General features: G+C 72.8%; 85 protein-coding genes, 1 tRNA gene, 5 pseudogenes and 3 CRISPR repeat arrays (2 of these 94 cut by a window edge). Of the genes and pseudogenes, 54 read left to right on the forward strand and 37 right to left on the reverse strand.

Going from position 1 to position 115343, the window contains the following annotated elements; genetic code table 11:
* Positions 1-246, forward strand: partial view of an IS3 family transposase gene (locus RVR_RS19620; RefSeq protein ID WP_202235088.1) — the end only. It extends 624 nt beyond the left edge of the window; the window shows 246 of its 870 coding nt (coding positions 625-870); the start codon falls outside the window, past its left edge; the stop codon is at positions 244-246.
* A gap of 303 nt (positions 247-549) precedes the next feature.
* Positions 550-3389: a CRISPR direct-repeat array (repeat unit 29 nt; unit sequence CTGCTCCCCGCGCCCGCGGGGATGGACCC).
* Between the two features lie 79 nt (positions 3390-3468).
* Here the strand turns inward: RVR_RS19620 and RVR_RS19625 are convergent.
* From RVR_RS19625 to RVR_RS39175, 8 genes and pseudogenes are all read right to left on the reverse strand, one after another.
* Complete coding sequence (locus RVR_RS19625; protein ID WP_202235089.1) at positions 3469-4470, reverse strand: thiopeptide-type bacteriocin biosynthesis protein; 1002 nt, start codon at positions 4468-4470, stop codon at positions 3469-3471.
* Positions 4452-5690 (reverse strand): lanthionine synthetase C family protein, encoded by a 1239-nt coding sequence (locus tag RVR_RS19630; protein ID WP_202235090.1) that lies wholly within the window; start codon positions 5688-5690, stop codon positions 4452-4454. The genes RVR_RS19625 and RVR_RS19630 overlap by 19 nt, the downstream gene beginning before the upstream one ends.
* On the reverse strand, positions 5687-8761 hold the full coding sequence (locus RVR_RS19635; RefSeq protein WP_202235091.1) for a lantibiotic dehydratase: 3075 nt from the start codon (positions 8759-8761) through the stop codon (positions 5687-5689). The genes RVR_RS19630 and RVR_RS19635 overlap by 4 nt, the downstream gene beginning before the upstream one ends.
* An 81-nt stretch (positions 8762-8842) precedes the next feature.
* On the reverse strand, positions 8843-9037 hold the full coding sequence (locus RVR_RS19640) for an FxLD family lanthipeptide (protein WP_202235092.1): 195 nt from the start codon (positions 9035-9037) through the stop codon (positions 8843-8845).
* 97 nt (positions 9038-9134) lie between these two features.
* The gene (fxlM, locus tag RVR_RS19645; RefSeq protein WP_202235093.1) at positions 9135-10373 is read right to left on the reverse strand and encodes a methyltransferase, FxLD system; all 1239 of its coding nucleotides are present in this window, start codon (positions 10371-10373) and stop codon (positions 9135-9137) included.
* A gap of 57 nt (positions 10374-10430) precedes the next feature.
* Entirely contained in the window at positions 10431-11150 is a 720-nt protein-coding gene (locus RVR_RS19650) for a DUF6907 domain-containing protein (RefSeq protein ID WP_430393154.1), read from the reverse strand.
* Positions 11151-11201: 51 nt separating this feature from the next.
* Positions 11202-11801, reverse strand: a complete 600-nt coding sequence (locus RVR_RS37755; protein ID WP_237404859.1) for a hypothetical protein — start codon at positions 11799-11801, stop codon at positions 11202-11204.
* A 44-nt stretch (positions 11802-11845) separates the two neighbouring features.
* Positions 11846-12181 (reverse strand): annotated as a pseudogene (locus RVR_RS39175) (ATP-binding protein); the annotation flags it as partial.
* A gap of 320 nt (positions 12182-12501) precedes the next feature.
* Between RVR_RS39175 and RVR_RS19660 the strand changes: the two are divergent.
* The 5 genes from RVR_RS19660 to fxlM (RVR_RS19680) all read left to right on the forward strand — a co-directional run bounded on the left by RVR_RS19660 (position 12502) and on the right by fxlM (RVR_RS19680) (position 18808).
* Positions 12502-12801 (forward strand): transposase, encoded by a 300-nt coding sequence (locus RVR_RS19660; protein WP_202233660.1) that lies wholly within the window; start codon positions 12502-12504, stop codon positions 12799-12801.
* Positions 12798-13679 carry an IS3 family transposase gene (locus tag RVR_RS19665; RefSeq protein WP_202233659.1) on the forward strand — a complete coding sequence of 294 codons (882 nt, stop codon included), beginning with the start codon at positions 12798-12800 and terminating at the stop codon, positions 13677-13679. Before RVR_RS19660 ends, RVR_RS19665 begins: the two co-directional genes overlap by 4 nt.
* 61 nt (positions 13680-13740) lie before the next feature.
* On the forward strand, positions 13741-14913 hold the full coding sequence (locus RVR_RS19670; RefSeq protein ID WP_237404860.1) for an NsdA family TPR-like regulatory protein: 1173 nt from the start codon (positions 13741-13743) through the stop codon (positions 14911-14913).
* On the forward strand, positions 14910-15446 hold the full coding sequence (locus RVR_RS19675) for a GNAT family N-acetyltransferase (protein ID WP_202235096.1): 537 nt from the start codon (positions 14910-14912) through the stop codon (positions 15444-15446). The genes RVR_RS19670 and RVR_RS19675 overlap by 4 nt, the downstream gene beginning before the upstream one ends.
* Positions 15447-15827: 381 nt before the next feature.
* A CRISPR array of direct repeats spans positions 15828-17137; the repeat unit is 29 nt; unit sequence CTGCTCCCCGCGCCCGCGGGGATGGACCC.
* Complete coding sequence (gene fxlM / locus RVR_RS19680; RefSeq protein WP_202235097.1) at positions 17138-18808, forward strand: methyltransferase, FxLD system; 1671 nt, start codon at positions 17138-17140, stop codon at positions 18806-18808.
* 353 nt (positions 18809-19161) lie between these two features.
* Positions 19162-21692: a CRISPR direct-repeat array (repeat unit 29 nt; unit sequence CTGCTCCCCGCGCCCGCGGGGATGGACCC).
* Positions 21693-22106: 414 nt separating this feature from the next.
* Here fxlM (RVR_RS19680) and RVR_RS19685 read toward each other — a convergent pair.
* The 5 genes and pseudogenes from RVR_RS19685 to RVR_RS19705 form a co-directional block, all read right to left on the reverse strand.
* On the reverse strand, positions 22107-23843 hold the full coding sequence (locus RVR_RS19685) for a relaxase/mobilization nuclease domain-containing protein (protein ID WP_202235098.1): 1737 nt from the start codon (positions 23841-23843) through the stop codon (positions 22107-22109).
* Complete coding sequence (gene mobC, locus RVR_RS19690) at positions 23844-24380, reverse strand: plasmid mobilization relaxosome protein MobC (RefSeq protein ID WP_237404861.1); 537 nt, start codon at positions 24378-24380, stop codon at positions 23844-23846.
* 694 nt (positions 24381-25074) lie between these two features.
* Positions 25075-25470, reverse strand: a pseudogene (locus RVR_RS37760) (DUF2637 domain-containing protein); the annotation flags it as partial.
* An 89-nt stretch (positions 25471-25559) separates the two neighbouring features.
* Positions 25560-26252, reverse strand: a complete 693-nt coding sequence (locus RVR_RS19700) for an ATP-binding protein (protein WP_202235100.1) — start codon at positions 26250-26252, stop codon at positions 25560-25562.
* Positions 26249-27184: a hypothetical protein gene (locus RVR_RS19705; RefSeq protein ID WP_202235101.1), complete on the reverse strand. Its 936-nt coding sequence runs from the start codon at positions 27182-27184 to the stop codon at positions 26249-26251. The genes RVR_RS19700 and RVR_RS19705 overlap by 4 nt, the downstream gene beginning before the upstream one ends.
* 694 nt (positions 27185-27878) lie before the next feature.
* Between RVR_RS19705 and RVR_RS19710 the strand changes: the two genes are divergently transcribed.
* Complete coding sequence (locus RVR_RS19710) at positions 27879-28121, forward strand: excisionase (RefSeq protein WP_237404862.1); 243 nt, start codon at positions 27879-27881, stop codon at positions 28119-28121.
* Complete coding sequence (locus RVR_RS19715) at positions 28121-29326, forward strand: tyrosine-type recombinase/integrase (RefSeq protein ID WP_202235103.1); 1206 nt, start codon at positions 28121-28123, stop codon at positions 29324-29326. The genes RVR_RS19710 and RVR_RS19715 overlap by 1 nt, the downstream gene beginning before the upstream one ends.
* A 395-nt stretch (positions 29327-29721) precedes the next feature.
* Here the strand turns inward: RVR_RS19715 and RVR_RS19720 are convergent.
* A tRNA-Gly gene (locus RVR_RS19720) sits at positions 29722-29795 on the reverse strand.
* Between the two features lie 449 nt (positions 29796-30244).
* On the opposite strand from RVR_RS19720, the gene dcd reads away from it, so the two are divergent.
* Positions 30245-30820, forward strand: a complete 576-nt coding sequence (gene dcd, locus RVR_RS19725; protein ID WP_202235104.1) for a dCTP deaminase — start codon at positions 30245-30247, stop codon at positions 30818-30820.
* A gap of 21 nt (positions 30821-30841) precedes the next feature.
* On the opposite strand, the gene RVR_RS19730 is transcribed toward dcd, so the two are convergent.
* Complete coding sequence (locus RVR_RS19730; protein WP_202235105.1) at positions 30842-31285, reverse strand: DUF2000 domain-containing protein; 444 nt, start codon at positions 31283-31285, stop codon at positions 30842-30844.
* Positions 31286-31403: 118 nt separating this feature from the next.
* Positions 31404-32459: a Yip1 family protein gene (locus RVR_RS19735; protein ID WP_237404863.1), complete on the reverse strand. Its 1056-nt coding sequence runs from the start codon at positions 32457-32459 to the stop codon at positions 31404-31406.
* A gap of 142 nt (positions 32460-32601) precedes the next feature.
* Here RVR_RS19735 and RVR_RS19740 point away from each other — a divergent pair, with 142 nt between their 5' ends.
* Complete coding sequence (locus tag RVR_RS19740; RefSeq protein WP_202235107.1) at positions 32602-33510, forward strand: DsbA family protein; 909 nt, start codon at positions 32602-32604, stop codon at positions 33508-33510.
* 33 nt (positions 33511-33543) lie between these two features.
* Here RVR_RS19740 and RVR_RS19745 read toward each other — a convergent pair whose 3' ends face one another.
* Positions 33544-35826, reverse strand: a complete 2283-nt coding sequence (locus tag RVR_RS19745; RefSeq protein WP_202235108.1) for a (Fe-S)-binding protein — start codon at positions 35824-35826, stop codon at positions 33544-33546.
* A 462-nt stretch (positions 35827-36288) separates the two neighbouring features.
* On the opposite strand from RVR_RS19745, the gene dnaK reads away from it, so the two are divergent.
* The 5 genes from dnaK to RVR_RS19770 all read left to right on the forward strand — a co-directional run bounded on the left by dnaK (position 36289) and on the right by RVR_RS19770 (position 41281).
* Positions 36289-38169 (forward strand): molecular chaperone DnaK, encoded by a 1881-nt coding sequence (gene dnaK, locus RVR_RS19750; RefSeq protein ID WP_202235109.1) that lies wholly within the window; start codon positions 36289-36291, stop codon positions 38167-38169.
* Positions 38166-38876: a nucleotide exchange factor GrpE gene (gene grpE, locus RVR_RS19755; RefSeq protein ID WP_202235110.1), complete on the forward strand. Its 711-nt coding sequence runs from the start codon at positions 38166-38168 to the stop codon at positions 38874-38876. The genes dnaK and grpE overlap by 4 nt, the downstream gene beginning before the upstream one ends.
* Before the next feature lie 36 nt (positions 38877-38912).
* Positions 38913-40106: a molecular chaperone DnaJ gene (gene dnaJ, locus RVR_RS19760; protein ID WP_202235111.1), complete on the forward strand. Its 1194-nt coding sequence runs from the start codon at positions 38913-38915 to the stop codon at positions 40104-40106.
* Between the two features lie 4 nt (positions 40107-40110).
* On the forward strand, positions 40111-40587 hold the full coding sequence (locus tag RVR_RS19765; RefSeq protein WP_272933096.1) for a heat shock protein transcriptional repressor HspR: 477 nt from the start codon (positions 40111-40113) through the stop codon (positions 40585-40587).
* 187 nt (positions 40588-40774) lie between these two features.
* On the forward strand, positions 40775-41281 hold the full coding sequence (locus tag RVR_RS19770) for an FBP domain-containing protein (RefSeq protein ID WP_202235112.1): 507 nt from the start codon (positions 40775-40777) through the stop codon (positions 41279-41281).
* A gap of 140 nt (positions 41282-41421) precedes the next feature.
* Here the strand turns inward: RVR_RS19770 and RVR_RS19775 are convergent, their stop codons facing one another.
* The 4 genes from RVR_RS19775 to RVR_RS19790 all read right to left on the reverse strand — a co-directional run bounded on the left by RVR_RS19775 (position 41422) and on the right by RVR_RS19790 (position 44790).
* Complete coding sequence (locus RVR_RS19775; protein ID WP_202235113.1) at positions 41422-42006, reverse strand: hypothetical protein; 585 nt, start codon at positions 42004-42006, stop codon at positions 41422-41424.
* The gene (locus tag RVR_RS19780) at positions 42003-42572 is read right to left on the reverse strand and encodes a thioredoxin family protein (RefSeq protein WP_202235114.1); all 570 of its coding nucleotides are present in this window, start codon (positions 42570-42572) and stop codon (positions 42003-42005) included. Before RVR_RS19780 ends, RVR_RS19775 begins: the two co-directional genes overlap by 4 nt.
* A 207-nt stretch (positions 42573-42779) precedes the next feature.
* Positions 42780-43187, reverse strand: coding sequence for a pyridoxamine 5'-phosphate oxidase family protein (locus tag RVR_RS19785; RefSeq protein WP_202235115.1), 408 nt, complete (start codon positions 43185-43187; stop codon positions 42780-42782).
* A gap of 184 nt (positions 43188-43371) precedes the next feature.
* Positions 43372-44790 carry a cytochrome P450 family protein gene (locus tag RVR_RS19790; protein WP_202235116.1) on the reverse strand — a complete coding sequence of 473 codons (1419 nt, stop codon included), beginning with the start codon at positions 44788-44790 and terminating at the stop codon, positions 43372-43374.
* A gap of 142 nt (positions 44791-44932) precedes the next feature.
* Here RVR_RS19790 and clpB point away from each other — a divergent pair, with 142 nt between their 5' ends.
* The 4 genes from clpB (at position 44933) to argG (ending at position 50570) form a co-directional block, all read left to right on the forward strand.
* Positions 44933-47554, forward strand: a complete 2622-nt coding sequence (clpB, locus tag RVR_RS19795) for an ATP-dependent chaperone ClpB (protein WP_202235117.1) — start codon at positions 44933-44935, stop codon at positions 47552-47554.
* Positions 47551-48126, forward strand: coding sequence for a type III secretion system chaperone family protein (locus RVR_RS19800; RefSeq protein WP_202235118.1), 576 nt, complete (start codon positions 47551-47553; stop codon positions 48124-48126). The genes clpB and RVR_RS19800 overlap by 4 nt, the downstream gene beginning before the upstream one ends.
* Before the next feature lie 267 nt (positions 48127-48393).
* Positions 48394-48999, forward strand: a complete 606-nt coding sequence (locus RVR_RS19805; protein ID WP_202235119.1) for a GNAT family N-acetyltransferase — start codon at positions 48394-48396, stop codon at positions 48997-48999.
* A gap of 119 nt (positions 49000-49118) precedes the next feature.
* A complete protein-coding gene (argG, locus tag RVR_RS19810) occupies positions 49119-50570 on the forward strand; it encodes an argininosuccinate synthase (RefSeq protein ID WP_202235120.1) in 1452 nt (483 codons plus the stop codon).
* A gap of 192 nt (positions 50571-50762) precedes the next feature.
* Here argG and RVR_RS19815 read toward each other — a convergent pair whose 3' ends face one another.
* Positions 50763-51845 (reverse strand): glycosyltransferase family 4 protein, encoded by a 1083-nt coding sequence (locus RVR_RS19815; RefSeq protein WP_202235121.1) that lies wholly within the window; start codon positions 51843-51845, stop codon positions 50763-50765.
* A gap of 194 nt (positions 51846-52039) precedes the next feature.
* Here RVR_RS19815 and RVR_RS19820 point away from each other — a divergent pair, with 194 nt between their 5' ends.
* The 4 genes from RVR_RS19820 (at position 52040) to RVR_RS19835 (ending at position 56874) form a co-directional block, all read left to right on the forward strand.
* Complete coding sequence (locus RVR_RS19820; protein WP_202235122.1) at positions 52040-52456, forward strand: hypothetical protein; 417 nt, start codon at positions 52040-52042, stop codon at positions 52454-52456.
* Between the two features lie 90 nt (positions 52457-52546).
* Positions 52547-54958: an FxSxx-COOH system tetratricopeptide repeat protein gene (fxsT, locus tag RVR_RS19825; protein WP_202235123.1), complete on the forward strand. Its 2412-nt coding sequence runs from the start codon at positions 52547-52549 to the stop codon at positions 54956-54958.
* Entirely contained in the window at positions 54955-56154 is a 1200-nt protein-coding gene (locus tag RVR_RS19830) for a hypothetical protein (RefSeq protein ID WP_202235124.1), read from the forward strand. The genes fxsT and RVR_RS19830 overlap by 4 nt, the downstream gene beginning before the upstream one ends.
* 51 nt (positions 56155-56205) lie before the next feature.
* Positions 56206-56874 (forward strand): adenylyltransferase/cytidyltransferase family protein, encoded by a 669-nt coding sequence (locus RVR_RS19835; RefSeq protein WP_202235125.1) that lies wholly within the window; start codon positions 56206-56208, stop codon positions 56872-56874.
* Here the strand turns inward: RVR_RS19835 and selD are convergent.
* Together selD and RVR_RS19845 are read right to left on the reverse strand one after the other, a co-directional pair.
* Entirely contained in the window at positions 56848-57912 is a 1065-nt protein-coding gene (selD, locus tag RVR_RS19840) for a selenide, water dikinase SelD (RefSeq protein ID WP_202235126.1), read from the reverse strand. The genes RVR_RS19835 and selD overlap by 27 nt on opposite strands.
* Positions 57913-58154: 242 nt before the next feature.
* Positions 58155-59438 (reverse strand): pyridoxal phosphate-dependent aminotransferase, encoded by a 1284-nt coding sequence (locus RVR_RS19845; RefSeq protein WP_202235127.1) that lies wholly within the window; start codon positions 59436-59438, stop codon positions 58155-58157.
* A gap of 362 nt (positions 59439-59800) precedes the next feature.
* Here RVR_RS19845 and RVR_RS19850 point away from each other — a divergent pair, with 362 nt between their 5' ends.
* The 4 genes from RVR_RS19850 to RVR_RS19870 all read left to right on the forward strand — a co-directional run bounded on the left by RVR_RS19850 (position 59801) and on the right by RVR_RS19870 (position 64894).
* Entirely contained in the window at positions 59801-60322 is a 522-nt protein-coding gene (locus RVR_RS19850) for a DUF2617 family protein (protein ID WP_202235128.1), read from the forward strand.
* A 319-nt stretch (positions 60323-60641) separates the two neighbouring features.
* On the forward strand, positions 60642-62237 hold the full coding sequence (locus RVR_RS19855; RefSeq protein ID WP_202235129.1) for a polyamine aminopropyltransferase: 1596 nt from the start codon (positions 60642-60644) through the stop codon (positions 62235-62237).
* Between the two features lie 165 nt (positions 62238-62402).
* Entirely contained in the window at positions 62403-62717 is a 315-nt protein-coding gene (locus RVR_RS19865; protein WP_202239699.1) for a hypothetical protein, read from the forward strand.
* An 86-nt stretch (positions 62718-62803) separates the two neighbouring features.
* Positions 62804-64894, forward strand: a complete 2091-nt coding sequence (locus RVR_RS19870) for a hypothetical protein (RefSeq protein ID WP_202235130.1) — start codon at positions 62804-62806, stop codon at positions 64892-64894.
* On the opposite strand, the gene RVR_RS19875 is transcribed toward RVR_RS19870, so the two are convergent.
* Positions 64889-65359, reverse strand: a complete 471-nt coding sequence (locus RVR_RS19875; protein WP_202235131.1) for a DUF6023 family protein — start codon at positions 65357-65359, stop codon at positions 64889-64891. The two genes, RVR_RS19870 and RVR_RS19875, sit on opposite strands and share 6 nt — an antisense overlap.
* A gap of 206 nt (positions 65360-65565) precedes the next feature.
* On the opposite strand from RVR_RS19875, the gene RVR_RS19880 reads away from it, so the two are divergent.
* The 8 genes from RVR_RS19880 to RVR_RS19915 all read left to right on the forward strand — a co-directional run bounded on the left by RVR_RS19880 (position 65566) and on the right by RVR_RS19915 (position 73538).
* The gene (locus RVR_RS19880; protein ID WP_202235132.1) at positions 65566-66513 is read left to right on the forward strand and encodes an SRPBCC family protein; all 948 of its coding nucleotides are present in this window, start codon (positions 65566-65568) and stop codon (positions 66511-66513) included.
* A gap of 173 nt (positions 66514-66686) precedes the next feature.
* Positions 66687-67484, forward strand: a complete 798-nt coding sequence (locus RVR_RS19885; protein ID WP_202235133.1) for an aldose epimerase family protein — start codon at positions 66687-66689, stop codon at positions 67482-67484.
* Positions 67485-67675: 191 nt separating this feature from the next.
* Positions 67676-68215 carry an orotate phosphoribosyltransferase gene (pyrE, locus tag RVR_RS19890; protein WP_202235134.1) on the forward strand — a complete coding sequence of 180 codons (540 nt, stop codon included), beginning with the start codon at positions 67676-67678 and terminating at the stop codon, positions 68213-68215.
* A 205-nt stretch (positions 68216-68420) separates the two neighbouring features.
* Positions 68421-69443, forward strand: coding sequence for a class II fructose-bisphosphate aldolase (fbaA, locus tag RVR_RS19895; RefSeq protein ID WP_202235135.1), 1023 nt, complete (start codon positions 68421-68423; stop codon positions 69441-69443).
* Between the two features lie 109 nt (positions 69444-69552).
* On the forward strand, positions 69553-69966 hold the full coding sequence (locus RVR_RS19900) for a DUF3151 domain-containing protein (RefSeq protein WP_202235136.1): 414 nt from the start codon (positions 69553-69555) through the stop codon (positions 69964-69966).
* A gap of 283 nt (positions 69967-70249) precedes the next feature.
* Positions 70250-71086, forward strand: a complete 837-nt coding sequence (locus tag RVR_RS19905; protein ID WP_202235137.1) for a tryptophan 2,3-dioxygenase family protein — start codon at positions 70250-70252, stop codon at positions 71084-71086.
* Complete coding sequence (gene kynU / locus RVR_RS19910; protein WP_202235138.1) at positions 71079-72557, forward strand: kynureninase; 1479 nt, start codon at positions 71079-71081, stop codon at positions 72555-72557. Before RVR_RS19905 ends, kynU begins: the two co-directional genes overlap by 8 nt.
* A 3-nt stretch (positions 72558-72560) precedes the next feature.
* Positions 72561-73538, forward strand: a complete 978-nt coding sequence (locus RVR_RS19915; RefSeq protein ID WP_202235139.1) for an alpha/beta hydrolase family protein — start codon at positions 72561-72563, stop codon at positions 73536-73538.
* Positions 73539-73715: 177 nt separating this feature from the next.
* Here the strand turns inward: RVR_RS19915 and RVR_RS19920 are convergent, their stop codons facing one another.
* Complete coding sequence (locus RVR_RS19920) at positions 73716-74390, reverse strand: Crp/Fnr family transcriptional regulator (protein WP_103890795.1); 675 nt, start codon at positions 74388-74390, stop codon at positions 73716-73718.
* A 293-nt stretch (positions 74391-74683) separates the two neighbouring features.
* Here RVR_RS19920 and nth point away from each other — a divergent pair, with 293 nt between their 5' ends.
* The 3 genes from nth to RVR_RS19935 are packed head-to-tail and all read left to right on the forward strand — an operon-like array spanning position 74684 to position 77418.
* The gene (gene nth / locus RVR_RS19925) at positions 74684-75481 is read left to right on the forward strand and encodes an endonuclease III (protein WP_202235140.1); all 798 of its coding nucleotides are present in this window, start codon (positions 74684-74686) and stop codon (positions 75479-75481) included.
* Positions 75478-76161, forward strand: a complete 684-nt coding sequence (locus RVR_RS19930; protein ID WP_202235141.1) for an NUDIX hydrolase — start codon at positions 75478-75480, stop codon at positions 76159-76161. The genes nth and RVR_RS19930 overlap by 4 nt, the downstream gene beginning before the upstream one ends.
* A gap of 57 nt (positions 76162-76218) precedes the next feature.
* A complete protein-coding gene (locus tag RVR_RS19935) occupies positions 76219-77418 on the forward strand; it encodes a MarP family serine protease (RefSeq protein ID WP_202235142.1) in 1200 nt (399 codons plus the stop codon).
* 305 nt (positions 77419-77723) lie between these two features.
* Here RVR_RS19935 and RVR_RS19940 read toward each other — a convergent pair whose 3' ends face one another.
* From RVR_RS19940 to RVR_RS19965, 6 genes are all read right to left on the reverse strand, one after another.
* Entirely contained in the window at positions 77724-78731 is a 1008-nt protein-coding gene (locus tag RVR_RS19940) for an alpha/beta fold hydrolase (RefSeq protein ID WP_202235143.1), read from the reverse strand.
* Between the two features lie 13 nt (positions 78732-78744).
* A complete protein-coding gene (locus RVR_RS19945) occupies positions 78745-79221 on the reverse strand; it encodes a phage holin family protein (protein ID WP_202235144.1) in 477 nt (158 codons plus the stop codon).
* A 93-nt stretch (positions 79222-79314) separates the two neighbouring features.
* The gene (gene nhaA / locus RVR_RS19950; RefSeq protein WP_202238793.1) at positions 79315-80712 is read right to left on the reverse strand and encodes a Na+/H+ antiporter NhaA; all 1398 of its coding nucleotides are present in this window, start codon (positions 80710-80712) and stop codon (positions 79315-79317) included.
* Positions 80713-81060: 348 nt separating this feature from the next.
* On the reverse strand, positions 81061-83019 hold the full coding sequence (acs, locus tag RVR_RS19955; protein ID WP_202235145.1) for an acetate--CoA ligase: 1959 nt from the start codon (positions 83017-83019) through the stop codon (positions 81061-81063).
* Between the two features lie 87 nt (positions 83020-83106).
* Positions 83107-85392: a SulP family inorganic anion transporter gene (locus RVR_RS19960; protein ID WP_202235146.1), complete on the reverse strand. Its 2286-nt coding sequence runs from the start codon at positions 85390-85392 to the stop codon at positions 83107-83109.
* Between the two features lie 230 nt (positions 85393-85622).
* A complete protein-coding gene (locus RVR_RS19965) occupies positions 85623-86621 on the reverse strand; it encodes an ATP-binding protein (RefSeq protein ID WP_202235147.1) in 999 nt (332 codons plus the stop codon).
* Between the two features lie 105 nt (positions 86622-86726).
* On the opposite strand from RVR_RS19965, the gene RVR_RS19970 reads away from it, so the two are divergent.
* Positions 86727-87584, forward strand: coding sequence for a Fic family protein (locus tag RVR_RS19970; RefSeq protein WP_202235148.1), 858 nt, complete (start codon positions 86727-86729; stop codon positions 87582-87584).
* Between the two features lie 363 nt (positions 87585-87947).
* On the opposite strand, the gene RVR_RS19975 is transcribed toward RVR_RS19970, so the two are convergent.
* Entirely contained in the window at positions 87948-88793 is an 846-nt protein-coding gene (locus RVR_RS19975) for an HAD family hydrolase (protein WP_202235149.1), read from the reverse strand.
* Between the two features lie 450 nt (positions 88794-89243).
* Here RVR_RS19975 and ssd point away from each other — a divergent pair, with 450 nt between their 5' ends.
* From ssd to RVR_RS39180, 7 genes and pseudogenes are all read left to right on the forward strand, one after another.
* Entirely contained in the window at positions 89244-90362 is a 1119-nt protein-coding gene (ssd, locus tag RVR_RS19980) for a septum site-determining protein Ssd (protein WP_202235150.1), read from the forward strand.
* The gene (locus RVR_RS19985) at positions 90359-91513 is read left to right on the forward strand and encodes a TadA family conjugal transfer-associated ATPase (protein ID WP_202235151.1); all 1155 of its coding nucleotides are present in this window, start codon (positions 90359-90361) and stop codon (positions 91511-91513) included. Before ssd ends, RVR_RS19985 begins: the two co-directional genes overlap by 4 nt.
* Before the next feature lie 197 nt (positions 91514-91710).
* Positions 91711-92562: pseudogene (locus tag RVR_RS37765) on the forward strand (type II secretion system F family protein); the annotation flags it as partial.
* Between the two features lie 575 nt (positions 92563-93137).
* A complete protein-coding gene (locus RVR_RS37770) occupies positions 93138-93563 on the forward strand; it encodes a type II secretion system F family protein (RefSeq protein WP_237404864.1) in 426 nt (141 codons plus the stop codon).
* A gap of 362 nt (positions 93564-93925) precedes the next feature.
* A complete protein-coding gene (locus RVR_RS37775) occupies positions 93926-94063 on the forward strand; it encodes a DUF4244 domain-containing protein (protein ID WP_237404865.1) in 138 nt (45 codons plus the stop codon).
* Between the two features lie 4 nt (positions 94064-94067).
* Positions 94068-94452, forward strand: a pseudogene (locus RVR_RS37780) (TadE family type IV pilus minor pilin).
* 71 nt (positions 94453-94523) lie between these two features.
* Positions 94524-94700, forward strand: a pseudogene (locus tag RVR_RS39180) (Rv3654c family TadE-like protein); the annotation flags it as partial.
* A gap of 317 nt (positions 94701-95017) precedes the next feature.
* On the opposite strand, the gene RVR_RS20010 reads toward RVR_RS39180, so the two are convergent.
* Positions 95018-97561, reverse strand: a complete 2544-nt coding sequence (locus tag RVR_RS20010) for a DEAD/DEAH box helicase (protein WP_202235153.1) — start codon at positions 97559-97561, stop codon at positions 95018-95020.
* Between the two features lie 191 nt (positions 97562-97752).
* Here RVR_RS20010 and bldG point away from each other — a divergent pair, with 191 nt between their 5' ends.
* The 4 genes from bldG (at position 97753) to RVR_RS20030 (ending at position 101331) form a co-directional block, all read left to right on the forward strand.
* Positions 97753-98094, forward strand: coding sequence for an anti-sigma factor antagonist BldG (gene bldG / locus RVR_RS20015; protein WP_031520166.1), 342 nt, complete (start codon positions 97753-97755; stop codon positions 98092-98094).
* A gap of 80 nt (positions 98095-98174) precedes the next feature.
* Entirely contained in the window at positions 98175-98594 is a 420-nt protein-coding gene (locus RVR_RS20020; RefSeq protein ID WP_202235154.1) for an ATP-binding protein, read from the forward strand.
* 317 nt (positions 98595-98911) lie between these two features.
* The gene (locus RVR_RS20025; RefSeq protein ID WP_202235155.1) at positions 98912-99538 is read left to right on the forward strand and encodes a small secreted protein; all 627 of its coding nucleotides are present in this window, start codon (positions 98912-98914) and stop codon (positions 99536-99538) included.
* 194 nt (positions 99539-99732) lie between these two features.
* Positions 99733-101331 (forward strand): DUF7059 domain-containing protein, encoded by a 1599-nt coding sequence (locus RVR_RS20030; RefSeq protein ID WP_202235156.1) that lies wholly within the window; start codon positions 99733-99735, stop codon positions 101329-101331.
* A 37-nt stretch (positions 101332-101368) separates the two neighbouring features.
* Here RVR_RS20030 and RVR_RS20035 read toward each other — a convergent pair whose 3' ends face one another.
* Both RVR_RS20035 and RVR_RS20040 read right to left on the reverse strand, forming a co-directional pair.
* Positions 101369-101725 (reverse strand): DUF2752 domain-containing protein, encoded by a 357-nt coding sequence (locus RVR_RS20035; protein WP_237404866.1) that lies wholly within the window; start codon positions 101723-101725, stop codon positions 101369-101371.
* A 146-nt stretch (positions 101726-101871) separates the two neighbouring features.
* On the reverse strand, positions 101872-102495 hold the full coding sequence (locus tag RVR_RS20040; RefSeq protein ID WP_202235158.1) for a hypothetical protein: 624 nt from the start codon (positions 102493-102495) through the stop codon (positions 101872-101874).
* A 466-nt stretch (positions 102496-102961) separates the two neighbouring features.
* Here RVR_RS20040 and topA point away from each other — a divergent pair, with 466 nt between their 5' ends.
* The 4 genes from topA (at position 102962) to RVR_RS20060 (ending at position 113689) form a co-directional block, all read left to right on the forward strand.
* Complete coding sequence (gene topA, locus RVR_RS20045) at positions 102962-105811, forward strand: type I DNA topoisomerase (RefSeq protein WP_202235159.1); 2850 nt, start codon at positions 102962-102964, stop codon at positions 105809-105811.
* A gap of 134 nt (positions 105812-105945) precedes the next feature.
* Positions 105946-109335: a dTMP kinase gene (tmk, locus tag RVR_RS20050; RefSeq protein WP_202235160.1), complete on the forward strand. Its 3390-nt coding sequence runs from the start codon at positions 105946-105948 to the stop codon at positions 109333-109335.
* Positions 109336-109479: 144 nt separating this feature from the next.
* Positions 109480-112905, forward strand: coding sequence for an AfsR/SARP family transcriptional regulator (locus RVR_RS37790; RefSeq protein ID WP_430393155.1), 3426 nt, complete (start codon positions 109480-109482; stop codon positions 112903-112905).
* 88 nt (positions 112906-112993) lie between these two features.
* Positions 112994-113689: a DsbA family oxidoreductase gene (locus RVR_RS20060; protein WP_202235161.1), complete on the forward strand. Its 696-nt coding sequence runs from the start codon at positions 112994-112996 to the stop codon at positions 113687-113689.
* Between the two features lie 209 nt (positions 113690-113898).
* Here RVR_RS20060 and RVR_RS20065 read toward each other — a convergent pair whose 3' ends face one another.
* Positions 113899-115343, reverse strand: partial view of a sigma-70 family RNA polymerase sigma factor gene (locus tag RVR_RS20065; RefSeq protein WP_430393240.1) — the 3' portion only. Its footprint extends 463 nt past the window's final position; only the last 1445 of its 1908 coding nucleotides appear in the window; its start codon lies off the right edge, out of view; its stop codon occupies positions 113899-113901.

A 115343-nucleotide genomic window follows, 5' to 3' on the forward strand; every position in this document is an offset into this window, starting at 1 on the left:
CTCGCAGGACAGTTGAACGTCCGCCTGTCCGTAGGGCGCACCGGACAGTGCTGGGACAACGCCCTGGCGGAGTCGTTCTTCTCGACGTTGAAGAACGAACTGCTCAGCCGGCAATCCTGGCCCACCAGAGCAGCCGCCCACACTGCGATCTTCGAATGGATCGAGAGCTGGTACAACTTGTACCGTCTGCACAGCAGCCTCGGATACCGCAGTCCCGCCGACTACGAGACCACTCTCGCAGCCTGACCAGCGCACAGAAGCTGTCTGTCAAAGCGGAGCAAGCCCAGGGCCAGGTCTGGAGTTCGTCGGGTCGCGTCCCTGGAAGTGGTTCGGCGCGATGCTTACGGGTTGCAGTCGTGGAGCCGCTGAGTCGAGCCGGCACGTTTGCTGCTTTGCGTGGTGGCCGAGAGCGGTAAGACTTCGCGCGGCCGTACGCTGTGCGGTGGGGAGTCGACGGCACCTCTCGTCCATTCGATGCCCTAAATGTCGCTTTCTCTGAAGTTGGTTCAGGGCAGCTTGGCCCTCTAGGAAACCCGCAGGTCAGTCAGACTGCTCCCCGCGCCCGCGGGGATGGACCCCAGAAGTTTCACATCGGATTCGTCGCTCCGGACTGCTCCCCGCGCCCGCGGGGATGGACCCAGTATGAGGGACGCCGGAGAGGAACCCGGAGGCTGCTCCCCGCGCCCGCGGGGATGGACCCAGCCCCCGGCGGCGCCGCCGCTCAGCCCCCGCCTGCTCCCCGCGCCCGCGGGGATGGACCCCACCCCCCACGGGCCAACTTCGTTCAGGAGCTCTGCTCCCCGCGCCCGCGGGGATGGACCCTCCCGACCACCGGTCGACGGACCCGGCCGTGTCTGCTCCCCGCGCCCGCGGGGATGGACCCTGGGCCACGGCGGACCGTGCGGTCCGCCGTGGACTGCTCCCCGCGCCCGCGGGGATGGACCCGACATCGTGATCCGCGGAACGTTCCAGGGGTTGCTGCTCCCCGCGCCCGCGGGGATGGACCCTGGATCATGTTCACTTGCCTTTCGGAGGGGAGCTGCTCCCCGCGCCCGCGGGGATGGACCCGCTTCCCGGAACGCCGGAAGCGGCGTCCGGGGCTGCTCCCCGCGCCCGCGGGGATGGACCCGGGGCCGGGTGTCTCACCACCCGGCCCCGCCACTGCTCCCCGCGCCCGCGGGGATGGACCCCGGCCGCGCCGATGATCAGGGTGGCGGTGTGCCTGCTCCCCGCGCCCGCGGGGATGGACCCTCCCCGCCGCCGTCGGCGCCCACGCCCTGTGGCTGCTCCCCGCGCCCGCGGGGATGGACCCGCCATGTACCGGGCGGGCGCGCAGCACGACATCTGCTCCCCGCGCCCGCGGGGATGGACCCGGCAGCAACTCCCACACCGTGGTCATTGGTGACTGCTCCCCGCGCCCGCGGGGATGGACCCTCCTCGACCGGCTCGCGGGAGAGGGGCGCGTGCTGCTCCCCGCCCCCGCGGGGATGGACCCGCGAGGCCCAGGCCAAGGCCGCGGCGTCCCAGCTGCTCCCCGCGCCCGCGGGGATGGACCCGAGATGATCCGCGGCACGACGAGCATGCCGAGCTGCTCCCCGCGCCCGCGGGGATGGACCCCACGAGACCGTTCGGAAGGCCGTCGTTCGCATCTGCTCCCCGCGCCCGCGGGGATGGACCCACCCGGGCCTCGGCGGTCAGGTGCTGCTCGGTCTGCTCCCCGCGCCCGCGGGGATGGACCCCGGGTCCGCGACAAGATCACACGGGTGATCCGCTGCTCCCCGCGCCAGCGGGGATGGACCCTACCTCCGCGGCGGAACCGGCCAGGTCCGGGACTGCTCCCCGCGCCCGCGGGGATGGACCCTTGCGGCCCATGGGTCAGCCCTTCTGGGCGGCCTGCTCCCCGCGCCCGCGGGGATGGACCCCCGTCGAGCCGCGAGGACGACTGGCTGGACGCCTGCTCCCCGCGCCCGCGGGGATGGACCCGACGCCCCCGTGACGCTCGCTGTGCTCGAGGACTGCTCCCCGCGCCCGCGGGGATGGACCCGCTACCGTACGTGCGGTATTCCGGATAACCCTCTGCTCCCCGCGCCCGCGGGGATGGACCTTGCTACCCCAGCGATCACAGCCAAGGGCTTCCCTGCTCCCCGCGCCCGCGGGGATGGACCCCTCGTGGCCAACCCCAGTTTCGAGGCCGACGGCTGCTCCCCGCGCCCGCGGGGATGGACCCCACACACGCTTGACGATCCACACCACCAGGCCCTGCTCCCCGCGCCCGCGGGGATGGACCCACCAGCGCCGTGAGGATCAGACGTCGGTCCGACTGCTCCCCGCGCCCGCGGGGATGGACCCCAGCGCGGGCCGATGGTGATCGAGCGGGACCGGCCTGCTCCCCGCGCCCGCGGGGATGGACCCGCCACCAGGACCACCCCGCCCGCCCAAGCCGGCTGCTCCCCGCGCCCGCGGGGATGGACCCAGGTCGGTGACCGGCCAGTTCCACACCGGGGCCTGCTCCCCGCGCCCGCGGGGATGGACCCGGGTACTCGGGCGAGGTGATGTGGAACATCGGCTGCTCCCCGCGCCCGCGGGGATGGACCCGCGTGGAGGGTGCCGTCCGCCGTGCCGGAGACCTGCTCCCCGCGCCCGCGGGGATGGACCCAGGCGCTGGCCGTCGTCGTCGACCAGCGACATCTGCTCCCCGCGCCCGCGGGGATGGACCCCCCACCCCGTGGCACTACCGGCAGATCGACGTCTGCTCCCCGCGCCCGCAGGGATGGACCCCACGTCACGACGCACCCCCGGCCAGCGTCAGCCTGCTCCCCGCGCCCGCGGGGATGGACCCGTCATCGCAGTCGCCGACGGCGTCCTCGTTCCCTGCTCCCCGCGCCCGCGGGGATGGACCCGGGGCGTACTGCCCGTCCAGCGCCTCGACGTCCTGCTCCCCGCGCCCGCGGGGATGGACCCAGGGCTGCGGCCAGTCGGGACTTGCCGGACCCCTGCTCCCCGCGCCCGCGGGGATGGACCCACGCTGTCCCCGCCACGCGGGGTGTCGCCCCCACTGCTCCCCGCGCCCGCGGGGATGGACCCAGTACCCAGCCCGAGACGATCGGCGGTCAGGTCTGCTCCCCGCGCCCGCGGGAATGGACCCGAGGAGATGACGACCTCGTGGGAGCGGCGCCCCTGCTCCCCGCGCCCGCGGGGATGGACCCGCGTGCGTCACGAGCCCGTGCCCCACCACCAGCTGCTCCCCGCGCCCGCGGGGATGGACCCGCGAGGCCGGAGCAGGCGACGATGGCGGCGCCCCGCTCCTCGCGCCTGCGGGGATGGACCCTACGCGATGAAGTACTTGGGCCCGACGGCCCACTGCTCCCTGCACCCGCGGGGATGGATTCGCGTGGGCAGGCTGACATCGATGCAGGCTGTGAGTGTGCTGGCCAGTGTATTTTGCGCGTTGCCGCAACGCTCTTGTTGTTACTCGGTACGGTCGTCGGCCCGTAGGGCGTTTGCCTGGTTTCGCTCGAAGATCGCACTTCGAGCTGCTGAGGCGAGGTGACTCTGTGCACGGAGGGAGAGGCCGAGGCGGTTCCAGTGGAAGATCACGTGGAGGCTGAGGATGTGGCGGAGGCCGCGGCCGAGTGTTCCGTGGTCGGCCGCCTCGCGCAGGCTGCGGCCAGCGTTTTGAAAGGCTGTCGCCCATTCTTCGAACTGTCCGAGCGGGCCGCCGCGTGCGAAGAGGGCACTGGTGTCGGCCAAGAGCAGCGTGCGGATCTGCTGTACACGGTTGGTTAGGGCATCCGGCGCCAGGCCGGTGAAGTCGGCGCGGTGTTCGGCGGTGATGACGCGGTTCCAGACGTCGCCGGTCTCGTACCACTCCAGGCCGGCGCTGCGCATCATGGTCGTGCAAAGGAGGACGGACAGCTCGCGGAGCCCGGTGGGCAGGCGGGTGTCTTGGGCGCCGAACTGCTGGATCTGGAGGCTGTCGGTCGCGAAGAGGTGGTGGGCGATCTGCATGCTCGTCTCACCGCCGAAGGCAGCGGTTTCAGGCTCGTAGACGACGGTCTGACACTCCCGGATGTGTCCGTCGGCGACGAGTTGGTTCAGGGCAGCCTTCGCCTTCGCTTTCGCTGAGGGGCTGGCCAGGACACGCACGCGGTAGCCGGGCTGTTTGCGCATGAACCACCAGCTGTCGATGTCGGTGGCTCGCAGTAGGGGGAGAAGATGGGTGGTGAAGGCGCGGTCGCCAGTAGAGGGTTCGGTGAAGGCGAGGTTGATCTGCCACCACTTGCCCTCGGCAGCGTGCTGCACCAGGGCTTCGCGGCCGGCTGCCGCGAAGAGGGATACAGCGTCGCAGAGGTGGTCGGGCGTGAGGCTGTGGTGCAGGGCGACCTCGTCCACCGCGTTTCCGGCGAGGACTTCGCGGACGGCTCCTTCGATGACGCTCGTGGCTGCGGCGCTCAGTTGATCAGCAGGCATGCGTCCCATCCGTTGTCCGGGGGCTTGCTGTGGGCGAGGGTGGAGAGGGCAAGGGCCGTGCCTGCAGCGCCTTCCAGAAGCCCTCTGCCCTTGGCAGTGTTCGGGCGAGCATGAGTGATGAGGGCCACGGCGAGTTGGTGGCGCAGGCCAGGTAGGCGGGGGTCGTTGGAGTCGTCGGTGGCGCGTACGACGGTTTGGTAGATGCCCGCCCAGCCGTGGCAGAGGCCCGCGTCAACGACGACTCGGAGCTGTGCCGGGGCGGTCAACGCCCGGTAGAGGGCGTCCTCGTAAAGGGCTTGGCGGGTGGTGTCGCCGAGCGAGATCCCGGCGAGTTGTCCGGCGCGGGCGATGCCGGTGGTGCCGTAGCACCAACTCGGCCGCCCAGGACGGTCCTGCCCTGGGCGACGGCGCTGCACGTCCTCGTACGAAAGGTACGTGGGCCACCAAGGGCCCTCGGGTGCGTCCTGGCGCCAGGTGTCGAGGAAGTCGCAGATGATGCGTATCGCGGTGCGGTGGCCTTCGACCTTGATGCCGGTGCGGAGGGCCTTTGCCAGGAGGAGGAGCGGGCCGGTGATGCCGTGGGCGGTGCCGAGGTTGGCGTGGCCCCCGGGGAAGTGGTCGCTGTGGGCGCGGAGCGGGTCGTGATGGACCCACCAGCCGGGCAGGTCGGAGCCGTTGAGAGTTCGGGGTCGGGTGAGGGCGACCAGGTAGGCGAGTACGCGGCCGAGAGCACTGCTGCCCGGGTCGGTGCGTAGGAGGTAGGCGCCGATGCCGGTGAGGCCGTAGAAGAGGTCGTAGTCGGCGAAGGCCAGGGGCTCGCCGGCGCGGAGCCGTTGGTCGGCCGCGTCGGCACGACGGTGGGCGAGCGCGGTGACCTGCCTGTGGAGGGTGGCGCGGGCGTCGGCGTAGAGGTGCTCTCTGTCGTGTGGGGTTGCGCTCAGGAGGAAGGCGACGGCTGTGGCACCGAGGAACAGGCCGCCGGTGTCGCCGGCGTTGACCTCTCCAGCGGTGGCTTCGGCGATCAAACGGTGGGCTGGGCGCCACGGTTGGTCGTGCCAGGCCCTTTCGACGAACAACAGAGCTGTTCCGGCGGCGCCGACGGCGAGTGACTGTCCCGCGTCGGGGGGTTTGGGCGGCTGCGGCCTTGCCTCGTTCACCAAGGCGGTGAACTGCTGCAGCAGGTCCGCCGCAGAGACGGTGGTGGAGGCGGGAGCCGTCATCGTGTCGTCCTCAAGTTGCGCAGTGCCGCCGCCCGCACCAGTCGTACGGTGACCGCTTCGCTCATGGGGTCGGTATTCACGGCCCGCAGGTGGTGCTGGTGGATCAGGGACCGCGCGGCGGTGAACGGGTCCCGTTGCCCGGCCAGGGCATGGCGGTAGGCATCGGCGGCGTCAGCGCGTGACTGCCAGGCGGCAACGACCCGCTCCCCGCCGGGAAGATCGGCGAGGGGCCCTGCCGCGGAGTCGGCCAGGTGGAGGGCCTGGTCGCGTACCTTCCGATCGAGGGGGCCGGTGGAGCGGGGCAGGTCGGCGACGAGGCGCTGGAAGCCGTCGTCAGGGCAGGGGGCGAGCCGACTGGCGAGGTGGAAGGCGCTCGCTGCGGCGAGGGCCTGCGGTGAGAGGCGGTTGCGGTCGGCGAAGGTGAGTTGCGCGAGGGTGGCGGTGGAGTCCTCGGCGAACAGCCGGTGCGCGGCGTCCATCGCCTCGTCGTAGCCCCACCGTCCGGTCTGGGGCTGGTAGGGGACGAGGGCGAACCCCGACGACAGGCCGAGGGAGTAGAGCTCTGCGGCCCAGGCGTTGAAGACTTCCAGGACCTCGGCGTGGGTGCCGGGCCTCGGGTGCAGGGTGAGGGTGAGCTGCTGGTCGGCGTCGGCGTGGGAGAGTTCGCGGCGGCGGCTGAACCACCATGTCGGGGCACGATCGTCGAGCGTGGTGAGAAGGCGTGAAAGGTGGCGGGTGAGGATGTCCGCGAAGCGCAGGGGGTCGGCGTGGATGCGGGCGTGGAGCGCGTTGCCGCCGGGCAGTTGGCGGTCGCTGGGGGCGACGGTTCGCACGGGGGCGGGCAGGCGGGGCGCCGGGGCCTGCGGCAGGGCGAGGGAGATCCAGAACTCGGTGGCGCGGCCGGTCCATCCGTGGGCGGCATCGCCGCAGGAGGTCTCCCGCATCTCCAGTTCGTGGGCGTCGCCGATCTGGGTGCGGACGAGTTGGCGGTGCACGGGGTGGGTCAGGTCGACGGGAAGCACCTGGTCGTAGTCGACGACGGCGACCTGGTCCGGGACGGCCATCCGCGCCCGCCACGAGTCGAAGGCCGCGTCCCACTGCGCGCCGGTGGCCCGGCGGCCGGGGAGGTCGGTGGCTTTGAGGAGCCAGCGGGCCGGGCGCAGGACGGTGCGGCCGTGGCGGACGCGGGGCAGGTAGGGCAACCGCGAGGCGGCGCCGAAGTCGAAGAGACCGTAGACGGCGCTGCGGGCCGTGCTGACCTCGGCAAGGAAGCGGGCCAGGACGGGGGTTTGGAGGCCGGCTTCGAGGGCGTGTACGACCTGGAGGTGGATCGTTCGGCCGGTGGGAAGGTGGACCAGCCGGAGAGTGCGAGCATCGGCCGTCACGCCGATCTCCGTGAGGGGGAGGACCGATTCGCCGGGAACGCCGGAGCCGCCGTCAGTGTGCTTCCAGCCGGAGATCTCCAGCACGCGGGGCAGGAGGAGCGGGGTGCGGGCCACGTTCGTGTTGCGGGCCCGCCGGGGCGTGAACACCAGTTGCGCGTCGAGCGCTTCCGGGGAGCCCGCGTAAGTGGCGGCGAGTGCCTTGCGTGCGTCAGAGGGCAGGGCATGGGCGAATCGCCCCGCCAGGCTGCTGGCCGGCCGCGGCATCGCGGTGAGCACCGCCCGGAAGTCGCCGCGTGCGAGGGCGGCGCCGCTGGGGGCGTGGATCTCGAAGCCTGCCTCCACGCGGGGAGCCAGTATCCGCTCGTCGCTGCCGGCTGCGGCCTCCAGAGTGGCGACCGTCTCCTTGGTGAGCAGCAGCTCGCCCCGACCGTTCATGAGGGCCTGCTGCACCAAGGCGAGCAGCACGTCGTCGCGTGCGGTGTGGGCCTTCGGAACACTCTCGCGTGTCACACCGTCGTAGCCCGTCGGCAGGCCGAGGCCGCTGTCAGCGACCAGGTCCGGCACCGGTACCACGGCGCCCGGGCCGTAACGGTCGCGGAAGCGGTTGTGGTAGTCGAGCCAGGCCCAGCGCCCGTAGGGCTGCGGGGTGGTTCGGTAGGCGGCGGTGACGGCTGCCGTGACTTCGTCGATCACGGCGGGTGGGATCTGCACGTCGCAGTCGAGGGCCGTGTCGACGTGCAGGGGCCGGTCCGTGACGTCGGTGACGGCTGTCATGCGGGAGGCGATGACGTCCAGGCCGTCTGTGGTGAGGGTCGGCTGACGTCCGGACAGGTCCTCGCGGATCGCACGAAGGGCTTGTACGGTCTCCTGGACGTCGGGCACTTCGTCCGCGTGCACGTCGTCCAGTGCGCGACACAAGTGGTCGAGGGCGTCGGTCGTGGTCATCGGCGCCGGCAGAGAGGTCAACAGGAACTGCTGGTCGACGAGTTCGGTGAGCAGGGTGTGGACCTGCTCACTCGGTGCCCTCGGGAACTGGGTGCGCAGACGTGCGTGCAGGTCTCGGTAGGGGATCGGGGTGCGGGCGGCTTCCATGGTGGCGGCGACCGGTGGCCTGTTACGGATGGATATCTCGATCGGGCCGAGCGTGTGGTCGAAGGCGAGGGAGGGCGGCCCCGGGGCGACGAGACGGCCTCCTCGTACGTGGGCTACGTCGTTGGCGAGCAGCGGAAGACGTTGCAGGAGGCCCGGACTGCGGTGAAGGCGCTTGATCACGGCGGCGATCCACTCGCCGTCGGTCCGGACCGTCATTGGGTGCTTGTCCCGCCACTGTGCGCCGACTTGTGGGCCGACTGTGGCCGGGGCGACGCCGGAGAACAAACCGAGCGGTGTGGACCGGTGCTGCCAGCGCAGGAGGTAGGCGACGGTGGACGAGGCGGCCCGCCGGACATCTCTCGCGCTGCGGGTCGGGTCGCCGATCAGCGTGCGAACCGCGTTGCTCAGCCCAGGGGATGCGAGGCTCAGCGCGTGGTGGACCCCGGGCCGCCCCCAGACGCGCTCCAACCAGAGACGAGTGCTGGTCGGGTCGTCGAGGTCCAGTGTGCGGGGTACGTCGGCCGCGCCCGGCAGGGTGCTGGCGCGCAGGAGAGCGAGACCTTGCCACGTGTACGTGCTCGCTCGGGAGGTCATGGTGCTCCTTCGGTCAACTTGGGGGCGGTACCGGTGGTCCGGGTGCGCGGTGCGCCCGGACCACCGGCTGGAGAGCCTGGATCAGGCAGGGTCTCCCGCGGCGGAGTCGCACGCGGACGCGCCGTTCGAGCAGGTGCTTCCGCAGCCGTCGCCGGTGTCGCACATCAGAGCGCCGTTGAGCTTCGTGCTGACGACGACCGTGACGTCCAGCGGTGCGAAGTCGTCGTCCTCGTCCAGCAGGGGCGGGGCTGTCGGCAGCAGGGTGGCAGTGGGCATGGTTCTCGTCCTTCCTTGTCGGTTGTTGTGGTGACGACCTGGTCCTCGGCGGGCATCGCGGGGAGCTCCCGGCGGTCTTCGCGGGGAGCCCCGCCGACTACGCCGGGGGCCAGGAGAGGGAGATCCGGCTGTGCCGCTTCTCGATGACGCGGTCGCCCGGGACCGCCTCGTCGGGTGTGCCGGCCGGGTGGACCCGGATGAGGGGGTCCGAGCCGCCGCGGTGCTCGCGGTCCCACGCGCGCACGCTGCCGGCGACGGTGTTCGCGAAGGTGGAGGCGTCCGGACCGAGGGCGTGTACGCCGAACTCGGCGCGTTCGTCGTCGGGGGTGCGGCGCGTGGTGACATAGGCGAAGGTGCCCCCGTCCACGGCCGCGGCCGAGAAGCCCTTGTGGCGAGGGGAGACGATCCCGGTGTCGAGCTGGGGGTCGACGGACATGACGCAGAACCCGGGCAGGTCGATGGCCAGGTGCATCTGGAGACCGGAGAAGGGTTCGCCGAGCGCCACAGTGACGCCGGTCCACTGCTCGACGCGCGGTGTGCGGACGGCGTTGTCGAGCAGGTGGGGGTCGGCGGGGGCTCCGTCGTCGAAGCGCAGGGCGATCTCGGGGGTGCCGTTGACGAGGACTTGGGTCTCGTCGTGCTGGTCGGAGCCCTGCATGGCGACGAAGCCGCAGACCAGTGCGGAGGTGCTCTCCAGATGGCCGCCGTGGGAGTCGGTGACCCGCTGGAAGGCGACGGAACGGGTCAGGCCGCGCATGCGGAGCGGCACCACGAGACGGCCGTTCGGACTGAGTTGGTCGACCCAGGCGGGCGGGATGTCCCAGGCACCGACGGTCACCATGATGACGTCGACCTCGCCGAGGCCCGGGATGGGCTGGGAGGCGTCGGCGGTCACCACGCGGACCCGGGTGTAGCCGTGGGCGTCGAGGAGTCGGCGGGCGCGGCCGGTGACCTCGGGGTCGATGTCGACGCTGGTGACGTTCCCTTCCTGGCCTACGAGTTCGGCGAGGTAGGCCGCGTTCAGGCCGCCGGATCCGATCTCCAGGACCCGGTCACCAGCCTTGATCCCGGCCTGCTCCATCATCATGGCCTGGATCTGCGGTGCGGAGACCGAACTGAGTTGCACCCCGTTCTCGCCGGTCTTGGTGATCACGGCGGCGTAGGGGGAATACGCGTCGTCCAGAGAGGTGTCGGGCGCGAACGCGTGCCGGGGCACCTGCCGCATCACCTTCTCGACGAAGGGCGACACGATCACCCCGTCAGCCTTCAACTGGTCCACACAGCCGTTGCGTAGACACGTCGCCTCGGGCGGTTCGGTGGTCGTGCTGGTGTTCATCGATCGTTCCTTCGTAAGCGCAGGGGGAGGGAATGGCGGCTGCCGTGGGCCCGGAAACTATCGGCCGGCGCGACCCGCGTGCGCGGATTCGCTGAACCGTCGGCGATTCGCGTCGCGGTAGTTCCGCAGGTCCGCCAGGGCGTTGCCGAGGTCACCGGACGAGCTCGGCGGCGGTGAGAGGCCCCATCTCGGATGCGGTGGTGGCCGGTCGGGACGCTGGTCGGTCCATTCGGTCCAGTCCGAGCGGGCGGTGATCAGTGCAGGCCGTATCTCGCGGTCCAACCGGTCTGCCTGCGAGCGCAGTTGTGCGGACAGAGCGGCGAGGCCGTCCGGGGTGCGGTCGGTGATCCAGCAGTCGTCGGTCAGGCGCAGGTTGACGACGGGCACGCGGCAGGCGGGTTGTTCGGCGAAGGGGATGCAGTCGATGCTGCCGTGCAGGATCTCGATGTCGCAGGGCCGGCCACTGGCGTGTGAGGGGCTGTAGACGGTTACGGTCTGTCCGGGGAACTCAGCGTGGTGCGTGATGTCTGACAGGCGCACGGGCAGCTCGGTGGGCGGGACGCCGTCCTCGCTGGGGTCGCAGTCGGCCCAGGACGGCAGGGGCCCTGCCACGGTATGGCCGTCGCGGGTGGTGATCCTCCAGCAGCGCGGGAGCTGCCGGTACGGCGGTCGGTGAGGCGCTGCCGCGGCGCGAGCTGGGGGAGGTCGAGGACATCGGTTCGTCTCCTTGCTGTGGTGCGGCAGGTCGGCAGGCGTTGTGACGCCCGTCCTGAACAAGGGTGTTTCACGGCCACTGCGGCCGGAGCGGGAGTCGAGGACGAGGCCGTCCTACGGCGGGCGGGCGGTCGCTTCGTAGCGCGCCGCCGCCTGTTCCAGCAGGCCCTGCACCGCGAGGGCCCATCGCCTCAAGCAGGCCACGTCGGGAGGCACATGGTCGTCGTGGCGTACGTCGTCCATGACCGACTGCACGACGGGGACGAAGCCGGCGCTCGGAGGTACACGCGATGCGAGGCGGCGCAGCGTTCCGAGCAGCCCAGGTGCCAGCTCGCGGACCCGCCCGCCTTCGAGGACGCCGAACTCCGGCTCTGAGAGGACCGCTTCGAGGGTGTCGAGGTCGGTGTCGTCGACCGGCAGGTCGGCCAGGTAGCGGTCCGCCTGCGACAGCGCCAGTAGCGTGTGGGTCCTGGCAATGGTCGCCGCGTCGTTGCTGTAGCCCTTCCGCGGAGGGCAGACCGTCCTCGTCGTCGTCCGAGGAGTGCGCGTGTGAGCTTCGTGCGCGGTGCGGAACGTGGCCGACGCGGATAACGCGCCGGGTCGTTCCCCGGTCGGTACTCCGCCGTCGATCGCCGGAGCGGGTGCGGCAGCGGCAGCGGCAGCCGCGCCCAGACGATCTTCCCGGGGCGATCGTCGGGGTAAGCGAACCCCCATGCGTTCCGGCACAGTTCGGCGACGACGTGCAGCCCGCGGCCGCTCTCCGCCGAGTCGGACGGCAGCCGGAGGACCGGCGCCTGGTTGCTCTCGTCCCAGACCGAGATGCACAGGCCCCGAGGAACGGTCCACAATTCCAGAGGGCACCTGGATGTAACGGACCGGCGGCCCTTCTCCGATTCGCTCGGCGCGGCCCAAGTCGAGGCATGGCTCACCGCGTTCGTCGCCAGTTCCGTCACGATCGTGAGCGCGTCGTAAGCGGAGTCGTCCGGGATCCCCCAACCCGCGAGGGTATTCATGGCGTGTCTGCGGGCGGCTGGAACGGCCGCCGGCTCGCAGGTCAGCGCCAGGCTGCTGTGGTAGCCGGACTCGGGAGCCATCTTCACACCTTTCGCAGGATTGCGAATCGGTCGCCGTGCTTGTGGTCGACCCGGGGGTCTCGGCGACGGCTCTGTACAGTGAACGGCGGTCCGGCGTACGGCGGACAGGAAGAGCACGCCGCCCCCGCGCGCCCCGGGCCGGAAAACTTTGCGGGCTCGTTACTCGTGCTCTGGTGCGGAACGCATTGGTGTCGTTACTTTCGGCTCATGGCAGCGAACGCCTTGCTGAAGAAGCGCATGGCCGATCTGGGCCTGAAGCTTCCCCGTGGACCTGGACACCTGGAGACTGGGACGTGAGGTCCCAGAGGAAGTAGTGCCAGGTGAGCAACAAAGCAGGGAAGCGGTACTCGAAGGAGTTCAAGCGGGACGCCGTGGCGTTGGCCCGATCCTCCAGCAAGACGGTTACCGAGGTGGCCCGGGATCTGGGCGTGAGCCCGGAGGGCCTGCGGAGCTGGGTCAAGCAGGACCAGATCGACCGCGGTGAGGGCGGCCCGGGCGAGCTGACCGGTGCCGAGCACGAGGAACTGCGGCGCCTGCGCCGGCAGAACATCGAACAGCAAAGGACCATCGAGGTCCTGAAAAAAGCGACGGCCTTCTTCGCGCGGGAGAGCGAGCGGTGAGCGAGGTCTACCGGTTCATCGCGGCGGAGAAGGCCACCTACCCGGTCACCTTGCTGTGCCGCATTCTCGGAGTGCACCGCTCCTCCTTCTACGCGTGGGCCGAGGGGCAGGTCGCCCGGGGCGCGCGGCTGCGTGCCGATGACGCACTCGCGCACGAGATCACTGTGATCCACCTCGCCTCCCGGGGCGCCTACGGCGTCCCGCGCGTACATGCCGAGCTGCGGCGACTGGGGCACGCGGTGAACCACAAGCGGGTCGAGCGGCTGATGCGTGAACGCCGCATCGCCGGGATCACCCGCCGCCACCGCAGGTCGCTGACACGCCCGGACAAGCAGGCCCGGCCCGCACCGGACCTGATCGGCCGCGACTTCACCGCCGACCGCCCCGGGACCCGCTTGGTCGGCGACATCACCTACCTGCCTACCGAGCAGGGCTGGCTCTACCTGGCCTGCTGGCTGGACCTGGCCACTCGCGAGGTCGTCGGCTGGTCAATGGCCGACCACCACCGCGCCGACCTGGTCGTCGACGCCCTGCACATGGCCCACGACCGGGGCCGCCTGGAACCCGGCTGTATCGCACACAGCGACCGCGGCAGCGAATACACCTCAGCCCAATTTCGAACGGCAGTTACCGAGTTGGACATGAAGGTAAGCACCGGACGCACCGGCTCGTGCTACGACAACGCCGCCGCCGAGAGCTTCTGGGCAGTCCTGAAAGCCGAGATCGGCACCCGGACCTGGCCCGACCGGGCCACCGCCCGCGCCGCGGTCTTCTCCTACATCGAGACCTTCTACAACCGCCGTCGGCTACGCAAGCACCCCGACTGGGGCTATCTGACCCCGCAAGAGACCCGACAACGACACACCCTCGCCGCGTAAGAACGAGTGTCCGAGATCACGGGGAAACTTCAGCCTGACGCAGGAAGAACTCGCGGTCCGGATGAACGACGTGATCCTGAAGGTCACCGGCCGCCCGGGAGACGTCTCCGATCGGACGGTCCGCAACCTGCTGAGCGGCAGTACCGTTCGCCCGATCGCGCGCACATGCGCTGCCTTGGAGGCGGTTTTCAGTTGCCGTGTCGAGGACTTAGGGTTCAAGCCACCACGCTCCGCAGCACCGCAGGAGGTTCCTGTGCGGCGTCGCACGTTCATGGCCTCGGCCGCCGGCACAGCAACTGCCGGACTCGCTCCGGCACTTGCCGGCCCGAACAGGGTCGGCTCCAGCGATGTCGCCCGGCTGGAGACGAAGTTCGCGGCGATCATCGCCGAGGACCACAAGTACGGGGGCCTGGTCAGCACCGAGACGCGCGCTTCGGCCATGGCCGGTGAAGCGCTGTCGCTCCTCCAACGCGGCTCGACCAGCCAGCTGGTCCGGAACAAGCTCTACGCCTCCGCGGCGGGTTTCACCTCCAGTGCCATGTGGGCGGCGATCGACGGGCGCCGCTTCAACGAGGCCCAGCGCTACTTCGACCGCGCCTCCACCCTGGCGGCCATGTCCGGCGACGCGACGATCATGTTCCGTATCTGGTCCCACGCGGGCACCCTCTACCGGCACCTCGGACGCCCCATCGACGCGTTGGCCGCGAACGACGTGGCCAGAGGACTTCCCGTCGCACGCCGCGACCCGATGTTCGCCTCACTCGGGCAGTCGCGGCACGCAGCGATTCTCGGTCTCACCCGGGACTCGGTGGCCGTTGAACGTTCCATCGCCCAGGCGCAGGCCGCCTACAGCCGTGCCGATCCGGACGCCCAACGACCCGCGTGGATCACGGCGTTCTACGACCAGGCCGAGATCGAGAGCCTTGCTCTCACCGCGTACCTGGCGCTCGGCGACTTCGAGCGGGCCGAAGCTCATGCCCACCGCGGGATCGCCCGTCTCCGCCCTCACATGAGACGCAGCCGCGCCATTGCCACCGCCCGCCTCGCACACGCCCAACTGGGCCAGGGCGATGTCGACGCTGCCGTCGCGACCGCCGTCGGCACGCAGAGCACACACCCGCGCGTCACGCGCATGCTCGAAGAGTTCGGCAACAAGTTGTCCATCCAGGCGCCGCGCAGCGATGCGGCGAAGACCTGGAACGACCACGCCTCGACGCGAAGGGACGCCTCGTGACGTCAACGGCCATCGACCTGCGCCACTTCCGCGACATCGAACCGGCCTGGGACACGCTGATCGATCTCTACGCCGAGGTGCGCGCCGACAAACTGCACGACCCCCACTACTCCGTGGAGCGCTACGCCGAACGCCTCGCCCGCCACGCCCATGAGCCGGGTTGGGAGGCTGTCATCGGATACGACGGCGACGAAGCCGTCGGATACGCGTACGCCAACACCGTCGAGCAGGACGACCGGTACTGGAAGAGGATCACCACGCCCCTCGCCGATTCCGTGACCGCGGTTCCGACCCTGGCGCTCAAGGAGATCGGCGTACGCGTCCCCTGGCGCAAGACCGGTGTGTCGAAGGCCATCCACGACAGTCTGCTCGCCGCGCGAAGCGAGACGCAGGCGACGCTGATGGTCAACCCCCTGGCCGGAGACGGCAAGGTTCACAACCTCTACGTCTCCTGGGGGTACGGCGACCTGGGCGAAAGCCAGCCGTCGCCGGACTCTCCGGTCCTGGTCGCGATGGTGCGGGCGCTTCCCTGACGGCGCCCCTCGCCCGCGGGCTACGTTCGGAGAACTTGCCGCCTCCTTTCGTGTCGTGCTCTCCGAGTTCGACAACGCCCTCGTCGACCGCACCGGCACGCTCCCTGATTGGGCAGCCGCGTTCATCGACGGCAAGGTCTGGGTGCCGAAGAGTACGAGTACATCCTGAGCGTGTTCAGCCGGCGGGCGTGTCCATCCACCTTCGACGTGATCCGCACCTGCGATCGTCTGTTCGCGTCGACTGCCAGGCATGCGGGATGCGTACGGTTGCGGCACCTTAGGCTAGCGTCGCGCCTCATCGACTTAATGGCCGAATTGCCGCTTTCCCCGCAGTTGGTTCAACGCGGCCCGGGTCTCTGGCAAACCCGCAGGTCAGTCAGACTGCTCCCCGCGCCCGCGGGGATGGACCCGGAGAGTAGGACCAGACGATGAGCCTGTTCGGCTGCTCCCCGCGCCCGCGGGGATGGACCGCCTCGCCCCGGGACCCCGCGACGATCGCGGCGCTGCTCCCCGCGCCCGCGGGGATGGACCCTCCGCCGCGTGACCCCCGGCTCAGCGCTCGGGCTGCTCCCCGCGCCCGCGGGGATGGACCCGGCCGGGTGTAGGAGCCCGGCCGATCCAGTGGCTGCTCCCCGCGCCCGCGGGGATGGACCCAAGATCGGTAGCGACAGCAAGTCGGCGGGTCGCTGCTCCCCGCGCCCGCGGGGATGGACCCGGCCAGCTTGCGCGAGGCGGTCATCGGACGACCTGCTCCCCGCGCCCGCGGGGATGGACCCGGTACGACGCCGACACCCACACCCTGCACCTGCTGCTCCCCGCGCCCGCGGGGATGGACCCAGCGCGGCTGACCTGTAGAGGAGCATCACCATCTGCTCCCCGCGCCCGCGGGGATGGACCCGACGGTGCAGCGGCAGTTCGCCTTACCGAGGCCTGCTCCCCGCGCCCGCGGGGATGGACCCAGCCCACCCGGAGGAGGAGCCCATGGCTGACCCTGCTCCCCGCGCCCGCGGGGATGGACCCGGCCAGCTTGCGCGAGGCGGTCATCGGACGACCTGCTCCCCGCGCCCGCGGGGACGGACCCGGCCAGCTTGCGCGAGGCGGTCATCGGACGACCTGCTCCCCGCGCCCGCGGGGATGGACCCGGTACGACGCCGACACCCACACCCTGCACCTGCTGCTCCCCGCGCCCGCGGGGATGGACCCCGATCATCGCAGCTCAGGCCCCCTGATTCAGTCTGCTCCCCGCGCCCGCGGGGATGGACCCCAGGTCTGCTCCGCGACCAACCCGAAGGCGTACTGCTCCCCGCGCCCGCGGGGATGGACCCCGTCCGTCGCGGGGACGACGTGATGCATAGTCCTGCTCCCCGCGCCCGCGGGGATGGACCCTCCCGGCCGGGCGCATGGCGCGGATGCGGTCCCTGCTCCCCGCGCCCGCGGGGATGGACCCGGAACCGAAAAGATCTTCCGTGTGGGCACGAACTGCTCCCCGCGCCCGCGGGGATGGACCTGAGTGATGGCCCCGGGCGGTCACCCGAGGCCACTGCTCCCCGTGCCCGCGGGGATGGACCCGACGGGTCACCGGGCACGGGCTGGGAGTTTCCCTGCTCCCCACGCCCGCGGGGATGGACCCAACATGCGCGCAGGCAACTGGCTGGCCTCAGTCTGCTCCCCGCGCCCGCGGGGATCTCGCAGTGCGCCTGGGCACGCGCATGATGACCGCGGCCGGGCAGGACTTCTACGAGCAGGGCGACATCTGGGCCCAGGTCGCCGAACATCGGACAGACGCCGGCGCCCCGCAGCCGGGGACGCCGACCTTGACCGTGGTGCAGCTCCTCGTCACCGCCGCGAGCGACAGTCCCGGAAGCCCCCTGACGCTGACGCCGGATTGGCCGACAGCCTTCGAAGACGCCGGACGTGCTCTCGCCGGCCTCGCTCAACAAGGCGCTCTCACCCGGGGACTACGGGCCATCCTCACCGACCACCTGCTCTTCGCCTTCAACCGACTCGGCATCCCCGCCCAGCACCAGGACCTGCTGGCCACCGCCGCCAGCAAAGTGATCTTCCACCGGCAACCGGCAGCCGACGACACTCCGTACGGCAGCCGGAACGACCACGTCCAGCCCCTTACTGTGAAGACGGTGACCACGGACATGACGGACCAGACGACCACAGAACCTCAGCGGCTGCGCGAAGCCCTCGTTGCTTTCATCGACCGCCTCGGCACGTTCCGCACCCCCGAGGTGAAGGCCGCCTTCCGCAGCGTGCCCCGCCACCTGTTCCTCCCCGGGGTGGACCTGGCCACGGCTTACGCCCGCAAGGCCGTCGTCACAAAGCGCGCTGCCGATGGCACGGCCGTCTCCTCCGCCTCCGGACCCAACATCGTGGCCACCATGCTCGAACAACTCCAAGCCGCACCCGGCCACCGTGTCCTGGAGATCGGCGCGGCCACCGGCATCAACGCCGCCCTTCTGACCGAACTGGTCGGCCCCACCGGCCACGTCACCTCCATCGAGCTCGACGACGACCTCGCCGAAGGCGCCCGCACCCACCTGGCCGCCGCCGGATACGGCCAGGTCGAGGTCGTCTGCGGCGACGGCGCCCTCGGCCACCCGGCCGGCGCCCCCTACGACAGGATCGAAGTCACCGCCGGAGCCTGGGACATCTCCGCCGCCTGGTGGCAGCAACTCGCCCTCGGCGGACGCATCGTCGTACCCCTGCGCCTCCACGGCAGTGGCCTGACCCGCTCCCTCGCCTTCGACCGCACCGAAGAGCACCGGATGCGCAGCATCAACGCCGCCGTCTGCGGCTTCGTACCCATGCGCGGCGCCTCCGAAATGGGCGAACGCCACGTCCGCCTCGCCGACGACGTCATCCTCAAACTCGACGCCGACGACCTCCCCGACGAGCCTGCCCTCGCCCAAGCCCTGACCCACCGCGCCCACCAGCAGTGGACCGGCATCCGGGTCCGCCACGAGGAACCCGCCGCCCACCTCGACCTCTGGCTCGCCACGATCGACAGCGACCTCAGCTTCGGCCGCCTGTCCATCGGCCCGGAGGCCCACACTCTCGGCCTGGCCGCCCCCGCCATCCGCTGGGCCGGCGCCACTCTCTACGACGGCGGCACCATCTCCTACCTCACGACCCGACCCATCGACGACGGCACCGACGAACTGGGCCTCATCACTCACGGGCCGGACAGCAACAAACTCAACTCCCAGGCCGTCCAGCTACTTAACCGCTGGAGCGCCGAGCGCCCCGCCCAACCGGTCATCACCGCGTACCCCGCCGCCACCCCCGACGATCAGCTCGCCCCCGGAGCCCGCCTCACCAGGCCCGACACCCGCCTGACCATCAGCTGGTGACAGGGCACGACGTCGTGCGGTGGGAATTCGTACGGCCACATCCACACCCTGGGGGCCGAACACGGAAGCTGCCCGTGCCGTCGTCAATGGGCCAGATCTGCATTTCGTGGGGCCGCGTCCCTGGAAGTGGTTCGGCGCGATGCTTACGGGTTGCAGTCGTGGAGCCGCTGAGTCGAGCCGGCACGTTTGCTGCTTTGCGTGGTGACCGAGAGCGGTAAGCCTTCGCGCGGCCGTACGCTGTGCGGTGGGGAGCCGACGGCACCTCTCGTCCATTCAAAATGCCCTAAATGTCGCTTTCTCTGAAGTTGGTTCAGGGCAGCTTGGCCCTCTAGGAAACCCGCAGGTCAGTCAGACTGCTCCCCGCGCCCGCGGGGATGGACCCAAGTTGGTTGCGGCGGGCGCAAGTCGCCTGCACTGCTCCCCGCGCCCGCGGGGATGGACCCCCGTTAAAGCGGTCTTCAACAGGTTCGCTCCGCTGCTCCCCGCGCCCGCGGGGATGGACCCGATCACTGACGTGCCGCGGGGAGCGGCACCCGCTGCTCCCCGCGCCCGCGGGGATGGACCCGGCGCCGTCGGGCTGTCGCTGGAGCGGGTGGTCTGCTCCCCGCGCCCGCGGGGATGGACCTACGCCCCGGTCTGTCCGCCTTTCGGGGGCTTTCTGCTCCCCGCGCCCGCGGGGATGGACCCATGCTCGGGTCGGCGATGGCGCTGGCGTCGAACTGCTCCCCGCGCCCGCGGGGATGGACCCGCCCCCGCCTCGACCAGCGCCTTGACCGCCTTCTGCTCCCCGCGCCCGCGGGGATGGACCCGAACGCCCGCGGCCAGGTGCCGGGTGACCTGTCTGCTCCCCGCGCCCGCGGGGATGGACCCGCGGCCTGCATGCCGCGCATGAACGCGACCAGCTGCTCCCCGCGCCCGCGGGGATGGACCCGCGTTCCGCGACTCGGTGGACGAGGGAACCGCCTGCTCCCCGCGCCCGCGGGGATGGACCCTTCGGCTTCGCATGGTGAGGATGGGTACGAGACTGCTCCCCGCGCCCGCGGGGATGGACCCATGCTCTTGCCGCGGTCGTAGGGCGAGTCGTTCTGCTCCCCGCGCCCGCGGGGATGGACCCCACGCGACCCTGAGCACCCGCGCGAACGGCTGCTGCTCCCCGCGCCCGCGGGGATGGACCCGGGGGTACGTCGATATGCGATTCAGGTGCCCGCTGCTCCCCGCGCCCGCGGGGATGGACCCACCCTCTGACCTGGAAGGACAAGCCATGGGATCTGCTCCCCGCGCCCGCGGGGATGGACCCGTGTACCTCGGCCTGCCGATCCGAACGCTCGGCTGCTCCCCGCGCCCGCGGGGATGGACCCGACCGGCTGGTGAGAACGCTTCGTGCCCGGCTCTGCTCCCCGCGCCTGCGGGGATGGACCCGGGCTGGTTCACGCGGTGACCTGCCGCGTCTTCTGCTCCCCGCGCCCGCGGGGATGGACCCGCCAGCGACGCCTTCGCCGAGGGTGCCAAGCACTGCTCCCCGCGCCTGCGGGGATGGACCCGGCCTGACGATCGAGGGCAACCTGATCGAGGCCTGCTCCCCGCGCCCGCGGGGAGCGACCCTCGCCGAGCGCGCCCGGGCGAAGCGCGCCGAGCTGCTCCCCGCGCCCGCGGGGATGGACCCACCTGCTGGCACGTCGCGCGCGCGGCACGAGCCTGCTCCCCGCGCCCGCGGGGATGGACCCAGCTCGATGTCCTCGACACGCAGGACAGGGATCTGCTCCCCGCGCCCGCGGGGATGGACCCGTGGACCACGTCACGGTCGAGACCGAGGCGATCTGCTCCCCGCGCCCGCGGGGATGGACCCGACGTCACGATCAACGGCGAGGCCATCGACGTCTGCTCCCCGCGCCCGCGGGGATGGACCCAGGGCCTCCGCCGCGGGCAGGTCACCGGCCGTCTGCTCCCCGCGCCCGCGGGGATGGACCCGGCACCAGGCTGACGCTCTGCTTCGACCCGCTCTGCTCCCCGCGCCCGCGGGGATGGACCCACCACCGGCCCGACGGCATACGGCGACGCCTACTGCTCCCCGCGCCCGCGGGGATGGACCCGAGGATGCGGAGCCACGTTGGGACGTTGTGAACTGCTCCCCGCGCCCGCGGGGATGGACCCGACGCGTCCTCATACGGCATGACCGTGCCGATCTGCTCCCCGCGCCCGCGGGGATGGACCCACGCACGGCACGTTGCTCGTCACGAACCGGAACTGCTCCCCGCGCCCGCGGGGATGGACCCACCGCGGTACGCCCCTCGGCGAGCGCTTTCATCTGCTCCCCGCGCCCGCGGGGATGGACCCCCGGGCGGGTACCGGCAGCGCACCATCGGCGGCTGCTCCCCGCGCCCGCGGGGATGGACCCTAGCAGGCAACGCGAGCAACGGACACCGCGCGCTGCTCCCCGCGCCCGCGGGGATGGACCCACGCTCACGAGCGCGGTGAACTGCCCCTCGTACTGCTCCCCGCGCCCGCGGGGATGGACCCGACGTGGCCCCGGCGGGCCCGATCTTCATGGACTGCTCCCCGCGCCCGCGGGGATGGACCCGTGGTGCGGTTCACCGCACCGCCGCTGACGCGCTGCTCCCCGCGCCCGCGGGGATGGACCCACGCTCACGAGCGCGGTGAACTGCCCCTCGTACTGCTCCCCGCGCCCGCGGGGATGGACCCAGGCCGGTGACCACCCTGTTCGGCAGCTTCGTCTGCTCCCCGCGCCCGCGGGGATGGACCCGATTGGGGGCGGGGGTGCAATTCAAGCGGGGGCTGCTCCCCGCGCCCGCGGGGATGGACCCGTCACGCTGTTCTCGTCGTGCAGGGCATCCCGCTGCTCCCCGCGCCCGCGGGGATAGACCCCACGACGTCAACGGGCACGGGAGCTACTGCCTCTGCTCCCCGCGTGCCCGCGGGGATGGACCCAGCACTTTCGGCGCCCCGCTCGCCTTCGTCGACTGCTCCCCGCGCCCGCGGGGATGGACCCAAGGGCTTCGAGTCCGGTGGTCTTGAGAGGGCCTGCTCCGCGCGCCCGCGGGGATGGACCCTGGCTGACCCCGTGGGAGGAGGAGCACCCGCTCTGCTCCCCGCGCCCGCGGGGATGGACCCTCCAGACCCATCAAGCCGATGCGCGTCGGGATCTGCTCCCCGCGCCCGTGGGGATGGACCAAAGACGTGAGTGTGGGCTACATGGGCTGGCGTAAGGCCATGCCCGCCAATCTGATGATCGCCGATGCTCTGCACTGCCCGGTCGTGGTCCTGGAACGCAAGCGAGCGATCAACGCTGCCGACGTCCGCGGTTGGGGCCGCTCACGCTGTTGGGGTCCTGATTGGGCGGGTACGCCGCTGGTTGCTCGGTGGGCACAGACGGGGTTCGGTAGGTGGTGAGGGTGCTGCGGGCCATTGCAGCTCGCGCCAGCGGGCTTGGCGCTGGACGTTGGGCCAGGCGGTGGAGACGCCAGATCACGACGTGGGCGGGGGAGCGGGCGTCGGTGAGGGCGCGTTGGTCGGCTGCTTGGTGGAGGAGTCGGGTGGGGTCGTGGCCGGCGGTTTCGGCGTCGGTGAGGGTGGTGGCGAGGGCGGGCCAGGCGGGGTCGGTGAGGATCTGTTCGGCGTGGGTGGGGATGGTCTGCTGGATGAGGTGGTTCCAGCGTTCGATGGCCGGTTGCGGTGGTGTGCGGTGGGTGAGGGTGGTCAGTGGTGCCGCGGCGGCGTGGTCGTAGGCGGTCTGCAACTCGATGAGGGTGTGGTGGGCGGCGATGACTTGCTGGTCGTGGTGGCGGGCGGAGTGCCAGCGTTGGATGGCGATCACGGCGAGGATTGCGGCGTCCAGGAACATCGCGAGCCCGGCGCCGTCACCGGTGGTGGGCTGGCGGGCGATGGTGCGGATGGCTGTTCGTAGGGCGCGGGCGTGCTGGTGGTCGGCGTGGATACGGGAGCGGCTGGCGCGTTCGAAGGCGAGGGCGGCTTGCCGGAGTCGGGGTCGCAGGTTGACCGGTGCAGCGATGGGGAGGGCGTCGAGGGCTTCGGCAAAGGCGGCGATGTGGGCCTGGGAGGCTTTTTCGTCGTCGGCGGCGAGGTGGTGGGGGATACGTTCCGCTGCGGCGGTGGCCTGGTGCCACGGGTCGGTGCGGCGGGTGCCTGGGCCGACGGCGGTGATGGGTTCGGTGGCGGTGAGGCGGTCGCGGATCTGGGGGTAGGACAGGTCGGGGGCCAGGGTGGAGCCGGAGAACCAGATGGGCTCGCCCGCGGCGTTGGTGTCGCCGTCGAGGGCGACCTTGTAGCCGCGGATGTCCCCGGACGGGTAGTGGAGCACCTCGACGTTGACGCCGCTGCCGGCCAGGAGGTGGAGGTATTCCTCGGGGCTGGTGGACACGGCGACGACGGTCCGCGCGATCGTGCGGAGCTGCTCGCGTGGGGTGCGGGCGCGGCCGGTGCGGTGGGCCTTCTCGGTTTCGGCGCGGGTGGGGCGTTTGGCGGCGGTGCGGTCGCCGCGGATGACGGTGCGCAGGTGGTAGTCGTGTTCGACGGCTTCGAGTTCGTGGTCGGCGCGGAGGTAGTCGTTCCAGTGGCGGGCGGTGCGGAGGTCGCCGCGGAGGGTGGTGGCGGCGATGTGGATGTGGTCGGGGGCGTGGCGGACGGCGACCCAGCGGCAGCCGTCCGGGTCATCGTCGGGGGCGATGCCGGTGGCGTGGACGATGCGGCGGGCGATGGCGGCCCACTGCTCGTCGGTGAGGAGCGGGTCTTCGGGGGCGGCGCGGATCGAGCACTGCCAGACGGGCCGGTCGGGGACGTTGCGGTCGTCGTTGTGGCGGGCCTGGTTGAGGCGGAGTTCGAGGGCTTGGGTGAGCTGGCGCATGGCGGCTTGCGGGTCGGTGTCGCGGCCGGGGTCGGGGGCGAAGCCGTCCCAGGAGGCGACGAGGTGGGGGTCGGTGTGGTCCTGGGAGCGGACGGTGTCGTAGAGGTAGCCGAGCAGGCGGCGGATGGTCTTGCCTCGGGTGATCTTCGCGATCATTCAGGCGGCTTTCCGGCTGGTCGCCTGGTGGGCGGCTGTTTCGATGGCGGAGATGGCGGCGCGGGCGGTGTCGAGGGTGCGTTGGGTCTGGGCCAGGAGGGGGAGGTCGCTGGGGTGCGGGGTGCCGCCGGAGTTGAGGCGGTGGGCGATCTGGTTGACGTTGCCGCCGATCTTGGCGACCTGGGTGCGCAGGGCGACCAGTTCGTCGATGAGGTCGTCGGTGGCCGTGCGGTGGCCGGGGAGGAGTTGGGCTCCTTCGACGAACGCCATGACGACCGCGCCGACGAGGTGGGCGCCGGCGATGTTCATCGTCTTCGCCTTGGCCTTGATGGCGTGGTGTTCGACTGCGCTGTAGCGGACGTCGACGCGGTACGTGCGCTGGGTGTTCTCGCGGCGGCGACGGCGGGCGACGCGGTGGACGGCGGCTTCGGCGGAGGCGCGCGTCAGGCTCGGTGGCTCGGTGGGCGTCTCGACGGCGGGCGCGCCTGCGGCTTCTCCCTCCGGTGCCCCCTGGCGCCGGAGCTCCTCCTCCGCCACCCCCGGGGCGGAGGAGCCTGCGGGGGACCGGCCGTTGGACGGTCCAGCGCCATACCTTGCTCGGTCGTTGAGCTGGTTGTCCTGCGTGGAGGTGGCGGGTGGAGAGGTCGGTGTCGAGGGGTGGTGCATGCGGGGCTCCGGAGGGGTGGGGGCTGTGCGTGACGGGAGGCGGTGGATCAGTCGGTGGGCGGGTGAGGTCGGGCTGTGTCGTTGCTGCGGAGGCGTTCGAGGGCTTGGGTGATGCGGTCGTTGCCGGCGGGGAGCCCGGCGGCTTCGAGCGTCGTGCGGGCGGTGGTGCGGCTGACGGAAGCGGGGTCGGGGTGGGCTGCGGCGAGGACGGCGGCGAGTTGGTCGATGGTGGCCTTGGGGCGGCGGCCGGATCGCGTGCTGGGGGAGGTGTGTTGGGGGCCGTGGACGGTTCGGGATTCCGGTGCGGGGGCGGCCGGTTCGGGGTGCGGGTTTCCGGCGGGAGCGTCGTCGGCGGCCGTCTCGTGCTCGTCGGTGCCGGGGTGTCGGGCCTGGTGGCCGTATCTGCCGCCGGATCGGCCGGAACCTGACCGGCTCCGGCCGGAACGACGGGAGCGGTTGCGGCCGGTGCCGCATGGCTGGCATCGGCTTCGGCCGGTTCGAGGTGTGCGTGGCGGCTGACGAGGATGTGGAGGTGGGTGGCGCCGCCGAGGGCCAGTGGGGCGATGGCCGAGAGGACGGCGACGGTGTGGTTGTCGAGGGTGAGGGTGCGGGCGCCGGGGGAGTTGAGGCGGAGGGCGTGCAGGGCATTGGCCCACAGGCTGGTGGCGGTGGCGGTGGCGAAGAGGGTCCAGGCGTAGCGGCGTGCGCCTCGGGATGCGTCGCGCAGGAGGAGGATCGCGCGGACGCCGTACGCGATGAAGCCGTCGATGACGACGGGGAAGAGATAGCTGAGGGCGGGTCGTATGTGGGTGGCGAGCGCGACTTGGCGCAGGGCGTCGAAGGACATGACGCAGGCGCAGGCGCCGAGCAGGAGAACGGCGGCCTGGTCGAAGAGCCGGGGGCGGTGACGCGTTGATGGTGCGGGGGCAGACGCGCGGGCGTGCGGGTGTTGCGAGGGCATGCGGGATCTCCGGGAGGGCGGTACGTGGATGCGCGGGCGGCGCGCTGAGCCGCAGGGAGGCGGGCGCCGTCGTATTGCGACGCTGCGCTTCAGGCGGGTCGGTGCCTTCTGCGGTCGCCGCCCGCGAGGACGACGCGTTCGGTCATCTCGGCCAGCCGGGAGGCGACGCGGTCGCCGACCGCGTCCCGGAGTTCGGCGACGGGCAGGTTGGTGGTGACGAGAGTCGGCAGCATGTGGTTGTAGCGGTGGTTGACCAGCCGGTAGGTCAACTCCTCGGTCCACGCGGACTGCTTGGTCGCGCCGAGGTCGTCCAGCAGGAGGAGCGGGCTGCGCGTGAGGCGCCCGAGGAGGAGTTCGGGGTTGGTGCCGTTTTGGGGGCGTTGGGCGGCGTAGAGGTCGGAGGCGGTGGTCGCTTCCCAGCGGAGCCGTACGCCTGCGGCGAGGAGGGACCGTATGGCGCTGTACGCCTGGTGGGTCTTCCCGGTGCCGGTGGGGCCGGCGATCAGCAGGGACGGGCCGGTGGCGATGCCGGGTGCTCCGCCGGGCCCGGTTGTGCCGGTGTGGGCGATCTCGGTGACCCAGGCGGTGACACGGGGGTGGTCGGCGCGGGCGTGGCGGTAGCGGGGCGGGATGCGGGCGTCGGCCAACTCCAGGGCGGTGACTGGTTCGGCGGGGCTCGTCGAGGGTTCTGCGGCCGGGTCGATGCCGCGGGCGGTGAGGATGGCGGCGAGGCGGGTGATCGCGCCGACTGCGGTGCGGGGTTCGCGGGTGGCGGCGGTCACAGGTCACCGCCGTACGCGGACTCGACGTCGGCCGGGTTGGTCCACGCCCGGTACGGCGGGCGGGCGTTCGGCGGGCCCGGTACGGCGTTCATGGCCTCGTTGACGAGGCTCGGCAGCACGCTGGTGCTCAGCCCCTTGGCCCGCAGCCGCTCCAGAGCGGGGCGGAGGTGGGCGGGGGCGATGCCCTCGGCGAGCAGCCGGTCGACGGCCCGGCGCAGTTGCGCGAGGAACGCCTTCGGCGGGCGGTGGGCGCAGGCGGCGACGTACTCGTCGACGAGGTCCGAGGCCGAGGCGGTGGCAGGGAGGTCGGGCGGGGGCGTCGGCGCGCTCGCGCGCCCCGCAGGTACTGATCCTAGATCCAGGATCCTAGGTCCTAGATCCGGACGGTGAGGGATCAGCGCAGCCTCACTGAGTCCTCCGGGAGGTGTCACCGAGGTTTCGGCGAGGGGGCTTTGACCTGGTGGTTCGTGATGCGGTGAGGATTCGCGCGGGTTCGGGGAGCCTTCGGGGAGCTGTCGGTGAGGGCTCACTGAATCCTCACGGAGGGTGCGGTGCGTACGCGGTGACGGCTCGCGGTCCGTGCGGTCGTCGTGGTGCGGGCAGGCGGGTGCCCGGGTGCCGCTGGGGCGGTTGATCTTCTGGTGCCGGTGCCAGGAGACGACGTGCAAGTACCGCTTGCCGTCGTGGCCCTCGTAGCGGCAGATGAGGTCGGCGGCGGCGAGTTGGGTGAGGTCGTCCTCGACGCCGATCGGGCCGTGGTCGGCGCGGAGCGACCACAGCAGGCCGGCGATGACAGCGGGTTGGTCGCGGAACCGGCCGTGGTCGTCGGCTTGGGTGAGGAGGCCGAAGAAGGTCCGCTCGGCCGACAGGGACACGGCGGCCAGGGACTCCGAGGCGAACGCCTCGGGCTTGATGGTGCGGATGCGGGCCATGCCTCAGCACCCCGCCTTCGGGGCCGGGCGGCCGAAGGGGAGTGCGCGGCGGGGGCGCGGGGTCGTAGGGTGGTGCACAGAGTTCCTTGTCAGCGGGCCATGCGGGGTGGCAGCCCCGGCGTGCTGGCGGACCGTTCAGGGATGGGCGGGCGGGGTTTCTGCTTCGGCCTCCGGCGTTCTCAGCGCCGGGGGCCTTTCTCGTGCTCGGACGGGTGGACCAGACAGTAGAACCACATTCCCCGCCGACAGTCCAGATATAGCTCTGATTTCCTTCGAAGGACGGTCGGGAGCGGAATTCCGGTGTGCGGTGCGCGCACCATAGCCGACGATCGCGGTTGGGCCAAGCGGTGGATCGCACCAGGTCAGGACCATCTCCGCCTGTCCGTGTCGCCCGTTTTGGGTGCATTCAGGGCGCGTCCGGGATTCGGTGCTACCGTCCGGGCTGCGTCCTGGCCGGGGAATTGGGCGGGGCGCGTTGTACACCCGAAAACGCGGTTTCCCAAAACGCGTTTCCAGAGGTACAACATGACGTCCCTCCGAAAGCCCCCGACCCGGAACCCGCCCATCCCTGCACCGCCCGCCGGCACCACCCGGGGCTGCCACCCCGCGCCGGCAGACAAGGACCGCCATGTGCACCTCCGCGGCATGCCCGCACACCGCCACCCGACCCCACTCCGGCCCCCGCCCCGCTAACGTGAACGCGAACGCCGTCCCCGCGTCCGGGCGGCTGCTGAACGTCGCCGAGGCCGCCGAACGCCTCGGCACGGGCGAGCGCTTCGTGCGCCGCCTCATATCCGAGCGCCGTATCGCCTTCGTCAAGGTCGGCCGCCACGTCCGCCTCGCCGAGAGCGTCCTGGACGCCTACGTCCTCGCCAACACCGTTCCGCCCGTCACCGTCCGTCGCCGAGGACGGGCGTCCTACCGGAGGGCGGCCTGATGGCGAACGCCAAGGGAGGCAAGCGCCGGTTCGGCGCGATCCGGCAGTACCGCTCCGGCCGGTGGACGGCCAGCTACGTCGATCCCACGGGGCTGCGCCGCCCTTCCCCGGAGACCTTCGCCACGAAGACGGACGCCGAGGTCTGGCTGAGCCAGATCGAGGCCGACCTCACGCGGGGCGACTGGACGGACCCGGACGTCGGGGCGGTCAACTTCAAGGAGTACGCCCTGCGCTGGGTCGCCGAGCGCGGCCTCGCCCCGACCACCGACGAGCTCTACCGGCGTCTCCTCCGCCTCCACCTGCTGCCGGTCTTCGGCCCGTACGACCTGGACGAGATCACCCCTGGCCGGGTCCGTGCCTGGCGGGCCGACCGGCTGGAGGCGACCGGGGCCACGACCGTCGCCAAGAGCTACCGCCTGCTGAAGGCCGTCCTGGAGACGGCGGCCGACGACGAGCTGATCCGCCGCAACCCGTGCCGGATCAAGGGCGCGGGGAAGGAGGAGGCCGAAGAGCGTCCGATCGCCACCGTCGAGCAGGTCGACGCCCTGGCCGACGCGATGGGCCCGAGGTGGCGGCTGATGGTCTTCCTCGCCGCGTACGGCAGCCTCCGTCCCGAGGAGCAGGCGGAGTTGCGCCGTCCCGACGTGACGCTGCCCGACGAACCGGAGGAGTCGAGGCCGCGGCGAGACGTACTGCGCGAGCCCGCGCTGCTCCGGATCGCCAGGGCCTCACCGGAACTGACCACCGGTCGCCGCGTCACCGGCGATCCGAAATCCCGTGCGGGAAAGCGGGTGGTCGTGCTGCCCGCATTCCTGACCGTCGATGTACGACGGCACCTCGACTGGTTCGCCGCGAAGGAGGACGACGGCCTGCTTTTCGTCGGAGAGCGCGGGGCGCCATTCCGCCGGTCCACCTTCGGCCGTAAATGGCGGAAGGCCCGTGTGAAAGTCGGCCTCCCCGGAAACTTCCGGTTCTACGACCTCCGCCACACCGGAAACACCCTCGTCACCCAGTCGGGCGGCACCCTGAAGGACGCCATGGTCCGCGCCGGCCAGTCCTCGGAACGCGCTGCCCTGATCTACCAGCACTCCACGCTGGAGCGGCAGAAGGAGGTCGCGGCCGGTCTCGACGAACGTGTCCGTGCCGAGCGCCTCGACACGGCGGCCGACGACGCATCTGGTGCGGACGTGGTGCGGCTGGCCTGACGCCGGCCTGACCGTCCGTTCGGGGGCCGACGCGATGCCGTGTCGGCCCCCGGACCCTGCCCACCGCGACGCTCCGTGGCGGAGGCCGTCGGCCGGGCGATGCACTGCGCGCGTCGCAATCCGGTTGCTGAGCAGTGGCGTTGTACGCGGGCTCGCGTCCACGCCCCAGCGCGACCTTCAACCGCGCGTGACGGAACGCAACTTGAACCTGTGATGCAGGTCACTCAAAATGCGTCTCGCCATTCGAGAATTTCGCCGCACGCATATCCGACCCCATGTCCGGCGCCGCTGGATAGCCCTCATCGGCCGCCGCATGTGGTGCGCAAGTGGTGCGTGGCCCATGAATTGGTCCAGACAACAACAAAGCCCCAACTCGCTGAGCTGGGGCTTTTGCATGGAGCGGATGACGGGAATCGAACCCGCGCTCTGAGCTTGGGAAGCTCATGTTCTACCATTAAACTACATCCGCAAGGCGAGCGGCTTCGGGAAGACGCTGCGCTGGATACTGTACCGCATCGCGTGGGGGCGAGGGGGCGGGGTTCGGGGGTGGGGGAGGGGTAGGTTGGGGGCCGGTGTGGTGGAGCCGGGCGGGGCGGTTCATCCCCTAATGTGTGGGTTCGTCGGCCACGCGGAGTTGGGGAAGGGGCTACATGGAGCGCACGGTTGTTCGGTGTGCGGAGGGACATGTGTTCAGTACGGCGTCGTTTCCGATGCAGCATCTCGGCACTGAACGCCTCGGGCCCGGACGGTTGTTGAGGTGCCCGAAGTGCGCGCGGCTGCGCCACGCGGTGCCCGTGGGCGAGGTGCACGGAGCCGCGGGGAAGTAGGCGGCGCCCGAAGCGGCGGTTCCCGGCGCCCCGCCCCGCACCCGCGGGGCGGGGCGCCGGGGCCGTGAACGGGTTCGGTTAGTCTCGGGGGGTGCTTCTCTCAGACAAGGACATCCGGACCGAGATCGACAACGGGCGGGTGCGGGTGGACCCGTTCGACGCGGCGATGGTGCAGCCGTCGAGCATCGACGTACGGCTGGACCGGTTCTTCCGGGTGTTCGAGAACCACCGCTACCCCCACATCGACCCCGCGGTGGAACAGCCCGACCTGACCCGGCTGGTGGAGCCCGAGGGCGACGACGCGTTCATCCTGCACCCCGGGGAGTTCGTGCTCGCCTCCACGTACGAGGTCATCACGCTCCCGGACGACATCGCCTCCCGGCTGGAGGGCAAGTCGAGCCTCGGCCGGCTGGGCCTGCTGACGCACTCGACCGCCGGCTTCATCGACCCCGGGTTCTCCGGCCACGTGACGCTCGAACTGTCGAACATGGCGACGCTGCCGATCAAGCTGTGGCCCGGGATGAAGATCGGACAGCTGTGCCTGTTCCGGCTGTCGTCCGCCGCGGAGTTCCCGTACGGGTCCGCCCGCCACGGCTCCCGCTACCAGGGCCAGCGCGGCCCCACGGCCTCCCGCTCGTTCCTCGACTTCCACCGCACCCAGGTCTGAGGCCCCCACGGCCCCCGCGCCTCACGGGTGCATCCGCGCGCCCTTGAGCACCTTGTCCACCCCGTTCCGCGGCCCGTACACCGCCAGTCCCACCAGGTCGAGCCCGTCGCGCGGCACCGCGCGGACCGCCGCCCGGTTGTCGCGGTCGTTGCCGGAGGCGAAGAGGTCCGCGGTGAAGACCGACCGCGGCAGCGCCCGGGACAGCGCCCGCGCGTGCGCGGTGGTCAGCGTCTGCTTGTCGCCCTCGAAGACCAGCACCGGCTGCCGGAACATCGGCAGGTACGGCGTCCCGTCGGCGTCCTCGTACGGCTCCCCGACGACCTCGGGCACCTGCGAACCCAGCCCGCTGACGAGGAAGGCGGTGACGTTGAGCCGCTGCCACGTCTCCAGGTCGTCCCGGAGCAGGACGGCGATCTTCGTGTCGAAACGGACCGGTTCGGGCGCGATGTCGTTCTCGGTGCTCATGCACCCCATCCTCGCGCCCGGCCCCGCCTCGGCTCTTGTACGTTCCTGACCGATGCCTGGCCGGGGTCCCACCCGACCGGGACCCCGGCCCCGCCCCGGCAGATCCGATCGGATCGGATCAGATCAGCGGCAGCTTGAAGAGCATCAGCAGCGCGACCAACTGGATCGAGCAGGCCCCGAGCGCCTTGAGCCACGGCAGGTCGTGCGACTTGGCGACCATCGACGTCAACAGCGCCCCGCACGCGATCCAGGTCAGCCACCCCAGGAGCTGCACGAAGCCGTTGCCGCCGCCGAGGAACAGCGCGAACAGCAGGCGCGGCGCGTCCGTCAGCGAGCTCACCAGCATCGCCAGGCCGACCGTCGGCGCCCACGCGCCGTCCCCGCCGAGCTGGCGGGCGAGCGTGTTGGTGACCGCGCCGAGCGTCAGCCCGCACAGCACCACCATCACCCCCGTGGTCAGCACCCACGGCACGCTCGCGGTCAGCGTGGAGTTGAGCACGTCGCTGCGGGCGGCGTCGAAGCCGAAGACGGCGAGCAGCCCGTAGACGAAGGTCACCACCAGCGCCGGGCCCCACACCGTGTGGTCGCGCATCTGCCAGAAGGTACGGCCCGGCCGCAGCACGATGCCGCTCAGCAGTTCCTTCCAGTGCAGCCGCGGCCCGGCCGGGGGCGCGCTCGCCTGGCCGGCGCGGTACGTGGCCACGTTGTCCCCGCCGTAGGGCGCGCCGTCGTCGTACCCGCCCCTGCCGTCGTCGTACCCGCCGCCGTACGGACCGGGACCGGAGCCGTAGACCCCGCCGTCGTACCCCTGGTCCGCGTACGGGTCCTCGGCGAACCGCGCGTCCCCGCCCAGGGTGAACGCGCGCGTGCTGCCGGGGGAGTCGTCGTACGAAGGGGCCGGGGCGCCGCGGTGGTCCTGGTACCCGGGGCGGTCGCCCCCGCCGTACGGTGCCGCCGGACCGCCGTGCCCGCCGGGGTGGCCGCTCCCGCCCGGCCCGCCGCCGTAGCCGCCGCCCGGTGCCCCGCCGTACCCGCCGCCCTGGCCTCCGCCGTACGCCCGCGGGTCCTGCCGGCCCGGTTGCGGCGCGCCGCCGGATCCAGGCGTCCCGTACCGCGCCGGCCGCGCCCCGCCCCGCTGCCCGCCGTCGCCCCGTCGTCCCTTGAAACCTGCCACGCCTTCGAACGTACCCGCTACCGCGGGCGAGGGCAGCGACCCCCTGTGCGAGCGCGGGCCATTGCTGCCAACCTGTGACACGCCCGGTAGCCTGCCGGGCGGCAACGGGTGACGGGCTGGACCGGGTGCGGGGAGGGCGACGATGAACGAGGCTGCCGTGGGGACCATCGGATCGGAAGCGGCGGAGGGGCCCGTGCCCGGCAGGGCCGTCCGGATGACGTCCCCGCGCGCGTCCGAAGGCCGCGGCAGCGCCCGCCGCCGGGCCGCCCTGGTCGCCGCGGCGGTCGCCGCCCTGGCGCTGCCGCTGGCCGCCTGCTCCAGCGGGACGGGCCCCGGCTCCGGCTCGCGCCTGCCCGACTCCCGTACCAGCGCGCCCGGTACGGTCCCCGCGCCGACCGGTACCGCCGCTTCGACCACGGCCGCCACCACGTCGGGCGCCACCTCGGGCACGACCGGTACGAACGGCACGAACGGTATCCCGGCCCGGCTGGAGGCGGACGGCACCACCGTCACCGTCGGCGACCCCGCCGCAGCGCACACCCTCACCGTCTACGAGGACCCGCGCTGCCCCATCTGCGAGCAGTTCGAGCAGGCGAACGCGGGCCAGATCCAGGCGCTGGAGGCGGCCGGGAAGATCCGCGTCCGGTACACGTTCGCGTCGTTCCTCGACCAGAACGGCGGGGGCGGCTCCAAGCGGACGGTGAACGCGCTGCGTGCCGCGCTCGCGGCGTCGCCGGACGGCAGCGGCTTCGTGGCGCTGCACACGCTGGTCTACCAGTACCAGCCCGACGAGCAGACCGACGGCTTCACCGTGGACTTCCTGCTCCAACTCGCGGGCCGGGTGCCCGGGCTGCGCTCCGCGACCTTCGACGCGGCGGTGCGCGGGCAGACGTACGGGAGTTTCGTCAGCGCCTCCGAGAACGCGTTCACCAAGAGCGGGGCGACCGGCACCCCGATGGTGGAGATCGACGGCGACAAGGTGTCGAACGACGACGGGATCTTCGACGCGGCGCAGTTCAAGGCGATGCTGGCCGACCACGGGGTGTCCTGAGCGGGCACCCCGCGGCCGGCCGGGTCGCGGGCCTCAGCCCGCCGGCGTCACCTCGGCCGGCGCCTCTTCCGGCGCCTTCACCGAGTCGAGCAGCAACTGTGCGACGTCCACGACCTGCAACGTCTCCTTCACCTTGACGCCCGCGGCGGAGCCGTCGGCGGCCGCGGCCTTCCTGCCGTTGACCGAGTCGGTGAGCATCACCAGGCAGAACGGGCAGGCGGTGGAGACGATGTCCGGGTCGAGCGACAGCGCCTCGTCGACGCGCTCGTTGTTGATGCGCTTGCCGATCCGCTCCTCCATCCACATCCGCGCGCCGCCGGCGCCGCAGCAGAAGCCGCGCTCCTTGTGGCGGTGCATCTCCTCGTTGCGCAGCCCGGGCACCTTGGCGATGATCTCGCGCGGCGGCGTGTAGACCTTGTTGTGCCGCCCGAGGTAGCAGGGGTCGTGGTAGGTGATCAGGCCCTCGACGGGGTGGACCGGGACCAGCTTCCCGTCGTCCACCAGGTGTTGCAGCAACTGCGTGTGGTGGATGACCTCGTACTCGCCGCCGAGCTGCGGGTACTCGTTGGCGATCGTGTTGAAGCAGTGCGGGCAGGTGGCGACGATCTTCTTCGAGGCGCGCGGCTTGCGGGAGGAGGCGACCACCTTGCCGTCGTCGTCCAGTTCCTCGCCGAACGCCATGTTGAGCATGGCCACGTTCTCCTGGCCGAGCTGCTGGAAGAGGAACTCGTTGCCCAGGCGGCGGGCCGAGTCGCCGGTGCAGTTCTCCTCGCCGCCCATGACGGCGAACTTCACGCCGGCGATGTGCAGCAGCTCGGCGAACGCCTTGGTGGTCTTCTTGGCGCGGTCCTCCAGCGAGCCCGCGCAGCCGACCCAGTACAGGTACTCGACCTCGGTCAGGTCCTCGACGTCCTCGCCGACGACCGGCACCTCGAAGTCGACCTCCTTCACCCAGGCCAGCCGCTGCTTCTTCGGCAGGCCCCAGGGGTTGCCCTTCTTCTCCAGGTTCTTCAGCATCGTGCCGGCCTCGCTGGGGAAGGCCGACTCGATCATCACCTGGTAGCGGCGCATGTCCACGATGTGGTCGACGTGCTCGATGTCCACCGGGCACTGCTCGACGCAGGCGCCGCAGGTGGTGCAGGACCACAGCACGTCGGGGTCGATGACCCCGTTCTCCTCCAGGGTGCCGATCAGCGGGCGCTCGGCCTCGGCGAGCGCGGCGGCCGGCACGCCGGCGAGCTGCTCCTCGGTCGCCTTCTCCTCGCCCTCCACCGACTTGCCGCCGCCCGCCAGCAGGTAGGGCGCCTTGGCGTGGGCGTGGTCGCGCAGGCTCATCACCAGCAGCTTGGGCGACAGCGGCTTGCCGGTGTTCCAGGCCGGGCACTGCGACTGGCAGCGGCCGCACTCGGTGCACGTGGAGAAGTCGAGGATGCCCTTCCAGGAGAACTGCTCGACCTGGGAGACGCCGAACACGTCGTCCTCGCCCGGGTCCTCGAAGTCGATCGGCACGCCGCCGCTGGTCATCGGCTGGAGCGCGCCCAGGGCCACCGGGCCGTCGGCGTTGCGCTTGAACCAGATGTTGAAGAAGGCGAGGAAGCGGTGCCAGGCCACGCCCATCGAGGTGTTCAGGCCCAGGGTGATCGCCCAGATCATGGTGACGCCGAGCTTGATCATGGCGACCAGGTAGACGGTGTTCTGCAGGGTGCCGGTGCTCAGCCCGCGCAGTCCGGCCACCAGGGGGTACGACACCCAGTACGCGGCTTCGTAGTGGTCGACGCCGTGCAGCGCGCCCTCCAGGCCGCGCAGCATCATGATGGCCAGGCCGATGACGAGCACCACGTACTCGACGAAGTAGGCCTGCCAGGCGGTCGATCCGGCGAACCGGGACTTGCGCCCGGCCCGCGACGGCAGGTTCATCAGCCGGACCGCGATGAGCACCAGGATGCCCAGGGTGGTGAAGAGGGAGATGAACTCGACGTACACCTCGTACGGCAGCCAGGTGCCGATCACCGGGAGGATCCAGTCGGCCTGGAAGAGCTGGCCGTAGGCGTTGACGATGGTCAGGCCCAGGGTGAGGAAGCCGACCGCCACGAACCAGTGGGCGACGCCGATGGGCCCCCACTTGTTCATCCGGGTGTGGCCGACGAACTCCTTGGCCAGCGTCTTCGTGCGCGCCACCGGGTCGTTGGTGCGGCTGCCCGCGGGGACGGGCTGGCCGAGCCTGACGAACCGGTAGATCTGCGCGACGGCGAGGCCGATCAGGGCGACGCCGACCGCCGTGAGGACCAGCGACACGATGATCGCGGCGAGCTGCATGAGGGCTCCTCGGGCCTGCTGCGAGCGAAAACGTACTAAGCGGTAACTTACTCCGGTCTCGGCTGAGGTTACCCGGGAATTCCGGGTCCATGAAGCCGCCCTGCTGGTGATCTGTGTCGCGGGAGGGCCGGCCGCGGGTCGCGGCCGGCGCCGATCGGGGGAATCGGGGCGATCCGGGCTCGGTGGGGGAACTGTGCGGGGTGCCCGTTCGTGGGACGGGTGAGGGGGCGGTGGCGGTCGGTGGCCGCCGGTGGGGCGGTGCGGGTCCTCGGTCCTGGGTCGGGGCTCCTGGTTCGGCGTCCGGGTGGGCGTGGCGGGGCCGGTGGTGTGGGGTGTCGTCGGGTAGTGCGTCGGATGCGCGCCGTTAAGTTGAGTCGCCTCGACTCATGTCAATTGACATCGGGCTCGCCGTGAGGCATGGTTGAGCCAGTTGCACTCAAGTCAGTTGTTGGAGGACTAACCATGGCACGTGCGGTCGGCATCGACCTGGGCACGACTAACTCCGTCGTCAGCGTTCTCGAAGGCGGCGAGCCCACCGTCATCACCAACGCAGAGGGCGCCAGGACCACGCCGTCCGTCGTCGCCTTCGCCAAGAACGGCGAGGTGCTCGTCGGCGAGGTGGCCAAGCGCCAGGCGGTCACCAACGTCGACAGGACCATCCGCTCTGTCAAGCGCCACATGGGCACCGACTGGCGGATCAACCTCGACGGCAAGGACTTCAACCCGCAGCAGATCTCGGCGTTCATCCTGCAGAAGCTGAAGCGGGACGCGGAGTCGTACCTGGGCGAGAAGGTCACCGACGCGGTGATCACCGTCCCCGCGTACTTCAACGACTCCGAGCGCCAGGCCACCAAGGAGGCCGGCGAGATCGCCGGCCTGAACGTGCTGCGCATCGTCAACGAGCCGACCGCGGCCGCGCTGGCGTACGGCCTGGACAAGGACGACCAGACGATCCTCGTCTTCGACCTCGGCGGCGGCACCTTCGACGTCTCGCTGCTGGAGATCGGCGACGGCGTGGTGGAGGTCAAGGCCACCAACGGCGACAACCACCTCGGTGGCGACGACTGGGACCAGCGCGTCGTGGACTACCTGGTCAAGCAGTTCCAGTCCGGCCACGGCGTGGACCTGAGCAAGGACAAGATGGCCCTCCAGCGGCTGCGCGAGGCCGCGGAGAAGGCGAAGATCGAGCTGTCCTCGTCGACCGAGACCTCGATCAACCTGCCGTACATCACGGCGTCCGCCGAGGGCCCGCTGCACCTGGACGAGAAGCTGACCCGGGCGCAGTTCCAGCAGCTCACCTCCGATCTGCTGGAGCGCTGCAAGACCCCGTTCCACAACGTGATCAAGGACGCCGGCATCCAGCTCTCCGAGATCGACCACGTGGTCCTGGTCGGCGGCTCGACCCGGATGCCCGCCGTCGCGGAGCTGGTGCGCGAGCTGACTGGCGGCAAGGAGGCCAACAAGGGCGTCAACCCGGACGAGGTCGTCGCCATCGGCGCGTCCCTCCAGGCCGGTGTCCTGAAGGGCGAGGTCAAGGACGTCCTGCTGCTCGACGTCACCCCGCTGTCCCTCGGCATCGAGACCAAGGGCGGCATCATGACCAAGCTGATCGAGCGGAACACCACGATCCCGACCAAGCGCTCGGAGATCTTCACCACCGCCGAGGACAACCAGCCGTCGGTGCAGATCCAGGTCTACCAGGGCGAGCGCGAGATCGCGGCGTACAACAAGAAGCTCGGCATGTTCGAGCTGACCGGTCTGCCGCCGGCCCCGCGCGGGATGCCCCAGATCGAGGTCACCTTCGACATCGACGCCAACGGCATCATGCACGTGGGCGCGAAGGACCTCGGCACCGGCAAGGAGCAGCGGATGACCGTCACGGGCGGCTCCTCGCTGCCCAAGGACGAGGTCGACCGGATGCGCCAGGAGGCCGAGCAGTACGCGGACGAGGACCACAAGCGCCGCGAGGCCGCCGAGACCCGCAACCAGGGTGAGCAGCTCGTCTACCAGACCGAGAAGTTCATCGCGGACAACAAGGACAAGCTCCCGGACGACGTGAAGTCCGAGGTCGAGACCGCGGTCGCCGACCTGAAGGAGAAGCTGAAGAACGAGTCGTCCGACGACGCCAACACCTCGGCGATCCGCGAGGCCACCGAGAAGGTCGCGGCCACCAGCCAGAAGCTCGGCCAGGCGCTGTACGCCAACGCGCAGGCCGAGGGCGGCGCGCCGGGTGCGGGCGCCGGTGCCGGCGCGGCCGACGACACGGCCCAGGCCGCCGACGACGACGTCGTGGACGCCGAGATCGTCGACGACGAGGGCAGCAAGAGGGATGGTGCCGCGTGACGGAGGAGCCGAAGGGCTTCGAGGAGCCCGACGTCCCTTCCGACGCCGCCGACAAGCCGGGCGCCGGCAAGGCGGGCAAGTCCGACCCGGGCAGCGGGGCCGCCGGCAAGGCGGGCCCGTCGTCCGGGGGCGGGGACGACGCGACCTCCCAGGAGCTGACGGCCGTCAAGGCGCAGTTGGACCAGGTGCGCACCGCGCTCGGCGAGCGCACCGCCGACCTCCAGCGCCTCCAGGCCGAGTACCAGAACTACCGCCGCCGGGTGGAGCGGGACCGGGCCGCCGTCAAGGAGGTCGCGGTCGCCAACCTGCTGACCGAACTGCTCCCGGTGCTCGACGACATCGGCCGGGCGCGGGAGCACGGCGAGCTGGTGGGCGGCTTCAAGTCGGTCGCCGAGTCGCTGGAGACGGTCGCCGCGAAGCTGGGGCTCCAGCAGTTCGGCAAGGAGGGCGAGCCCTTCGACCCGCTGGTGCACGAAGCGCTGATGCACAGCTATTCGCCTGATGTCACACAGACGACATGCGTGCAGATCCTCCAGCCGGGGTACCGCATCGGGGAGCGCAACCTGCGTCCCGCCCGGGTCGCGGTGGCCGAGCCCCAGCCGGGCGCGCAGGGCAAGGACGAGCAGTCCGAGCCCGGTGAGCAGGGCGACCAGACCGACCGGAAGGCGGACGACGACGAGGAGACCGGTGGCCCGTCGGAGGGCTGACGGAGCAGGACGTGACGGAGAGGAGGGACGCCGAGGATGAGCATCAGTAGGGACCTGTTGGAGAAGGACCTGTACAAGGTCCTCGGCGTCCCCAAGGACGCCACCGAGGCCGAGATCAAGAAGGCGTACCGGAAGCTGGCCCGGGAGTTCCACCCCGACGCCAACAAGGGCGACGCCAAGGCCGAGGAGCGCTTCAAGGAGATCTCCGAGGCCAACGACGTCCTCTCCGACACCAAGCGCCGCAAGGAGTACGACGAGGGCCGCGCGCTGTTCGGCAACGGCGGCATGCGGCCCGGCCCCGGCGCGGGCGGCACCGGCGGGTTCAACTTCGACCTCGGCGACCTCTTCGGAGGCGCCCAGGGGCCCGGCGGCGGCACCACGACCGGTCAGGGCGGCGGCTTCGGCGGCGGCCTGGGCGACGTGTTCGGCGGCCTGTTCAACCGGGGCGGCGGCACCCGCGTGCAGCCGCGCCGCGGCCAGGACATCGAGTCCGAGGTGACGCTCAGCTTCACCGAGGCCGTCGACGGTGCCACGGTCCCGCTGCGGATGTCCTCGCAGTCGCCCTGCAAGGCGTGCTCCGGCACCGGCGACAGGAACGGCACGCCCCGGGTGTGCCCGACCTGCGTCGGCACCGGGCAGGTCTCGCGCGGCGGCGGTGGCGGCTTCTCGCTCACCGACCCGTGCGTGGACTGCAAGGGCCGCGGCCTGATCGCGGAGAACCCCTGCGAGGTCTGCCACGGCAGCGGCCGGGCGAAGAGCTCGCGCACCATGCAGGTGCGCATCCCCGCGGGCGTCACCGACGGGCAGCGCATCCGGCTGCGCGGCAAGGGCGCCCCCGGCGAGCGCGGCGGACCGGCCGGCGACCTGTACGTGGTCGTGCACGTCGGCCGGCACCCGGTCTTCGGCCGCAAGGACGCCAACCTGACGGTCACGGTCCCGGTGAGCTTCGTGGAGGCCGCGCTCGGCGGCGAGATCAAGGTGCCCACCCTGGGCGGACCGCCGGTCACCCTGAAGCTGCCCGCCGGTACGCCGAACGGCCGGACCCTGCGCGCCCGCGGCAAGGGCGCGGTGCGCAAGGACGGTTCGCGCGGCGACCTGCTGGTCACCGTCGAGGTGGCGGTGCCGGAGCGGACCGAGGGCAAGGCGCTGGACGCACTGGAGTCGTACCGTGAGGCGACCGCGGACACCGACCCGCGGGCGGAGTTGTTCAAGGCCGCAAAGGGAGCGTGAGCGGATGAGCATCGACGGCGGCGGGGCCTCCGGGCCCCGCATGGGACGCGGCCGCAATCCGTACCAGTTGACGGAGGAGTCGCCGGTCTACGTGATCTCGGTGGCGGCCGAGCTGTCGGGCCTGCACCCGCAGACCCTGCGGCAGTACGACCGCCTCGGCCTGGTCTCCCCGGACCGCGCGGCCGGCCGCGGGCGGCGCTACTCCGCCCGCGACATCGAGCAGTTGCGGGAGGTGCAGCGGCTCTCGCAGGACGAGGGCATCAACCTCGCGGGCATCAAGCGGATCATCGAACTGGAGAACCAGGTCGCCGCGCTCCAGGCCCGGGTCGCCGAACTCTCCGCCGCCGTCGACGGCGCGGCAGCCGTCATCCAGCAGCGCGAAGCCGCGGTGCACGCGTCGTACCGGCGCGACCTGGTGCCCTACCAGGATGTGCAGCACACGAGCGCGCTCGTGGTGTGGCGTCCGAAGCGGGACGTCTGACCCGCCTCGTCCACGGTTCCCCGTGCCCTCCCGGGTGCGGGGAATCCGTGCGTCCGGGGCCGGCCGACCGCCGTTCGGCCGCAGGCGGTCCACCGGCCGACCGCCAGCGGTCCGCCGCGCTTTCCGCCGGTCGGCCGCCGGAAAACACGGCGACAGCGGCGCGGGATGCTTGTTAGCTTCGGTCGTCATGGACCCACTTGGCGAGGCGCAGATCCGGGACTCCTTCGTGAACTGCTCGAAGGGGGAGGCCAAGCGGGTCAGGCTGCCGCGGGACCTCGCGGAGGTGCCGTGGGAGGACCTCGACTTCCTCGGCTGGCGCGACCCGGGCGCCCCGGACCGGGCCTACGTCGTGACCGCCGGGGAGCGCCCGGTCGGCATCACCCTGCGGGTCGCGCCGGGGGCGCGGCGCAACCTCATGCGCAGCAGCCTCTGCTCGATCTGCCTGACCGGGCACTCCGGGGGCGGCGTCGACCTGCTGGCGGCGCCGCTGGCCGGACCGGCCGGGCGCCAGGGCAACACCGTGGGCATCTACATGTGCGCCGACCTGGCCTGCTCGCTGTACGTGCGGGGCAAGAGGACCTCGGTGCTGGCCAAGCGCATGGAGGAGACCCTGACCCTGGAGGAGCAGGTCGAGCGCACGCTGCGCAACCTCGACGGCTTCCTGGCGAAGGTCACGGGCACCCGGGCCGCCTGAGGGCGCGCCGCATACGGTTCCGAGGCGGGCTGCACCCCCGGGCTGGCCGCGCTCCGGGATCGGCCGCACCCCGGACAGGCCGCACCCCGGACAGGCCGCGCCCCGGGCCGGACAGCCTGCGGGCCCGGCCCCGTACGGCGTCAGCGCGGCGGGAGCTCCAGCGTCACCGGGTGCGCCCGGACCGGTGCGAGGCAGGCACCGTCGGTGGAGCAGGCCCCGTAGGTGAGCCGGACACTCGCGGTGCCGGGCCGGTCGGCGCCGCCCGCGACGCGCGTGGCCAGGCGCAGGGTGACCGGGCCGTCCGGGTAGACCGGCAGCGCCACGTCGAGGCCGGACGGACGCACGTCGTGCGCCTTGACGGAGGAGGTCACCGGACCGGTCGCGGTGAGCGGCGCGGCGACCGCCAGGCGGGTCGGGATGCCGAGCCCGTCGACCCCGCCGTCGGGCAGCGCGAGGCTGTAGAGGTGGAAGCCCTTCTGCCGCGGGCTGAGGGTGGCGGTCACCGCCACCGCGTCCGCGGCCGACCGCTCGAACGTGACGGCGACGTCCACACCGCCCGCGGTGAAGGACGCCCGCGTACGCGCCGCCTCCCGCTGCCGGTCGCCGTGGCCGCCCTGGCCGCCGTGATCCCCCTGACCGCAGCCGGAGACGACGGCGCACAGCAGCGCGGCGACGGCGGCGGAGCGGACGGAACTCCCTCGTGCGGCGGCTGCGGCCCTCCTCACGCCCACGTCTTCAGGAAGGCGTCGACCTGGGACTCCGGCATGCTGCGGGCGTTGGAGAACTGCCCCTGGTTGGTGGCCGTCACGGTGGTGCCGTGCCGGTCCACCACGGCCAGCGCCGGGATGCCGCTGGAGTCGAGGTCCACGTAGCGCGCGACCAGCGCGAGGTTGTGGTCGAACTGGCCGACGTCGACGCGCACCACGTGGTACCTGCCCAGCAGGGCGGCCGTCGCGGGCTTGGTGAAGGTGCGGCCGAGCACCACGCAGTCCGGGCACCAGTCCGCGCCGAAGTCGATCAGCACGGGGCGGCCGTCCTTCGCCGAGGCCCGCTCCGCCGCGGTCACGTCCGCCGCCGCGTTCCGCGTGGGGTCGTAGCCCTCCGGCGACGTCGTGGCGGACGGGGGCGTGGCGGCCGTCGTCGTCCGGGTGATCGCCGTCGGTGCGCCGCCGGCGGAGGGGGACCCGGGGGCGGTGGCGGCCGTCCCGGTGGTCCGACCCGCCGGCGCCGACGCGTCGGACGAACCGCCCGAACCGCCCGACCCTCCGCAGGCCGCGAGGAGCAGCGCCACCGCCGCCGCACCCCCCGCCGCCAGTACCCGCGTACGGATCGCGGTACGTACCCGCGCAGCGCGGCGCGCCCGTCCCCACATCGTCAACTGCCCCCCAGCTCGATCGAGTCAGCGCACTGTAGCAGGCGTCGTACCATCCGTGAACGCCCGTTCGGGTGCCGCGGGGCCGACGCGGAACCCGGTGCGGGACGGGTCGAGGAGCACGGGTCAGGCGTTGCCCATCGCGCGGGTGAGGGCGATCTCGATCACGACGCGGTCCGGGTTGAACGCGGGCGTGCGGTCGTAGCGCTCGGTGTAGCGGCGTACGGCGTCGGCCACCCGCTCGGGGTCGGCGGAGACGGTGGCGACGCCCTCCAGGGTGGCCCAGCGGGCGCGGTGGGCCTGGCAGACCGCCACCCGGGCGCCGGACGGCCCGGCGGCGCGTACGTTCGCGGCCTTCCGGCTGTGGGTGTTGGTGATCACCCGGGCCAGTCCGGCCTCGGGGTCGTAGGTCACGCCGACCGGGACGACGTGCGGGGAACCGTCGGGGCGCGTGGTGGTCAGCGTGCACAGGTGGTACTCGCGCCAGAACTCGAGGAAGCCGGGTTCGGGGGAGCGGGGATCGCGACGGGGCATGGCACGAACGGTAGTGCGTGCACGCGGTGCCGGTCCGGCCGGCCGGCCGGACCGGGCGGCCCTGCTCGCCCGGTCCGGTCGGAACGCCTGCCGCGCCACTGCCTGCCGTGCCACTGCCTGCCGCGCCACCGTCTGCCGTGCCGCAGCCGGTTCGCCCAGCCGGTCCGCTCCGCCGGCGACCCGCTCACCCTCCCAGGCGCACCGGCAGGGCCTCCACGCTGTTGCCGACGAAGCCCGGCAGGGGCGGCAGTTCGGCCTCCGGGACGGCCGGTTCGAGCCGCGGGAACGCCCCGTACAGCGTGCGCAGCGCGACCGTGGCCTCCAGGCGGGCGAGCGGGGCGCCCAGGCAGTAGTGGACGCCGTGCCCGAAGGACAGGTGGCGGGTGCCCGGCGGACGGGTGACGTCGAACCGGTCGGCGTCCGGGCCGTACTCGCGCGGGTCGCGCCCGGCGGCCGCGTACCCGGCGAGCACCGGGGTGCCGCGCGGTACCACGGTGCCGCCCACGTCGAGGTCGGCGGTGGGGTAGCGGAACGGGAAGTTGGCCACCGGGCTGTCCCAGCGGAGCGTCTCCTCGACCACCGCGTCCCAGGACGCCCCGCCCGACAGGACGAGGTCGCGCTGGCGGGGGTGGCCGCACAGGGCACGCACCGCGTTGGTGATGAGGTTCAGCGTGGTCTCGTGGCCGGCCACGATCATCAGCAGCAGGGTGCCGGTCACCTCCTCGTCGCTCAGCCGCTCGGTACCGTCCGCCCGGTCCCCGTCGCGGGCGGCGATCAGCGCGCTGGCCAGGTCGTCGCCGGGGCGGGCCCGGCGGGCGGCGACGACCGCGGCGAGCACGTCGTGGATGCCGCGCTGCGCCGCCATCGCCTCGGCGGCCGAGCTGGAGGTGCTGACCAGCAGCCGGGTGAGGGCGTGCAGGTGGTCGCGGTGCTCGGGGTCCACCCCCAGTAGCTGGCTGATCACGCCCATCGGCAGCGGGTACGCGAAGTGCGCGCGCAAATCCACGACGCCGTCCGGACCGGCGTGGTCCGGCAGCCCGGCCGCCAGCTCCCCGGCCAGCCGCTCGATCCAGGGCCGCATGGCGGCCACCCGGCGCGGGGTGAACGCCTTGGTCGCCAGCCCCCGCAGCCGCCGGTGGTCGTCGCCGTCGGCCGTCGTCATGCCGTTGACCAGGGCGAAGGCGTTGAGCTGCCACTGCGCCGGCACGCGGCCCGCCTGGAGGGCGGCGAAGTGCCGCGCGTTCTTGGCCACCTCCGGGTGGGCGAGGAGGTCGCGCAGTTCGTGCCAGCGGGAGACGATCATGCCGGGGACGCCGTCGGGCAGCATCACCGGGCACGCGGCGGCGCGCTCGCGCAGCGCGTCGGCGTCGGCCCGCACGGACGCGCCGCTGGCGTCCAGCCGGTACGGCTCCGCCGGGTCGGACGCGGACGGCTGCGGTGCGGACGGCCGCGGTACGGACGGCCGCGGTGCGGCGGCCGGGTCGGACGCGGTCGGGTGCGGTGCGGCGGTCGGGTGCGGCACCCGCGGGTGCCGCACGGTCGGGCGCTGCTGCGCCCCGTCGGAGTCCTCCGGTCGTGGATCCTTCGGGTGTGCCGAGGTCATGGGCTTCCTCCCGAGAACGATGGCCCGTCCTGTGCCCGGAATCACCTTGAGTGGAATAGACTCAACTTGCTTCATGTTGAGGTAGTCAGGTCGAGGTTGCGCTACATGCTAGCGACGAACGTACGAGGAGGACAGAACGCCCGTGGAAGCCGAGCTGACCAACAAGAGCCGGGAAGCGCTGAACAGCGCCAACGCCAAGGCCGTCGCCGAGGGGAACCCGGACCTGACGCCCGCGCATCTGCTGCTCGCCCTGTTGAGCGGCGCGGACAACGAGAACGTGCTCGACCTGCTGGCGGCCACCGGCGCCGACCCCGCCGCGGTGCGCGCGGACGCGGAGCGCCTGGTGGAGCGGCTGCCGTCGGTCCAGGGCGCCACCGTCGCACCCCCGCAGGCGAACCGTGACATGCTCGCCGTCATCGCCGACGCGTCCCAGCGCGCCAAGGACCTCGGCGACGCGTTCGTGTCGACCGAGCACCTGCTGATCGGGACCGCCGTCAAGGGCGGGCCGGCCGGCGAGCTGCTCAATGCCGCGGGCGCCAGGGCCAAGGCGCTGCTGACGGCGTTCGAGAACGCCAGGGGAGGGCAACGGGTGACCAGCCAGGACCCGGAAGGCACCTACAAGGCGCTGGAGAAGTACGGCACCGACTTCACGGCGGCCGCCCGCGAGGGCAAGCTCGACCCGGTGATCGGCCGGGACCAGGAGATCCGCCGGGTGGTCCAGGTGCTCTCCCGCCGTACCAAGAACAACCCGGTGCTCATCGGCGAGCCCGGCGTCGGCAAGACCGCCGTCGTGGAGGGCCTGGCCCAGCGCATCGTCAAGGGCGACGTGCCCGAGAGCCTGCGCAACAAGCGGCTGGTCTCGCTCGACCTGGGCGCGATGGTCGCCGGGGCGAAGTACCGCGGCGAGTTCGAGGAGCGGCTGAAGGCCGTGCTCGCCGAGATCAAGGACAGCGACGGGCAGGTCATCACCTTCATCGACGAGCTGCACACCGTCGTCGGCGCGGGCGCCGGCGGCGACTCGGCCATGGACGCGGGCAACATGCTCAAGCCGATGCTCGCCCGCGGCGAGCTGCGGATGGTCGGCGCCACCACGCTGGACGAGTACCGCGAGCGGATCGAGAAGGACCCGGCGCTGGAGCGGCGCTTCCAGCAGGTGCTGGTCGCCGAGCCGACCGTCGAGGACACCGTCGCCATCCTGCGCGGCCTCAAGGGCCGCTACGAGGCGCACCACAAGGTCCAGATCGCCGACTCCGCGCTGGTCGCCGCCGCCACCCTCTCCGACCGCTACATCACCTCCCGCTTCCTGCCCGACAAGGCCATCGACCTGGTCGACGAGTCCGCGTCCCGGCTGCGCATGGAGATCGACTCCTCGCCGGTCGAGATCGACGAGCTGCAACGCTCGGTGGACCGGCTGCGGATGGAGGAGATGGCGCTCAGGAACGAGACCGACCCCGGCTCCGTGCAGCGCCTGGACAAGCTCCGCAAGGACCTCGCCGACCGCGAGGAGGAGCTGCGCGGCCTGACCGCCCGCTGGGAGAAGGAGAAGCAGGGCCTGAACCGGGTCGGCGAGCTGAAGGAGCGCCTGGACGACATCGTCACCCGGATCGAGCGCGCCCAGCGCGACGGCGACTTCGAGACCGCGTCGAAGCTGATGTACGGCGAGCGGCCCAAGCTGGAGGAGGAGCTGGAGGAGGCCACCCGGGAGGAGCAGGAGGCCGCCGCCCAGGAGACGATGGTCAAGGAGGAGGTCGGCCCGGACGACATCGCCGACGTCGTCGCCGCCTGGACCGGGATTCCCGCCGGCCGCCTGCTGGAGGGCGAGACGCAGAAGCTGCTGCGCATGGAGGACGAACTGGGCAAGCGGCTGATCGGCCAGACCGAGGCGGTCCGCGCGGTGTCCGACGCCGTGCGCCGCTCCCGCTCCGGCATCGCCGACCCGGACCGCCCGACCGGCTCCTTCCTCTTCCTCGGCCCCACCGGCGTCGGCAAGACCGAACTGGCCAAGGCGCTCGCCGACTTCCTCTTCGACGACGAGCGGGCGATGGTCCGCATCGACATGAGCGAGTACGGCGAGAAGCACTCGGTGGCCCGGCTGGTCGGCGCCCCGCCCGGATACGTCGGGTACGAGGAGGGCGGCCAGCTCACCGAGGCGGTCCGCCGCCGCCCGTACAGCGTGGTGCTGCTCGACGAGGTGGAGAAGGCGCACCCGGAGGTCTTCGACGTCCTGCTCCAGGTGCTCGACGACGGCCGGCTCACCGACGGCCAGGGCCGTACGGTCGACTTCCGCAACGCGATCCTGATCCTCACCTCGAACCTCGGCAGCCAGTACCTGGTCGACCCGAACCTCGACCCGGACCAGAAGAAGGAGAACGTCCTCGCGACCGTCCGCGCCTCCTTCAAGCCGGAGTTCCTCAACCGGCTCGACGACATCGTGGTGTTCTCCGCGCTCGACCGGGACGAGCTGCGCCGGATCGCCCGGCTGCAGACCGGTCGGCTGGCCGCGCGGCTCAAGGACCGCCGGCTCACCCTGGAGGTCACCGACGACGCGCTGGACTGGCTCGCCGAGGAGGGCAACGACCCCGCCTACGGCGCCCGGCCGCTGCGCCGGCTGATCCAGACCTCGATCGGCGACCCGCTGGCCCGGGCGATCCTGGCCGGAGAGGTGCTGGACGGGCAGAACGTCCGGGTGGACCGGGCGGTCGACGGGCTCATCGTCATGGGGGAGGATGGCGGGGAAACGTCACGAAGGGAACCCTCACGGTGAGCATCGACCCCTCCTCGATCCCGAACTTCGGGAGCCAGCCGGAACCCGACCAGCCGAGCGGAGGACCCACCGCCGGTGTGGTCGTCCCGGACCAGGACCTGGTCAAGCAGCTCCTCGACCAGATGGGGCTCAAGCACGCCGTCGACGAAGAGAACGACCTCCTCGCCCCGTGGGAGGAGTTCCGCACCTACTTCATGTTCCGCGGCGAGGCGCAGCAGCACGTCTTCGCGGTGCGCACGTTTTACGAGCGCGCGTACACCGTGGACGAGAAGCCGCAGCTCCACGAGGCGATCGACGAGTGGAACCACCTCACGCTGTGGCCGAAGGTCTACACGAACACCGACGACGAAGGGGTCGTCCGCCTCATCGGCGAGGCCCAGATGCTCGTCGGCATGGGCGTCGGCCTCGACCACTTCGTGGCCACCACGGTGAGCTGGGTGCAGGCGTCCATCGAGTTCAACAAGTGGCTCGGTGAGCGGCTGGGCCTGGAGGAGACCGCCGGCGACGACGAGCCGGGCGAGTCCGGCGGGTCGGACGGGACCGGCGAGGGCTCCGAAGGCTCCGAGGGCTGACGGCACGACCGCGCCGCGCGCCCGGGACCGTACGCGAGACGTACGGGGTCCCGGGCGCTGGTGTGTGCGCCGGTGGCGGGTGGGGGCTCGGGTGTGCGGCGCCGGGGGTGCTCGGGTGTGCGGCGTCGGCGGGTCGGGGGCTCGGGCCTGCGGTGCCGGGGGCGGGTGCGGGTCGGTACGGGGGCGCCCGCGCCGCGCGGGTGCCGTCGATCCCCGGGCGGGCGCTGCGGGGACCAGTGGGAACGACAGGTCAGTAAGGTGTTGGCCATGGCTTTTGCGCGAGGCGCCGATCTCCTGGCACCGACCACCCTGCGTGCCCACGGGCTGCTGCTCCGCCCGGTCGTCGCGGCCGACGAACCCGCGGTCGCGCGGGCGATGGCCGACCCCGGAGTGCTGCGGTGGGCCGCGGGCATGGCGGTGATCGCCGCGCCGCCGCGGGACCGTGCGGCGGTGTGGCTGTCGGCGCGGGTCGGGGCGTGGTCGGCCGGGACCGCCGCGTTCGCGGTGACCGACCCGGCCGACGACGTCATGATCGGCTACCTCGGCCTGCGCGACGTGCACCGCACCCCCGACCAGGCGGTGGCCGGCTACTGGGTGACGCCCTCGGCCCGCGGCCGCCAGGTCACCGCCCGCGCCCTGGATGCCGCCTCGGCGTGGGCCTTCGAGCCGCCCCACGCCGGCGGCCTGGGCCTGCACCGCATCCACCTCGACCACGTCCTGCACAACGTCGGCTCCTGCCGGGCCGCCCTGCGGGCGGGGTTCGCGGAGGAGGGTGTGATGCGCGACTCCTTCATCGAGCCCGACGGCACCCGCCACGACTGCCACCTGCACGCCCGCCTCGCCACGGACCCGCCCGCCCGACCCTTCGCCTGACGGGCGGAGTAGCGGGTTCGGGGCCGGGTGGTCGGGGGACTTCGCAAGGTCGTGGCCTTGGGCGCGGGCCCGCCACCTCGGGCATTGCATGAACATGCATCTCGGTGCATACTCTTGCTATGTCCAAGGTCCTCACCAACCTCCCCGCCGGCGAGCGCGTCGGCATCGCCTTCTCCGGCGGTCTCGACACCTCGGTCGCGGTCGCGTGGATGCGTGACAAGGGTGCCGTCCCCTGCACGTACACCGCCGACATCGGCCAGTACGACGAGCCCGACATCGCCTCGGTGCCCGGCCGCGCGCTGGCCTACGGCGCCGAGATCGCGCGCCTGGTCGACTGCCGTGCGGCCCTGGTCGAGGAGGGGCTGGCGGCGCTCGCCTGCGGGGCGTTCCACATCCGCTCGGGAGGGCGGGCGTACTTCAACACCACCCCGCTCGGCCGCGCCGTCACCGGCACCCTGCTGGTGCGGGCGATGCTGGAGGACGACGTCCAGATCTGGGGCGACGGCTCGACCTTCAAGGGCAACGACATCGAGCGGTTCTACCGCTACGGCCTCCTGGCCAACCCCCACCTGCGGATCTACAAGCCCTGGCTGGACGCGGACTTCGTGACCGAGCTCGGCGGCCGCAAGGAGATGTCGCAGTGGCTGCTCGACCACGAGCTGCCCTACCGCGACAGCACGGAGAAGGCGTACTCCACGGACGCCAACATCTGGGGCGCCACCCATGAGGCCAAGACGCTGGAGCACCTGGACACCGGTGTCGAGACCGTCGAGCCGATCATGGGCGTGCGGTTCTGGGACCCGCTGGTCGAGATCGCCGCGGAGGACGTGACGATCGGCTTCGACCAGGGCCGCCCGGTCACGGTCAACGGCGTGAAGCTCGGCCCCGTCGAGCTGGTCACCGAGGCCAACGCCATCGGCGGCCGCCACGGCCTGGGCATGTCGGACCAGATCGAGAACCGGATCATCGAGGCCAAGAGCCGCGGCATCTACGAGGCGCCCGGCATGGCCCTGCTGCACGCGGCGTACGAGCGGCTGGTCAACGCGATCCACAACGAGGACACCCTCGCCCAGTACCACACCGAGGGCCGCCGCCTCGGCCGCCTGATGTACGAGGGCCGCTGGCTGGACCCGCAGGCGCTGATGATCCGCGAGTCCCTCCAGCGCTGGGTCGGCGCGGCCGTCACCGGCGAGGTGACCCTGCGGCTGCGCCGCGGCGAGGACTACTCGGTCCTCGACACCACGGGCCCCGCGTTCAGTTACCACCCGGACAAGCTGTCGATGGAGCGCACCGAGGACTCCGCGTTCGGTCCGGTGGACCGGATCGGCCAGCTCACCATGCGCAACCTCGACATCGCCGACTCCCGGGGCAAGCTGGAGCAGTACGCCCAGCTCGGCCTGATCGGCTCCGGCAGCCCCGTGATCGGCGCCGCCCAGGCCGCCGCGACCGGCCTGATCGGCACCATGCCGCGGCTGCCCGAGGGCGGCGCCGAGGCGATCGCCTCCCGCGGCGAGGCCGCCGAGGACGACGAGCTGCTGGACCTGGCCGCGATGGAGTCCGGCACCGACTGACCCGCCCCCTGCTCCGAGGGGACGCGGGACCCCGTGGACCCCGGGCCGCAGATGGGCGGCCCGGGTCTTCGGCGCGGCCCGGAGCCCCGGTCGGATCCGGTGGCCGTGGCGCCGTGCCGACATGGCGCCGTGCCGACGTGGCGCCGGGTAAGGCGGGTGCCGGTGGCAGTGGGCGTGACGTCGTACCGGCCGTCACTGATCGGCGGTGCCGGCGTCGGGCCGTTCCGGCGCACCGGACTCCCCGAGAGCCGTGATCAACCCTTCCAGCCACACGGCGGCGGCGTCCGGATGGAATCGTCGCCGTACCTCGTCCCGCGCCTGCCGGGAGATCGACTCCCGCAGCTCCGGGCCGTCACGCAGCCGGAGCACCGCCGTCTCCAGCCCCCGCAGGCCGGTGTCCACCAGCAGACTGGTCACCTGGTCGCGCGCGACGGGCGCGTACCCGTCGATCGCCGTGCAGATGGTCGGCGTGCCGACGGCCATGGCCTCGATGAGGGACTGCGGAAGGTGTTCGTGCCGGCCGGGGAACACGGCGACCACGGCGTGCCGCAGCAGTCGGACCCGGTCGTCGATCCGCGTCGTGCGGACCGGCCGAACGCGGTCGGGGTGGTCGCGGGCGGTCGCCAGGACCAGGTTCTCCCCCGCCGAGCCGGGCGCCATGCCCAAACCGATCATGACCAGCGCGGTGCCCGTGGCGGGGTGGACGCGGTGGGCCCACACCTCCGCCAGGAGGCAGGCGCCCTTCCACTCGTCGAAGCGACCGAGGTAGACCGCGTAAGGGGGCGTGGTCGGGTCGGGCGGAGCCGACGGCTCGGAGAGGAAGGCGGCGGGAAGGCAGAAGGGGGCCACCGAGACGGTCGTGGTGCGGGGCAGCATGCCGCGCAGGCTCCGTGCGTGGACCTCGTTGAGCGTCCACACCCGGCGCAGGCCCGCGACGCCGGAGAGATCGGCCGCCACCTCGGCGTTCGGCCGGGCGGGGCGTTCCCACAGCAGCGCGCAGCGGGGCAGCCCCGTGAGCGTGTCCACCGCCCGCTGCGCGTGGGCGCGATCGTCCGGGAGCCCCAACACCACCACGTAGTCGCCTTGTTCGACCGCCCGTCGCCCTGCGGCGAACAGCCGCTCGTAGGGGAGGGCGGACGGTGTCCGGCTGCCCTCCTGATGTGTGGGGCCTTCCGGCACGAACACGCGCGTACTCCACCCGCGGCGCTCCAGCAGGTCGGCGTAGCGGCCGGCCAGCGTGCCCACGCCGGAGCCGGAGAAAGGACTGCCGGCCACGAGGGTGAGTCTGCGGGAGGGGCTCACGCGCGCTCCAGGGTCTGGCGCCGGGGCGACGTCGGCGGGTCCGCCGTCGTGCACCGTTTTTCCCGTAACCGGCTCGTTCAACCGTGCGTGCGCCGGCGGCTGGCTATGCTGGGCGGGCCGTAAAGACACGGTTCCTGCGCAGGCTTACCGGTATCGGGGGGTCTTCCATGGTTGGTCTCGAGATCGCGGCGGGGTATCTGATCGCCTGGGCCGTCCGTAAGGCCCGCAGGGCCGCCGGTCGGCTGGACGAAGAGGCGGACGCCGCCGTGGACACGGCCCTCGACCACCTGCACGACGTGGTCGCCCGCAAACTCGGGCGGGAGCCCGCGCTGGTCGCCCTGGAGCGGGAGGGCGCCGCGAGCGCCGAGGGACCGTTGCTCTCCACTCAGATCGAGGTGCGCCACGCGCTGGAGGGCGCCGTGCGGCAGGACCCGCGCTTCGCCGCCGACGTCGCCGCCGCCGTCGAACGCCTCCGGTCCCTGGCCCCCGAGGCGGGGGACCGGCATTCCCTCGACCTGCGCGGCGCACGCGGCGTGCAGATCAACAACTCCGCGGGCAACTCCCAGGTCAACCACTTCAACTAGCTCCGGAACATGCCCGGAACACGCCGCTCCTCGCGCTCCTGTGCCGGAACGGGCGGTGCGGTGCCGAGGCACGGCGACGAAGGCGGGCTCATGGATGATCAGTCCACGGCTCTGGCAGCGGCAGCCGCCTCCGCGGTGGTGGGGGCGCTGTCGGATCCCGACGCAGACGGCGGGCGGGCCCGGGCCGCGTCCCGAGAGGTCGCCGGCCTGTGGGACGGCGGGGACGGGGCGCCGCCCGGAGGAGCGCTGCCGCCCGCCTCCGCGCTGTGGGGCGCCGCCCGTGACGGCGCCCCGAACCCCACGGAGGCGGCTGGACCCGACGCCGAGCGGCTGTGGACGGGCATCTTCCAGGAGTTCCTGCGCAGCCGTCCCGACGGCGCCGAACGACTGGTCGCCCTGGTCGCCGGCCTCGGCGCGGAACCGCCCGCCGGCGCGGCACGGGACCGCCCGAGACCCGCCGTCAACGTGCCCATACAACTCAACGTCTTCGCGGCCGCGGAGGCTCCGGAAGGTACCGGCGCGCCGGCCGGGCTCTTCCGCATCCCCCCGCGCAACCGCAACTTCACCGGCCGCGAGGACCTGCTCGACCGGCTCGACGCGCACCTGCGCGGCGGACGGCGGGCGGTGGTCCAGGCGCTGCGCGGCTGGGGCGGGGTCGGGAAGACCCAGATCGCGGTCGAGTTCGCCCACCGGCACCGGGCCGCGTACCGGTTGGTGTGGTGGCTCGACGCGGAGCGCGTCGACCTCATCGGCGAACAGTACGCCGAACTCGCCGTCAACCTGGACCTGGTGGACAGGGGCGGCGACACCCCCGCCGCGGTCCGCGCGGTCCAGTCCCACCTGCAGTCCACCGCGGACTGGCTGATCGTCGTGGACAACGCCGAGTCCCCGCACGAGACGGCCCCCTGGCTGCCGCAGGGCGAAGGCCATGTGATCATCACCTCCCGTCACCAGCGCTGGGGCGAACTCGCGCTGCCCCTCGACGTCGACGTCCTGCGCCGGGCGGAGTCCGTGGCGTTGCTGCGCCGGTGCGTGCCCGACCTGCCGGACCAGGACGCACACCGCCTCGCCGAGCAACTGGGCGACCTCCCGCTGGCGTTGGCGCAGGCGGGCGGGTTCCTCACGGAGACCGGCTGCAGCCCCGCCGCATACCTCGAATCGCTCCGCTCGCGGGCCAACGAGGTGCTCAGCGCCACTCAGCCGACCTCGTACCCGAGATCGCTCGCAGCCACGGTGGCCACCACCATGGAGCGGCTCGCCGACATCGACACCACCGCGCAGGCCGTGATGTGGGTCTGCGCCTTCCTCGCCCCCGAACCGGTCCCTGTCGTCCTGCTGGCCCCGTCAGGTCCGCCCGGCGGTGAGCAGCGTGCTCCGATGGCCGAACTGACCGGCGAGGCAGGCGACTTGGTTGCCCTGCACCGATGCGTCGGCCGGATCACGAACCTCGGTCTCGGCAAGCCGAGTGCGGACGGCATCGTCGTGCACCGGCTGACGCAGGCGATCGTCAGGGACGGCCTGAGCGACGACGAGGCCGCCCGCGTCCGGTCGGTCATGGAGGAACTGCTCGTCGCGGCGGACCCCGGAGACCCCGCCCACCCGGCGTCCTGGCCCGCCTGGGCCAGACTCATGCCCCACCTGCTCGCGGCGAACCCGGCCGACAGCCCCTCCCCGGGGCTGCGCGCGCTGGCCTGCAACGCCACCTGGTACCTGCTCACCCGTGCCGAGACCGAGCCCGGGCTCGCCCTGGCGTCGAAACTCCACGAGCGATGGCTGCGGGAGGAGGGCGCGGACGCGTACTTCACCATGTGGGCGGCCAACAGCGTGGCCCGCGCCTGGTACGACCTGGGGCATGTCCCGAAAGCCAGGGAACTGCACGAGGAGACCTACCGGCGCAGGCGCCGGCACCTGGGGCCCGACGACGAGCAGACGCTGATCACGGCGAACAACGTCGCGCGCGACCTCCGGGCCATGGGTGAGCCGGAACTGGCGCGCCAGTGGGACGAGGACACCTTCCGGCGGCGGCAGCGCCTCCTGGGCGGCGATCACCTGCACACCCTGATCTCCGGCATCAACCTGGCCCGCGACCTGCGCATCCTGGGCCGCATGGAGGAGGCCAGGGCCCTGGACGAGGAAGTGCTGGAACTGCGCAGGGCCACCCTCGGGGAGGACCACCCCCACACGCTGGACTCCGCGAACAGCCTGGCCCGTGACCTGTTCGCCCTGGGACAGCCGGCGCAGGCACGTGCCCTGGACGAAGACGTGCTGCACCGCAGGGAGGCCGTGCTGGGCCGCGACCACCCGCACACCTTGGACTCGGTGCACAACCTGGCCCGCGACCTCCTCGCCGTCGGCGAGACGAACGCGGCCTACGCGCTGGACCGGCGTGCTCACACCGGGCGGCGCAAGGTGCTCGGAGACGCCCACCGGGACACCCTCATCTCAAGCGAACACCTCGCGTCCTACCACGTCCCGCCGACCGGCCAGGAGGAGTCCGAGTGACCGACGACGACAGCGCGGGCACCGCCGCCGCCGACCGCGCCGACTGGCTGGCTGTCAGGGCGCATCTCCGGCTAAACCGTCACCAGTTGTCGATCAGCGCCCGGCACTGCTACGGCGGTGCCCCGACCGTCGAGGACACCGCCCTGCTCACCCGGCCGGAGTGGCTGCCGGAGCGCCCACTGGAGATGGACGCGGTCCGAACCGAGTGGGACGACACCCCCGCCTCTCCCGGCCGCGACGCCGCCTTGCGGCGGGTCGCCCAGGACAGCGGGCTGCTGCCCCGGCGCGACGACGTCGGCCGTTTTCCCTCGTACTCCGCCGCCATGCGGGAACTGGCACGCCCCGCCGTCTTCGAGGACCGCTTCACCTACCAACTGCGACACGCCGACCTGACGGGCGGACCGGACCGGTCCTGCATGCGCTTCGGGGCCGGCAGCTACTTCGACGGGATCGACCTCGGCGAGGCGTGCGCGCACGAGTACGCCGCCTCGGTGATGCGCCTCGGGCGTGCGACGCCTCGACACGCGGCACCCCCACGCGCGACACCGCTCAGGGACGCACTCGGCGGCCCATGCCGACCGGACGACCGGCCGAGCAACCTGGCCGTCGCCACCCTCGTCCTGCGCCACGACCCGGCGACCGGGCACGCGTGCTTCCCGCTCCACTGGCGGGACCCCGCCAAGGTCGGTCAGGCCGGCGGCCTGTACATGGTCGTGCCGGTGGGCATCTTCCAACCGGCGGGAACCGGCCCGCACTCCCGCGTCAACGACTTCTCGGTGTGGCGCTGCGTGCTGCGCGAGTTCGCGGAGGAACTGCTCGGGGAACCGGAGGACCCCGGTACGGCGGAGCCGATCGACTACGGGACATGGCCCGTCGCGGCACGGCTGGACCGGGAACGCACCCGCAGGAGGATCCGTACGTACGTCCTCGGCATGGGTACGGACGCGCTGACCCTCGCCACGGACCTGCTGACGGTCATGGTCATCGACGCCGAGCTCTGGGACGAGCTGGCCCGGCGGATGAGCGGCACCAACGCCGAAGGACGGCTGGTGACCACCGGGGAGACCGAGGCGCCCCGGCTCTTCCGGTTCGACGAGGCGGAGATCCATCGGCTCGTCACCGAACTGCCGCTGGAGACGGCGGGCGCCGCTCTCCTCCGTCTGGCCTGGCGGCACCGGCGCGATCTGCTCGGCTGACGTCCCCTACGCCGAGAACCCCTTCGAAGAGGACCGGAGGCCTGCCACGACATGCCCCAGTACGACGTCGCGTCCGCACACGGACGTTTCCAGCCCCTGCATCTCGGACACGTGGAGTACCTGCTCGCCGCGAAGGAGCGCTGCCGGTTCCTGCACGTCGGGGTGACCCAGTTCGTGCGCTCCCGGCTGGCCGGTGGTTCCGTCTCCGCACCCCACCGCGCCCTGCCGGAGAGCAATCCCTGGACCTTCTACGAGCGCCGGTCGATGATCCGGGAGGCCCTCGTCCACGAGGGAGTCCCGGCCGCGGAGTTCGACGTGATCCCCTTTCCCGTCGAGGACCTCGCCGTCCTGCCGGAGTTCCTGCCCACGGCCGTACCGGTGCTGACCACGATCTACGAGGAGTGGAACCGCGAGAAGGTCGCCATGCTGCGGAGCGTCGGCTACACCGTCGAGGTCCTGTGGGACGACCGTCCCCGCGTGTACTCGGGAACCGAGGTCAGACGCCTGGTCGCGACAGGCGACGCGCGCTTCGAGAAGATGGTGCCGGACGCCACCGTCCGGTCGATACGGAGTGGCGGGGTCCACCGCTGGACGACGGATGCCGTGACCGGCCGGCTCCCGGGTGCCGTGGAGGGCCGGCCCCCGGGTTCCGTCGGCGGCCCCCCGGACTCCGCCGCCGGCCGGACCCCGGGCTCATCCGGTGAAGGTGATCCGGCCTGAGTCGGCGGTCAGCCGGCCGACCACAGCCGATCCGGGCGGGCCCGGCAGTTCGGCGAGGACGGCGTCAAGGGCCTCGGGGGCCACGGCCAGGAGCGCACCGCCCGACGTCTGCGGATCGGTGAGCACGATCCTCTCCTCGGGCCGGAGTGCCGCCAGCCCCTCACCGCACACGTCCCGCACGTACTGCGTGTTGGTCTCGAAGGCCGAGGTGTGCGCGCCTCCCGCTGCCAGGTCCCACACCCGGTCGAGAACGGGAAGGGACGTCGGCGACAGGGTCGCACCGAGCCGGTCCCTGACGCACATCTCCTTGAGGTGGCCGAGCAGTCCGAACCCGGTCACGTCGGTCGCCGCGTGCACCGCCCCGCCCAGCGGGCCCTCGACCAGGTCGACGAGGAACGCGTTGGTCGCCGTCATGGCCTCCACCGCGGGGCCCAGCGCAGCCTCGTCGATCAGCCCCGCCCGGCAGGACGAGGTCAGGATCCCCACGCCCAGAGGCTTGGTGAGCACCAGGGCGTCGTCAGGACGGGCTCCCGAGACGAGGAGCCGCCCCGTCGCATTCGGCACACCGACCACCGCGAAGCCGAGTTTGGCCTCGGGATCGACCACCGAGTGGCCCCCGACCAGCGCGCACCCGGCGTCGGTGAGCACCGCGGCGGCGGCATCCAGCGCGTCGGCGAACTCCTCGGTGCCCGCCCCCGGGGGCACGCAGGCGACGCTCAGGGCGAAGCGGGGCACCATGCCGGCGACGTAGACGTCCGAGAGCGCGTTCGCGGCGGCGATGCGTCCGTAGTGCACGGGTGAGGGAACGACCGACGTGATGAAGTCGACGGTCAGGCCGAGGACCCGGCCGTCCCCGAGTTCCACGGCGGCGACGTCCGCCATGTAACGGGAACCGAGGTCCTGCCCGTCACCCTGCCCCGCCAGACGCGCGAACCTCTGGGCCGTCAGGGCGGGCACCTTGCGCGCGCAACCACCGCAGCGCGCGGTCTTCCAGAGTTCGGTGCGCGGAACACTCGTCGAATCCGGGTTGCTGACCATGTGGCGTACGGCTCCCATCACCTCGGGCGGAGGGGCCCACAGCGCCTCGGACCCGGCGGCCCTTCCAGCGCGGGTCCGGTACACCCGACCAGCCGATCCGGCCCCTCCGGTCGAGACGCTCCCACCCACGGGGGCCCGCCGCTGCCGGGTCCGCGCCGATTGGTGCCCGCAGGGCCCCCAACGTCTGCCACAGAAGGACCGATCGGCGGACAGCTTCCGATATCACCCAGGCGCGGACATCCTCAGACGTTGGACAGTTGACGTAGGCGGTCGGCGGCTTCGCGGAGGAGGTTCTGCTGTTTGCAGAAGGCGAAGCGGACCTGGGTGCGGCCGGCGGTGGGGTGGTCGTAGAAGACGGAGTTGGGGACGGCGACGACGCCGGCGCGTTCGGGGAGGGTGCGGCAGAAGGTCAGTGCGTCGGTGTCGGGGGCGAGGTCGGCGATGTCGGTCGTGATGAAGTAGGTGCCCTGGGGGCGGTAGACCTCGAAGCCCGCGGTGGCGAGGCCGTCGGCCAGGATGTCGCGCTTGGCCCGCAGGTCGTCGCGCAGACCGGTGAAGTACGCGTCGGGCAGCGCGAGCGCCTCGGCGGCGGCGTACTGGAACGGCCCCGAGGCGACGTAGGTGAGGAACTGTTTCGTGGTGCGCACCGCCGCGACCAACTCGGCCGGACCGGTGACCCAGCCGACCTTCCAGCCGGTGAAGGAGAAGGTCTTGCCGGCCGAGGAGATGGCGACGGTGCGCTCGCGCATGCCGGGCAGGCCGATCAGCGGGACGTGCTCGGCGCCGTCGTACGTGATGTGCTCGTAGACCTCGTCGGTGACGACCAGGAGGTCGCGTTCGACGGCCAGTTCGGCGATCGCGGTCAGCTCGTCGCGGGTCAGCACCATGCCGGTGGGGTTGTGCGGGCTGTTCAGCAGGAGCAGTCGGGTGCGCGGGGTGACCGCGTCCCGCAGGGCGTCGAGGTCCGGGCGGAAGTCGGGTGCGCGGAGCGTCAGGGGGACCCGGCCGCCGCCCGCCATGGCGACGCAGGCGGCGTAGGAGTCGTAGAACGGTTCGAAGGCGATGACCTCGTCGCCGGGTTCGAGGAGCGCGAGCATCGCGGCGGCGATGGCCTCGGTGGCGCCCGCGGTGACCAGTACCTCGGTGTCGGGATCGACGTCGAGCCCGTAGAAGCGCTTCTGGTGGCCGCTGACGGCGGCGCGCAGTTCGGGGACGCCCTGGCCGGGCGGGTACTGGTTCCCCCGGCCGTCCCGCAGTGCCCGGACGGCCGCCTCGCGGACGGACTCCGGGCCGTCGGTGTCGGGGAAGCCCTGGCCGAGGTTGATCGCCCCGGTCGACACCGCCAGCGCCGACATCTCGGCGAAGATCGTCGTGCCCAGGCCGGCCAGCCGGCGGTTCAGGAACGGGCGGCGGGCGCCTCCGGGGCCACCGGAACCCCCGGGGCCACCGGAGCGGCCCGTTCCGACCGTTCCGACCGTCCCGTCCGGCTCGCCCGCCGTGCCCGCCGCCCCGGCCGTGCCCGCCATCGCGTTCCACCCGCTCTCCACGTGCCCGCCGATCGATCAGCCGATGGTACCGGGTTGTCATATCGGAACACCTGAACTCGTAAGCGCTCCAAGGGATGGAAAGTACGCACAGATGGGTAAAAACGCTGAACGGGGAGCACGATCCGTGGTTCCGTTGGTCCCGGATCTCCTCGGGGCCTCCCGATCATCCAGATCACCCCGAATCCGCTGGGCCGAGCCAGGTCCACCGCGATCCGTGCCGAACCACCCCTGATCCACCCGGCCCCCACCGGCGCAAGCCACCGCACCTTCGCCTCGCGGCGGGGCGGGACGGCCCGTCCGCGCCGCGTGGGCGATCCCCAGCGTGCCCGCGGAGCCTCCCCATGCTCACCACCATTGACACCGCATACACGGACACCCGGGCGGGCGACCTCGCCTGGTGCCTGGACAAGGACGCGCTGCCCGCGCTCGCCACCCTCGGCGTGCGGGTCGGCGACGCCGCGGCACTCCGCGCCGATGTCGAGCTACGCCTGCTCGGTGCCTCCCACCAGGTGCTCGTCGACGCCGGCGGCGACGGCTGCTCCGAGACGGTGGCGTGCCTTCCGGGCAGCCAGGCGCCGCTGCCGTTCGGCGTCTCCCGCCGGCTCGGCACGTGGGAGTACGAGTTCGCGGCCCGCATCGAGCACCTCTCGCTCGGCTCCTTCACCGCCCGCGCCCAGGAGTTGCTCGCCCTGGTCGCCGACCACCCGCACGGCCTCGCCGGCACCTTCCCGGGCGACCCGAACGCCTTCACCGCGATGCTGGTGCAGTGCGGGGAGGGGAACGTGCGGTGGCGGACCTGGCACGCGTACCCGCAGGAGGGGCGGTTGGTGGCGACGCGGACCAAGCTGCGCGTGACGCGCTGAGCGATCCCGTCGTGCGCGGGGGTGGTTCACGGCCGCCGGTCCGTGGGCGCGGCGCGCGGGTCCGTACGGTGTGGTGCGCGAGGTGCGCGAGGTGCGTACGGTGTCGTGCGCGGGTCTCATACGGTGCGGCACGCGGGGTTCGTACGGGTGTGGCCCGGAGCCCGTACGGGACCGCACCGCGCCGGGCGCGAGCCGTACCGCACCGGGCCCTCGTCGTACCCCCGCGCGCTTCCCGGTGCCGCCATCCGCCCACCCCCACCGCCGGATTGCACCCTTGTGGGTGACCGGCGACGGAGCAAGCCTGACATAGCGTGCATTCATGCTCGACCAGCGCGGACGCCCGCAAGCCCCCCGCCAGCTCTCCTCGGCGTTGCCCGTCGCCCCGCGCGCGGCCCGCGCGCTGGTGCTCACCGCCGTCTTCGTCTGCGCCGCCTGCGGGCTGGTCTACGAACTCGAACTCGTCGCCCTCGCCTCCTACCTGGTCGGCGACTCGGTCACCCAGGCGTCGCTGGTGCTGTCGGTGATGGTCTTCGCGATGGGCTGCGGGTCGCTGCTGGCAAAACGGTTGCGCAACCACGCGGCCGCCGCCTTCGTCGCGGTCGAGTCCGCGCTCGCCCTCGTCGGCGGGCTGTCGGTGATGACGCTCTACGCCGTCTTCGCCTGGTACGGCCAGGCCAGGTTCGCCATGATCGGCTGCGCGTTCGCGATCGGCGTGCTGATCGGCGCGGAGGTCCCGCTGCTGATGACGCTCGTGCAGCGCATCCGCCGCCAGGACGCGGGCGGCGCCGTCGCCGACCTGTTCGCCGCGGACTACGTCGGCGCGCTCGTCGGCGGCCTCGCCTTCTCCTTCCTCCTGCTGCCGTTCCTGGGGCAGTTGACGGGCGCGCTCGCGACGGGCGCGGTCAACGCGGTCGCGGGCGGCGCCATCGTGCTGTGGCTCTTCCGCGGCGACCTGTCCGCGCGCGCGAGCGGCTGGCTGCTCACCGCGAATGTCGGCGTGCTCGCCCTGCTGGCCTGCGCCGCGGTCGGCGCCGCGCCGTTCGAACGCGCCGCCCGGCACGCCGTCTACGGCAGCCGGGTGCGGGTCGCCGAGCAGACCGGCGCGGAGGAGATCGTGCTGGCCGGCGGGACCGGCGTGGGCGGCGGCTCCTCCCTGCGGCTCTACGTCGACGGCGACCTCACGGTGTGCGGCCCCGACGCGACCGCCCACCACCAGGCGCTGGTGGAGCCGGCGATGGCCGGACCGCACGCCCGGGTGCTGGTCCTCGGCGGCGGCGACGGGCTCGCCCTGCGCGAAGTGCTGCGCCACCGGGGCGTGTCGGCGGTGACCGTGGTCCCGGGGGATCCCGAACTCGCCCGGCTGGGCCGCGAGGACCCCGGGCTCACCGCGCTCAACGGCCACGCCTTCGACGACCCGAGGGTGCGGGAGGTGGGCGGCGACGTGTTCGACTGGCTGCGGACGTCGGTGCGCGGACGCAGCCCCACCCGCCGCCCGTACGACGTGATCATCGAGGACCTGCCCGAACCCGGCAACTCCGACAGCGCCAAGCTCTACTCGCAGGAGTTCTACGGGCTCGCCGCACACGAACTCGCCGACGGGGGGCGGTTCGCGGTCGACGCCGGGTCCTCCACCCACACCCTGTGGACGACGGACGCGACGCTCCACGCCGTGTCGCTGAGCGGTACCCCGTACGCGATGACCGCCACACGTGCCTGTAGCGCGCCGGCCGACTGGAACTTCCTGCTGGCGGCGCCCACGTCGGCCCCGCCCCGCCTCGTGCTCCCGGCCGGCCCGTCCTCACGCCGGGTGCTCACCCTCGCGGACCTCCGTGCCGCCGAAGGCCGCGCCGACCGGACCCGCCCGGACCACCGCGTTCCGCCGTCCACGCTCCTGCGTCCGCGGATCACCGAATAGTGTGCACGAAAAGTGACGAACCGTGTTCCGGGATGTGCCAGAATTGACCTGTTGGGAAGGGTGGTTGGCGGCTCCGGAGTGACCTTGCGTCGTGGTGCCGGTGCCGGTGCCGGTGCCGGTGCCGGTGCCGAGCGGGGCGCGGGGCGCGGGGAAGGGAGGCGGCGGGTGTCGGCGCAGGACGGCCGCGGGCCCATGGTGGACAACCCGTGGCGGCGGCAGTTGGTCGCGCTGCGCGGGGATCTCCTCAAGGAGATGGACGAACTGCGCTCCCTGCTCGCGGGCTGCTGCGCTGACGTCGGCGGCGGCGAGATCTGGGTCGGCCCGGCCGCGGACGCGTGGCACGCCGAGGCCCAAGGGCGGCGGACCGACATACTCGCGCAACTCGGGCGGCTGGTGCCCCTGGTGGAGGCGGCGATCGGCACCTGCGCGGAGAAGGTCACCGTGGGCGAGGCGAAGAGCCTCCAGGTGGACCTGCTGTAACAGGTCCGCCGTATCCCGCACGCATCCGACGCGGCCCGTCGCTCCACGACTCACCCGCGGACCGCAGCGACATGGGACGGCGACACATGGGACACCCCCAGCGCGGACAGACCTTCTCCGGGATCGACCCCGACCGGCTGCCCGGTACCATCCACGCGCTCCAGAACGACACGAAACGGCTGCACGACAGCGCCACCCTCTTCCGTGCCCGCTTCGTCCGCTACGGCCTCGACACCCGTCCGCTGGACCGGCTCCTGGCCATCGCCCGCTGGGCCGACGGCGAACTGCCCATGCTCCGGCGCCGGCAACGCCTCGCCGCCGTCATCGGCGAGCACGCGTCGCAGCGCACGCTGGCCTTCCTGCCCGACGGCGCGGTCACGTCGGGCGCCGCGGCTCGCGCCACCGCCCAAGGACGCGCGCTCGCCGCGCACTTCGACCGGCAGATGGCCGACCATGACGGCGCCGTCCCCGAGGACCTCTTCGCCGCCCTGGCGGCCGGCGGCCACGACGGCGACTTCCTCCGCGGCTTCTACAGCTCCCTCGGCCCCCGCCGCCTGTCCCAACTGTCCAACTCCATGTCCGGCAGCCCCTACGACCACCGCTACGTCGACCACCCCGACCAACTCGCATACGACCGCGACGTCCTGGCCCGTACCCTCGGCGGCTTCACCCGCGTCGCCGCCGACATGAGTCCCCCGGCCGCCCAACGCGCCTTCTGGTCCGCCTGGTTCGACCGCTTCGACGACCCCGGCCAGGGGTTCCGCCCCGACCTCCTCCTCCCTCTCGTCGACAGCGGCACCTACGACGCCGGCTTCCTCGTCACCCTCGCGGACCGCGCCTTCACCACCGACGAGGTCCGCAGTGTCACCCCGCGCATGTCCGGTTCCCCCGCGGCCCCCGACCCCTGGCGCGCCGACCACTACGTCCAGCTCTTCGACGCCCTCACCAAGAACCCCCTTGCCGCAGGGCAGTTCGTGGCGCTGCGCCCCGACATCACGACCAACGCGCTCTACCCGGGCGGCGGAAGCACCACCCCTGAGCGGATCGCGGCGTTCACCGCAGCCCTCAAGGCCGCGACGACCACCCTCCGCGCCACGCATCCCGCCCTCTCCGACCGCAACACCGCGTGGCTCCTGGCCGCGAACCTCGCCCACACCCGGGACCCCGACCTCCAGACCGTCCACCCCTATCCCGCGGTCTCCCTCCTCTTCTCCGAGATCCTGGCCCAGCACTGGGACGACCTCCAGTACGCGATCACCTCCCCGGCCCAGGACGCGTTCTGGGCCGCCCCCACCTGGAGCCCAGCGGCCTTCACCCGCTCCCAGGACCCCACCCGCGACGGCCTCGAACTCCACCCCTCGGTATGGAGGGCCTTCATGGAGGAGTCCATCCGCGACCCCCACGCGGCAGCGAGCATGAGCGCGCTCTTCGAAGCGAGCAGCAGGAAACTCGTGAACGACGCCGAGACCGCCGGGGTGAGTGACGAGGACCAGGACGCGGTCACGTACCTCAGCTTTTCGAAGGGCCTGATGGACGGCTTCTACGGTGACGTCTTCGCGACGACCGAGCAGCGGCTCGGGAACGAGAGCCAGGCGTGGGCGGACGCGATGACCAGTTCACGGGAGACGCTCGTCCACGCGGCCGCCAGCCTCGCCACCGGCTCGGACGGCGCGGCCGGCTTCGTCGAGGCGAAGGGCCAGGAGATGGCCACGGGAATCCTTGAGAACTGGATTCACCAGACGGTGATGGCGACGCCCGGCGAGGCGCCCGAGGACCTGGTCGATGGGCTGAAAGGTCTTCAGGACGCGGAGTTGAGCACGACGTGGTGGGCCACGTTCGCCACTCACGCGTCCGCAATCGTGGGCACGGAGAGTTCCATCAAGAGCATCCGTCCCGTCACGGTGCAATTGCCCGGCCACGCTGCGGCCTCCACCTACACGGGCGATCCTCACGGACGCGGTGGCAGTCCTGTTCGGTACGTCACCGGGCCGTCGGATGACTTCGTCTCGGTGCTGAGGAAGTACGGCGGACCCCAAGCACTCGCGAAGATGACGCCACGCCAACTGGGTTCCTACAGCGACTGGATCGCGGATCCCGCAGTGGTGAGGAGGCTTGCAGGCCGCGGCGCGTTCGACTCGCTGCTGGGACGCGGTGTGGGGCGCGAGTCGTCCTCATGACGAGACGATCTGCCATGACAGAAACCCGGAAGGGGGATAGATGTCGCTCGGCTCGAAGGCGAACGCCACGAGATTTTCACCATTGAAATACGACCGGGCCACGCCACCCCCGCAGCGCACCTCGGGTTCGGCGTCGTTGTCGACCTCTTTCGTGTTCCAGTAGAGTTCCACCGCTCCCGTCCCCGCGCACGCCGCCTCCAGGACGTACTTCCCGGCGGGAAGCCGCGGCGTCGTCCGGCCCAGCCGCTGCCGCTTCTCGACGGCACCCGTCCAGTGGAGCCGCACCTCGGACGAGCGCGTCAGCAACGCCTCCGCCTGCCGGCGCAGCTCCCCTTCGCTCCGCGGGGGAGCGGCGGTGGGCCGGACCGGTTGCCGGGACGTGCCGCACCCGGCGGTGAGGAGGAGGACCGCGGCAGCGGTGGAGGCCACGCGGATGGCGGGGGTGCCGTACCTGGGCCGGGACATCGTCTGCTCCGCACTCCCGGAGAATTCGGGCAGAAGTGAAGGTACCGCACAGGTGTCGGTGAGGCCGGGAGGCGAGGCGGGTGGGGGCCGGTCGGGGATCAGGGGCACGGCCGGGTGGCGGAGCCGCGGGTGGGGAGGGGCGGGCGGCCGGGGGAAAACCGTACGCGGGGCCGTCAATGCGGTCCTGCGTGGGTAGGCTCCGCCGCATGGAGCACGAGTCTTTCGTCCCGACCCCGTCCGCCCGGCTGGCGGAAACGTTCCGGACCCCGGGCGCCGTGGCGTCCGCGCTGCCGGGCTGGCAGCCGGATCCGGACGCGGCCGTGGGCGAGCGCGTGGCACGGGGGCGGCTGCGGCTGCGCATCGCGGGCTCGACCATCACCTACCGCGGTTCCGTCACCGTGACCGGCGACGCGCCGCCCTTCACGCTGGAGGCGCGGGGGACGGAGGTGCGCGGCGACGGTGTGGTCGAGGTCAGCGTGCGGATCACGCCGGCGGACACGGAGGTGCCCCAGCCCGGTTCGACCCTCACCTTCCGCGGTGAGGCGACCGCGAGCGGCCGGCTCACGTCGTACGAGCCCGCCGCGGTGGAGGCGGCGGTCCGGCGCCTGCTGGATCGCTTCTCCGCGGGCATCGCCGAGCAGACTCCGCCCGCGGCCCCCGACGCCCCGGCCGCCCCCGATGACTCCCACGACTCCGACCGCTCCGACCGCTCGGGAGACTCCGAGACCTCCGCCGAGGACGGCGCCGTCGAGGGCCGCGCGCACCAGGACCGTACGGGCGAGGCAGCCGGCCCCGACGACCTCGGCTCGGACGAGCCTGTCGCCGAGGAGGAGGAACCCGACGTCGTGGACGACCTCGGCGACCCGAGCGCCGAACTGGAGGAGTTCGAACTCGTCGAGGTCGAGGTGGACGTCCCGGAAAGCGCCGCCGCCCTCGACGACCTCGTGCCCCCGGCCGAGGCGGCGCACGCGCGGCGGACGATGATCGGGCGCAGCGCCGAGGAGGTCGACCACGCACCGCCGCGCGGACGGTACGCGCCCGTGCCCGCCCCGGACGCGAGCTCGGCGGCGACGCTGCGGTGGGCGGCGCCGGCGGCCGCCGCGCTGCTGGCGTCGGCGGTCGTGGTGGGCAGGGTGCTGCGCCGCCGCAGATGACCGGGACGCGGTGCCCCGCGGTCGTGCCCCGCTGTTGTGCCCCTGCGGTTTGCGGCTCGCGGCGGCGCCTCGCGGCAGGTGAGCCGGAACGGGTGACCCGGTGCGGTGACCTGGCGGTGGACCCGGGCGAGCGCGCGTGAGCGCACGCGTCCCCGGCCGCTACGCTCGCTTCCGTGGAGACTGAAACGAAACTGACGGCGGGCGACGCCGAACTGACCCTGCGGCCCGAGCAAGGCTGCCGGATCGCCTCGCTGAAGGTCGGCGGGACCGAACTCCTGCGCCAGGGCGACAAATTCGGCGCCTTCCTGATGGTGCCGTGGTGCGGCCGTACCGAGAACGGCGTGTTCCGCAACGGCGGTGTGACCCACCAGCTCCCCGTCGACGCGCCGCCGCACGCGATCCACGGCACCGGCCGGCACTCGGTCTGGCACGAGGCGGCCCCGGCGACGGAGACCACGGCGGCCTTCTACTACGACCTCGTCGACCCGTGGCCGTACCCCGGCCGGGTGACCCACGCCGTCGAGCTGGCCCCGCACTCCGCGAAGCTGACGCTGACCGTGGAGGCGCGCGGCGACTCCTTCCCGGCGCAGGCCGGCTGGCACCCGTGGTGGCTGCGCAACCTCGGCCAGGGCGGCCAGGACGTCGAGTTGGCCTTCAGCGCCGCCTGGCAGGAGGAGCGCGGCGACAACCACCTGCCCAACGGCAACCGCATCGACCCCAAGCCCGGTCCCTGGGACGACTGCTTCGGGATGCCGGACGGCGTGGAGGTCGCCCTGAACTGGCCCGGGGAGATGACGGTGCGGGTCAGCAGCCCGAGCGAGTGGGTCGTCGTCTACACCGAACAGCCCGAGGCGGTGTGCGTGGAGCCGCAGTCCGGACCGCCCAACGGCCTGAACACGCGACCCCGCCTGGTCACCCCGATCGACCCGCTGGAGATCACCACGGTGTGGAACTGGCAGAAGGTCGGCTGACGGGACCGGAGGACCGGAGGACCGGCCGGCCGGTGCGTCGGCCCGGCGACTGGCCAACGGCGGTCGGCGACGGCCGGCGGTTCGCCCGGCGACGGCGACGGGGACCCGCTTCCGCGCCCCATGCTCGGGGCCCGCTTCCGCCCTTCTGTCCGGAACGTACCCCCATCCCTCGCTCGGCTAATCTCATCCGTATGAGCGACGTACGCACCGCCCTGCTGCGGCAGATCAAGGACAAGGCCGTCGTGCACGGCAAGGTGACTCTCTCCTCGGGTCTCGAAGCCGACTTCTACATCGACCTGCGCCGGATCACCCTGGACGGCGAGGCCGCCCCGCTCGCCGGCCAGGTGATGCTCGACCTCACCGCGGACCTGGAGTTCGACGCGGTGGGCGGCCTGACGCTGGGCGCCGACCCGGTCGCCACCTCGATGCTGCACGCGGCGGCCGCGCGCGGCCGCCGGCTCGACGCCTTCGTGGTGCGCAAGGCCACCAAGGCGCACGGCCTCCAGCGGCGGATCGAGGGCACCGAGGTCAAGGGCCGCCGCGTGCTGGTGGTCGAGGACACCTCCACCACCGGCGGCTCCCCGCTCACGGCCGTCGAGGCGGTGCGCGAGGCGGGCGGCGAGGTCGTGGCCGTCGCGGTCATCGTCGACCGGGGCGCCGCGGCGAAGGTGGCCGAGGAGGGCCTGCCGTACCTCGCGGCGTACTCCCTCGCGGACCTCGACCTGTCCTGAGCACCCGCCCGACCTGCGGATACACGGCTCCCGGGACGTTCCACGTGAAACATCCCGGGAGCCTTCGCATGTCCGCCATGCGCCCGCCGCGGTTCCGGTGTATGGCGAGGTGGTGTATTCGATCGAGTCTGGGAAGATGAGGGCGACGATGACGTCGCCACGCATGCCAGCAGTACCACCCGCACAGTCATGAGGAGCGGAAACGATGCCCATCGCAACCCCCGAGGTCTATGGCGAGATGCTCGACCGGGCGAAGGCCGGCAACTTCGCCTACCCGGCCATCAACGTCACGTCGTCGCAGACCCTGCACGCCGCGCTGCGCGGCCTCGCCGAGGCGGAGAGCGACGGCATCATCCAGATCTCCACCGGCGGCGCGGAGTTCCTGGGCGGTCAGTACAGCAAGGACATGGTGACCGGTGCGGTCGCCCTCGCCGAGTTCGCGCACATCGTCGCCGAGAAGTACCCGGTCACGGTCGCGCTGCACACCGACCACTGCCCCAAGGACAAGCTCGACGGGTACGTCCGTCCGCTGCTGAAGATCTCCCAGGAGCGGGTGGCCGCCGGCCGTAACCCGCTCTTCCAGTCCCACATGTGGGACGGCTCCGCCGAGACGCTGGACGACAACCTCGCCATCGCCAAGGAGCTGCTGGCCGAGGCGGTCAAGGCGAAGATCATCCTGGAGATGGAGATCACCCCGACCGGCGGCGAGGAGGACGGCGTCTCCCACGAGATCAACGACTCCCTCTACACCACCGTCGACGACGCCTTCCGCACCGTCGAGGCCGTCGGCCTCGGCGAGCACGGCCGCTACCTGCTGGCCGCCTCCTTCGGCAACGTGCACGGCGTGTACAAGCCGGGCAACGTGGTGCTGCGCCCGGGCATCCTCCGCGAGCTGCAGGACGCGGTGGCCCAGAAGTACGGCAAGGCCGACGCGTTCGACTTCGTCTTCCACGGCGGCTCCGGCTCGACGATCGACGAGATCAACGAGGCGCTGGAGAACGGCGTGGTGAAGATGAACATTGACACCGACCTCCAGTACGCGTTCACCCGCCCCGTCGCCGGGCACATGTTCAGCAACTACGACGGTGTGCTGAAGGTCGACGGCGAGGTCGGCAACAAGAAGGCGTACGACCCGCGGGTGTGGGGCAAGGCCGCCGAGGCCGGGATGGCCGCGCGCGTCGTCGTCGCCGCCCAGGACCTGCGCTCGGCGGGCAACCGCCGCAAGTAGCCGGTCCGGCGCGCCGGACGGCGCGCGGTACGGCGCCTTCCGCGCTCGATCGAGGCCCCCGGCACCTGCCGGGGGCCTTGCGCGTGGCCGCTCGGGCAGACTGGAGCCCATGGCCAATCACGAGAACCTGCTCGGGGGTCCCGCCCCCACCCACCTGCCCGACGACCCGGAGCCGCGCGAGCTGCTGGCCTCCGGCGCCGCACCCTCCGAGGTGGCGGCGAAGTACCCCTCCTCCTCGCTCGCCTGGGCACAGCTCGCCGACGACGCGTTCGAGGGCGGCCGGGTGGTGGAGTCCTACGCGTACGCCCGGACCGGCTACCACCGCGGCCTGGACGCCCTGCGCAGGGCCGGCTGGCGCGGCCACGGCCCCGTCCCGTTCGAGCACGAGCCGAACCGCGGCTTCCTGCGTGCCCTGCACGCGCTGGCCCGGGCCGCGCAGGGGATCGGGGAGCAGGACGAGTACGAGCGCTGCACGGCCTTCCTGCGGGACAGCTCGCCGACCGCCGCCGACACGCTGGGCTGACCCCGCGCCCGCCCCTGCTCGGGCCCGCGCGGTAGGTCCACGTCCGCGCGCCCCGAGCCCGCCGGTCCGCCCGCGCCCCGGTCCGGAGCCGGGCGGACCACGGCGGACCAGCCGGACGGCTCCGGGGCCCGCCACCGCGGGCCCCGGTCACGCCGCCCCCGCTCCCGCCCCGGTCACGCCGCCCCTCCACCGCGGCGACCTGTCGGCCCTTGCCGGATCCCTCCGCACCGCAGATGATCGCCGCACAGGCCCGGCGACCCCGGGGCACGATGGAGGTAGAACCATGTCCGACGCACCGATCGACGAGGCGGCGACCCCGAACCTCGCGTTCGAAGGCAGCACGCCCTACGAGGACTACGTGCAGGCGTCCGTCCTCACCCACCTGCAGCACCCGCTCTCCGACGACCCCGGGGAGATGGCCTTCCTCGTCACCACCCAGGTGATGGAGCTGTGGTTCACCCTGCTCGTCCACGAGTGGACCACCGCGGCCGCCGCACTGCGGCAGGACGACCTGGCCAGGACCACCGCCGCGCTGCGCCGCAGCCTGCCCCAGCTCGAGTCCCTCAACGCCTCCTGGAAACCGATCGCGCACCTCACCCCCGCGCAGTTCAACGCCTACCGGTCCGCCCTCGGCGAGGGCTCGGGCTTCCAGTCCGCGATGTACCGTCGCCTGGAGTTCCTGCTCGGCGACAAGTCCGCGTCCATGATCGTGCCGCATCGCGGCACCCCCGGCGCGCACGCCGAGCTGGAGAAGGCCCTCACCGAGCCGAGCCTCTACGACGAGGTGCTGCGGCTCCTGGCCCGCCGCGGATACGACCTGCCCGCCGCCGTGCTCGACCGCGACCCGGCGCTGCGCTACGAACCGCACCCCGAGGTCGAGGCGGTCTGGCAGGCCGTCTACGCCGACGAGGACCAGGACACCGACCTGATCCGGCTCGGCGAACTGCTCACCGACGTCGCCGAACTCGTCTGGCGATGGCGCAACGACCACCTGGTGGCGACCCGACGCGCGATGGGCGCCAAAGCCGGCACCGGCGGCTCGGCGGGGGTGGCCTGGCTGGAGAAGCGCGCCGCCAAGAACGTCTTCCCCGAGCTGTGGACGGCGCGCAGCCATGTCTGAGCTTCCCGCCGCCGTCGCCCCGGACGCCCTCGCCGCTCGCGCCGCCGCCCTCGACGCGGCCGATCCGCTCGCGCACGTCAGGGACCGTTTCGCCCTCGGGGACACGTCCCGCGCCGATGCCGCCGATGCCGCCGATGCCGCCGAAGCCGGCGCAGGAGGCGAAGCCGGCGAAGGGCGCGAAGGGCGCGAAGGCGGTGCAGCGGGCGGGGCAGCAGGTGAGGGAGCCGGGGCGGTCGGGCGGGCCCCCGTCTACCTCGACGGCAACTCGCTGGGCGCCCTGCCCACCACCGTGCTGCCGCGGCTGGCCGACGTCGTCGCGCGGGAGTGGGGCGAGCTGCGCATCCGCTCCTGGGAGGAGAGCGGCTGGTGGACGGCACCCGAACGCATCGGCGACCGGATCGCCCCGCTGGTCGGCGCCGCGCCCGGCCAGGTCGTGGTCGGCGACTCCACCAGCGTCAACGTCTTCAAGGCGCTGGTCGCCGCCGTCCGCATGGCGCCCCAGGGACGCGACGAGATCCTGGTCGACGCCGCCACCTTCCCCACCGACGGCTACATCGCGCAGTCCGCCGCGCGCCTGACCGGCCGCACCCTGAGGGCCGTGCCCGCCGACGGGATCGCGCGAGCGGCGTCCGACCGTACCGCCGTCGCCCTCGTCAACCACGTCGACTACCGCACCGGCCGGCTGCACGACCTGCGCGGTGTCACCGCCGCCCTGCACGCGGCCGGCGCCCTCGCCGTGTGGGACCTGTGCCACAGCGCGGGCGCCCTGCCGGTCGCCCTCGACGCCGACGGCGTGGACCTCGCGGTCGGCTGCACCTACAAGTACCTCAACGGCGGTCCGGGCGCGCCCGCCTACCTCTACGTGCGGGCCGAGCACCAGCCGCGCTTCGACTCCCCGCTGCCCGGTTGGAACTCCCACGCCGACCCCTTCGGCATGGCCCCCGGCTACGTGGCCGCGCAGGGCCCGGCGCGCGGTCGCGTTGGCACACCGGAGATCCTGTCGCTGCTCGCGCTGGACGCGGCCCTCGACGCCTGGGAGGGCGTCGCACTCGCCGACGTGCGGGCCAAGAGCCTCGCGCTGACCGACTTCTTCCTGGAGTGCGTGGCCGCGACCGCCCCCGCCGGCCGCCTGGAGTCCGTGACGCCCGAGGCGCACGCGGAACGGGGCAGCCAGGTGTCGCTGCGCTGCGTGGACGCCGGCGAGGTGATGCGCGAGCTGACCGCACGCGGCGTCGTCGGCGACTTCCGGCGGCCCGACGTGCTGCGCTTCGGTTTCACCCCGCTCTACACCCGCTACGCGGACGCCTGGCGGGCCGCCCGGGTGCTGGCCGACATCCTCGTCGAACGCGACACCGCGGCCGGCACCGCCGACACCGCTGACCTCTCCGCCGACCCCGGCGTCCTCCCGGGCGCCGGCACCGAGACCCGACCCGAAGGCCAGCCCGAGGGCGACCGCGAAGGGACCCCATAACCGATGACCGCTGCCGCGCCACGCAGTCCCTCGCCGCCTCCCGCCGACCAGGCGGCGGCCGAGGAGGCATCGGCGCTCGGCCACGCCCCCGTGCCCCCGGACGCCACGGCGCGCTACGGCGACGACCCGGACCAGGTGGTCGACTTCTACCGGCCCGCCGCCGGGAGCGCTCGCCCGGCGCCCCTGGTCGCCCTGTTGCACGGCGGCGCCTGGCGGGCCGCCTACGACCGCGCCCACGTCTCCCCGCTCGCCGCGCACCTCGCGGCGCGCGGCCTCGCGGTGGCCTCGGTCGAGTACCGCCGCGGCGGTCAGGACGGCGCCGCACCCGGACCGCGGACACCTGGCGGCCAGGCGGGCGGCGGCGGGCGGCCGTCCTCCGCGCCGGCCCGGGCCGCCGAGCCCGCGCCTGCGCCCGCCGGCCGCTGGCCCGACACCTTCGACGACGTCGCCGCCGCGCTCGACGCCCTGCCGTCGCTCGCCCGCGCGGCCCTGGGCGAGGACACCGTCGATCCCCGGCGTGTCGTGGTCACCGGACACAGCGCGGGCGGGCACCTCGCGCTGTGGGCCGCCGCCCGCCACCTGCTGCCCGCGGGCTCCCCCTGGCACCGCTCCGCTCCTCCCGCCCTCCGCGGCGTGGTGGCCCTCGCTCCCGTCGCCGACTTCACCTCGGCGATCCGGCTCGGGGTCTGCTCCGGGGCGGTGCTCGGCCTCCTCGGCGGCCCCGAGCACGCCACCGACCGCCTGCCCCACACCGACCCGGCGGCGCTGCTCCCCACCGGCATCGCCACCACCCTCGTGCACGGCACCGCCGACACCGTGGTTCCGCCCCAGGTCAGCGCGGCCTTCGCGCGCGCGGCCGGGGCGGCGGGGGAGGAGCCCACCGTGGCGTGGCTGCCGGGCACCGGGCACTTCCCGCTGATCGACCCGACGAGCGGCGCGTGCGCGGCCGTGGTCGAGGAGATCGCCCAGCTCGCCTGGTGAAGCCGCCGGCCCGCGCGACGGGGCCGGCCCGAACCCGGTCGGCAAGGACCGACCGGCGGGTACGGGTGGGCGCCTACCGGTCGGCGGGAGCGGTCCGGCGGGCGGGGAAACGGACCCCGGACACGGCGAAGCGGCCCCCGACGGGGGCCGCTTCGCCGGAAACGATCGGGTGCCGGCCTACCGGCTGCGCTTCGCCAGGCGCTCCACGTCGAGGAGGATGACCGCGCGGGCCTCCAGCCGCAGCCAGCCCCGCCCGGCGAAGTCGGCGAGCGCCTTGTTCACGGTCTCGCGGGAGGCGCCGACGAGCTGCGCCAGCTCCTCCTGCGTGAGGTCGTGCACCACGTGGATGCCCTCCTCGGACTGCACGCCGAACCGGCGGGACAGGTCCAGCAGGGCCTTGGCCACGCGGCCGGGCACGTCGGAGAAGACCAGGTCGGACATGACGTCGTTGGTGCGGCGCAGGCGGCGGGCGACCGCGCGCAGCAGCGCCGTGGAGACCTCGGGGCGCACGTTCAGCCAGGGCTGGAGGTCGCCGTGGCCCAGGCCGAGGAGCTTCACCTCGGTCAGCGCGGTGCCGGTGGCGGTGCGCGGGCCGGGGTCGAAGAGCGACAGCTCCCCGATCAGCTCGCCGGGACCCACCACGGCCAGCATGTTCTCCCGGCCGTCGGGCGAGGTGCGGTGCAGCTTCACCTTGCCCTCGGTCACGACGTACAGCCGGTCCCCGGGGTCGCCCTCGTGGAACAGCGCGTCGCCACGCGCCAGCGTGACCTCGGTCATGGAGGCACGCAGTTCAGCGGCCTGCTCGTCGTCGAGCGCCGCGAAAAGCGGGGCACGGCGCAGAACGTCGTCCACGAGCTCTCTCCTTGTCGACTGTCGACATCACCGGGTTGTCAGCCGGGCTGTCCCCATGATGCATGACACGGGAAACAGTGCGATCAATCACAAGTTTGTCTTATGTGTGCGCGCCGCCGTGCCCCGGGGGTCCGATTGGCGGTCGGAATTGCGTGGTTAGGGGCGGCGCGGAGGCCGAACGGGTGGCGGCCACCGGGGGTTCTGCTGTCAGCGAACACGCCGCCCGGGACCGTTCCGCGGGGCGTCGCTGTGACCGGCCCCACGTTGTCCGGCCTTCGGCGTAGCCTTCGTGCATGGCAGAGAGCAAGGTCGGCAAGGCCCCCCGAGTGGAGTCCCAGGTCGCGAAGGTCCGCAGGGCCCGCCGGATCAACCGCGAGCTCGCCGAGGTGTATCCGTACGCCCATCCGGAGCTGGACTTCGAGAATCCGTTCCAGCTCCTGATCGCCACGGTGCTGTCCGCGCAGACCACCGATCTGCGGGTGAACCAGACGACCCCCGCGCTGTTCGCGAAGTACCCCACGGCCGCGGACATGGCGGCGGCCGACCCGGCGGACCTGGAGCAGATCCTGCGCCCCACCGGCTTCTTCCGGGCCAAGACGCGGTCCGTGCTGGGCCTGTCGGCCGCGCTGCGCGACGAGTTCGGCGGCGAGGTGCCCGGCCGTCTCGCGGACCTGACGAAACTGCCCGGCGTGGGCCGCAAGACCGCCAACGTGGTGCTGGGCAACGCGTTCGGCGTGCCCGGCATCACCGTGGACACCCACTTCGGCCGGCTCTCGCGCCGGTTCGGCTGGTCCACCTCGCAGGACCCGGAGGAGGTCGAGCGGGACGTGGCCGCGCTCTTCCCCAAGTCGGACTGGACGATGCTGTCGCACCGCGTCGTCTTCCACGGCCGCCGGATGTGCCACGCCCGCAAGCCCGCCTGCGGGGTGTGCCCGATCGCGGCCCTCTGCCCGTCGTACGGCGAGGGCGAGACGGACCCGGAGAAGGCGACGAAGCTGCTGAAGTACGAGAAGGGCGGCTTCCCCGGGCAGCGGCTGAACCCGCCACCGGACTACCCGGGCCAACCCGCGCCGCCGTTGGGCGCCTCATGACGCAGTCCTGGGAGGCCGGCGCGCCGAAGGTGGACGTCAGCGCCGGCGGGCTGCCCGGGTGGCTGGAGCCGGTGGCCGCGGCGGCCGTCACCATGCGGCCCGAGCAGCTCAGCCGGTTCCTGCTGCCCGACGGCGGCGGCCGGCAGTCGGCCGTCCTCGTGCTGTTCGGCGAGGGCGACCGGGGGCCGGACCTGCTGCTGATCGAGCGGTCCGCGGCGCTGCGCGCGCACGCCGGCCAGCCGTCCTTCCCGGGCGGCGCCCTCGACCCGGAGGACGGCGACCCGGAGGGGGAGGGCCCGCTGCGCGCCGCGCTGCGCGAGGCCGAGGAGGAGACCGGGCTGGACCCGGCGGGAGTGCAGGTGTTCGGGGTGCTGCCGCGGCTGTACATCCCGGTGAGCGGCTTCGTGGTCACCCCGGTGCTGGGCTGGTGGCGCGAGCCGAGCCCGGTCCGGGCGGTCGACCCCGCGGAGACCGCGCGCGTCTTCCGGGTCCCCGTGACGGATCTCACCGACCCGGCCAACCGTGCGACCCTCGTGCACCCCAGCGGTTTCCGCGGCTCGGCCTTCCTCGTCCAAGGCGCCCTGGTGTGGGGGTTCACCGCGGGCATCATCGACAAGTTGCTGCACTACGCGGGCTGGGAGCGGCCCTGGGACCGGGACCGGACCGTCCCGCTCGGCTAGCGACGGGCAGCGCCGTAAGGCCCCACGCGCTCAGGCCGACGTGAGACCGTGTTCCCCGTGAACGTGCTGGACATCCTGCTCATCCTCGCCGCCCTGTGGTTCGCCGTGATCGGCTACCGGCAGGGTTTCGTCGTCGGCGTCATGTCGGTGATCGGCTTCCTCGGCGGCGGCCTGGCCGCGGTCTACCTCCTGCCGCTGCTGTGGGACAAGGCGACGGACGACGCGACCCCCGGTTCGGTCGCGGTGATGTCCGCGGTCGTGATCGTGATCGTGTGCGCCTCGGTGGGGCAGGCGCTCACCACGCACCTGGGCAACAAGGCCCGCACCCGCATCACCTGGTCCCCGGCCAGAGCCCTGGACGCGAGCGGCGGCGCGCTGGTCAACGTGCTGGCGATGCTGCTGGTGGCCTGGCTGATCGGCAGCGCGCTGGCGACCACGACGCTGCCGACGATAGGGCGCGAGGTGCGGTCGTCGAGGGTGCTGATCGGGGTGTCCCGGGTGATGCCGCAGTCGGCCGACTCCTGGTTCGACGACTTCAGCGACACCCTCGCGCAGAACGGCCTGCCGCAGGTCTTCGGCACGTTCGGCTCCGAGCCGATCACGTCGGTGCCCGCGCCGGACCCCGCGCTGGTCGGCAGTCAGGCGGTGGCCGACACCCGCGGCAGCATCGTCAAGGTCGTCGGCACCGCCCCGAGCTGCGGGAAGGTGCTGGAGGGCTCGGGGTTCGTCTTCGCCAAGGACCGGGTGATGACCAACGCCCACGTCGTCGGCGGCGTCTCCGAGCCCACCGTGCAGATCGGCGGCAAGGGTCGGCTGCACGACGCCCGGGTGGTCCTCTACGACTGGCAGCGCGACATCGCCGTGCTCGACGTGCCCGGGCTGGACGCGCCCCCGCTGCAGTTCACCCCGCAGGCCGAGCAGAGCAGGGACGACGCGATCGTGGCCGGGTTCCCCGAGAACGGACCCTTCGACGTGCGCGCCGCCCGGATCCGGGACCGCATCAAGGCCAGCGGACCCGACATCTACCACCGTGGCACCGTGCACCGCGACGTGTACTCGCTGTACGCGACGGTCCGGGCGGGCAACTCCGGCGGCCCGCTGCTGACCACCGGCGGGCAGGTGGCCGGGGTCGTCTTCGCCAAGTCCCTGGACGACTCGAACACCGGCTACGCGCTCACCGCCGCCGAGGTGGCGCCGGACGTGACGGCCGGGCGTACCGCGGAACGGCAGGTCAGCACGCAGGGCTGCGCGCTGTGACGGTGAACGGGGGAGCCGTCCTCATTCCCTCACATGGCGCAACCGCGCGCTGACCCAGCGGGCCCGCCGGCCGAGTATGCGGGGAATGCCGAGGCGACCGGCCCCGGCGGGCAGCAGCGTCACCCGGACGGACCGGTCGGCGGCTGCGGAGCTTCGGTGAGTGCGTGAAACGTCACGGTAGTCGTGCGTCGAACCCATAAGGAGCTACGTGCCCGCACCACCCGGTCGGTAATCGCGTTGCGGTCGTCCGATTGGCTTATGCGCCCGGCAATTTGACGATCATGCGATGGTCGTACCGGTGGGGCTCATCGATCCGGTTCCGGGTCCCTGAGCCAGTTGACCAGCTCGGTGGAGAAGGCCACCGGGTCCTCCTCGTGCGGGAAGTGCCCGAGGCCGTCGAAGAGCCGCCAGCGGTAGGGCGCCTCGACGTACTCCCCGCTGCCCGCCACGTTCCTGGTGCCGATCGCGGGGTCGAGCGAGCCGTGCATCTGGAGGGTGGGCACCCGGACCGGGCGCTTCATCCGGCGGTTGAACTGGAGGCCGTCCGGCCGGGCCATCGACCGCACCATCCAGCGGAACGGCTCGACCGCGCAGTGGGCCGTGGACGGGATCCGCATCGCCTCGCGGTAGACGTCGATAGCCTCCTCGTCCAGCGGCTGCGGCCCCGACCAGTCCCGGATCAGCCGGCCGACCATCGCCGCGTCGTCGGCGACGAGTTGCCGCTCGGGCACCCAGGGGCGCTGGAAGCCCCAGACGTAGCCGCCGGCCCTGCTCTGCCGCAGGTCGGTGAGCATCGAGGTCCGCCAGCGCCGCGGGTGGGGCATCGAGCACACCACCAGGCGTCGTACCAGCTTCGGCCGCATCGCGGCGGCGGTCCAGGCCAGGTAGCCGCCCAGGTCGTGGCCGACCACCGCGGCGTCCGGCTCGCCGAGCGAACGGATCACGCCGGTCACGTCGAGCGCCAGGTTGCCCGGGTCGTAGCCCCGGGGCGTACGGTCGCTGCCGCCGACCCCGCGCAGGTCCATCGCGACCGCGCGGAAGCCGGCGTCGGCGAGCGCGGTCAACTGGTGCCGCCAGGCCCACCAGAACTGCGGGAAGCCGTGCAGGAGCAGTACGAGTGGGCCGTCACCGGCTTCGGCGATGTGGAAGCGGGCGCCGTTCGCGGCCACGTCGCGGTGGGTCCAGGGGCCGTCGAGGCGTGGAACCTGGCCGCTGACGCGGGGGGCGGGGCCGGGCCCGGGGCCGAGGTCGGGCCCGGGGCCCGGATCGGGCCGACGGGGTTGGCTGGGCGACGACCCGGCGGGGAGGCTCATGGGGACGAGCGTGTCACATCTTCGTTTCGAGCGCGGGAGCCGCGACCGTGGCGCCCAACGGCTCAGCGCCCTGCGGGGCGAGGTCGCGCGGGTGCGGCTTGGCCTTCTGCAGCACCGCCGCGGTCTGCTTGGCCGAGGCGATCGAACGCTCCGGCTTCTTCACCTTCCGGAACCGCCCGTACGCCAGCAGGCCGAGGAGCAGGCCGAGGAGCACGAAGGCGCCGCACACGATGCCGAACGAGGCGTCCAGCGGCAGTCCGGTGCGGTGGATGACGTACGCCAGCGCCATGCAGCCCATCGGCACCGCGAACAGGCAGAGCGCCAGCGCGACGACCAGCGACCCGCTGCCGATCGCGGCGCGTTTCACGTCCTGCCTGATCTCGGTCTTGGCCAGCGCGATCTCGTCGTGCACCAGGGCGGACAGTTCCGCCGTGGCGGAGGAGAACAGCTCGCCGAGGCTGCGCTCGTCACCGTTCGAGGCTGGGCTCATCGAGTCCTCCGTCGTCGTCGCACCGCTTCGCTCGCGGGTCGTGGTGGGGCCGGGCAAGTGTCCGGGCACGTAATGTCTGCCCCCGATCATGCCTTACGTGCCGTCAGGGCCGCCCGCCCGCCGTCGCCGGGCGAGCTCGGCGAGCCTGCGGTGCTCGGCGGCCTCCTGCTCCAGGAGCTCGGCCATCCTCAGGTGATGGGCGGGTTCGTCCTGCTCGTAGACGTCGGGAACACCGTCGGCGTCGGTGTCGAGTTCCTCGTCCTCGGTCAGGCGGCGGTAGCGGTCGTTGCGCAGTTTGAGCAGGATCGCGGCCAGCACGGCCGCGGTGACCGAGGCGACGAGTACGGCGGCCTTGGCCTCGTCGGCGAGCTGCGGGCGGTCGGTGAAGGCGAGTTCGCCGATCAGCAGGGACACGGTGAAGCCGATGCCGGACAGCGTCGCGAGCGCCAGGACGTCCGGCCAGCGCAGGTCGGGGTTGAGCCGGGCGCGGGTGAAGCGGACCGCCAGCCAGGTCCCGCCGAACACGCCGATCGCCTTGCCGCAGACCAGGCCGAGGAGGATGCCGAGGGTCTCCGGGCGCCGGAACACGTCGCCGAGCGCGCCGCCGGAGACCGACACGCCCGCCGCGAACAACGCGAACAGCGGCACGGCCAGGCCCGCCGAGAACGGCCGCACCAGGTGCTCGACGCGCTCGGCCGGTGCCTGCTCCTCCCCCTCCCGCCGGGAGCAGCGCAGCAACAAGCCCATGGCGACGCCCGAAATCGTGGCGTGGACGCCGCTGTTGTACATCAGCGTCCAGGTGACGAGCGCGAGCGGCACGTACACGTACCAGCCGTGCACGCCGGCCCGTTGCAGCAGCCAGAACAGCGCCAGGCACGCCCCCGCACCCGCGAGGGCGGCGAAGTCGATGCCCGAGGTGAAGAAGATCGCGATGATCAGGATCGCGAAGAGGTCGTCCACGACGGCGAGGGTGAGCAGGAACGCGCGCAGCGCGGCGGGCAGGGCGGTGCCGAGGACGGCGAGCACGGCGAGCGCGAACGCGATGTCGGTGGCGGTGGGCACTGCCCAGCCCTCCAACGAGCCGCCCCCGGCGGTGGCGACCAGCGTGTAGACCAGCGCGGGCGCCGCCATTCCGCACAGGGCGGCGACGACGGGGAGTACGGCCTTGGCCGGCTCGCGCAGCTCACCGCTGACGAGCTCGCGCTTGAGTTCGATGCCCGCGACGAAGAAGAAGACGGCGAGCAGGCCGTCCGACGACCAGTGCGCCACGGACAGGTGCAGGCCGAGCGCGGACGGACCGAAGGGGAAGTGGGCCGTGGACGCGTAGCTGTGGTGGAGGGTGTTCGCCCAGATGAGGGCGACGACGGCGGAGAGCAGCAGGAGGACGCCTCCGACGGTCTCCGCGCGCAGGGCGTCGGTGACGAAGTTGCGTTCGGGCAGTGGGAGCCGGCCGAACAGGTCGGAGGAGCGGCGGCGCGGCTGCTCGGTCACGGGGGCGGCCTCCTGGGCGTCGTCGCCGGCTGCGGACACGGATGTCGTGTGTGCCGATCAGACTTCCCGGCGCGCCCATCAGTCTGGTCGCGGTGGTGAGGTGACGCGGGGTGAGTTTGACCCGGATGGGTGAAGGGGCTGGAGTGGCGAGGGGCGGAGTGGCGAAGGGGCGAGGGGCCGAGGGGCCGAGGCGGGCGAGGTGGCGAGGGGGCGCCCGCACTGCTCGCAGTGCGGGCGCCCCCTCGGGAGCGTGCCGGTGGTGGCGGGCGCGGGGCTGTTTGTGGTGTGCCCGGCCCTGACCCGTGCCCTGTCGTGCCGCTCCGGTGCGGTGCGGTGCGGTGCGGCGCCTCAGTCCTCGCTGGGAGCGGAGGGCAGCTTGCTCTGGATGAGGTCCATGACGGAGGAGTCGGTGAGGGTGGTGACGTCACCCAGCTCGCGGTTCTCCGCGACATCGCGCAGCAGGCGGCGCATGATCTTGCCCGAACGGGTCTTGGGCAGCTCGGAGACGATCAGGACCCGCTTCGGCTTGGCGATCGGGCCGAGCGTCTTGCCGACGTGGTCGCGCAGTTCGCCGACGAGTTCGGCGCTGTCCTCGGCGCTGCCGCGCAGGATGACGAACGCGACGATGGCCTGCCCGGTGGTCTCGTCGGCGGCGCCGACCACGGCGGACTCGGCGACCTTGGGGTGCGAGACGAGCGCGGACTCGACCTCGGTGGTGGAGATGTTGTGGCCGGAGACCAGCATCACGTCATCCACCCGGCCGAGCAGCCAGATGTCGCCGTCGTCGTCCTTCTTCGCGCCGTCGCCGGCGAAGTAGCGGCCGGGGAAGCGGGACCAGTAGGTGTCGATGTAGCGCTGGTCGTCGCCCCAGATGGTGCGGAGCATCGACGGCCACGGCTCGGTGAGCACCAGGTAGCCGCCCGAGCCGTCGGGCACCTCGTTCGCCTCGTCGTCCACGACGGTGGCCGCGATGCCGGGCAGCGGCGTCTGCGCGGAGCCGGGCTTGGTCTCGGTCACCCCGGGCAGCGGGCTGATCATCATGGAGCCGGTCTCGGTCTGCCACCAGGTGTCCACGATCGGCGTCTTGCCGGCGCCGATGTGCTCGCGGTACCAGACCCACGCCTCGGGGTTGATCGGTTCGCCGACGCTGCCCAGGACGCGCAGGCTGCTCAGGTCGTAGTTCGCGGGGATGTCGTCGCCCCACTTCATGAACGTGCGGATCGCCGTCGGCGCGGTGTAGAGGATCGTGACGCCGTACTTCTGCACGATCTCCCAGAACCGGCCCTGGTGCGGGGTGTCGGGCGTGCCCTCGTAGATCACCTGGGTGGCGCCGTTGGAGAGCGGGCCGTAGACGATGTACGAGTGGCCGGTGACCCAGCCGATGTCCGCGGTGCACCAGAAGACGTCCGTCTCCGGCTTGAGGTCGAAGACGGCGTGGTGGGTGTAGCTGGCCTGGGTGAGGTAGCCGCCGGAGGTGTGCAGGATGCCCTTCGGCTTACCGGTGGTGCCCGAGGTGTAGAGGATGAACAGCGGGTGCTCGGCCTCGAACGCCTCGGGGGTGTGCTCGGTGGACTGGCGACCGGTGATGTCGTGCCACCACACGTCGCGGCCCTCGGTCCACGCCACGTCCTGGCCGGTGCGGCGGACCACGAGGACGTGCTCGACCTGCGGGGTGCGGGCCACCGCGTCGTCGATGGCCGGCTTGAGCGCGGACGGCTTGCCCCGGCGGTAGCCGCCGTCGGCGGTGATCACCAGCTTCGCGTCGGCGTCGTCGATCCGGGAGGCGACGGCGTCGGACGAGAAGCCGCCGAAGACCACGGAGTGCGCGGCGCCGATCCGGGCACAGGCCAGCATCGCGACCACGGCCTCGGGGATCATCGGCAGGTAGACCGCGACGCGGTCGCCCTTACGCACGCCGAGTTCGGTCAGCGCGTTGGCGGCGCGGGACACCTCGTCCTTCAGCTCCGCGTAGGTGATCGCGCGGCTGTCGCCCGGCTCGCCCTCGAAGTGGATGGCGACGCGGTCGCCGTGGCCGGCCTCGACATGGCGGTCCACGCAGTTGTAGGCGACGTTCAGCCGGCCGTCCGCGAACCACTTCGCGAACGGCGGGTTCGACCAGTCGAGCGTCTGGGTGGGCTCGGTCTCCCAGGTCAGGCGGCGGGCCTGCTCGGCCCAGAAGCCCAGCCGGTCGGCCTTGGCCTGTTCGTACGCGGCCGCGGTGACATTGGCCGCAGCGGCCAGTTCTTTCGGGGGAGCAAACCGCCGCTCCTCCTTCAGCAGGTTGGCCAGGCTCTCGTTGCTGCTCACGCCAGCTCCTTGTCAGGGTGTCCCAGATGTCCCGCCACTACCTCATCAGTCCTGAAGCACCCTGACAAGGGTTCCCGAAGAACTGGTTTAGACCTTTGTGGCGAGGGTGGCTGCCGGTGCGTCCGCTGCTCCGGCCGGTGGTCCGGACCTGCCGGTTCCGGGCCGGACCGGGGCGAAGGTCCCGGTGGGGCGGTCGAGGATGTAGGTCTGAGCCTCCGCGACGTGGAAGTACATGCCGTGCAACTGGAGGGTCCCGTCAGCGACCCTTCGGGCCACGCACGGATGGGCCGTCAGATGCTCCAACTGGGTGATGACGTTGATCAACGCGAGGCGTTCCTGGTCATCGGCCACAGCGCGGCCCTGGAGGGTGGGGGCCGTGTCCGCACCGGGTGCGGCGTCCGTGGGCGCGTCGGCGGCGTACGCGGTGAGCCGGGTCAGGCTCGGCCGGCCGTGCCGCAGCCACCTGGCCAACGGCGTCTGCGCGCCCGGTCCGTGGTCGGAGCCGAGCAGCGCCTGCATGGCGCCGCACCCGGAGTGCCCGCACACGGTGATGCCGGAGACCTGGAGGACCTCGACCGCGTACTCCACAGCGGCTGCCACCGAGTCGCAGGACGCGTCCGGAGCGTCGGGAGCGGGCGGCGGCACCATGTTGCCGATGTTGCGCACGGTGAACAGGTCACCCGGGCCGCTGGAGGTGATCATGCTGGTGACCAACCGGGAGTCGGCGCAGGTCAGGAAGAGCTGGCCGGGACGCTGGCCCTCGCGGGCCAGCCGGGCGAGTTCCTCGCGGACCAGTGGGGCGGTGTGCCGCTGGAAGTTGCCCACCCCGCCGAGCAACTGGCCGCCGCTGGTCGTCGGCTCGGCTGCCGGGCGGGTGCAGTGGTGGTTGCGCCAGGGGGTCCAGGGGCGACAGGCGTGCGCGCCGTCCGGTTCGCCGACCGGCCGCCCGGAGGGGTCCTCGAGCGTCACCCGGCCCCCGTGGGAACGGTGCCGCGCACTCCACGCGTTCAGCGCCTCGTAGGCGGCGTGGTCTATGAACGAGCCGTCCAGCTCCACTTCGACGTCGGCTCCCTCGGGGACCTCGGCGAGCGCCTTGGTCAGCCGGGGCACCGCCAGGAACGTCAGCTGTCCGCGGGCGCGGACCCGATGGCGTCCCGCCTCCTCCGCGACGGTGACCCGGGTGCGGGTGAGCCTGCGCAGCGCCAGGACGACCGCGACCGCGATTCCTGCCGCCACCCCTTGGAGCACCCCGAAGACCACCACGGTGCCGAAGGTGACCGCGTACACGGGGAACTCGCGGTGCCGGTGGATGTGCCGGATGTGCGCGAAGCTGACCATGCGGACCCCGACCAGCATCACCAGCGCGGCGAGCGCCGCGAGCGGGATCTCCTCCAGGAGGCCGCCGGCGAGCCCCGCGCACACCAGCACCCACACGCCGTGCAGCACGGTGGAGCGCCGGGTGCGCGCCCCCGCCTCGACGTTGGCCGATCCGCGCATCGCACCGCCGGCCACCGGCAGTCCGCCGAGCAGTCCGGACGCCACGTTGGCCGCACCCTGGCCGAGCAGTTCGCGGTCGAGGCGGGCCGGAGGGGCGTGCGGTCCGGGGCGCCGCGCCTGGAGCGCGTCCACCGCGACGGCCGACAGCAGCGACTCCATGCTGGCCACCAGCGTGACGGTCAGGACGGCGGCGACGACCGCGGGGACCGGGCCTGCGGGTACGGCGGGCAGCCCGGGCGCGGTCCAGTGCGGCAGATCGACCCGCGGCACCGACCAGGCGGCGCTCACCGCGGTGGCCAGCGCGACCGCCGCGAGCGGCGCCGGGACTGCCCGCAGTGCCCGGACGCGGCCGCGCAGACGCGGCCAGCCGAGCAGTACGGCTGCTGTCACGGCGCCGATGACCGGGGTGACGGGGTGGCTGTGCACCAGTTGACCGGGCAGCGCGGCGATGTTGTCCACCGCGGAGATCTGGGGGCTGCCGCCCAGCACCACATGCAGTTGGCCGACGGCGATGACCGTACCGATCCCGGCGAGCATGCCGTGCACGATGGCCGGGCTCACCGCGAGAGCGGCCCTGGCCACCTGCAGCCCGCCGAGCAGCAGTTGCGTCAGTCCGGCCAGCACTGTGATCGCACAGGTCGCCCGCCAGCCGTAGCGCTCGACGAGGCCGGCGGTGACCACCACCAGACTGGTGGCGCCACCGCTCACCTGCAACGGCGCCCCGCCGAGCAGCCCGGCCACGAGGCCGCCGACCGCCGCTGCGACCAGACCCGACTGCAACGGGGCCCCGGTGGCCAGCGCGATGCCGAGCGACAGGGGCACGGCGATAAGGAAGACGGTGATCGACGCGGACAGGTCACGCCGGTGGCATCTCATGGGCGCCTCACTCCTTACATTCCCTTTGGCACTCCCAAGCTTCTGTAAATGGAGAGTAATGGAATGATTGCGGAGAGTGAAGGCTTGAGCCTGAATCTGTGGGGTTTTTCCGTCTTTCGAGTGAATCGGAAGCTGTGGGGCTCGGGAGGGGATGTGACGGCCGCCTGAACTGGCGGTGCAGGCATCAGGCCGCTTGACCTGCATTGACAGCGGAATGGGATCGCTTCCGGTCAGTGCGGGAGGGCGACGGGCTCCTCGAGCAGGGCCTCACTCAGCGTGAAACCCGGGTCGATCTGCGCGGCGAGGTCGGCCCCGGTCCGGGCGTTGCCCCAACTCTCGGCGTTCTTGCGGTGGAAGTGCTCCATCTGCCGGGTGTAGCGGTCCCAGTCGCGGGTCTGGTACGAGCGGTCGGCGCGCTCGTGCATGGCGTGCAGGGCCTGCCGGTTGGACTCCTCCAACAGTTCGAACCGGGGCGGCCCGCCCTTCTCCATCGCCCGCACCCAGTCGGAGTGCCCGACCGTGACGAGCAGGTCGTCCCCGACCTCGGCCCGCAGGAAGGCGAGGTCGTCCTCGCCGTGCACCTTGTTGCCGACCACGACCAGGTCCACACCGAAGTCGCGGGCGTACTCCTTGTACTGGCGGTACACGGAGACACCCTTTCGGGTCGGCTCCGCGACGAGGAAGGTCAGGTCGAACCGGGTGAACAAACCCGAGGCGAACGAGTCGCTGCCGGCCGTCATGTCGACGACCAGGTACTCGTCCCTGCCGTCCACCAAGTGGTTCAGGCACAGCTCGACCGCGCCCACCTTCGAGTGGTAACAGGCCACGCCGAGGTCGGACTCGGTGAAAGCGCCGGTGACCATCAGCCGGGCGGTGCCGACGCCGCCGAAGTCGAGCTCGCGGGCGCACGCCGCGTAGACCGGATTGTCGTCTCGCAGCCGCAGCAGGCGCGAACCTCGGCCGGGCGGCGTCGTCTTGATCATGCTGTCGGCCGACTGGATGAGGGGGTTGGAGCCGCGCAGGTACTCCTTGATGTCCGGCAGGTGTGCGCCGAGCGAGGGCAGCGCCGCCGCGTCGTCCTCGGCGAGCCCCAGTGCGGGGCCGAGGTGCTGGTTGATGTCCGCGTCGATCGCGACGACGGGGACCTGGGCTGCGGCGAGGTGGCGGATGAACAGGGACGACAGCGTCGTCTTGCCACTGCCGCCCTTCCCAACGAAAGCGATCTTCATGTTCGCTAAGCGTAGGGGCGGCGCACCGCACGAACTGACGGGGAGTGGGGAAGGCCACTCGATCGTGGTCTTTCGGCGCCACGGGGGGTGCGTAGGGTCGGGGACATGGCTACGAACGCTGCTCCTTCCCCAGCTCCCGGGCAGGCGGACCCGCTGGCGGTGCTCGCCGCCCTGCCGGGCGTGCCTGACGCGGTGGAGTCCGTGCGCCAGGCGGTGGACCGGGTCTACGGCCACCGGGTGATGCGCCGCCGGGCCGGTGAGGTCGCCTCCGAAGCCGCCCTGCGCGGCGCCCGCGCCTCCGCTGCACTCTCCGGCGCCGACTGGTCCCTGGAGGAGGTGCGCCGCCGCAGCGACTTCTCGGCCGACGACCAGTCGCGTACGGTCGGCGCGGCGCTCCGGGTGACTGCCGAGGCCGGACAACTCCTCAGCGTCTGGCGGCAGTCTCCGGTGCAGGCGCTTGCCCGGCTGCACCTGATCGCCGCCGGCGGGGTCGCCGACGAGCCCACCGTCGGGCGCCCGAGGCTGGCCGGCGAACCGGTGGTCGACGAGACCGTCGGGTTCGAGCAGATCCCGGTTCCGGAGCCGTCCGAGGTCGCGGCGCGAGTCGACGGGCTGGCTGAGCTGCTGCGGGCGGGCTCCACGGCGCCCGCGCTCGTGGTGGGCGCGGTCGTGCACGGCGAACTGCTCTGCCTGCGCCCCTTCGGCTCCTTCAACGGTCCGGTCGCCCGCGCCGCCGAGCGGATTGTCCTGGTCGGCAGCGGGCTGGACCCCAAGTCGATCTGCCCGGCCGAGGTCGGTCACGCCGAGCTCGGCCTGGCCGGATACCTCAAGGCCCTGGAGGGGTACGCCTCCGGCACTCCCGAGGGGATGGCCGAGTGGATCGGCCACTGCGGACGGGCGCTCGAACTCGGGGTGCGCGAGAGCGTCGCGGTCTGCGAGGCGATGCAGCGCGGCGCCGCCTGAACGTGTGAGCGGCGGCACCCGGAGGTGCCGCCGCCAAGGCACGTCCGCCGAGTTACCAGTGCGTGCTCGAATCGTGCCGATCAGGGCGGGGACTTCGCCCGCTGCCTGGTGCGGCTGGCCCGGTTGGCGGGTCGGCTACGCGTGGGTGCCCGGCTTTCGTGCGCGGTCCGTGGGGCCTCCAGCTGAACTTCGGTCTTCCTCTCGGAAGTCCGTGGTCTCGCGGGCCGTTAACTCTTTTGTACTCCCGACCGACAGGTAGCGGAACCCCTGGCTACACTTTTTACTTTTACGGCGAAGGCGGACATTACCGCCCATTGCTTGTGGTCTCGTATGACTGCGGCCCCTCGGGTCACCGCCTTGCTTTCAGGACGCCGCCAGCGGGCGGCGTCGGCGCGCCGCGAGCCAGACCAGGCCCGCGGTGGCGGCAGCGGCGCCGATCGCGGCCGCTGCCAGGACCGGGCGCGGCGGCATCGACAGCGACTGGATGCGCTGCTTCAGACGCACCGGGCGGTTGAAGGTGAGCACTGGCCACTCTCGGGCTGTCGCTTCCTTGCGCAGCGCCCGGTCGGGATTGACCGCGTAGGGATGGCCGACCGACTCCAGCATGGGGATGTCGGTAGCCGAATCGCTGTAGGCGAAGGACCGCTGCAAGTCGTACCCCTCGGACTCCGCCAACCGGGCGATGGCTTCGGCTTTCGCCGGACCGTAGACGTAATGCTCGATCTCTCCGTTGTAGGCGCCGTCGGCCACGACCATCCGGGTGGCCACGACGTGGTCGGCGCCGAGCATCTCCCCGATCGGCTCCACGACTTCGGATCCCGAGGCGCTGACGATGACCACGTCGCGGCCGGCCGCGTGGTGCTCCTCGATCAGTGAGGCCGCCTCGTCGTAGATGATCGGGTCGATCAGGTCGTGGAGCGTCTCGGCGACGATCTCCCTGACCTGCTGCACATTCCAGCCTCGGCACAGATCAGAGAGGTATTTGCGCATGCCCTCCATCTGGTCGTGATCCGCGCCGCCGACGAGGTACACGAACTGGGCATATGCGGTACGCAATACCGCTCGCCTGTTGATGAGTCCGCCGTGGTAGAAGGACCGTCCGAAGGCGAGCGTGCTCGACTTGGCGATCACGGTCTTGTCGAGATCGAAGAACGCCGCGGTGCGCGGGGGCAGGTGGTTTTCCACGAGACGAGCATAGGCAACCACCATTCGGCCTAAGGCCCGGCGCGTGGGTTTGCCTGAGAGGGCCCTCGGGTACACCATGGAAGTCACGGATCGTTCGCGACCGTGCTAACCCGGTCTGGCTCCTCCCCCCCCGAGTCGGACCGTGGGGACGACCCCCGCTCTCCCCCCCGGCGGGGGTCGTCGCATGTCTGCATGCGTTTCGGAAGTTGGTCCAGGGGGCTGCGGCGCTGGTCGAGACGTTCACGGTGCTTCCTTTCATTCGTGCGTGTGTGCGTTTCCATGTGTATGACGTGTGACGTTCGGTAATCGTCCCGCTGATCTCGTGGAACTCACCCGTCCGGGTGGTGGAGTTATCCACAATCGCCGAGTTATCCACAGATTCCGACCAAGATCATCTCAATTCCCCTTCCTGTCCCAAGCTGATCGCAGGCGAAGCACGCCGTGCTCGCACGACAAGCGACAGGGGACAGGGAAATGGCTCGAACCAACGTGTCCGATCGACCCTGCGGGGTCACCGAAGGCGTCCGCGGACCGCTGATTGTGACGGAGGACGAAAGCCTCCTCGACGATCTGCTCAGACTGTGCGCGGCGGCCGGGGCGGAACCGGAAGTCGTCTTCACCGCGCCCCCGCGCGCGGTGAGTTGGGAGGACGCGCCTCTCGTCCTCGTCGGAGTGGAGGCATCCGGAAGGGTCCAGGGCGCGCCGCGGCGCAAGGGCGTCCTGCTCGTCGGGCGAGGCGGCGCCGAGTCCGCCGACTCCGAAGCGTGGCGCCGGGCCGTCGCGGTCGGCGCCGACCACGTCCTGTTCCTGCCCGCGGCCGAGGCGTGGCTGGTCGACCGGCTGGCCGACGTGGCCGAGGGCGGCGGCGGCCCGGCTCTGACCATCGGCGTGGTCGGCGGACGCGGCGGCGCCGGCGCCAGCACCTTGGCCTGCGGACTCGCCGTGACGGCGGCACGCACCGGAGTACGGGCGATGCTCGTCGACGGGGATCCGCTCGGCGGCGGCCTGGACATCCTGCTCGGCGCGGAACGCACGGGCGGGCTGCGCTGGCCCGAACTCGCCGACTCCCGCGGCCGAGTCAACAGCGGCGTGCTGGAGGAGTCGCTGCCCCGACTGGGCTCCCTCAGCGTGCTGAGCTGGGACCGCGGGCGTTCCACGCTCATTCCGCCCCAGGCCATGCGGTCGGTGATGGGAGCCGCCAGGCGGGGCGGTGGCGTGGTCGTCGTGGACCTGCCGCGCACAGTGGACGACACCGTCGCCGAGACACTCGGCCAGGTCGACGTGGGATTGCTGGTGGTACCCGCCGAGCTCCGCGCGGTGGCCTCCGGATGCAAGGTGGCTACGGTCTTCGCCCCCGAACTGGACGACCTGCGGGTGGTCGCGCGCGGACCGTTCGGAACCGGTCTGGACGGCAACGAGATCGCCCGGCTGATCGGCCTCCCGCTCGCCGGTGAGCTGCGGCCGGAGCCCGCCCTGGCCGATCCGATGTCCGGCGGCGCGCCACCGGGCTCGGCCGTGCGCGGCCCGCTCGCCCGCTTCAGCAGCGCCTTCCTCGGGCAGGTTCTCACGGCCACCGGATGCGTGACGGCATGAGCACGGCACTCCTTGACGCGGTCCGGCTCCACCTCGCCGAACTCGGTGGCGAGCCCACTCCGGCCAGGGTCGCCGCTGCTCTGCGCGCCCAAGGGCGGCTGATCGGCGACTCCGAAGTGCTCGACGTGGTCGCCGCGCTGCGCTCGGAACTGGTCGGGGCCGGCCCGCTGGAGCCCTTGCTGGCGGATCCGGAGGTCACCGACGTCCTGGTCAACGCGCCCGACCAGGTCTGGGTCGACCGGGGCCGCGGTCTCGAACGCAGCCCGATCCGGTTCGCCGACACCGCCGCGGTGCGGCGCCTGGCCCAACGGCTCGCCACGTCCGCCGGCCGTCGGCTCGACGACGCGAGGCCCTGGGTCGATGCCAGGCTTTCCGACGGTACGAGGCTGCACGCGGTGCTGCCGCCCGTGGTGGTCGGCTCACCCTGTCTGTCGTTGCGCGTGGTGCGCGCCCGGGCCTTCACGCTGGCGGAACTCGTCGCGGCAGGCACGCTCGACGAGCAGACCGCGGCGCTGCTGCGAGCGATGCTGGACGCACGGTTGTCGTTCATGATCAGCGGAGGAACCGGCTCGGGGAAGACCACCCTGCTGAGCTGCCTGCTCGGGCTGGTCGACCCCGCGGCGCGGATCGTCCTCGCCGAGGACTCCGCCGAACTGCGTCCGGACCATCCGCACGTCGTCCGGTTGGAGACCCGGCCCGCCAACCAGGAGGGCGCCGGCCAGGTCACCCTGCGGGACCTGGTCCGGCAGGCGCTGCGGATGCGACCGGACCGGCTCGTGGTCGGTGAGGTGCGGGGCGCCGAGGTGCTGGACCTCCTGGGCGCCCTCAACACCGGCCACGAGGGTGGCTGCGGCACGGTCCACGCGAACGCGGCGGCGGATGTGCCCGCGCGCCTGGAGGCCCTGGGCTCGACTGCCGGCCTGGACCGGGCCGCCCTGCACAGCCAGTTGGCCGCCGCGCTGTCGGCCGTCGTCCACCTGGTGCGGGACGGTACGGGTCTTCGCAGGGTGGCAGAGATCCATGTGCTGAGCCGACGTCAGGACGGTTTGGTCGGCACCGTTCCGGCACTCGTCCGCGACGCGTGCGGTGGAGTCGGACGCGGGCCGGGCTGGGGACGGTTGGCGGAGCTGTGTTCGGCGGGTGCGTCGTGAGCGCCGTGACGTACCCGGCGTTGACGCCCTCGGTCGCGCTGTGGGCCGCGCTGCTGGTGGCCTGCCTGCCCGCCTGGACGGCGCTCCAGCGGCACGGGTGCAGGCGACGTGCGTTCGGGCTGCTGAAGGGACGCCAGGGCCGCTCTGGGACCGCTCCGAGGGTCGGTACGGGACGGTGGCGGGAGCGGTGGAGCCACATGGTCCAGGGCGGCCGGTTCCGGATCGGTCGACGTGGTCGAGGCGGGCATCGACAGCCGGGAAGGGCCTTCTGGTGGCCTTGGCGCCGGGATCGGTCGGGCGGGGGTGACGCCGGGCTCCGGTCGGACGGTGCAGGTGAAACGCGGCGCACGCGCGGCGGTCCTGAGTGGCTGTGCCTGCCCGCCGGGGCGGCGCTCGCGGCGGTCACGTGGTCGGTGGTGCCGATGGTCGCGGGAGCGGTCGCGCTGCCGTTGGTGCGCAGAGCGCTGGGGGCCCGGGCCCGCCGGGCAGCGGCCGAGCGGACCTCGGTCGCGGTGAGCGTGCTGTGCGGCGTGGTGGCGGGCGACCTGCGGGCCGGACGTCCGCCGCACGCCGCACTCGCGGACGCGGTGGAGTCGGCCGGGTGGTCCGGTTCCCCCGACCTGGGGCCGATCGCGGGGCTGCTGCTGTCCGCCGCCCGGTTCGGTGGGGATGTGCCGGGCGCGCTCCGGACGGCGGCGCGATGCCGACCAGGCGCGCACGGTCTCGGCGCGGTGGCCGCGTGCTGGCAGGTCGCGGTGGACGGCGGCGCCGGGCTGGCCGCGGCGCTGGACCGGGTCGCCGTCGCTCTGCGCGCCGAGGCCGACCGGCGTGAGGACCTGCGGGCGCAATTGGCCGGCCCGCGCGCCACGGCGGTGCTGCTCGCGCTGCTCCCCGCGTTCGGCTTGGTGCTGGGTACGGCGATGGGAGCAGATCCGGCTGCGGTGCTCCTGCACACACCGGCGGGGCTGGTCTGCCTGGTGGCGGGAGTGCTTCTGGAATGGGCCGGCCTGGCGTGGACGTCACGGATCATCCGGGCGGCCGAGGGCGGTCCGCCGAGCGGTACGGGCAGCGGCCGGGGCTTCACCGTCTCGCGCGCTCCGGACTCAAGGGTCCCGGGATCGGGCGCCGCCGGAGTGGGCGACCGAGAAGTGGCCGAGCGGGCGACGGTCGGTCTCGGGGCGGGAGCGGCAGCGCCGCGGTCCGCCCGGACGCCGCGCGGGTCGAGCGTGGAAGGGGGCCGGTGGTGAGCGGCGGGACCGTCCACAGCCTGGGGATGGCGGTGTCCGTCGTCGCGGCGGTGGGCGCGGCGGCAGCGGCGGCGCTGCCGGGAAGGGGCCGGAACTGTGGTGTGCGCAGACTGCGGCGCCTGCTGGAAGGGGCACGCCGAGCCAGGAAGCCATGGCTTTGGCGGGAGAGCGTACGAACCGCCGGGCGGACCTGGTTGCCGGTGATCGCCCCGGTGTTGGGGGCGACGGTTCTTGTAGGGGGCCTTGCGGGAGTGCTGGCCGGGATCGTGGTCGGGGTCGCCACGCGGGTGGTGCTCGTCCGACGCCGGGCGGGGGCCGCCGAGGGGACAGCCGACACGGGACCCGATCCGGCGGAACTGCCGCTGTGCGCTGACTTGATGGCGGCCTGCTTGGCGGCGGGCGCCACACCGGGGGAGGCCGCGGGGGCGGTGGGGCGGTGCCTGGACGGGGCGCTGGGAGCCGCACTGTCGCGGGCAGAGGCGGAGCTGCGGCTCGGCGGTGAACCGGCGGACTGCTGGGGGAGGTTCGGCCGCTTGTCCGGGGCCGGTGCGATGGGCCGCTGCCTGGCGCGGGCCTCGACGACAGGCAGTGCGCCGGTGGCGGAGATGGCCCGGTTGGCGGCGGACTACCGAGCCGAGCACGCCCGTTCGTCGGTCGCCGGTGCTCGGCGGGCCGCGGTACTGGCCACCGCGCCGTTGGGCGTGTGCTTCCTGCCGGCCTTCCTGCTCGTGGGCGTCGCGCCGGTGGTGATGGGGCTCGCGGGCGCGGTGCTGGGAGGCCCGACGGGAGGCGGGGGAGGGTGAGGTCGCCGACAGGACGGGCTCCGCCTCCCGCCCGTACGGGCCCCGGAAGGGGGCTGGCCGTGACTCGGCCGTGTGGGTCCCGGCCGACCGTGTGGAGCCGTGTCCCGCTCGTGCGGAAGGCAGCGGTGGCAGGGCGACGGGACCCCGACGGGACGCGTCCGCCGGACTGCACCGGTGGAGGCGGCGGCACAGGTGGCGCGGGCACATGGCTTCGATGCCCAGGAACGCAGGAACAGCGGGAAACGAAAGAACCCGGAAAACCAGTGAGGAGAACGGAAATGGCGATGCGGAAGTCGGTTCGGTGCGTGGCGGTTCGGTGGGCCGGAATGATCCGGCGGTGCCGGGCGGCGGCCGACGCCGGGATGAGCACGGCGGAGTACGCGGTGGGCACGATCGCGGCCTGCGGGTTCGCGGCCGTGCTCTACAAGGTCGTGACGAGTGGGCCGGTGCGGACGGCGATGACCTCGGTGATCGAGAAGGCGCTCCATGCGCCGTTCTGAGGGAATGCGCCGGGAGCGCCGGGGCGGGCGGTCAGGGTGGGCGCGTCGCGGGGACCGGGGCTACGTCACCGCTGAGGCGGCCGTGGTGATCCCGACGCTGGTGGCGCTGACCGGGCTGCTCCTGTGGGGGTTGATGGCGGCAGCCGCGCAGATCCGGTGCGTGGACGCCGCCAGGGCCGGAGCGCGCGCTGCTGCGCGGGGGGGACGGGGCGGGGGACGTGGTGAGGGCCGGCCGCGCGGCGGCGCCGGAGGGAGCGGAGGTGAGGGTGAGCCGTGGCGGGGGTCTGGTGAGAGTGCGGGTGACGGTGGACCGGCCGCGGTTTCCGGTGAGGTTGACGGCGGAGGCGGCCGCGTTGGACGAGGAGGCGGTGGGGAGTGGAGGGCCGTGAGCCGGGAACGGGACCGGGGGTCGGCCACGGTGTGGTCGTTGGGGTTGATGGCGGTGTTGATGGCGGTCTTCGCGGCAGTGGCGTTGATGGGGAGCGCGGTGGCGGCCAGGCATCGGGCGGGGGGTGCCGCGGACCTGGCGGCGCTGGCCGCGGCGGATCACGCCCTGGACGGTCGGCAGGCGGCTTGCGGGCTGGCCGCTCGGGTGGCCCTCGCTCAGGGGGCGCGGCTGCGCAGGTGCGCGGTGGTGGGGGAGGTGGCCGACGTCGTTGCCCAGGTCGGGGGAGCACGGGTGAGGTCGCGGGCGGGGCCGGAGGCAGCGTCGGTGCTGGGTTCGGATCCGGTTCCGGGCCTTGCCTCGGGTCCGGGTCTGGCTGTGGGTCTTGCTTCGGGTCCGGATCCAGTTCCGGGTCCCGTACCGGGTCTTGCCTCGGGTCCAGGTCGGGCTGTGGGTCTTGCTTCGGGTCCGGGGACAGGGACGGAGGCCGGCCGGGCCCGACGCGCAACTCTCGGAAAGTGCTGCGGCCGTGGAGGGCGAGGAGGAGGTGACCCGTGGCGGGGCGCCGGTCAGGGCCGGGTGGCGGGCTCGGCACCGGAGGCGAGCAGGCAGTCCAGCAGCCGCACGGAGGCGGCCTTGTCGAGCGGGTCGTTGCCGTTGCCGCACTTGGGCGACTGCACGCAGGAGGGGCAGCCGTGGTCGCACTCGCAGGAGGCGATGGCCTCACGGGTCGCGGCGAGCCAGCCGCGGGCGGTGCGGAAGGCGCGCTCGGCGAAGCCCGCACCCCCGGGGTGGCCGTCGTAGACGAAGACCGTGGGCAGCCCGGTGTCGGCGTGCAGGGGTATGGACACCCCGCCGATGTCCCAGCGGTCGCAGGTGGCGAAGAGCGGAAGGAGGCCGATCGAGGCGTGCTCCGCGGCGTGCAGGGCGCCGGGCAGTTCCTCGGGATGGATGCCGGCCGCGTCGAGTTGGGCGTCGGTGACGGTCCACCACACGGCGCGGGTGCGCAGGGTCCGGGGCGGGAGGTCGAGTTTGGCCTCGCCGAGGACCTCGCCGGTCAGCAGCCGGCGGCGCAGGTAGGACACCACCTGGTGGGTGACCTCCACGGATCCGAAGTGGATGCGGGCGTCGCCCCAGGGCTCGTCGATGTCGGTGGACAACACGCGGATGTCGGTGGTGTCGCGGGCCATCGTGGTGAAGGGCGGGTCGGCGCGTTCGACCAGGGCCACGCAGTCGTCGAGGTCCAGGCGCCGGACGAGGTAGGTGCGGCCCTGGTGGAGATGGACGGCGCCCTCGTGCACCGTGGCGTGGGCCGAGGAGGCGTCCACGGTGCCCAGCAGGCGCCCGGAGTCCTCCTCGACGACCTGGATCGGTGAGCCGCCCTCCCCGCGGATGTCGGTGAGGTCGGCGGCCCGCTCCCGGCGGGTCCAGTACCAGCCCGACGCCCGGCGGCGCAGCAGCCCGCGTCGTTCCAACTGCGGCACCAGGTCGGCGGCCTCGGGGCCGAAGAGGGTCAGGTCGTCGTCGGTCAACGGCAGTTCGGCCGCGGCCGCGCACAGGTGCGGCGCGAGGACGTACGGGTTGTCCGGGTCGAGGACGGTGGACTCCACGGGCCGTTCGAAGATCGCCTCGGGGTGGTGGACGAGGTACGTGTCCAGGGGGTCGTCGCGGCCGACCATGACCGCCAGCGCTCCCTGGGCCGAGCGCCCCGCCCGCCCCGCCTGCTGCCACAGCGAGGCGCGCGTGCCCGGATAGCCGGCCAGCAGGACCGCGTCGAGCCCGGAGACGTCCACGCCGAGTTCGAGCGCGGAGGTGGAGGCCAGGCCGAGGAGGCGGCCGGAGTGCAGGTCGCGTTCCAGGGCGCGGCGCTCGTCGGGCAGGTATCCGCCCCGGTAGGCGGCGACACGCTGGGGGAGCGAGGCGTCGATCTCGGCGAGCCGCTCCTGGGCGATGAGGGCGACGAGTTCCGCGCCGCGCCGGGAGCGGACGAACGTGACGGTCCTCACACCCTGGAGTACGAGATCGGTGAGGAGCTCGGCGCATTCCGCGGTGGCGGTGCGGCGGACCGGGGCGCCGTGCTCGCCGGACAACTCGGTCAGGGGCGGCTCCCACAGCGCGAAGGACACCTCGCCGCGCGGTGACGTGTCCTCGGTGACCTCGGCGACGGGCACCCCGGTCAGCCGACTGGCCGCCTGGCCCGGGTCGGCCGCGGTCGCGGAGGCGAGGAGGAAGACCGGATCGGCGCCGTAGCGGGCGCAGATCCGCCGCAGGCGGCGCAGCACCTGGGCGACGTGGGAGCCGAAGACGCCGCGGTAGGTGTGGCACTCGTCGATGACGACGTAGCGCAGACCGCGCAGGAAGGAGGACCAGCGGGCGTGCCCGGGCAGGATGCCGCGGTGCAGCATGTCGGGGTTGGTCAGGACGTAGGTGCCGTGCCGGCGGACCCACTCGCGTTCCTCGTACGGGGTGTCGCCGTCGTAGACCGCGGGGCGCACCGCCGGGCCGAGCGGGGCGGCGAGCGCGCTGACGGCGCGGCGCTGGTCGGCGGCGAGCGCCTTGGTGGGGGCGAGGTAGAGCGCGGTGGGTCCCCGCCCGCTCTGCGCGGGGACCCGGGCCCGGCCCCTTCCCCCGACCCTGGTCCCTCCGGGTCGGGCTCCGGCCGCGGCTGCGGCGGCTCCGACCCGCCCGGTGCCTCCGGTTCCCCCGTTCGGCCCATTCCCGGTGCCCGGCTCGCCGCCGTCCGCCGCCTCGCCGCCGTCCGCCGCCTCGGCCCCGCGCTGCTCCGGCAGCAGCGCGCTCAGCACCGGCGCGAGGTAGGCCAGCGACTTTCCGGAGGCGGTCCCGGTCGCCACGACCACCGACTCGCCGCGCAGCGCGTACGCGGCCGCGAGCGCCTGGTGCTCCCACGGACGGTCGATCCCAGCCGCCCGGATCGCGGCGACGACTTCGGGCCGCACGCCCTCCGGCCACGATGCATGACGCCCGACCCGCGGGGGCAGGTGCTCCGTATGGGTGATGCGTACGGCGCGGTCCGCCCCCGCGGAGAGCCGCTCCAAAGCGGTCCGTGGGGACGGGCGCCCGTGCGCCGACTGCGGAAGTTGATCCTGGGCCATCGGCACTCAGTGTGTCACCGGCATGACGGACAATCGCAGTAAGGCGTCGTGCGGGCCCACCGCGAAGTGATTGAATGCCATCGCGGCCCAACTCCTTCCCCCACCTGTCGGTGGAGGAGTCGCCACTACCGATAACGTTTCGGTGGAGGCCCCAGGGGGGCGCCGCGTCGATGCAAGGTGCTGGAGGATCAGTGGACCTGTCCCTGTCGACCCGAACCGTCGGCGATCGCACGATCGTCGAGGTCGGCGGCGAGATTGATGTGTACACCGCGCCCAAGCTGCGTGAGCAGCTCGTGGAGCTCGTGAACGACGGGAGTTACCACCTCGTCGTGGACATGGAGGGAGTCGACTTCCTCGACTCGACCGGCCTGGGTGTGCTCGTCGGCGGGCTCAAGCGGGTGCGCGCGCACGAAGGATCGTTGCGTCTGGTGTGCAACCAGGAGCGCATCCTGAAGATTTTCCGAATCACCGGTCTGACCAAGGTGTTCCCCATCCACACCTCGGTCGACGAGGCTGTCGCGGCGACCGACTGACGTTCGTCGAGAGGGGCACCGGGCGGACCGCCGTCCGGGCCCCTTTGATGCCCATCCACAGGACCGGAGGGGGAAGCCCCATGCCCACCGTAGAACTGCTCTTCAGCGCCCAGCCCGAGCATGTGCGCACCGCACGGCTCGTGGCCGCACAGGTGGCGCGCCGAGCGGGGGTGGACGAGGCGTCCCTGGACGAGGTCCGGCTGGCGGTCGGCGAGGCGTGCAGCCGCGCCGTCGGCCTGCACCGCAACAACGGCGTCGAAGAGCCGGTGCGCGTGCTGCTCAACGAGGACGAGAAGAAGTTCTCCATCGAGGTCGTGGACGAGGTCCCCGGCACCTCCGCCGGTGGCGGCCACACCGACGGCCCGCCCACCGACGACGCCGCCGAGGACGAGGGCGAGATGGGCCTGGCGGTCATCAGCGGCCTGGTCGACGACGTCGAGGTGATCGACGGAGACCGCGGCGGCGTGATCCGGATGACCTGGCCGACCGTTTCCGTCTGACCGGGAGCCCACCTCCGCCGCACCCCTGCCCGCGCACCCGCCCCTGCCCGAGGCTCGGTCGGGCCGCATACCTCCTTGATCGTGTCGTCCTGACGCCGTGTGAAATGTCACACCGGCGGCCGGACACCGGAGAGGCGGGCGGAAGCCCACCAGGACGCGTCCGCCCGCGGCTGACCCGCTGTCCACCTGCGGCGCAGCCCTACGAGACGAATCGCTCGATGAGCAGATAAATGGGTGCCCACGGCGGTCTGCCCCGCGGGGCGTCTTCGCCCGGCCGTGTATGTTCCGGGGCCGAAGGCCATGGAAGGGACCACCCGGTGAAGGCGAAGAAGAAGCTCCTGGCCGCGCTGTCCGGTGGCGCGGTCGTGCTGCTCACGGTGTCCGCGTGCGGCGGGGACGACACCGCCAAGAAGCAGGACGACTGGGCGAAGGGCGTCTGCGACCAGGCCCAGGTCCAGCTCGGCAGGATCAACACCGCGAACACGTCGTTCGGCCAGGTCGACAGCGGCGGCAAGCCGCAGGACGTGAAGAGCGCGGACTCCGCCGCCTTCCAGTCGATCTCCGCCGCGTACACCGCGCTCGCCGGCATCTTCGGCAAGGCGGGCGCCGCCCCCGGCGACGACGGCGCGAAGTTCCAGAAGAACGCGGTGACCGTCTTCACCCAGCAGGCCACCCAGTACACCGCGCTGAAGAAACAGGTCGACGGGCTCGACACCAGCGACCAGGCCAAGTTCGCGGTCGGTCTCGGCGGCGTCTCGACCTCGCTCCAGAAGACCGCGGCCAACGGGCAGACGTCGCTCGACACCCTCCGCCAGGGCGACATGGGCAAGGCCCTCGCCCAGCAGGCCGGCTGCCGCGGCGTCTCGGGCGGTTCGACTACGAGCAGCTCGACCACGAGCAGCTCGACCGGCACCAGCGCCAGCGCCACCCCCACGGCGTCCTGACCCCCGGCCGCCCGGCACGCTCCGGCCGCCCGGCGCGTGCTCGGGCGGCCCGCACGCGATCCGGCGTCCCCATCCCCTTCGACGTCCCTGTCCCCTCCGGCAGCCCCTCGACGGTCCGGCCGTCCCCGCGCTCGCCCGCGGTTCCCGGACCGCGCCGCCCCGCGACGCGGCGCCCCTCCCGCAGTTCCGGGACAATGAGCGGCGTGAGCGATCCGAGCACCCCGAGCACCCCCACCCGGCCGACCGGCGGTCCGCGCGCCCCGCAGCGCCCGGGCGGCGCCGGCCGCCCCCTGCCCGATCCCGCCGCCGCGCCCGACCTCCGCGCCGATCTGCTCGCCGCCGACTTCACCGCCGACGGCTGCCTGGACCTGCTCGGAGCCGTCGCCTATGCGGCCCTGTCCCGCGCCGAGACCGTCCCCGCGCTGCGCGCCACCCGCGGCGGCAGCCCCCTGGAGACCCTGGTCCGGCTCTTCCTGCTCCAGCAGGAGGTGCCGCTCGCCCGCGCCCGTACGGTCCTGCGCGCCGGCCTCGACCGCTACGAGGCGGCCGCCTGGCTGATCCGCGACGGCGACCAGGTGCGCGCCACGGTGGACGTACGCCCGTACGCAGGGGACTCAGGCGCCGACTGGTGGATCGTCTCCGACCTCGGCTGCGCGGTCGGCGGTGCGGCCGGCATCGGCAGCGCGCCCGGCGTCGACCGCGCCGACCTGGTCCTGGGCGTGGGCGGCGCGTCCACCACGCTCGCGGGGCTGACCGTGCGCGAGCCGGTCGGCAGCGCGCTCGACCTCGGGACGGGCTCGGGTGTGCAGGCGCTGCACGCCGCGCAGCACGCCACCCGGGTGACGGCCACCGACGTCAACCCGCGCGCCCTGCACTTCGCCCGGCTGACCCTCGCGCTGTCCGGCGCCGCCGAGCCGGACCTGCGGGAGGGCGGCCTCTTCGCGCCGGTCGGGGACGAGCGGTACGACCTGATCGTGTCGAACCCGCCGTTCGTGATCTCACCGGCCGGGCGGTTCACCTACCGCGACGGCGGCATGGCCGGCGACGAACTGTGCCGTGAACTCGTCCGGCAGTCCGCCGACCACCTCACCGAGGGCGGCTACTCGCAGCTCCTCGCCAACTGGCAGCACACCGAGGGCGAGGACTGGCGCGAACGCGTCACGTCCTGGCTGCCCGCCGGGTGCGACGCCTGGATCGTGCAGCGCGAGGTCCAGGACGTCGCGCAGTACGCCGAGCTGTGGCTGCGCGACGGGGGCGACCACCACGCGGACCCGGCCGCGTACGCGAGGCACTACGACGCCTGGCTGGAGGAGTTCGAACGGAACAAGGTGAACGGCGTCGGCTTCGGCTGGATCACGCTGCGCAGGTCCGGTTCGGCGCAGCCCTCGGTCACCGCCGAGGAGTGGCCGCACCCGGTGGAGCAGCCGCTCGGGCCGTACGTCGCCGACTGGTTCGGCCGGCAGGACTTCCTGCGCGGGCACGACGACGCGGCGCTGCTGGAGGCCCGGTTCACCCTCGCGCCCGACGTGGTGCAGGAGCAGGTCGGGCTGCCGGGCGCGGAGGACCCGGAGCACGTGGTGCTGCGCTCGGCGCGGGGCATGAGGCGGGCCACCAAGGTCGACACCGTCGGCGCCGGGTTCGCCGGGGTCTGCGACGGCACGCTGCCGGCCGGCCGCATCATCGACGCGATCGCCCAGCTCCTCGACGAGGACCCGGTGGTGCTGCGCGACCGCACGCCCGCGTCGATCCGCCTCCTGGTCGAGCAGGGCTTCCTCGCCCCGGTCTCCGACTAGCCAGGACGGCCCGCAGCCCACAGCCCGCGCCGCACCGTCAGCGCAGGTTGCGGAGCACCGTCCAGCCCACCGCCACGACCAGCAGGGCGTACTGGGTCCGGGGCCGGAGCACCGGCTGCCAGCGCCGGCCGCGCAGCCCCTCGACCACCCAGCGGCCGAACATCCACAACAGCGCCGGGGACAGCACCAGGAGCAGCGCGTTCTCGTGGAACGCCCGGACCGGGTCGCCGTGCAGCAGGTCGTAGGCGAGGCGGGTGCCGCCGCAGGCGGGGCAGAGCTGGCCGGTGAGCCAGTTGAAGGGGCAGCGCGGCAGCAGATGCCCGCTCTGGTGCGGGTCGGTGCGGTAGAGGTAGGCGGACGCGGCGATCCCGGCGGCGAGGGTTGCCAGCGGCACGACCGCCGGATGCGGCCGCCACCGCGCGGGGCGCCGCGGCCCGGGTTGCGGTGGCCCGAAGTGCGGTGGCCCGGGGTGGGGCGGCCCGAAGTGCGGTGGCCCGGGTTGCGGCGGCCCTGGGCGGGGCGGCCCGCCGGACGGAACCCTCACACGCACAGCGAACGCGCGTGGTTCACCTGCTGGTTGACCGCGTACACGTCGTTCGGACCCCGGGCCGGGATCATCGTCGCGTGGTAGCGGCCGCCGCTGTGCACCGTGACCTGGATGAACCCGGTGGTCCTGCGCTCCTTGATCAGCATGAAGAGCAGCCCCAGCAGGCACGCGAGGAAGAAGATCACCGCGAGCACGATCGCGTACGTCGGGGTGCTCTCCTCGGTGCGGCTCATGTCCGAGACCGTCCACACCGCGCCGCGCAGCGGGAGGGCGCCGGCAGGGGTGAGGATGCCGTCGCCCGTCACCGCGATGTCGCCGATGGTCAGCAGGGTGGCCGTGCCGGCGCCGCCGTACCCGACCGGCGGGTGGTGCTGCCAGCCGCCGTCGCCGCCCGTCATCGTGGGCGCGCTGTGCCGCCAGTCGGCGTCGCCGCCCATCATGGTCGGCGGGTGCTGCGGATGGCCGTAGCCGTAGCCCTGTCCGGCCTGGTCACCGGGGACCGGAGCCTCGCCGTAGCCGGGGGCGGCACCGTAGCCGGAGGTCTCCCCGTACGGCGACGGACTCCCGTACGGGCCGTCCCCGTACGGCTTGCCCGCGTACGGATTCTGGTCGGACATGACGCATCCCCCTGCCCTGCGTTCCCACCGTCGCGCGGATCGGTCATCCGCCCGTCCGCGCCCATTTTTGCAGCACCCGGTGTCCGGCGTCCCGTACCGGCCCTGATACAAACCGGCTACGAAGCCGTCCCGGCCGGCGTCCGCCCGCGGGCTCGCGGGAGGGGTACCCGGGCTTCCCGCGCCCGTCCCCGGGGCCGGCGCGCGGCCCGGCGGCCGACGTCCGCCGGGGCCCCGGCCGGCCCGGCGTTTTCCGGCCGTGAGGATCGGAAAGCGCGATTTCGGGCAGGATCAGACCGGTGGACGTAGCCTGCAGGGGGAGGCCGCCGGACGACCCCGGCGGTGTGGATAGAACGTACATCGGGTTACCGTTCGAGTGGCGTTGCGGACTTTTCCCGTTTGACACGGGCCCAGGAGGTACGGTCACACTCCGCAGCGACACCCCTTCGAACCGGAGAGAAGAGCGAAGTTGTCCCCGACCCGCGAGACCGCACAGGGCGGCCGCCGACTCGTCATCGTCGAGTCGCCTGCCAAGGCGAAGACGATCAAGGGCTATCTCGGCCCTGGATACGTCGTCGAGGCCAGCGTCGGGCACATCCGCGACCTCCCCAACGGGGCCGCCGAAGTGCCGGCGGAGTACAAGGGCCAGCCGTGGGCGCGGCTCGGCGTCAATGTGGACAGCGATTTCCAGCCCATCTATGTCGTGAACGCCGACAAGAAGGCACAGGTCAAGAAGCTCAAGGATCTCCTCAAGGAGTCCGACGAACTATTCCTGGCCACTGACGAGGACCGCGAGGGCGAGGCCATCGCCTGGCATTTGCAGGAAATCCTCAAGCCCAAGGTCCCGGTGCACCGGATGGTGTTCCACGAGATCACCAAGGACGCCATCCAGGCGGCCGTGCGTAATCCGCGCGAGCTGAACCAGCGGCTGGTCGACGCCCAGGAGACCCGCCGCATCCTCGACCGGCTCTACGGCTACGAGGTCTCCCCCGTGCTGTGGAAGAAGGTCATGCCGCGGCTGTCGGCGGGCCGGGTGCAGTCCGTGGCGACCCGCCTGGTGGTCGAGCGCGAGCGCGAGCGGATCGCCTTCCGCACCTCGGAGTACTGGGATCTGGTCGGCGTCTTCAACACCGGCCGGGCCGGCGACGCCTCCGACCCCGCCACGCTCAACGCCCGGCTCGTCGCGGTCGACGGCCGCCGCGTCGCCCAGGGCCGCGACTTCGACGCCTCCACCGGCGCCCTCAAGCAGAGCGCCGCGGTACTGCACCTCGACGAGGAGCACGCCCGGGCCCTGGCCGCCGCGCTCGCCGACGCGCAGTTCTCGGTGCGCAGCGTCGAGTCCAAGCCCTACCGGCGCTCGCCGTACGCGCCCTTCCGCACCACCACCCTCCAGCAGGAGGCGTCGCGCAAGCTCGGCTTCGGCGCGAAGGCCACCATGCAGGTCGCCCAGAAGCTGTACGAGAACGGCTTCATCACCTACATGCGGACGGACTCCACCACGCTGTCGGAGACCGCCGTCGGCGCCGCCCGCGCGCAGGTCACGCAGCTCTACGGCGCCGACTACCTGCCGGACAAGCCGCGTGTCTACGCGGGCAAGGTGAAGAACGCCCAGGAGGCCCACGAGGCGATCCGCCCCTCCGGCGACCGCTTCCGCACCCCCGCCGAGACCGGCCTGACCGGCGACCAGTTCCGGCTCTACGAACTCATCTGGATGCGCACCGTCGCCTCGCAGATGAAGGACGCGGTCGGCCAGTCCGTCACCGTGCGGGTCGGCGGCGCCGCCTCCGACGGCCGGGACGCCGAGTTCTCCGCCTCCGGCAAGATCATCACCTTCCACGGGTTCCTCAAGGCGTACGTCGAGGGCGCCGACGACCCCAACGCGGAGCTGGACGACCGCGAGCGCCGGCTGCCGCAGGTCGCCGAGGGCGACCCGCTGACCGCCGACGGGATCACCGCCGACGGCCACTCCACCAAGCCGCCCGCCCGCTACACCGAGGCGAGCCTGGTCAAGGAGTTGGAGGAGAAGGAGATCGGCCGCCCCTCGACCTACGCCACGATCCTCGGCACCATCCTCGACCGCGGCTACGTCTTCAAGAAGGGCACCGCGCTCGTCCCGTCCTTCCTCTCCTTCGCCGTGGTCAACCTGCTGGAGAAGCACTTCGGCTGGCTGGTCGACTACGACTTCACCGCCTCCATGGAGGACGACCTCGACCGGATCGCGCGCGGCGAGGCCGAGGCGGTGCCGTGGCTGCGCCGCTTCTATTTCGGCCAGGAGGGCGACGCCGCGGCCGGCGCCGCCCAGCCCGACCCCGCCGGCGGCGACCACCTCGGCGGCCTGAAGGAACTCGTGGAGGACCTCGGCGCGATCGACGCCCGCGAGATCTCCTCGTTCCCGGTCGGCGACGGCATCATGCTGCGGGTCGGCCGCTACGGCCCCTACGTCGAGAAGGGCGAGCGCGGCGAGGACGACCACAAGCGCGCCGACATCCCCGAGGACCTGCCGCCGGACGAGATGACCGTCGAACTGGCGCAGGAGCTGTTCGCCAAGCCCAGCGGTGAGTTCGCGCTCGGCACCGACCCGGACACCGGCCGCCCGATCGTCGCCAAGGACGGCCGCTACGGGCCCTACGTCACCGAGGTGCTGCCCGAGGACACCCCGAAGACCGGCAAGAACGCGGTGAAGCCGCGCACCGCCTCCCTCTTCAAGTCGATGTCGCTGGACACCGTCACCCTCGCCGACGCCCTCAAGCTGATGTCGCTGCCCCGGGTGGTCGGCACCGACGCCGAGGGCGTCGAGATCACCGCGCAGAACGGCCGCTACGGCCCGTACCTGAAGAAGGGCACCGACTCCCGCTCCCTGGAGAGCGAGGACCAGCTCTTCAGCATCACGCTGGAACAGGCGCTGGCGATCTACGCCCAGCCGAAGGCGCGCGGCCGTGCCGCCGCCAAGCCCCCGCTGAAGGAACTGGGCACCGATCCGGTCAGCGAGCGCCCTGTCGTGGTCAAGGACGGCCGCTTCGGTCCCTACGTCACCGACGGCGAGACCAACGCGACGCTGCGCCGCGACGACGACGTCGAGACGATCACCCCCGAGCGCGGCTACGAACTCCTCGCGGAGAAGCGCGCGAAGGGCCCGGCCAAGAAGAAGGCGCCCGCGAAGAAGACGGCGGCGAAGAAGGCTCCGGCCAAGGCTCCCGCGAAGAAGGCCGCGGCCAAGAAGACCGCCTCCTCTGCCGCGTCCGCGAAGAAGGCGCCCGCCAAGAAGACCACCGCCGCGAAGAAGACCGCGACGAAGAAGGCCGGCTCCGCCACGGAGTGAAGGTGCTGGCCGCAGCGTGCGGGCGCCGCTCCCCATCCGTGGGGGCGGCGCCCGCGCCGTTTGCCGCGGGGGGATGCGCGTCCGTTTGTTCGGGCGGACACGTTTGGTTCGGGTGAGGCGGATAGGCTGTCGGAATGACGCGATCCGAGCAGCCACCGCAGCCCGCGGCGGACGTCACCGAGGCGTTCGCGACCGACCTCTCGGCCGACTCCCGTGAGCGTGCCGTGGGCGCGTTGCTGAAGATTCCCGCCCTGCGCAGGCTGTGGAGCGCTCAACTGACGGGCGCGGTCGCCGACCGCCTCGGCCTGCTGGTGCTGCTCGTGCTCACCGTGCAGGCCACCGTCACCGCCCACTCCTTCGGCGGCGGCTACCGGGGCGTCGCGTACAGCGTCGCCGCCGTGTTCGGCGCCCGCCTGGTGGCGTCCCTGCTCTTCGGCGCGGTGCTGCTCGCGCCGCTGGCCGGGCTCACCCAGGAGAGCGGTCCGCTCGACCGGCGCTGGACGATGATCGGCGCCGACGGCGTACGGCTCGGCCTGTTCATCGTCGCCCCGCTGTGGGTCACGTGGGTCCCGCACTCGGCGCACCTGTGGCTGCTGGCCACCGCGTTCGTCGCCGGGCTCGCCGAGCGGCTGTGGACGATCGCGAAGGACGGCGCCGCACCGGCGCTGCTGCCCCCGCCGGGCGACACGTCGGTCCGCCCCGCCCCCGACCACCTCACCACGCTGCAACGGCTCGACCTGCGCACGGGCTTCGTCGCCCTGCCGCTGGCCGCGGCGTCGCTGGTGGTCGTCACCCTCGTCAACACGCTGATCGCGGTGGGCGTCGACTGGTTCGACCTGCACCAGGCCGCGCTGTCGTCCTACGTGGCCGCCGGCCTCTTCTCGTCCTCGATGGCCGTGCTGTACCTGCTGGAGCTGCCCTCCGGCGGCGCCGCCAAGCCGCACTCCCCGCTGGAGGGCCTGCGGCTGCCCAAGGGCCCGGCCGGCGCCGAGCGCGGCCGTACCGGCGCGCTGCCGCTGCTGGTGCTCGCCACCGCCGCGGTGGCCGGCTCGATCGCGGTCGCGGTCGCCGTCGCCGTCCTGCACGCGCTCGCCCTCGGCTTCGGGCCGACCGGCTTCGGCCTGCTGGTGCTGGCGCTGACCGCGGGCACCGTGCTCGGCATCCGGATCGCCCCCCACACGGTGCCCGGACTCTCCCGCCGCCGCCTGCTGGCCGTCGGCACCGGCGTCACCGGTATCGCGCTGCTGCTGACCGGCGTCGTGCCGGACCAGGCCACGGTGCTGGCGCTGTCGCTGCTGGCCGGTACCGCGGCCGGAGTCACCGCGAACGCCGGGCACACCCTGATCGAGCAGGAGGCCGAGGAGGCCCGCAGGCCGCGGACCGTCGAGCACCTGCACGCCGTGGTGCGCGCCGTGCTCGGCGTGGCCGCGGTCGCGGGGCCGCTGGTCGCCGCCGCGATCGGCCCGCACCGCGTCCAGAACGGCCACTTCACCTTCGACCACGGCGGTGCCGCCTACACCCTGATCCTGGTCGGCGCGCTGCTGCTGCCGGTCGCCGCGCTGGTGCTCGGCAAGACCGACGACCGCTCCGGGGTGCCGCTCCGCCGCGACCTGCGCGAGGCGCTGCGCGGCGCCGAGCCGGCCACCGGACCGGCCGCCACCGGCTTCTTCATCGCCGTCGAGGGCGGCGACGGAGCCGGCAAGTCCACCCAGGTCGAGGCGGTCGCGGACTGGATCAGGGCGAAGGGCCACGAGGTCGTCGTCACCCGCGAGCCTGGCGCCACCGCGGTCGGCAAGCGGCTGCGCTCCATACTCCTCGACGTCTCCTCCGCCGGGGTCTCGCACCGCGCCGAGGCCCTGCTCTACGCCGCCGACCGTGCCGAGCACGTCGACACCGTGGTGAAGCCCGCACTGGAACGCGGCGCGGTGGTCGTCTCCGACCGCTACATCGACTCCTCCGTCGCCTACCAGGGCGCCGGGCGCGACCTCGCCCCCACCGAGATCGCCCGCATCTCCCGGTGGGCCACCGGCGGGCTCGTCCCGCACCTGACGGTGCTCCTGGACGTGCCGCCGGAGACCGCCAGGGAGCGCTTCACCGAGGCCCCGGACCGGCTGGAGTCCGAGCCGGCGGAGTTCCACGAGCGGGTGCGCGCCGGCTTCCTGACCCTCGCCGCCGCCGACCCCGCCCGCTACCTCGTGGTGGACGCGGCCCAGGACCCCGAGGCGGTCACCACCGTCGTACGGCACCGGCTCGACCGCATGCTGCCGCTCTCCGCCCAGGAGATCGAGGCGCGTGCCGAGGCCGAGCGCAAGGCGGCCGAGGAGGCGGCGCGACTGGCCGCCGAGGAGGCCGCGCGCAAGGCCGAGGAGGAACGACAGGAACGCGAGCGCCAGGAGCAGTTGGAACGGCTGCGCCGCGAGGAGGAGGAGCGCAGGCTCGCCGCCGAGGAGGCCGCGCGCCGCGAGATCGCCGAGCGCAAGGCCGCGCAGGAGGCCGAGGCGGCCCGCGTCGCCGCGGAGGAGGCCGCGCGCCGCCAGGCCGAGGAGGACGCCCGGCGCGCCGCCGAGGAGGCCGCGTACGAAGCGGAGCAGGAGCGTCTGCGGCGGCTCGCCGACGAGCAGGCGCGGCTGCGCGCCGAGGCGGCCGAGCAGCGGCAGGAGAAGCAGCGCAAGGCCGAGGAGGCGCTGCTGCGCGCGGAGGCGGCGCGTGCCGCGGCGGCTGCGGCGGCCGCGGCTGCTGCCGCCGCCTCCGACTCGGAGGAGACCGCGGTGCTGCCGGCGGTGTCGGACGCGCCCGCGGAGGAGCCCGACCGGGGCTCCGGCGCGGACTCCGGCCGCCGTTCCGAGGGCGGTTCCGACGACGGTTCCGATGGCGGGCCCGGGGGCGGGTCCCGCGGCGGTTCCGACGGTGGTTCCGGGAGCGGTTCGGACACCGACCACGGTTCCGGTTCCGGCTCGGATGCCGGTTCCGGCTCCGGCTCCGGCTCGGACAGGGGTTCCGGCTCCGGTACGGGTACGGGTACGGGCTCGGGTTCCGGGTCCGGCGATGCGTCCGGCTCCGCGTCCGCCTCCGACGCGACCACGGTGATGTCGGCCGTGCCGGCGGTGCCCGACGCGGGTTCCGACGGCGACCGGTCGGACTCCGACGCGACCACGGTGCTCCCGGCCGTCACGCCGCCTCCGGCCTCGTCCCCCTCCGAGACCACGACCGTGATGACCCCGATCGTGCCCGAGCACGAGCCCGAGCACGAGCCGGAGCCGTCCGGCAGCAGCGACGAGACCACGGAGCTGCCGCCCCCGGCCCCCGGCACCGCCCGTTCCGACGACCCCACCGACCGGGTGCCGCCGTGGCTCTTCCGTCCCGACCGGACCACCGGCGACGAGCGCACCCGCGAGATGCCCGCCGCCCAGCCCCCGCGCCGGCCGCGCCCGCAGTGGGCCGAGGAGACCCCCCTCGACGACCTGCCCACCCTTGCCGACGAGCTGCTCGGCCCGCGTGACCGCGAGGACCCGCCGCGCGGCTGACCCTTCCGACCGCCGCGCGGCCCGACGAGAGCGGGCCCGCGCGGCGGTCGTGAGCGCCGGGGCCGCGGGGCCGCACGCGCCACCGCGGCCCGGGCCCCGCACGCGCCACCGCGGGTCCGGCCCCGGGCAGGGACAATGAACGCCGTGCGCTACTTCGTACTCGGGGTCACCGAGGCCAGGTCGGACGACGGCACCGTCGTTCCGCTGACCGGTGCGAAGGTCCGCGCGGTCCTCACCGTCCTCGCCGCCCGGGCCGGCCACCCCGTGCCCCCGGAGACCCTGATCGCCGAGGTCTGGACGCGGGAGCCGCCCGCCGACGCCGCGGGCGCACTCCAGGCCCTGGTCGCGCGGTTGCGCAAGGCCCTCGGGCGCGACGCGGTGGCCTCGGAGCCGGGCGGCTACCGGCTGAACACGCCGCGGCAGAGCGTCGACCTGTTCGCGTTCGAGGAACTGCTGCGCACCGGCGAGGCGGAACTGCGGGACGGCCGCCCCGAGGAGGCAGCCCGCACCCTGGGCCAGGCGCTCGGCCTGTGGCGCGGCCCGGCGCTCGCGGACCTGCCGGACCGCGGTGCCGCAGCAGCCCGCACCGACGCGCTGCGCCTCGCCGCGCTCCGCGCGAAGTTCGAGGCGGAGCTGGCTCGCGGGCAGACCGCCGCCGTCCTCCCGGCGCTGCGGGAGGCCGTGGCCGCCCACCCGCTGGACGAGCCGTTCCACGCGCAGCTCATCCGCGCGCTGCGGGCGAGCGGCCGCAGCGCCGACGCCCTGGTGGCGTACGAGGAGGCCAGGACCGTGCTCGCCGACACGCTCGGCGCCGACCCCGGACCGGAACTGCGCGCGCTGCACACGGAGTTGCTGAGGCCCCCCGAGCCTGACGGGCCGACCGCCGGTGACGCCCGGCACCGTACGGCCTCCGGCGCGCCGTCCGTGGGGCCGCTGCCCCCGTCGGCCCCGTCTCCGGCGCCCCCGCCGCCCCGGCGCGGCAACCTGCGGGCGCGCCTGACGAGCTTCGTCGGCCGCGAGAGTGAACTCGCCGCGATCCGCGCCGACATACGGGCCGCCCGGCTGGTGACGCTCACCGGTCCGGGCGGTTCGGGGAAGACCCGGCTGGCGCAGGAGGCGGCCGAGGCCGCGCAGGACGGGTACCCGGACGGTGTGTGGCTGGCCGAACTCGCCCCGCTGGACGACCCGTACGCCGTTCCGCACGCCGTGCTGAACGCGCTGGGGCGCCGCGACACCCTCGTCCTGGCCCCGGCGCGCGACGCGTTGGGCGGCGAGAACCCGATGGAGCGGCTGGTGGAGTACTGCACCGGCCGCCGCCTGCTGCTGGTGCTGGACAACTGCGAGCACCTGGTCGGGGCCACCGCGTACCTGGCGGAGGACCTGCTCGCCCGCTGCCCGGAGCTGACCGTGCTCGCCACCAGCCGCGAACCGCTGGGCGTACCGGGCGAGTTGGTCCGCCCGGTGGAGCCACTGCCGCCGCGCACCGCGTACCGGCTGTTCGCCGAGCGCGCCAGGACCGCCCGCCCGCAGGCGGTCCCGGACCCCGCCCACCACCCTGCTCCCGACCCCGCCCCGCACCTCGCCCCCGACCCTGCTCCGGACACGGTCCCGGGCCGCGGTCCGACCCCCGGCGCGGACCGTGCGCCGGCCGGTCGCCACAACGGGCACCGGGACAGCTCCGGCTCCGACACGGTGGACGAGGCCGCGATCCGCGAGATCTGCCGCCGGCTGGACGGCCTCCCGCTGGCGATCGAACTCGCGGCGGCCCGGCTTCGCGCGCTGTCCCCGCGGCAGATCGCCGACCGGCTCGACGACCGGTTCCGGCTGCTCACCGGCGGCAGCCGCACCCTCCTGCCGCGCCAGCAGACCCTGCGCGCGGTCGTGGACTGGAGCTGGGACCTGCTCGACGACCGCGAGCGCACGACGCTGTGCGCGCTGAGCGTCTTCGCCGGCGGCTGCACGCTCGCCGCGGCCGAGGCGGTGTGCGGCCCGGACGCGCTGGACACGGTGGCCCAACTGGTGGACAAGTCCCTGGTGGTGGCCGAGCACGACCGCACCGCCGGCACCCGCTACCGGCTGCTGGAGACGATCCACGAGTACGCCCTGGAGCGGGCCCACGAACACCCCGCCGCGCTCGTGGCGGCCGGCGAGCGGCACACCGCGTACGTCCGCGACCTGGCCGTGTCCGTCGACCCGCTGCTGCGCGGCAGCGACCAGTTGCACTGGTTCGAGGTGCTGGAGACCGAACTGGACAACGTCAGGGCCGCGTTGCACCGCGCCCTCGTGCACCGTTCCGAGGCCGACGCGGTCGCGATCGCGCTGGGCATGGGGTGGTTCTGGTGGTTGCGCAACTACCGCGACGAGGCGTCCGGTTGGCTCACCCAGGTGGCCGCGATGGGCGCGGACCGGCTGGGCGACACCGACGACCCGATGTACTGGCCGCGCCTCGACCTGCAATTGCTGCTGCTGTTCGTGCAGGGCGACAGCGCGACCGAGGACCAGTGGGCGGCGCCGGACGTGAAGGCGATGGTCAACCTGGTCTCCGCCGCCTACCGCGACGCCGGTCCGCCCGCCGCCCGCTTCCCGGGCATGCTGTGGCCGTTCACGCTCTACGTGTCCGGCGGCGGCCGGATGGTGCTCGCCGAGACCGACCGGGTGGTCGACAACTGCCGTGCCAACGGCGGCGACTGGGAGCTGGCCGCCGCGCTGATGTTCCGGATGCACGTGACCGTCGACTCGCCGGGCGGCACCGCGCGGGTCGACCGGGACCGGGCGGAACTGAGCGAGCTGGCCGGGCGGTTGGGCGACCGCTGGATTCGGGCCCAGGTGCACAGCGCCCGGGCCGAGATCGAGACGCTGCACGGCGACTACGCCGCGGCCAGGGACGGCTTCGAGGAGGCGTATCGGCTCGGCCGTGAGCTGGGCGCGTTCAGCGAGGGTGCCTTCCTGCTGGGGCGGATGGCCGAACTGGCGCACCGGTGCGGCGACGACGAGGATGCCCGGCGGCTCCTCGACGACGCCGAGGAGGAGGCCGAGCGGTACGCGGTGATGGACGCCCGCACCTACATCCGCTACCTGCGGTCGCTGATCCTGCTGCGTCAGGGAGCCGTGCGCGAGGCCCGCGAGCTGTACGGGACCGCGGTGGGCCGGATCGCCGACGGCACCCCGCCGCCGATGTTCCACGTGCTGCTGCGCGGCCTGTCCGCCGGGCTCACCGCCGCCGAGGGGGACCTGCCCGGCGCGCTGGTCGAGGCCGCCGAGGCGGTGCGGATGGCGGAGGAGGAGAACTGCACGGAGGCGGTGGTCGGCGCCCAGTTCGACACGGCGGCGCAGATCCTCGCCGAGCTGGGCGACGCGCCCGCCGCGCTGCGGATGGCCGGTGCGTCGGACGCGGTCCGCGGCGCCCTGCCCCGGACCCTGCCCGAGCAGGCGGGCGACGACGCGGTGACGGCCCGGGCGGCGGCCTTGCTCGCCCCGGAGGAGGCGGTCCGGCAGCGGGCGCGCGGGGCGGGGCGCAGCCGGCAGGAGTCGATCGAGGAGCTGGCGGCGCTCGCCCTCAGTTTTCATTGATGTTTCAATTGATATGTCCACCGCTTTCCGTGGTGGGCCGTAGGGCGTCGACCGGGCGCCGCCGACCGTCTCCTGGGGAGTGACCGCCGTGAAGGTCGAGATCTATTCGGACATCGCCTGCCCGTGGTGCCACGTCGGCAAGTCCCGCTTCGAACGGGCGCTGGCGGCGTTCCCGCAGGGCGGCGCGGTCGAGGTGGTCTACCGGCCGTTCCAGCTCGACCCGGACGCCCCCCACGAGCCCCGCCCGCACCGCGAGGTGCTGGCCGCGAAGTTCGGCCCCCAGGCCGCCGCCATGGACGAGCGGCTGACGCGGCTCGGCGCCGCCGAGGGACTCGCGTTCGACTTCGACTCCGTGCTGGAGAACAACTCGCTGCTCGCCCACCGGCTGCTGCGCTTCGCGCTCGACACCTACGGTGCCGCCGCGCAGAACCGGCTCAAGGGCACGCTGATGACCGGGCACTTCGCCGAGGGCCTGGACATCGGCGACCCCGAACAGCTCGCGGACGCCGCCGTCGCCGCCGGTCTCGACCGCGTCGCGGTGGCCTCCTTCCTGGCGGGCGACGCGCTGACCGACGAGGTCGTCGCCGACATCGCGCGCGCCCGCGAGATCGGTGTCACCGCCGTGCCGACCTTCGTCTTCGAGGGGCAGTGGGCGGTCCAGGGCGGCCAGGAGACCTCCACGTTCCTGCGCGTGCTGGAGCAGGTGGCCAAGGAGACGGCCGACGAGGACCTCGCGGCCCCGGGCGCGGACGGATGCGCCGACGGTGCCTGCGCGGTGCAGTGACGCCGTGCCCCCTCCCCACCCGCGGCCGGTCCGCCGGGCAGGCCTCAGGGCCTGTCCGGCGGATCCTGCCGGGCTCGCGGCGCCCGGCACCGCACCTCCCTGCGTTGTCGGATCACCCGCGTACGGCCCGGTACGCGGATGATTCTCCGCCTTGCGATGCACGGCACCGGACGCCGCGAGCTCGACCGGCACGGTCCGCCGGGCAGGCCCTAGCCGCAGGTGATCACGGAGTCGGCCCAGTCCGCCAGGTTGGCGAAGGACAGGGGGCGGGAGTCCGGTGTGACCTCGAGCCGGAGCGTCTTGCGGCCGGTGAGGTCCACGTGGACCGGCACGGCCGGATCGCCCGGGTGCACCGGGCCGGAGCGCCACAGCCGGCTGCCGTCGGCGTACACCGCGAAGGTGACCGAGGTGCGCAGCAGCGGGCTGACCAGGTCGTCGATCCCGGCGCGGGCGTCGTAGGAGACGCAGGCGCGGTTGAGCGCGATGTCCACCGTCGAGGGGGCGTGCACGCTGATGCCGTGGTCGTAGGTTGTGCCGCCGATCCCGGGGTCGGTGCGGTCCCACCACCAGTTGCGCGGGCCCTGCGGGACGATCGCGGGCTCGTCGGAGGCCGCGCCGAGGCCCATGACCGGCAGCGCGTTCACCTTGTAGGCGGTCGGGGCCGGCGGCGGCGTGGGGGTCGGCGTCGGCGTCGGTGTGGGCCGGGGCTTCGGCTTCGGGGCGGGCGGGGCCGGGGCCGGCTTCGGCACGGCCTTCGGCGTCACCTGCGGCGGCGGTGTGGTCGCCGCGGGTGTCGTGGCGGCGGGCGCCGGTGGGGGCGCCGCGCGCTTCGGGGTCGGCTTCGGCGCCGGGCTCGGCGGCGGCGCGGACGTGACCGGCGCGGTGACCGGCGGCTTGGCCTCCGGCTTCGCCGGGGCCTTCCCGTGGCCCCCGGTGAGCGTGAAGGCGAAGGCGGCTCCGGCGGCGGCCACCACCACGGCCGCGGCGATGCCGGCCTTCGCGGGCGCCCCCAGCCCCTCGCTCGCCGCGGCGCCCCCCGCGGCGGCGGTGGCGCCGCCCGAACCGGTGGCCGCGGCCGCCGCGCCCCCCGCGGCGGCGGTGGCGGCCGCACCGCCCGCGACCACGATCCCGGCTGTCTTGGCGGCGTAGGCCGCGGCGAACCAGCCGATGTACGCGACCGGCAGCAGGCCCTTGAGCGCGGAGTTGAGGTCGGCGAGTTCGGCCGAGGCGGCGGTGCACCGCGCGCACTCCTTGAGGTGCCGGTTCAACTCCCGGTCCGCGCGCAGCCGCAGGCCGCCGCGGGCGTGCGCGCCGAGCCGGTCGGCGTACCGGGCGCACTCGCCCTCGGCGGTCAGCGTGCTGCTGACGTGCGCCTGGAGGTACGCCTGGCGCAGGCCCTCCCGGGCGCGGTGCGCCAGCACCGCGGCCGCGTTGGGGGTCAGGCCGAGGAGCGGGGCGATCTCGCTGGGCGACTCGTCCTCGACCGCGGTGTGCCACAGGACGGTCTGCCAGCGTTCGGGCAGGGTGCGGAACGCCCGGATGGCCAGGCTGCGTTCGGCCTCGCGCATGGCACGGACGTCGGCGCCGAGGTCCGCGCCCCGCTCGGTGGCCCCGGCGCCGGCCGCGGACACGGCGAACACCGCGAAGTCCTCGA

The organism is Streptomyces sp. SN-593, assembly GCF_016756395.1.
Classification (GTDB): Bacteria; Actinomycetota; Actinomycetes; order Streptomycetales; family Streptomycetaceae; genus Actinacidiphila; species Actinacidiphila reveromycinica.

Coding starts and splice junctions, on each gene's coding strand:
- argG (WP_202235120.1), top strand. CDS start 49,119: ATGTCCAAGGTCCTCACCAACCTCCCCGCCGGCGAGCGCGTCGGCATC.
- RVR_RS19745 (WP_202235108.1), bottom strand. CDS start 35,826: ATGCAGCTCGCCGCGATCATCGTGTCGCTGGTCCTCACGGCGGTCGGC.
- RVR_RS19730 (WP_202235105.1), bottom strand. CDS start 31,285: ATGAGCACCGAGAACGACATCGCGCCCGAACCGGTCCGTTTCGACACG.
- RVR_RS19875 (WP_202235131.1), bottom strand. CDS start 65,359: ATGTCCCGGCCCAGGTACGGCACCCCCGCCATCCGCGTGGCCTCCACC.
- RVR_RS19960 (WP_202235146.1), bottom strand. CDS start 85,392: ATGAGATGCCACCGGCGTGACCTGTCCGCGTCGATCACCGTCTTCCTT.
- fxlM (WP_202235093.1), bottom strand. CDS start 10,373: ATGAACACCAGCACGACCACCGAACCGCCCGAGGCGACGTGTCTACGC.
- RVR_RS20040 (WP_202235158.1), bottom strand. CDS start 102,495: ATGTCCGACCAGAATCCGTACGCGGGCAAGCCGTACGGGGACGGCCCG.
- RVR_RS19685 (WP_202235098.1), bottom strand. CDS start 23,843: ATGATCGCGAAGATCACCCGAGGCAAGACCATCCGCCGCCTGCTCGGC.
- RVR_RS19670 (WP_237404860.1), top strand. CDS start 13,741: ATGAACGACGTGATCCTGAAGGTCACCGGCCGCCCGGGAGACGTCTCC.
- nth (WP_202235140.1), top strand. CDS start 74,684: ATGGCAGAGAGCAAGGTCGGCAAGGCCCCCCGAGTGGAGTCCCAGGTC.
- RVR_RS19790 (WP_202235116.1), bottom strand. CDS start 44,790: ATGACCTCGGCACACCCGAAGGATCCACGACCGGAGGACTCCGACGGG.
- RVR_RS19970 (WP_202235148.1), top strand. CDS start 86,727: ATGGCTACGAACGCTGCTCCTTCCCCAGCTCCCGGGCAGGCGGACCCG.
- RVR_RS19870 (WP_202235130.1), top strand. CDS start 62,804: ATGGGACACCCCCAGCGCGGACAGACCTTCTCCGGGATCGACCCCGAC.
- RVR_RS19940 (WP_202235143.1), bottom strand. CDS start 78,731: ATGAGCCTCCCCGCCGGGTCGTCGCCCAGCCAACCCCGTCGGCCCGAT.
- RVR_RS37775 (WP_237404865.1), top strand. CDS start 93,926: ATGAGCACGGCGGAGTACGCGGTGGGCACGATCGCGGCCTGCGGGTTC.
- RVR_RS37770 (WP_237404864.1), top strand. CDS start 93,138: ATGGCGGCCTGCTTGGCGGCGGGCGCCACACCGGGGGAGGCCGCGGGG.
- RVR_RS19975 (WP_202235149.1), bottom strand. CDS start 88,793: ATGGTGGTTGCCTATGCTCGTCTCGTGGAAAACCACCTGCCCCCGCGC.
- RVR_RS20030 (WP_202235156.1), top strand. CDS start 99,733: ATGAGCGGCGTGAGCGATCCGAGCACCCCGAGCACCCCCACCCGGCCG.
- RVR_RS20010 (WP_202235153.1), bottom strand. CDS start 97,561: ATGGCCCAGGATCAACTTCCGCAGTCGGCGCACGGGCGCCCGTCCCCA.
- RVR_RS19770 (WP_202235112.1), top strand. CDS start 40,775: ATGGACCCACTTGGCGAGGCGCAGATCCGGGACTCCTTCGTGAACTGC.
- RVR_RS19640 (WP_202235092.1), bottom strand. CDS start 9,037: ATGCCCACTGCCACCCTGCTGCCGACAGCCCCGCCCCTGCTGGACGAG.
- RVR_RS19905 (WP_202235137.1), top strand. CDS start 70,250: ATGTCCGACGCACCGATCGACGAGGCGGCGACCCCGAACCTCGCGTTC.
- kynU (WP_202235138.1), top strand. CDS start 71,079: ATGTCTGAGCTTCCCGCCGCCGTCGCCCCGGACGCCCTCGCCGCTCGC.
- dnaJ (WP_202235111.1), top strand. CDS start 38,913: ATGAGCATCAGTAGGGACCTGTTGGAGAAGGACCTGTACAAGGTCCTC.
- RVR_RS19820 (WP_202235122.1), top strand. CDS start 52,040: ATGGTTGGTCTCGAGATCGCGGCGGGGTATCTGATCGCCTGGGCCGTC.
- RVR_RS19930 (WP_202235141.1), top strand. CDS start 75,478: ATGACGCAGTCCTGGGAGGCCGGCGCGCCGAAGGTGGACGTCAGCGCC.
- RVR_RS19880 (WP_202235132.1), top strand. CDS start 65,566: ATGGAGCACGAGTCTTTCGTCCCGACCCCGTCCGCCCGGCTGGCGGAA.
- RVR_RS19835 (WP_202235125.1), top strand. CDS start 56,206: ATGCCCCAGTACGACGTCGCGTCCGCACACGGACGTTTCCAGCCCCTG.
- tmk (WP_202235160.1), top strand. CDS start 105,946: ATGACGCGATCCGAGCAGCCACCGCAGCCCGCGGCGGACGTCACCGAG.
- RVR_RS19945 (WP_202235144.1), bottom strand. CDS start 79,221: ATGAGCCCAGCCTCGAACGGTGACGAGCGCAGCCTCGGCGAGCTGTTC.
- RVR_RS19985 (WP_202235151.1), top strand. CDS start 90,359: ATGAGCACGGCACTCCTTGACGCGGTCCGGCTCCACCTCGCCGAACTC.
- RVR_RS20020 (WP_202235154.1), top strand. CDS start 98,175: ATGCCCACCGTAGAACTGCTCTTCAGCGCCCAGCCCGAGCATGTGCGC.
- RVR_RS19965 (WP_202235147.1), bottom strand. CDS start 86,621: ATGAAGATCGCTTTCGTTGGGAAGGGCGGCAGTGGCAAGACGACGCTG.
- RVR_RS19900 (WP_202235136.1), top strand. CDS start 69,553: ATGGCCAATCACGAGAACCTGCTCGGGGGTCCCGCCCCCACCCACCTG.
- selD (WP_202235126.1), bottom strand. CDS start 57,912: ATGGTCAGCAACCCGGATTCGACGAGTGTTCCGCGCACCGAACTCTGG.
- RVR_RS37755 (WP_237404859.1), bottom strand. CDS start 11,801: ATGGGGGTTCGCTTACCCCGACGATCGCCCCGGGAAGATCGTCTGGGC.
- RVR_RS19740 (WP_202235107.1), top strand. CDS start 32,602: ATGAACGAGGCTGCCGTGGGGACCATCGGATCGGAAGCGGCGGAGGGG.
- RVR_RS19765 (WP_272933096.1), top strand. CDS start 40,111: ATGAGCATCGACGGCGGCGGGGCCTCCGGGCCCCGCATGGGACGCGGC.
- RVR_RS19855 (WP_202235129.1), top strand. CDS start 60,642: ATGCTCGACCAGCGCGGACGCCCGCAAGCCCCCCGCCAGCTCTCCTCG.
- fxsT (WP_202235123.1), top strand. CDS start 52,547: ATGGATGATCAGTCCACGGCTCTGGCAGCGGCAGCCGCCTCCGCGGTG.
- RVR_RS19635 (WP_202235091.1), bottom strand. CDS start 8,761: ATGACCTCCCGAGCGAGCACGTACACGTGGCAAGGTCTCGCTCTCCTG.
- ssd (WP_202235150.1), top strand. CDS start 89,244: ATGGCTCGAACCAACGTGTCCGATCGACCCTGCGGGGTCACCGAAGGC.
- RVR_RS19915 (WP_202235139.1), top strand. CDS start 72,561: ATGACCGCTGCCGCGCCACGCAGTCCCTCGCCGCCTCCCGCCGACCAG.
- pyrE (WP_202235134.1), top strand. CDS start 67,676: ATGAGCGACGTACGCACCGCCCTGCTGCGGCAGATCAAGGACAAGGCC.
- RVR_RS19705 (WP_202235101.1), bottom strand. CDS start 27,184: ATGGCCCGCATCCGCACCATCAAGCCCGAGGCGTTCGCCTCGGAGTCC.
- RVR_RS19625 (WP_202235089.1), bottom strand. CDS start 4,470: ATGCCTGCTGATCAACTGAGCGCCGCAGCCACGAGCGTCATCGAAGGA.
- RVR_RS19805 (WP_202235119.1), top strand. CDS start 48,394: ATGGCTTTTGCGCGAGGCGCCGATCTCCTGGCACCGACCACCCTGCGT.
- RVR_RS19845 (WP_202235127.1), bottom strand. CDS start 59,438: ATGGCGGGCACGGCCGGGGCGGCGGGCACGGCGGGCGAGCCGGACGGG.
- fbaA (WP_202235135.1), top strand. CDS start 68,421: ATGCCCATCGCAACCCCCGAGGTCTATGGCGAGATGCTCGACCGGGCG.
- RVR_RS19630 (WP_202235090.1), bottom strand. CDS start 5,690: ATGACGGCTCCCGCCTCCACCACCGTCTCTGCGGCGGACCTGCTGCAG.
- RVR_RS19850 (WP_202235128.1), top strand. CDS start 59,801: ATGCTCACCACCATTGACACCGCATACACGGACACCCGGGCGGGCGAC.
- RVR_RS19785 (WP_202235115.1), bottom strand. CDS start 43,187: ATGCCCCGTCGCGATCCCCGCTCCCCCGAACCCGGCTTCCTCGAGTTC.
- dnaK (WP_202235109.1), top strand. CDS start 36,289: ATGGCACGTGCGGTCGGCATCGACCTGGGCACGACTAACTCCGTCGTC.
- RVR_RS19715 (WP_202235103.1), top strand. CDS start 28,121: ATGGCGAACGCCAAGGGAGGCAAGCGCCGGTTCGGCGCGATCCGGCAG.